Source organism: Paracoccus sp. JM45 (assembly GCF_003590715.1).
Classification (GTDB): domain Bacteria; phylum Pseudomonadota; class Alphaproteobacteria; order Rhodobacterales; family Rhodobacteraceae; genus Paracoccus.
Genome location: NZ_QQVY01000003.1, coordinates 1 through 111486, shown reverse-complemented (window position 1 = coordinate 111486; position 111486 = coordinate 1). Strand labels below are relative to the sequence as shown.

Annotated in this window: 116 protein-coding genes and 2 pseudogenes (1 of these 118 only partly in view); 55 read left to right on the top strand and 63 right to left on the bottom strand. The window is 61.4% G+C overall.

What is annotated here, in order from left to right:
* Both DWB67_RS06155 and phbB read left to right on the top strand, forming a co-directional pair.
* A protein-coding gene (locus DWB67_RS06155) for an acetyl-CoA C-acetyltransferase (protein WP_119806660.1) crosses the window boundary here: on the top strand, window positions 1-471 show its 3' portion. 702 nt of this gene lie to the left of the window's left edge; only the last 471 of its 1173 coding nucleotides appear in the window; the start codon falls outside the window, past its left edge; its stop codon occupies window positions 469-471.
* A gap of 90 nt (window positions 472-561) precedes the next feature.
* Entirely contained in the window at window positions 562-1287 is a 726-nt protein-coding gene (phbB, locus tag DWB67_RS06150) for an acetoacetyl-CoA reductase (RefSeq protein WP_119806659.1), read from the top strand.
* Window positions 1288-1360: 73 nt separating this feature from the next.
* Here the strand turns inward: phbB and DWB67_RS06145 are convergent, their stop codons facing one another.
* Genes DWB67_RS06145 through DWB67_RS06135 form a run of 3 tightly spaced genes read right to left on the bottom strand, consistent with a single transcriptional unit; the run spans window position 1361 to window position 2546 of the window.
* Complete coding sequence (locus tag DWB67_RS06145) at window positions 1361-1525, bottom strand: YdcH family protein (RefSeq protein WP_119806658.1); 165 nt, start codon at window positions 1523-1525, stop codon at window positions 1361-1363.
* Between the two features lie 60 nt (window positions 1526-1585).
* Window positions 1586-2344, bottom strand: a complete 759-nt coding sequence (locus tag DWB67_RS06140; protein ID WP_119806657.1) for a tRNA1(Val) (adenine(37)-N6)-methyltransferase — start codon at window positions 2342-2344, stop codon at window positions 1586-1588.
* The gene (locus tag DWB67_RS06135) at window positions 2337-2546 is read right to left on the bottom strand and encodes a DUF2007 domain-containing protein (protein ID WP_119806656.1); all 210 of its coding nucleotides are present in this window, start codon (window positions 2544-2546) and stop codon (window positions 2337-2339) included. Before DWB67_RS06135 ends, DWB67_RS06140 begins: the two co-directional genes overlap by 8 nt.
* A gap of 75 nt (window positions 2547-2621) precedes the next feature.
* On the opposite strand from DWB67_RS06135, the gene DWB67_RS06130 reads away from it, so the two are divergent.
* The gene (locus DWB67_RS06130) at window positions 2622-3623 is read left to right on the top strand and encodes a polyprenyl synthetase family protein (protein ID WP_119806655.1); all 1002 of its coding nucleotides are present in this window, start codon (window positions 2622-2624) and stop codon (window positions 3621-3623) included.
* Between the two features lie 126 nt (window positions 3624-3749).
* Here DWB67_RS06130 and DWB67_RS06125 read toward each other — a convergent pair whose 3' ends face one another.
* Together DWB67_RS06125 and DWB67_RS06120 are read right to left on the bottom strand one after the other, a co-directional pair.
* On the bottom strand, window positions 3750-5081 hold the full coding sequence (locus tag DWB67_RS06125; protein ID WP_119806654.1) for an ammonium transporter: 1332 nt from the start codon (window positions 5079-5081) through the stop codon (window positions 3750-3752).
* Window positions 5082-5085: 4 nt separating this feature from the next.
* Complete coding sequence (locus DWB67_RS06120; RefSeq protein WP_119806653.1) at window positions 5086-5274, bottom strand: hypothetical protein; 189 nt, start codon at window positions 5272-5274, stop codon at window positions 5086-5088.
* Window positions 5275-5445: 171 nt separating this feature from the next.
* On the opposite strand from DWB67_RS06120, the gene DWB67_RS06115 reads away from it, so the two are divergent.
* The gene (locus DWB67_RS06115) at window positions 5446-7701 is read left to right on the top strand and encodes a transglycosylase domain-containing protein (RefSeq protein ID WP_119806652.1); all 2256 of its coding nucleotides are present in this window, start codon (window positions 5446-5448) and stop codon (window positions 7699-7701) included.
* Between the two features lie 74 nt (window positions 7702-7775).
* Here the strand turns inward: DWB67_RS06115 and DWB67_RS06110 are convergent, their stop codons facing one another.
* On the bottom strand, window positions 7776-8378 hold the full coding sequence (locus DWB67_RS06110) for a phospholipid-binding protein MlaC (protein ID WP_370453572.1): 603 nt from the start codon (window positions 8376-8378) through the stop codon (window positions 7776-7778).
* A complete protein-coding gene (locus tag DWB67_RS06105) occupies window positions 8368-9216 on the bottom strand; it encodes a VacJ family lipoprotein (RefSeq protein WP_255418571.1) in 849 nt (282 codons plus the stop codon). Before DWB67_RS06105 ends, DWB67_RS06110 begins: the two co-directional genes overlap by 11 nt.
* Window positions 9217-9289: 73 nt before the next feature.
* On the opposite strand from DWB67_RS06105, the gene DWB67_RS06100 reads away from it, so the two are divergent.
* The 3 genes from DWB67_RS06100 to DWB67_RS06090 all read left to right on the top strand — a co-directional run bounded on the left by DWB67_RS06100 (window position 9290) and on the right by DWB67_RS06090 (window position 13719).
* On the top strand, window positions 9290-11041 hold the full coding sequence (locus DWB67_RS06100; protein WP_119806650.1) for a type I secretion system permease/ATPase: 1752 nt from the start codon (window positions 9290-9292) through the stop codon (window positions 11039-11041).
* On the top strand, window positions 11038-12345 hold the full coding sequence (locus DWB67_RS06095; RefSeq protein WP_119806649.1) for an HlyD family type I secretion periplasmic adaptor subunit: 1308 nt from the start codon (window positions 11038-11040) through the stop codon (window positions 12343-12345). The genes DWB67_RS06100 and DWB67_RS06095 overlap by 4 nt, the downstream gene beginning before the upstream one ends.
* A gap of 63 nt (window positions 12346-12408) precedes the next feature.
* Window positions 12409-13719, top strand: coding sequence for a short-chain fatty acid transporter (locus tag DWB67_RS06090; protein ID WP_119806648.1), 1311 nt, complete (start codon window positions 12409-12411; stop codon window positions 13717-13719).
* Window positions 13720-13756: 37 nt separating this feature from the next.
* Here the strand turns inward: DWB67_RS06090 and rnr are convergent, their stop codons facing one another.
* The 4 genes from rnr to DWB67_RS06070 are packed head-to-tail and all read right to left on the bottom strand — an operon-like array spanning window position 13757 to window position 18363.
* On the bottom strand, window positions 13757-16006 hold the full coding sequence (gene rnr / locus DWB67_RS06085) for a ribonuclease R (RefSeq protein ID WP_119806647.1): 2250 nt from the start codon (window positions 16004-16006) through the stop codon (window positions 13757-13759).
* A 40-nt stretch (window positions 16007-16046) separates the two neighbouring features.
* On the bottom strand, window positions 16047-16463 hold the full coding sequence (locus DWB67_RS06080; RefSeq protein WP_119806646.1) for a GNAT family N-acetyltransferase: 417 nt from the start codon (window positions 16461-16463) through the stop codon (window positions 16047-16049).
* Window positions 16460-17599, bottom strand: coding sequence for a succinyl-diaminopimelate desuccinylase (gene dapE / locus DWB67_RS06075; RefSeq protein ID WP_370453571.1), 1140 nt, complete (start codon window positions 17597-17599; stop codon window positions 16460-16462). Before dapE ends, DWB67_RS06080 begins: the two co-directional genes overlap by 4 nt.
* Entirely contained in the window at window positions 17596-18363 is a 768-nt protein-coding gene (locus DWB67_RS06070; protein ID WP_119806644.1) for a sulfite exporter TauE/SafE family protein, read from the bottom strand. Before DWB67_RS06070 ends, dapE begins: the two co-directional genes overlap by 4 nt.
* Before the next feature lie 171 nt (window positions 18364-18534).
* Between DWB67_RS06070 and DWB67_RS06065 the strand changes: the two genes are divergently transcribed.
* Both DWB67_RS06065 and DWB67_RS06060 read left to right on the top strand, forming a co-directional pair.
* Window positions 18535-20142, top strand: a complete 1608-nt coding sequence (locus DWB67_RS06065) for an acyl-CoA dehydrogenase family protein (protein WP_119806643.1) — start codon at window positions 18535-18537, stop codon at window positions 20140-20142.
* A 77-nt stretch (window positions 20143-20219) separates the two neighbouring features.
* On the top strand, window positions 20220-20678 hold the full coding sequence (locus DWB67_RS06060; protein ID WP_119806642.1) for an META domain-containing protein: 459 nt from the start codon (window positions 20220-20222) through the stop codon (window positions 20676-20678).
* Here DWB67_RS06060 and recO read toward each other — a convergent pair whose 3' ends face one another.
* The 12 genes from recO to DWB67_RS06000 all read right to left on the bottom strand — a co-directional run bounded on the left by recO (window position 20679) and on the right by DWB67_RS06000 (window position 32157).
* Window positions 20679-21416, bottom strand: a complete 738-nt coding sequence (recO, locus tag DWB67_RS06055; RefSeq protein ID WP_119806641.1) for a DNA repair protein RecO — start codon at window positions 21414-21416, stop codon at window positions 20679-20681.
* Between the two features lie 83 nt (window positions 21417-21499).
* A complete protein-coding gene (locus tag DWB67_RS06050; protein WP_255418570.1) occupies window positions 21500-22480 on the bottom strand; it encodes a Hint domain-containing protein in 981 nt (326 codons plus the stop codon).
* Window positions 22481-22787: 307 nt separating this feature from the next.
* Window positions 22788-23720, bottom strand: a complete 933-nt coding sequence (rarD, locus tag DWB67_RS06045; protein WP_119806639.1) for an EamA family transporter RarD — start codon at window positions 23718-23720, stop codon at window positions 22788-22790.
* A gap of 39 nt (window positions 23721-23759) precedes the next feature.
* Window positions 23760-24095, bottom strand: a complete 336-nt coding sequence (locus DWB67_RS06040) for a DUF1491 family protein (RefSeq protein ID WP_119806638.1) — start codon at window positions 24093-24095, stop codon at window positions 23760-23762.
* Window positions 24088-25026, bottom strand: a complete 939-nt coding sequence (era, locus tag DWB67_RS06035) for a GTPase Era (protein WP_119806637.1) — start codon at window positions 25024-25026, stop codon at window positions 24088-24090. Before era ends, DWB67_RS06040 begins: the two co-directional genes overlap by 8 nt.
* Window positions 25023-25682 (bottom strand): ribonuclease III, encoded by a 660-nt coding sequence (rnc, locus tag DWB67_RS06030; RefSeq protein ID WP_370453576.1) that lies wholly within the window; start codon window positions 25680-25682, stop codon window positions 25023-25025. Before rnc ends, era begins: the two co-directional genes overlap by 4 nt.
* A 26-nt stretch (window positions 25683-25708) precedes the next feature.
* The gene (gene lepB / locus DWB67_RS06025; RefSeq protein WP_119806635.1) at window positions 25709-26500 is read right to left on the bottom strand and encodes a signal peptidase I; all 792 of its coding nucleotides are present in this window, start codon (window positions 26498-26500) and stop codon (window positions 25709-25711) included.
* Between the two features lie 76 nt (window positions 26501-26576).
* Window positions 26577-26987, bottom strand: a complete 411-nt coding sequence (gene acpS / locus DWB67_RS06020; RefSeq protein ID WP_119806634.1) for a holo-ACP synthase — start codon at window positions 26985-26987, stop codon at window positions 26577-26579.
* A gap of 21 nt (window positions 26988-27008) precedes the next feature.
* Window positions 27009-27743 carry a pyridoxine 5'-phosphate synthase gene (locus tag DWB67_RS06015; RefSeq protein WP_119806633.1) on the bottom strand — a complete coding sequence of 245 codons (735 nt, stop codon included), beginning with the start codon at window positions 27741-27743 and terminating at the stop codon, window positions 27009-27011.
* Between the two features lie 29 nt (window positions 27744-27772).
* Window positions 27773-28597: a 4-(cytidine 5'-diphospho)-2-C-methyl-D-erythritol kinase gene (locus DWB67_RS06010; RefSeq protein WP_119806632.1), complete on the bottom strand. Its 825-nt coding sequence runs from the start codon at window positions 28595-28597 to the stop codon at window positions 27773-27775.
* A complete protein-coding gene (locus tag DWB67_RS06005) occupies window positions 28594-30414 on the bottom strand; it encodes a tetratricopeptide repeat protein (RefSeq protein WP_119806631.1) in 1821 nt (606 codons plus the stop codon). Before DWB67_RS06005 ends, DWB67_RS06010 begins: the two co-directional genes overlap by 4 nt.
* 87 nt (window positions 30415-30501) lie before the next feature.
* Window positions 30502-32157 (bottom strand): electron transfer flavoprotein-ubiquinone oxidoreductase, encoded by a 1656-nt coding sequence (locus DWB67_RS06000; RefSeq protein WP_119806630.1) that lies wholly within the window; start codon window positions 32155-32157, stop codon window positions 30502-30504.
* 240 nt (window positions 32158-32397) lie between these two features.
* Between DWB67_RS06000 and greA the strand changes: the two genes are divergently transcribed.
* Both greA and DWB67_RS05990 read left to right on the top strand, forming a co-directional pair.
* Window positions 32398-32868: a transcription elongation factor GreA gene (gene greA, locus DWB67_RS05995; RefSeq protein ID WP_119806629.1), complete on the top strand. Its 471-nt coding sequence runs from the start codon at window positions 32398-32400 to the stop codon at window positions 32866-32868.
* Between the two features lie 4 nt (window positions 32869-32872).
* On the top strand, window positions 32873-33754 hold the full coding sequence (locus DWB67_RS05990) for a hypothetical protein (RefSeq protein WP_119806628.1): 882 nt from the start codon (window positions 32873-32875) through the stop codon (window positions 33752-33754).
* Here DWB67_RS05990 and DWB67_RS05985 read toward each other — a convergent pair.
* Window positions 33722-34264: an N-acetyltransferase gene (locus tag DWB67_RS05985; protein ID WP_220475102.1), complete on the bottom strand. Its 543-nt coding sequence runs from the start codon at window positions 34262-34264 to the stop codon at window positions 33722-33724. The two genes, DWB67_RS05990 and DWB67_RS05985, sit on opposite strands and share 33 nt — an antisense overlap.
* Window positions 34265-34307: 43 nt before the next feature.
* Here DWB67_RS05985 and DWB67_RS05980 point away from each other — a divergent pair, with 43 nt between their 5' ends.
* On the top strand, window positions 34308-35087 hold the full coding sequence (locus tag DWB67_RS05980; RefSeq protein ID WP_119806626.1) for an AzlC family ABC transporter permease: 780 nt from the start codon (window positions 34308-34310) through the stop codon (window positions 35085-35087).
* A gap of 2 nt (window positions 35088-35089) precedes the next feature.
* On the top strand, window positions 35090-35419 hold the full coding sequence (locus DWB67_RS05975) for an AzlD domain-containing protein (RefSeq protein ID WP_119806625.1): 330 nt from the start codon (window positions 35090-35092) through the stop codon (window positions 35417-35419).
* Here DWB67_RS05975 and DWB67_RS05970 read toward each other — a convergent pair.
* Genes DWB67_RS05970 through DWB67_RS05955 form a run of 4 tightly spaced genes read right to left on the bottom strand, consistent with a single transcriptional unit; the run spans window position 35404 to window position 38969 of the window.
* Window positions 35404-36030 (bottom strand): hypothetical protein, encoded by a 627-nt coding sequence (locus DWB67_RS05970; RefSeq protein ID WP_119806624.1) that lies wholly within the window; start codon window positions 36028-36030, stop codon window positions 35404-35406. The genes DWB67_RS05975 and DWB67_RS05970 overlap by 16 nt on opposite strands.
* A gap of 16 nt (window positions 36031-36046) precedes the next feature.
* On the bottom strand, window positions 36047-36199 hold the full coding sequence (locus DWB67_RS05965) for an aa3-type cytochrome c oxidase subunit IV (RefSeq protein WP_119806623.1): 153 nt from the start codon (window positions 36197-36199) through the stop codon (window positions 36047-36049).
* 53 nt (window positions 36200-36252) lie between these two features.
* On the bottom strand, window positions 36253-37275 hold the full coding sequence (locus DWB67_RS05960; protein ID WP_255418568.1) for an MBL fold metallo-hydrolase: 1023 nt from the start codon (window positions 37273-37275) through the stop codon (window positions 36253-36255).
* Complete coding sequence (locus DWB67_RS05955; protein WP_119806621.1) at window positions 37272-38969, bottom strand: acyl-CoA dehydrogenase; 1698 nt, start codon at window positions 38967-38969, stop codon at window positions 37272-37274. The genes DWB67_RS05960 and DWB67_RS05955 overlap by 4 nt, the downstream gene beginning before the upstream one ends.
* A gap of 111 nt (window positions 38970-39080) precedes the next feature.
* Between DWB67_RS05955 and DWB67_RS05950 the strand changes: the two genes are divergently transcribed.
* Entirely contained in the window at window positions 39081-40028 is a 948-nt protein-coding gene (locus tag DWB67_RS05950; RefSeq protein WP_119806620.1) for an L-threonylcarbamoyladenylate synthase, read from the top strand.
* Window positions 40029-40031: 3 nt separating this feature from the next.
* On the opposite strand, the gene DWB67_RS05945 is transcribed toward DWB67_RS05950, so the two are convergent.
* The gene (locus DWB67_RS05945; protein ID WP_119806619.1) at window positions 40032-41456 is read right to left on the bottom strand and encodes a Glu/Leu/Phe/Val dehydrogenase; all 1425 of its coding nucleotides are present in this window, start codon (window positions 41454-41456) and stop codon (window positions 40032-40034) included.
* Window positions 41457-41670: 214 nt separating this feature from the next.
* Here DWB67_RS05945 and DWB67_RS05940 point away from each other — a divergent pair, with 214 nt between their 5' ends.
* Genes DWB67_RS05940 through DWB67_RS05930 form a run of 3 tightly spaced genes read left to right on the top strand, consistent with a single transcriptional unit; the run spans window position 41671 to window position 42785 of the window.
* Entirely contained in the window at window positions 41671-42138 is a 468-nt protein-coding gene (locus tag DWB67_RS05940) for a hypothetical protein (RefSeq protein ID WP_119806618.1), read from the top strand.
* 5 nt (window positions 42139-42143) lie between these two features.
* Complete coding sequence (locus tag DWB67_RS05935) at window positions 42144-42413, top strand: I78 family peptidase inhibitor (RefSeq protein ID WP_119806617.1); 270 nt, start codon at window positions 42144-42146, stop codon at window positions 42411-42413.
* Between the two features lie 39 nt (window positions 42414-42452).
* A complete protein-coding gene (locus DWB67_RS05930; protein ID WP_119806616.1) occupies window positions 42453-42785 on the top strand; it encodes a DUF2794 domain-containing protein in 333 nt (110 codons plus the stop codon).
* A 3-nt stretch (window positions 42786-42788) separates the two neighbouring features.
* Here DWB67_RS05930 and hrpB read toward each other — a convergent pair whose 3' ends face one another.
* On the bottom strand, window positions 42789-45194 hold the full coding sequence (gene hrpB, locus DWB67_RS05925; RefSeq protein ID WP_119806898.1) for an ATP-dependent helicase HrpB: 2406 nt from the start codon (window positions 45192-45194) through the stop codon (window positions 42789-42791).
* Between the two features lie 127 nt (window positions 45195-45321).
* Between hrpB and DWB67_RS05920 the strand changes: the two genes are divergently transcribed.
* Both DWB67_RS05920 and DWB67_RS05915 read left to right on the top strand, forming a co-directional pair.
* The gene (locus DWB67_RS05920; RefSeq protein ID WP_119806615.1) at window positions 45322-46692 is read left to right on the top strand and encodes a YcjX family protein; all 1371 of its coding nucleotides are present in this window, start codon (window positions 45322-45324) and stop codon (window positions 46690-46692) included.
* Window positions 46689-47756, top strand: coding sequence for a YcjF family protein (locus DWB67_RS05915; RefSeq protein ID WP_119806614.1), 1068 nt, complete (start codon window positions 46689-46691; stop codon window positions 47754-47756). Before DWB67_RS05920 ends, DWB67_RS05915 begins: the two co-directional genes overlap by 4 nt.
* A 71-nt stretch (window positions 47757-47827) precedes the next feature.
* Here DWB67_RS05915 and DWB67_RS05910 read toward each other — a convergent pair whose 3' ends face one another.
* Window positions 47828-49306 (bottom strand): 2-isopropylmalate synthase, encoded by a 1479-nt coding sequence (locus DWB67_RS05910; RefSeq protein ID WP_119806613.1) that lies wholly within the window; start codon window positions 49304-49306, stop codon window positions 47828-47830.
* Between the two features lie 123 nt (window positions 49307-49429).
* Here DWB67_RS05910 and DWB67_RS05905 point away from each other — a divergent pair, with 123 nt between their 5' ends.
* Entirely contained in the window at window positions 49430-51088 is a 1659-nt protein-coding gene (locus tag DWB67_RS05905) for an NAD+ synthase (protein WP_119806897.1), read from the top strand.
* A gap of 42 nt (window positions 51089-51130) precedes the next feature.
* On the opposite strand, the gene DWB67_RS05900 is transcribed toward DWB67_RS05905, so the two are convergent.
* Window positions 51131-52780: an MFS transporter gene (locus DWB67_RS05900; protein WP_119806612.1), complete on the bottom strand. Its 1650-nt coding sequence runs from the start codon at window positions 52778-52780 to the stop codon at window positions 51131-51133.
* 434 nt (window positions 52781-53214) lie between these two features.
* Between DWB67_RS05900 and DWB67_RS05895 the strand changes: the two genes are divergently transcribed.
* From DWB67_RS05895 to DWB67_RS05885, 3 genes are all read left to right on the top strand, one after another.
* The gene (locus tag DWB67_RS05895; protein ID WP_119806611.1) at window positions 53215-54117 is read left to right on the top strand and encodes a L,D-transpeptidase; all 903 of its coding nucleotides are present in this window, start codon (window positions 53215-53217) and stop codon (window positions 54115-54117) included.
* 139 nt (window positions 54118-54256) lie between these two features.
* Window positions 54257-55078: a hypothetical protein gene (locus tag DWB67_RS05890; protein WP_119806610.1), complete on the top strand. Its 822-nt coding sequence runs from the start codon at window positions 54257-54259 to the stop codon at window positions 55076-55078.
* A 46-nt stretch (window positions 55079-55124) separates the two neighbouring features.
* Window positions 55125-56069 (top strand): lytic transglycosylase domain-containing protein, encoded by a 945-nt coding sequence (locus DWB67_RS05885; protein WP_119806609.1) that lies wholly within the window; start codon window positions 55125-55127, stop codon window positions 56067-56069.
* Window positions 56070-56072: 3 nt separating this feature from the next.
* On the opposite strand, the gene DWB67_RS05880 is transcribed toward DWB67_RS05885, so the two are convergent.
* Entirely contained in the window at window positions 56073-58265 is a 2193-nt protein-coding gene (locus DWB67_RS05880; RefSeq protein ID WP_119806608.1) for a primosomal protein N', read from the bottom strand.
* A 128-nt stretch (window positions 58266-58393) separates the two neighbouring features.
* Here DWB67_RS05880 and fsa point away from each other — a divergent pair, with 128 nt between their 5' ends.
* Genes fsa through DWB67_RS05855 form a run of 5 tightly spaced genes read left to right on the top strand, consistent with a single transcriptional unit; the run spans window position 58394 to window position 62189 of the window.
* Window positions 58394-59047 (top strand): fructose-6-phosphate aldolase, encoded by a 654-nt coding sequence (fsa, locus tag DWB67_RS05875; protein ID WP_119806607.1) that lies wholly within the window; start codon window positions 58394-58396, stop codon window positions 59045-59047.
* A 30-nt stretch (window positions 59048-59077) separates the two neighbouring features.
* Window positions 59078-59758, top strand: coding sequence for a DUF484 family protein (locus DWB67_RS05870; RefSeq protein ID WP_119806606.1), 681 nt, complete (start codon window positions 59078-59080; stop codon window positions 59756-59758).
* A complete protein-coding gene (locus DWB67_RS05865; protein ID WP_119806605.1) occupies window positions 59755-60687 on the top strand; it encodes a tyrosine recombinase XerC in 933 nt (310 codons plus the stop codon). Before DWB67_RS05870 ends, DWB67_RS05865 begins: the two co-directional genes overlap by 4 nt.
* 57 nt (window positions 60688-60744) lie before the next feature.
* Window positions 60745-61320: a peptide-methionine (S)-S-oxide reductase MsrA gene (msrA, locus tag DWB67_RS05860; RefSeq protein ID WP_119806604.1), complete on the top strand. Its 576-nt coding sequence runs from the start codon at window positions 60745-60747 to the stop codon at window positions 61318-61320.
* On the top strand, window positions 61320-62189 hold the full coding sequence (locus DWB67_RS05855) for a 50S ribosomal protein L11 methyltransferase (protein ID WP_119806603.1): 870 nt from the start codon (window positions 61320-61322) through the stop codon (window positions 62187-62189). Before msrA ends, DWB67_RS05855 begins: the two co-directional genes overlap by 1 nt.
* A gap of 85 nt (window positions 62190-62274) precedes the next feature.
* On the opposite strand, the gene DWB67_RS05850 is transcribed toward DWB67_RS05855, so the two are convergent.
* Window positions 62275-62466: a DUF1127 domain-containing protein gene (locus DWB67_RS05850; RefSeq protein WP_119806602.1), complete on the bottom strand. Its 192-nt coding sequence runs from the start codon at window positions 62464-62466 to the stop codon at window positions 62275-62277.
* 184 nt (window positions 62467-62650) lie between these two features.
* Complete coding sequence (locus tag DWB67_RS05845) at window positions 62651-63376, bottom strand: 16S rRNA (uracil(1498)-N(3))-methyltransferase (RefSeq protein WP_119806896.1); 726 nt, start codon at window positions 63374-63376, stop codon at window positions 62651-62653.
* Between the two features lie 15 nt (window positions 63377-63391).
* Between DWB67_RS05845 and ubiA the strand changes: the two genes are divergently transcribed.
* From ubiA to DWB67_RS05830, 3 genes are all read left to right on the top strand, one after another.
* Window positions 63392-64330 (top strand): 4-hydroxybenzoate octaprenyltransferase, encoded by a 939-nt coding sequence (ubiA, locus tag DWB67_RS05840; protein WP_119806601.1) that lies wholly within the window; start codon window positions 63392-63394, stop codon window positions 64328-64330.
* 63 nt (window positions 64331-64393) lie between these two features.
* On the top strand, window positions 64394-66574 hold the full coding sequence (locus DWB67_RS05835) for an OmpA family protein (protein ID WP_119806600.1): 2181 nt from the start codon (window positions 64394-64396) through the stop codon (window positions 66572-66574).
* Window positions 66571-66900 carry a hypothetical protein gene (locus DWB67_RS05830; protein WP_119806599.1) on the top strand — a complete coding sequence of 110 codons (330 nt, stop codon included), beginning with the start codon at window positions 66571-66573 and terminating at the stop codon, window positions 66898-66900. Before DWB67_RS05835 ends, DWB67_RS05830 begins: the two co-directional genes overlap by 4 nt.
* A gap of 67 nt (window positions 66901-66967) precedes the next feature.
* Here DWB67_RS05830 and DWB67_RS05825 read toward each other — a convergent pair whose 3' ends face one another.
* The 3 genes from DWB67_RS05825 to smpB all read right to left on the bottom strand — a co-directional run bounded on the left by DWB67_RS05825 (window position 66968) and on the right by smpB (window position 69546).
* Window positions 66968-68149 (bottom strand): amino acid aminotransferase, encoded by a 1182-nt coding sequence (locus DWB67_RS05825; protein WP_119806598.1) that lies wholly within the window; start codon window positions 68147-68149, stop codon window positions 66968-66970.
* 1 nt (window position 68150) lies between these two features.
* Window positions 68151-69005, bottom strand: coding sequence for a 3-mercaptopyruvate sulfurtransferase (gene sseA / locus DWB67_RS05820; protein ID WP_119806597.1), 855 nt, complete (start codon window positions 69003-69005; stop codon window positions 68151-68153).
* 67 nt (window positions 69006-69072) lie between these two features.
* Window positions 69073-69546 (bottom strand): SsrA-binding protein SmpB, encoded by a 474-nt coding sequence (smpB, locus tag DWB67_RS05815; protein ID WP_119806596.1) that lies wholly within the window; start codon window positions 69544-69546, stop codon window positions 69073-69075.
* Window positions 69547-69644: 98 nt separating this feature from the next.
* Here smpB and DWB67_RS05810 point away from each other — a divergent pair, with 98 nt between their 5' ends.
* From DWB67_RS05810 to DWB67_RS05795, 4 genes are all read left to right on the top strand, one after another.
* Entirely contained in the window at window positions 69645-70085 is a 441-nt protein-coding gene (locus DWB67_RS05810) for an ion channel (protein ID WP_119806595.1), read from the top strand.
* A gap of 95 nt (window positions 70086-70180) precedes the next feature.
* On the top strand, window positions 70181-71173 hold the full coding sequence (locus DWB67_RS05805; RefSeq protein ID WP_119806594.1) for a P1 family peptidase: 993 nt from the start codon (window positions 70181-70183) through the stop codon (window positions 71171-71173).
* Between the two features lie 224 nt (window positions 71174-71397).
* Window positions 71398-72870 carry an NAD-dependent succinate-semialdehyde dehydrogenase gene (locus tag DWB67_RS05800; RefSeq protein ID WP_119806895.1) on the top strand — a complete coding sequence of 491 codons (1473 nt, stop codon included), beginning with the start codon at window positions 71398-71400 and terminating at the stop codon, window positions 72868-72870.
* Between the two features lie 121 nt (window positions 72871-72991).
* Window positions 72992-73246 carry a GlsB/YeaQ/YmgE family stress response membrane protein gene (locus DWB67_RS05795; protein WP_119806593.1) on the top strand — a complete coding sequence of 85 codons (255 nt, stop codon included), beginning with the start codon at window positions 72992-72994 and terminating at the stop codon, window positions 73244-73246.
* 73 nt (window positions 73247-73319) lie between these two features.
* On the opposite strand, the gene DWB67_RS05790 is transcribed toward DWB67_RS05795, so the two are convergent.
* On the bottom strand, window positions 73320-74060 hold the full coding sequence (locus DWB67_RS05790; protein WP_119806592.1) for a DUF1013 domain-containing protein: 741 nt from the start codon (window positions 74058-74060) through the stop codon (window positions 73320-73322).
* Between the two features lie 186 nt (window positions 74061-74246).
* Between DWB67_RS05790 and DWB67_RS05785 the strand changes: the two genes are divergently transcribed.
* Window positions 74247-74882 (top strand): ribonuclease T2, encoded by a 636-nt coding sequence (locus DWB67_RS05785; protein WP_119806591.1) that lies wholly within the window; start codon window positions 74247-74249, stop codon window positions 74880-74882.
* A gap of 255 nt (window positions 74883-75137) precedes the next feature.
* Here DWB67_RS05785 and DWB67_RS05780 read toward each other — a convergent pair whose 3' ends face one another.
* Window positions 75138-76130, bottom strand: a complete 993-nt coding sequence (locus DWB67_RS05780; RefSeq protein WP_119806590.1) for an NAD(P)H-quinone oxidoreductase — start codon at window positions 76128-76130, stop codon at window positions 75138-75140.
* 9 nt (window positions 76131-76139) lie between these two features.
* Window positions 76140-76793 carry a COQ9 family protein gene (locus tag DWB67_RS05775; protein ID WP_255418567.1) on the bottom strand — a complete coding sequence of 218 codons (654 nt, stop codon included), beginning with the start codon at window positions 76791-76793 and terminating at the stop codon, window positions 76140-76142.
* A gap of 92 nt (window positions 76794-76885) precedes the next feature.
* On the opposite strand from DWB67_RS05775, the gene rpsU reads away from it, so the two are divergent.
* Window positions 76886-77092 (top strand): 30S ribosomal protein S21, encoded by a 207-nt coding sequence (gene rpsU / locus DWB67_RS05770; RefSeq protein ID WP_081994671.1) that lies wholly within the window; start codon window positions 76886-76888, stop codon window positions 77090-77092.
* 66 nt (window positions 77093-77158) lie between these two features.
* On the opposite strand, the gene DWB67_RS05765 is transcribed toward rpsU, so the two are convergent.
* Complete coding sequence (locus tag DWB67_RS05765) at window positions 77159-78298, bottom strand: alkane 1-monooxygenase (RefSeq protein ID WP_119806589.1); 1140 nt, start codon at window positions 78296-78298, stop codon at window positions 77159-77161.
* Window positions 78299-78308: 10 nt separating this feature from the next.
* Entirely contained in the window at window positions 78309-79334 is a 1026-nt protein-coding gene (gene mutY / locus DWB67_RS05760; RefSeq protein ID WP_119806588.1) for an A/G-specific adenine glycosylase, read from the bottom strand.
* 64 nt (window positions 79335-79398) lie between these two features.
* Between mutY and DWB67_RS05755 the strand changes: the two genes are divergently transcribed.
* From DWB67_RS05755 to mscL, 4 genes are all read left to right on the top strand, one after another.
* On the top strand, window positions 79399-79953 hold the full coding sequence (locus DWB67_RS05755) for a DUF721 domain-containing protein (RefSeq protein ID WP_255418566.1): 555 nt from the start codon (window positions 79399-79401) through the stop codon (window positions 79951-79953).
* Window positions 79954-79978: 25 nt separating this feature from the next.
* A complete protein-coding gene (locus tag DWB67_RS05750; RefSeq protein ID WP_119806586.1) occupies window positions 79979-80608 on the top strand; it encodes a DsbA family protein in 630 nt (209 codons plus the stop codon).
* On the top strand, window positions 80605-81717 hold the full coding sequence (locus DWB67_RS05745) for a CaiB/BaiF CoA-transferase family protein (protein WP_119806893.1): 1113 nt from the start codon (window positions 80605-80607) through the stop codon (window positions 81715-81717). The genes DWB67_RS05750 and DWB67_RS05745 overlap by 4 nt, the downstream gene beginning before the upstream one ends.
* Before the next feature lie 86 nt (window positions 81718-81803).
* The gene (gene mscL, locus DWB67_RS05740; RefSeq protein ID WP_119806585.1) at window positions 81804-82238 is read left to right on the top strand and encodes a large conductance mechanosensitive channel protein MscL; all 435 of its coding nucleotides are present in this window, start codon (window positions 81804-81806) and stop codon (window positions 82236-82238) included.
* A gap of 38 nt (window positions 82239-82276) precedes the next feature.
* On the opposite strand, the gene ald is transcribed toward mscL, so the two are convergent.
* Complete coding sequence (ald, locus tag DWB67_RS05735) at window positions 82277-83395, bottom strand: alanine dehydrogenase (protein WP_119806584.1); 1119 nt, start codon at window positions 83393-83395, stop codon at window positions 82277-82279.
* 135 nt (window positions 83396-83530) lie between these two features.
* Here ald and DWB67_RS05730 point away from each other — a divergent pair, with 135 nt between their 5' ends.
* Entirely contained in the window at window positions 83531-83992 is a 462-nt protein-coding gene (locus tag DWB67_RS05730) for an Lrp/AsnC family transcriptional regulator (RefSeq protein WP_119806892.1), read from the top strand.
* Window positions 83993-84082: 90 nt separating this feature from the next.
* On the opposite strand, the gene DWB67_RS05725 is transcribed toward DWB67_RS05730, so the two are convergent.
* The 5 genes from DWB67_RS05725 to DWB67_RS05705 all read right to left on the bottom strand — a co-directional run bounded on the left by DWB67_RS05725 (window position 84083) and on the right by DWB67_RS05705 (window position 89280).
* A complete protein-coding gene (locus DWB67_RS05725) occupies window positions 84083-85216 on the bottom strand; it encodes a site-specific DNA-methyltransferase (RefSeq protein WP_119806583.1) in 1134 nt (377 codons plus the stop codon).
* Between the two features lie 90 nt (window positions 85217-85306).
* Entirely contained in the window at window positions 85307-85939 is a 633-nt protein-coding gene (locus DWB67_RS05720) for a ribonuclease HII (RefSeq protein WP_119806582.1), read from the bottom strand.
* Window positions 85936-86415 (bottom strand): ureidoglycolate lyase, encoded by a 480-nt coding sequence (locus tag DWB67_RS05715; protein WP_119806581.1) that lies wholly within the window; start codon window positions 86413-86415, stop codon window positions 85936-85938. Before DWB67_RS05715 ends, DWB67_RS05720 begins: the two co-directional genes overlap by 4 nt.
* Before the next feature lie 21 nt (window positions 86416-86436).
* Entirely contained in the window at window positions 86437-88161 is a 1725-nt protein-coding gene (locus DWB67_RS05710; protein WP_119806580.1) for a glycosyl transferase family 90, read from the bottom strand.
* A gap of 3 nt (window positions 88162-88164) precedes the next feature.
* Complete coding sequence (locus DWB67_RS05705) at window positions 88165-89280, bottom strand: MFS transporter (RefSeq protein WP_119806579.1); 1116 nt, start codon at window positions 89278-89280, stop codon at window positions 88165-88167.
* 308 nt (window positions 89281-89588) lie between these two features.
* Here DWB67_RS05705 and DWB67_RS18605 point away from each other — a divergent pair.
* A pseudogene (locus DWB67_RS18605) lies at window positions 89589-89834 on the top strand (GntR family transcriptional regulator); the annotation flags it as partial.
* 54 nt (window positions 89835-89888) lie between these two features.
* Window positions 89889-90335 carry a UTRA domain-containing protein gene (locus tag DWB67_RS18285; RefSeq protein ID WP_255418565.1) on the top strand — a complete coding sequence of 149 codons (447 nt, stop codon included), beginning with the start codon at window positions 89889-89891 and terminating at the stop codon, window positions 90333-90335.
* Here DWB67_RS18285 and DWB67_RS05695 read toward each other — a convergent pair.
* Genes DWB67_RS05695 through DWB67_RS05645 form a run of 11 tightly spaced genes read right to left on the bottom strand, consistent with a single transcriptional unit; the run spans window position 90332 to window position 102251 of the window.
* A complete protein-coding gene (locus DWB67_RS05695) occupies window positions 90332-91855 on the bottom strand; it encodes a class I adenylate-forming enzyme family protein (RefSeq protein ID WP_119806577.1) in 1524 nt (507 codons plus the stop codon). The two genes, DWB67_RS18285 and DWB67_RS05695, sit on opposite strands and share 4 nt — an antisense overlap.
* Entirely contained in the window at window positions 91852-92649 is a 798-nt protein-coding gene (locus DWB67_RS05690) for an oxepin-CoA hydrolase, alternative type (protein WP_119806576.1), read from the bottom strand. Before DWB67_RS05690 ends, DWB67_RS05695 begins: the two co-directional genes overlap by 4 nt.
* Entirely contained in the window at window positions 92646-93050 is a 405-nt protein-coding gene (locus DWB67_RS05685) for a PaaI family thioesterase (RefSeq protein WP_119806575.1), read from the bottom strand. The genes DWB67_RS05690 and DWB67_RS05685 overlap by 4 nt, the downstream gene beginning before the upstream one ends.
* The gene (locus DWB67_RS05680; protein ID WP_182911505.1) at window positions 93041-94057 is read right to left on the bottom strand and encodes an acyl-CoA dehydrogenase family protein; all 1017 of its coding nucleotides are present in this window, start codon (window positions 94055-94057) and stop codon (window positions 93041-93043) included. Before DWB67_RS05680 ends, DWB67_RS05685 begins: the two co-directional genes overlap by 10 nt.
* Before the next feature lie 4 nt (window positions 94058-94061).
* Window positions 94062-95249, bottom strand: coding sequence for an acyl-CoA dehydrogenase family protein (locus DWB67_RS05675; RefSeq protein ID WP_119806573.1), 1188 nt, complete (start codon window positions 95247-95249; stop codon window positions 94062-94064).
* A complete protein-coding gene (locus tag DWB67_RS05670; protein ID WP_119806572.1) occupies window positions 95249-96424 on the bottom strand; it encodes an acetyl-CoA C-acyltransferase in 1176 nt (391 codons plus the stop codon). Before DWB67_RS05670 ends, DWB67_RS05675 begins: the two co-directional genes overlap by 1 nt.
* On the bottom strand, window positions 96421-98511 hold the full coding sequence (locus DWB67_RS05665; protein WP_255418564.1) for an FAD-dependent oxidoreductase: 2091 nt from the start codon (window positions 98509-98511) through the stop codon (window positions 96421-96423). The genes DWB67_RS05670 and DWB67_RS05665 overlap by 4 nt, the downstream gene beginning before the upstream one ends.
* A 10-nt stretch (window positions 98512-98521) precedes the next feature.
* Window positions 98522-99349, bottom strand: a complete 828-nt coding sequence (locus tag DWB67_RS05660) for an IclR family transcriptional regulator (RefSeq protein WP_119806570.1) — start codon at window positions 99347-99349, stop codon at window positions 98522-98524.
* A 4-nt stretch (window positions 99350-99353) separates the two neighbouring features.
* A complete protein-coding gene (locus tag DWB67_RS05655) occupies window positions 99354-100682 on the bottom strand; it encodes a TRAP transporter large permease (protein WP_119806569.1) in 1329 nt (442 codons plus the stop codon).
* Window positions 100682-101188: a TRAP transporter small permease gene (locus tag DWB67_RS05650; RefSeq protein WP_119806568.1), complete on the bottom strand. Its 507-nt coding sequence runs from the start codon at window positions 101186-101188 to the stop codon at window positions 100682-100684. The genes DWB67_RS05655 and DWB67_RS05650 overlap by 1 nt, the downstream gene beginning before the upstream one ends.
* Before the next feature lie 4 nt (window positions 101189-101192).
* Complete coding sequence (locus DWB67_RS05645) at window positions 101193-102251, bottom strand: C4-dicarboxylate TRAP transporter substrate-binding protein (protein ID WP_119806567.1); 1059 nt, start codon at window positions 102249-102251, stop codon at window positions 101193-101195.
* Window positions 102252-102399: 148 nt separating this feature from the next.
* Between DWB67_RS05645 and DWB67_RS05640 the strand changes: the two genes are divergently transcribed.
* Together DWB67_RS05640 and DWB67_RS05635 are read left to right on the top strand one after the other, a co-directional pair.
* Window positions 102400-103668, top strand: a complete 1269-nt coding sequence (locus DWB67_RS05640; protein ID WP_119806566.1) for a L,D-transpeptidase — start codon at window positions 102400-102402, stop codon at window positions 103666-103668.
* Entirely contained in the window at window positions 103665-104393 is a 729-nt protein-coding gene (locus DWB67_RS05635; RefSeq protein WP_119806565.1) for an extensin family protein, read from the top strand. The genes DWB67_RS05640 and DWB67_RS05635 overlap by 4 nt, the downstream gene beginning before the upstream one ends.
* A 4-nt stretch (window positions 104394-104397) precedes the next feature.
* Here the strand turns inward: DWB67_RS05635 and DWB67_RS05630 are convergent, their stop codons facing one another.
* Both DWB67_RS05630 and DWB67_RS05625 read right to left on the bottom strand, forming a co-directional pair.
* Window positions 104398-105129, bottom strand: a complete 732-nt coding sequence (locus DWB67_RS05630) for a Crp/Fnr family transcriptional regulator (RefSeq protein ID WP_119806564.1) — start codon at window positions 105127-105129, stop codon at window positions 104398-104400.
* Window positions 105130-105248: 119 nt separating this feature from the next.
* Window positions 105249-106568 (bottom strand): FliI/YscN family ATPase, encoded by a 1320-nt coding sequence (locus DWB67_RS05625; RefSeq protein ID WP_119806563.1) that lies wholly within the window; start codon window positions 106566-106568, stop codon window positions 105249-105251.
* A 91-nt stretch (window positions 106569-106659) separates the two neighbouring features.
* Here DWB67_RS05625 and DWB67_RS05620 point away from each other — a divergent pair, with 91 nt between their 5' ends.
* From DWB67_RS05620 to DWB67_RS05580, 9 genes and pseudogenes are all read left to right on the top strand, one after another.
* Entirely contained in the window at window positions 106660-107049 is a 390-nt protein-coding gene (locus DWB67_RS05620) for a FlgB family protein (protein ID WP_119806562.1), read from the top strand.
* A 12-nt stretch (window positions 107050-107061) separates the two neighbouring features.
* Window positions 107062-107454, top strand: a complete 393-nt coding sequence (flgC, locus tag DWB67_RS05615) for a flagellar basal body rod protein FlgC (RefSeq protein WP_119806561.1) — start codon at window positions 107062-107064, stop codon at window positions 107452-107454.
* 14 nt (window positions 107455-107468) lie between these two features.
* Window positions 107469-107753 (top strand): flagellar hook-basal body complex protein FliE, encoded by a 285-nt coding sequence (gene fliE, locus DWB67_RS05610; RefSeq protein WP_119806560.1) that lies wholly within the window; start codon window positions 107469-107471, stop codon window positions 107751-107753.
* Window positions 107753-108019, top strand: coding sequence for a flagellar biosynthetic protein FliQ (locus DWB67_RS05605; protein WP_119806559.1), 267 nt, complete (start codon window positions 107753-107755; stop codon window positions 108017-108019). The genes fliE and DWB67_RS05605 overlap by 1 nt, the downstream gene beginning before the upstream one ends.
* Before the next feature lie 4 nt (window positions 108020-108023).
* Complete coding sequence (locus DWB67_RS05600) at window positions 108024-108740, top strand: flagellar hook-basal body complex protein (protein ID WP_119806558.1); 717 nt, start codon at window positions 108024-108026, stop codon at window positions 108738-108740.
* A 10-nt stretch (window positions 108741-108750) separates the two neighbouring features.
* Window positions 108751-109534, top strand: a pseudogene (gene flgG, locus DWB67_RS05595) (flagellar basal-body rod protein FlgG).
* On the top strand, window positions 109534-109947 hold the full coding sequence (gene flgA / locus DWB67_RS05590) for a flagellar basal body P-ring formation chaperone FlgA (protein WP_119806557.1): 414 nt from the start codon (window positions 109534-109536) through the stop codon (window positions 109945-109947). The pseudogene flgG and the gene flgA overlap by 1 nt, the downstream one beginning before the upstream one ends.
* An 11-nt stretch (window positions 109948-109958) precedes the next feature.
* On the top strand, window positions 109959-110684 hold the full coding sequence (gene flgH, locus DWB67_RS05585) for a flagellar basal body L-ring protein FlgH (RefSeq protein WP_119806556.1): 726 nt from the start codon (window positions 109959-109961) through the stop codon (window positions 110682-110684).
* A 9-nt stretch (window positions 110685-110693) separates the two neighbouring features.
* Window positions 110694-111206: a flagellar basal body-associated FliL family protein gene (locus DWB67_RS05580; RefSeq protein WP_119806555.1), complete on the top strand. Its 513-nt coding sequence runs from the start codon at window positions 110694-110696 to the stop codon at window positions 111204-111206.
* A gap of 13 nt (window positions 111207-111219) precedes the next feature.
* Here the strand turns inward: DWB67_RS05580 and DWB67_RS05575 are convergent.
* Window positions 111220-111486, bottom strand: a 267-nt coding sequence (locus DWB67_RS05575; RefSeq protein WP_147385913.1) for a transposase, incomplete at its 5' end; no start/stop codon positions are given.

Below are 111486 nucleotides of genomic sequence, written 5' to 3'. Positions count from 1 at the left end.
ACCCGTGACGGGACGGTTACGGCGGCGAATGCATCCGGCCTGAATGACGGCGCCGCCGCCGTCATGGTCATGTCCGAGGATGAGGCAAACCGTCGTGGCCTGACCCCGCTGGCACGTATTGCATCCTATGCGACCGCCGGTCTGGACCCTGCAATCATGGGCACCGGCCCGATCCCTTCCAGCCGCAAGGCGCTGGAAAAAGCCGGCTGGAAGGTTGGCGATCTGGATCTGGTCGAGGCGAACGAAGCCTTTGCGGCCCAAGCCTGCGCGGTGAACAAGGATATGGGCTGGGACCCTGCCATCGTGAACGTCAATGGTGGCGCCATCGCGATCGGTCACCCGATCGGTGCATCGGGGTGCCGCGTTCTGAACACCTTGTTGTTCGAAATGCAGCGTCGTGATGCCAAGAAGGGCTTGGCCACCCTGTGCATCGGCGGCGGCATGGGTGTTGCCATGTGCCTTGAGCGCTAACCTTCCCCGAACTGCATACGCAACTTAGTTGCGCATGCAGGATTGATTGAATATCATAATTACATAATAAATGTCTGATGAGGGGGTTTCATGTCGAAAGTTGCATTGGTCACAGGCGGGTCCAGGGGGATCGGAGCCTCGATCAGCAAGGCGCTGAAAGACGCAGGCTATATCGTTGCGGCCAATTACGCCGGGAATGATGACGCGGCGACCGCATTTACCGAAGACACCGGCATCAAAACCTATAAGTGGTCGGTTGCCGATTATGACGCCTGTGCCGCCGGCATTGCACAGATCGAAGCCGATCTTGGTCCGGTCGAGGTGTTGGTCAACAACGCAGGCATCACCCGCGATGCCATGTTCCACAAGATGACCCCGCAACAATGGAAAGAGGTGATCGACACCAATCTGACCGGCGTCTTCAACATGACGCATTGCGTCTGGTCGGGCATGCGGGACCGCAAGTTCGGTCGGGTCATCACCATCAGCTCGATCAACGGGCAAAAGGGTCAGGCAGGACAGGCCAATTATGCTGCCTCCAAGGCGGGTGATCTTGGCTTTACCAAATCGCTGGCACAGGAAGGTGCGCGCGCAGGCATCACCGTCAATGCCATCTGCCCCGGATATATTGGGACCGAAATGGTCCGTGCCATTCCCGAAAAAGTCCTGAACGAACGGATTATCCCGCAAATCCCAGTTGGCCGTCTAGGGGAACCCGAAGAAGTCGCCCGCGCGGTGCTGTTTCTGGCATCCGATGATTCGGGCTTTATCACCGGATCGACGATCAGTGCGAATGGCGGTCAGTATTTCGCCTGATCCATCCGCCAGATTAAAAAGGCCCGTGCATTTTGCTCGGGCCTTTTCGTAATTCTGTTACTGTTCAAAGCACTTAGTGGGCCAGTCGTGAAATCCGTTCCTTGATGCGCATCTTCTCGCGCTTCATCTGGACGATTTCGAGATCTCTGGTTCCGGGGTTTTTCTGCGCCTTTTCAACGGCGTCAGACAGGTGTTGGTGTTTCTTGCGAAGCTCCTCGACATGGGAAGCAACTGTCATCACGTCCTCCTTGGAATAGTTCCTCGAACAAGTTGATTGCAACATACCTATGCGATTCTGTCACGAGACTTTTGCAATCCTATCGTGAATCGGCAAACCATCGCGCAGCACGCCTCGCGCCCGCAGTGTCATGTCCTGCGCATTGGACTGATGGTGCATCGCGTCGTGCAGGATAAAAGGCGCCAACAGCCGGAACGGGGCGCGCGCACCCTTGCGGGCACTCAGGATCACGCGACCGGCCTCGCGTCCATGACGGGCAGCAATTGGCAGCACGGTGATGCCGCCCGCACGCCCCGCCAGCGCACCCATTACATTGTCCAGACGATCAGCGCGCTGGATGATGGTCAGCCAGCCCCCCGTTTTCAGCCGCCGCAGACCGGTATCAATCCACAGATCCAGCGGCGTCGCCTCGGTTCTTGCATCGGCGCGCCCTGCATCGGGGGCCAATTTGCCGGCCAGAAAATATGGTGGGTTCATAATAACATGGTCAAAACTGGCCCCGCGCAGGGGTGCGGGCAAGCTGGCCAGATCACCGGTAACAACCTGCATCGCGATACGGTTGAAGGTCGCATTTTCACGGGCAAGGCGGGCGTAACATTCGTGCCGTTCCAGCCCCGTGATCGCCAGATCCTGCACGCGCCATCCAAGGCACAGACTGGCCACCCCTGCCCCGCAGCCCAGTTCCAGCACCGTTTTTCCCGCTTGCGCGGGACAGGCAGCGGCCAGCATCACCGCATCGGCACCAGCGCGATAGCCACGGACAGGCTGCGCAATCCGCAGCCGCCCGCCCAGAAAGTCGTCGATACGGTGGTCAGTCATCCAGTCCGGTGTCGCGCAGAATGGCGCGGGCCACGAATTCGTCACGGTCCGCCACCATCAGCCGCGCAGGCAGAACCCCGACCGAGCCTTCAAGCACGCTCATATGTTGGTCCATCGGAAAGGTCTTGATGCCCTCGGCCTCCAGCAGGCTGGTAGCGGCGGACATACGGACGGGATCATTGCTGCGAAAAAGCTCTTTCATGAACGCGACGTTAAGGCGCGGTTGCGAAATTGTCGATGGCGTGGCAATGCAGGGTGGCAGATACAGGATTATGCCATGACTTTGCAGGAAAATGTCCGCAAACCACTGGATCGGCTGTCAGAAGCCCTAAGCCAGCAGATGGAGGCGGTGAACGCCTTGATCCGCGACCGCATGGCCAGCCGCCACGCGCCGCGCATCCCCGAGGTGACCGCCCACCTGATCGAGGCGGGTGGCAAACGCCTGCGACCGATGTTGACCTTGGCCGCGGCGCAGATGGTCGGCTATGACGGCCCCTATCACATCCATCTGGCCGCGACGGTCGAATTCATCCACACCGCCACCTTGCTGCATGACGATGTCGTCGATGAAAGCAGCCAGCGGCGCGGTCGTCCGACGGCGAACCTGCTGTGGGACAATAAATCCAGCGTGCTGGTTGGCGACTATCTGTTCGCACGCAGCTTCCAGCTGATGGTTGAACCCGGCAATATGCGGACGCTGGAAATTCTGGCCAATGCCAGCGCCACCATCGCCGAGGGCGAGGTCCTGCAGCTGACCGCCGCACAGGATCTGGCCACGACCGAGGATATCTATATCCAGGTCGTGCGCGGCAAGACCGCCGCCTTGTTTTCCGCCGCGACCGAGGTTGGCGGCGTCATCGGCAATGCCCCCGCCGATCAGGTGCAGGCGCTGTTCGATTATGGCGATGCGCTTGGGATCGCGTTCCAGATTGTCGATGACCTGCTGGATTACGGCGGGGCGACAGAAACCATCGGCAAGAATGTCGGTGACGATTTCCGCGAACGCAAGCTGACGCTGCCGGTCATCAAAGCCGTGGCCAAGGCCGATGCCGAAGAACGGACCTTCTGGTCGCGGACCATCGAAAAGGGCGATCAGCGCGACGGTGATCTGGAACATGCGCTGGACCTGCTGGCCCGCCACGGCGCGATGGACGTAGCCCGCGATGATGCGCTGGCTTGGTCTGCCAAGGCCAAGACATCACTGCAGGCACTGCCGGACCACCCCATCCGCGATATGCTGACCGATCTGGCTGATTTCGTTGTCAGCCGCGTCACCTGACAACCGCGACATCGGAACACCAACGCCCGGCCCTGCAAAGGACCGGGCGTTTTTCGTTCCCCCCGAAATATGAAAAAGGGCGAGCCGCTTGCGCGACCCGCCCTCTCTCCGGGAAGAGACCATGAATTACTTGGCCTGTACGAAGTCCGGATAGGCTTCCATGCCCATTTCCGAAATATCGAGGCCGCTGATTTCGGCTTCCTTGCTGACGCGGATCCCCATCGTCACCTTCAGCACCGTCCATGCGATAAAGCTGACCACGAAGACAAATCCGCCGACGGCTAGAACACCGATGGCCTGCGTGCCAAAGCTGGTGTCCGGGTTGGTGACAGGAACAACCATCGTGCCCCAGATACCGGCCACAAGGTGGACAGGGATCGCGCCGACAACATCGTCGATCTTCAGCTTGTCCAGCAGCGGAACCACGAAGACAGCAATGCCGCCACCGACGCCACCGATCAGGATGGATGCAAAAACCGAAGGGGTCAGAGGTTCCGCCGTGATGGCAACCAGACCGGCAAGCGCGCCGTTCAGCACCATCGTCAGGTCGATCTTGCCGTACAGCAGCTGCGTCACGATGATCGCGGCGACAGCACCACCCGATGCGGCCATATTCGTGTTTACGAAGATACGGCTGACGTCTGCGGCATCATTGACCGAACCGATGGCCAGCTGCGATGCGCCGTTAAAGCCGAACCAACCCAGCCACAGGATGAACGTACCCAATGTTGCCAGTGCAAGGTTCGAACCGGGCATCGGCTGCATGCGACCGTCGGGACGGTATTTGCCGGTGCGCGCACCCAGCACGATCGCGCCTGCCAATGCTGCAAAACCACCAGCTGCGTGAACAAGGGTCGAGCCTGCAAAATCCGAGAAGCCCATTTCCGACAGGAAGCCACCGCCCCACTGCCAGCTTGCCTCGATCGGATAGATCAGGCCGGTCAGGATCACGGTGAAGATCAAAAAGGGCCATAGCTTGACGCGTTCAGCCAGCGTGCCGGACACGATGGATGCGGTCGTTGCACAAAACATCAGCTGGAAGAAGAAGTCCGAGGCCGACGAATAGCCGTCATCGGCAACACCGGCGCCGACGGGGTCGATGCCTTTGGGGCTGAACAATTCGCCGATCACACCGGTGATCGTCCAGTCGCCCGGATACATCAGGTTATAGCCGATCATCCAGTACATGATGCCCGCAATCGCGAACAAAGAAATATTCTTGAACAGCTGCGTCGTCACGTTCTTGGAACGGACCAGACCGGCTTCCAGCATGGCAAAGCCGGCGGCCATCCACATCACTAGAAAGCCGCCCATCAGGAACAGCAGCGTATTGAAAATATAGACGACATCCGCGCTAACCGCAGCAGCCGCCTCCGCGGGCGCCGCGGCGTCTTGCGCTGCTGCGGGATACGCCGCCAGCGTCGCAAGTGTCGCGATGAGCGGGAGGGTCTTGTTCATGTGATTAAACCTCGCTTCGTGCCGCAGCCGCCGGTCCGGCTGCCATCGCCCCTTTCATGTGCAATTCCACGGCATCGGCAAAGATTGGCGCAGTCCTGATCCGGCCAGAAAACGGGGATGCACATTCCAAAGGCGCAAATTCGGGCAAAAGCCCGCGAAACAGGCAGTTCTTGTCTGGGAATCGCCCGTGCATGCCTTCAGCCTGTGCAGCATGCCCAAACCTGTACCCGCCAAGGCACGGCGCGGTTCCGCCTTGACCTATCACGGATTGGTCACCCCAATTCCCCTGCAGACAATCTTGCTGTAGGCTGGAGGGAATATTGGCCGGATCAACCGGCATGGCAGACACGCAGGCATCCTAGGCATGAAACGACCCACTGGTACCCCGACCCGCACGGGCAAAAGTCCTGTTGCCGACAAGCGCAACCTTTCGGACAACAAGACCGGCGCGAAAAAGCGTAAAGTGACGCGCCATAACAACCGCAAGCCCCGCAGCGGCGGCATTCTTGGTGCCATTGCCGGACTGGTCGTGCTGGCCTGGCGGATCATCTGGGGGTCGATCTGGCGGTTGGGCATGGTGGTCGTTTTGATCATCGCCTCGGCCACGGCCTATTTCTATATCAGCCTTCCCGAAGCACAGGATCTGTTCGACGGTCGTGCCCGTGGCAGTGTGACCATGCTGGACCGCGACAAACGGGTCTTTGCATGGCGCGGGGAAACCTTCGGTGCCGTGAACAGCGACAAGATTGCCCCGATTTTGAAAGAGGCTGTCCTGTCCACCGAAGATCGCCGCTTCATGCGCCACTTCGGTGTCAGCCCGCGCGGGATCGCCAGCGCTATCCGCATCAACCTTGCGGCCGGTCGTGGGCCGCTAGACGGAAACGGTGGTTCGACCATCACCCAACAGGTCGCCAAACTGCTGTGTCTGGGCGAAACCTTCGATCCCACCCGCTTTGCCAATGAGGCCGAGTTCGAGGCCGATTGCCGTTCGGGCGGCGTCTGGCGCAAGATCAAGGAAGTCCCCTATGCCTTCGCGATGGAGGCGAAATACAGCAAGGACGACATTCTCAACATCTATATGAACCGTTCCTATCTGGGTGCCGGCGCCCGCGGGTTCGAGGCTGCAAGCCAGCGTTACTTCAACAAGCCTGCCAGCGACGTGAATGCACAGGAATCGGCAATGCTGGCCGGTCTACTGCGTGCCCCCAGCTATTACGCGCCAACCGCCAACCTTGCCCGTAGTCAGGAACGCGCCAACGTCGTTCTGGGCCTGATGAACGAGGAAGGCTATCTGACCGATGCCGAAATGGCCGATGCCCGCGCCAATCCCGCTGAACTGTCGCAGGCGGCCAAAGCGCGTGCAGGTGGCTATTTTGCCGACTGGCTGATGGAATCGGGTCCGGGCTTCCTGACCAGCGAAACCACCGAAGATGTCACAATCACCACCACCTTCGACCAGCGCATTCAGCGCGCCGCCGAACGTGCGTTGCAGCGGGTCTTTGATGAAAAGGTCAAGGAAGGATCGACAGCTGAAGCCGCTGTCATCGTCATGTCCGCCGATGGCGCCGTGCGCGCCATGTTGGGCGGGCGCGATACGACCGTAAACGGGGCCTTCAACCGCGCCAGCCAGGCCAAGCGCCAGACAGGGTCCAGCTTCAAACCCTTCGTCTATGCCGCCGCCTTGGAAGCAGGCTATTCCCCCAGCGACCGGATCGAGGACGGCCCCCTGACCATCCGCATTCCGGGCGGCAAGAACTGGTCCCCCCAGAACTATACCCGCCGTTATTACGGACAGGTCACCCTGACCGACGCGCTGAAACGGTCGCTGAACACTGCCACCATCCGCCTGCAAGAGGTTGTGGGCCGTGATCAGGTCATCCGCGTCGCCCATGACTTCGGCATCGTCAGCAACCTGACCCGCAGCCCGTCACTGGGCCTTGGCGCGTCCGAGGCGACCTTGCTGGAACTGACCGGCGCTTATGCAGGCATCCGCAACGGCGGCACATCGGTCGCACCATATGGCATGGTCGAACTTAAGATGCAGGGCGATGACCAACCCATGATGGGTCAGACCGGCGGTTTTGGCGAACGCGTTATCAGCCAACGCGCCGCAGGCCAGTTGATCTATATGATGCAGCAGGTCATTGATTCCGGCACCGGTGGCCGCGCCAAACTGGGGTCGCGTCCGGCTGCGGGTAAAACCGGCACGACCAGCAGCTATCGCGATGCCTGGTTTGTCGGCTTCACCGAACAATATGTGACCGGCGTCTGGATCGGCAATGATGACAACAAGCCCCTGACCGGCGTGACCGGCGGTGGCCTGCCCGCCGAGATCTGGCAGGCGGTCATGTCGGAAATCCACGAAGGCCTGCCTGAACTGGCGCTTTCGACCGTCTCGCCCGATGGCAGCGGCATCATCATGTCCAGCGGCGGCACGACCCCGCAGGTCGTCACCAGCGGCTCCCCCGATGACCCCTTGGCCGCCGCACTTGCGGGTGTGATGAACGGCGTCAATGGACAGTCGTCCCCGAACCCCGCCGCAACGCCGGGCGACAGCAGCGAATCCAGCTCGGACGATGCGCTCAGTCGCGCCTTGCAGGGGATCTTGTCAGGCAACTGACAAGATCATTCACAAAACGACAAAAGGGCACCTCTTGGGGTGCCCTTTTTCAATCCGGTTCGGGGAAAACAGGTTCAGCCCGCTTGGCGCAGGTCCGCAGTCAGGGCCGCAACATCGCCACGGCGGCGTGACAGCATGGCGGCCATCTCGGCCCGCTCGCTTGCCAGCATATTCACACCCTCGATGATGATGTTAAAATACAGATCCTTGCCCGACCTGTCGGACACATGCCATTCGACCTCCATCGGGGCGCGGCCGTTCAGATGGGCGACCGAGGTCACGGCATAGAAGCTTTTCAACTGGCGCGCGCCCGTCACCTCGATCCTCGATCCGATGAATTCATGGAAACGCTTGCCGTATTTGCGACCGATATAGCCCTGAAATGCCTGCTTATAGGCCGCGAAGGTGGCTGCATCTGTCTGGCGAGCCGCTGGCCCAAGGGCCGAACGCGCGATCACATCCACATCGGCATAGCGGGCAAAGATCGCCTCGAATTGCTGATACATCACGGCGGGGGGCTGGCCGGAATTGATGACCTGATAGACCTCGCCCAGGGACTTGTCGATCAGCGCGCTTGCCCCGTTGGCGTCCAGCGCATGGGCCGGACGGAAGGGCAACACGGCTGCAACGCCCGCGCAGGCCAGCATCCCGATAAACCCGCGCCGGTTAGTCCGCATAGGGGTCGATAATCTCGGCATCGTCATAGGGGTCGTAATCTGCACGCTCTTCTCCCAAATCATGGCGGCGGTTCATCAGCCAGATCAGCCGCGTTTGTGCATAGCTATCTGCACTGCCCTGCAAGATACCATCCACCGTGTCCCCGAACCGCGCCCGATCACCGGCTTTTGAGGCGACACGCAGTCCGAAGGCCACCGCGCGGTCCTGTCCGTGAAGCAGGTGATACAGCGGGTCGATCAGCAGATCGACCATTTGCCCCGCCGCATCGCGTCGCGTCGATGGCCCCAGAACCGGCAGTTCGACATAGGGCCCCTCGGGGACGCCCCAGACGGCCAGCGTCTCGCCGAAATCGGTGTCGCGTTCGGCAATGCCGAAACTGTCCATCGCCGGATCGAAGATACCGCCAAGGCCAAGCGTGCTGTTGATCGCGAAACGCGACAGGTTCTGCCCCGCATTCTTGGGCCGGCCCTGCAATACCCCGTTCACCGATTTTACCGGCAGCGACAGGTTACGGCCCGCATTGATAACCATCTGCAGCGGCCCGATCGGCGCATCGGGGTCCACCGGCGCACTGGCCGCTTCGGGATCATCCTTGCCGCGCGCCAGATTGGCGACAGGCCCGATCACATGCGAATCCAGCCCTTTGTTAAAGGCGTGCACGCGACGGTTCTGCGCCTCGTAGGGGTCATTGATGGTGATACCGTCATGCTGGACAGGCGCGGATGCGCATCCTGCCAGAAACGGCAGGGCAACAAATACGGTCAGGATCGTGTGGCGCAAATGATATCCTAACTTACGGGTATTATGACAGACGACGTGACAGGCTGGCATAAGCATGGGGTGGTGATATGGTCGTCACATTATTGTGGCAAGCCCTTGGGTTTTCATCAGGGTGCATGAAGGCGTAAATATGGCGGTAGGTGTAGGTAATCACGATGGACTGCGCGAATTGCGGCAGGCCCGTGCGACAGGTTGGCAATTGTTTGTGGCAGTTGCTGTGTTTTCGGCGGTGGTCAACCTGCTGATGCTGACCGGTCCTTTGTTCATGTTGCAGGTCTATGACCGCGTATTGGCGTCCCGCTCGGTCGAGACTTTGACCGCGCTTTTTGTCTTGGTCATGTTTTTGTTCCTGTTGATGGGTGTAATCGATGTCATCCGCAACCGCGTGATGCAACGCGTCGCAGCCCGCTTTCAGGACCGGATGGAGCCGCGGGTTTTCAGCGCCTCTTTGCGTGAAGGTGCCGTGCGGGGTGACGAATCTGCGGCAACCGCCAGCGGCATGCGCGATCTGGATGCCATCCAGCGTCTGATCGGATCGCCGATCATGCTGGCGTTTTTCGATCTGCCTTGGGCACCGCTTTTCCTTGCCGCGATTTATGTGTTCCATCCGGTCCTGGGCATGGTTGCCACCGCAGGAGGGGCAATTCTGGTACTGACGACAATCGCCAACCGGATGCTGACAAAAACGCCGTTGCAACAATCATCGAGGTCTGCCGCGCAGGCGCAGCGCATGGCCGATCTGTACCGCGACGAGGGCGAGGTGATCTGCGCCCTCGGCATGCGCGGTGCCACCCATGAACGCTGGCAACAATTCCGCCGCGACGCACAGGACAGCACGGTTCGTGCGGGTGACCTCTCGGGTGGTTTCAGTGTGTTTTCCCGCAGCTTCCGCCTGTTTTTGCAAAGCGCCATGCTGGCGGCAGGTGCGTGGCTGGTACTGCGTCAGGAACTGACGCCGGGGGCGATGATTGCCAGCTCTATCATGATGGGACGTGCTTTGGCGCCGGTCGACCAACTGGTCGGCGGCTGGCCCGGTGTGCAGGCCGCACAGGATGGCTGGGGCCGTCTGGGCACCCTGCTGGGACGCCGCCCCCCCGAACCTGCCCGCACCCGCCTGCCCCGCCCCGCCGCCCAGATCGAGGCGCGCAATCTGGTTGTCGCCCCGCCGGGCGAACAGACCGCCACCCTGCGCGGCATCAATTTCCGCGTCGATCCGGGCACGGCCCTCGGGGTGATCGGTCCGTCAGGTGCCGGAAAATCCACATTGGCACGCGCCCTGATCGGCGCCTGGCCCGTGACAGGCGGCTTTATCCGGTTGGGTGGTGCGACCTTGGATCAATATGATCCCGATGTGCTGGGCGGTCTGATCGGCTATCTGCCACAGCATGTAACGCTGTTTGATGGCACAATCTCGGACAATATCGCGCGTCTGTCGAAAAACCCCGATCCTGAAAAAGTCGTTCAGGCCGCCCGCGCCGCCGCCGCACACCAGATGATTCTGGACCTGCCGCAGGGCTATGACACCCGCATCAGCCAAACCGCCGGTCGCCTGTCGGGCGGTCAGATCCAGCGTATCGGTCTGGCGCGCGCGCTTTACCCCGACCCGGTGATGCTGGTTCTGGACGAGCCGAACTCGAATCTGGACAATCAGGGGTCCGAGGCGCTGAATCAGGCCATCCGCCGGATCAAGGCCCAGAACGGTGCCGTGATCATCATGGCCCACCGTCCCGCAGCCATCAATGAATGTGACAATCTGCTGGTCATGGAGGCCGGTGTCGTCCGTGCCTTTGGCCCGCGTGAAAAGGTATTGCAACAAATGGTCAAGAATTCGGCCCAGATCCTGCAATCCAGTGCAGGCGGTAAAGTCGGGGGCGTCGCATGACCGGACCGAACGAAAACCGCTGGTCGGTCCGTGGCCCCATCATCGCGGGCGTGCTGGCGATCGTGACCTTGGTCGGGGGCTTTATCGTCTGGGCGACCATTTCCCAGATATCCGGCGCCGTCGTCGCCAGCGGCCAGGTCGAGGTTGAACAGCAACGCCAGATCGTCCAGCACCCCGACGGGGGCGTGGTGGAAACCATCGCCGTCAAGGATGGCGCGGATGTCAAAGCCGGCGATCTGCTGATATCACTGGACGGGACACTGCTGCGAACCGAACATATCATCGTCGAAGGCCAGTATTTCGAAATTCTGGCCCGCCGTGGCCGGTTGGAGGCGGAACGCAGTAACGTCGATACGATCACCTTCCCCGAAGAACTGCTTGAAACCGCCAAGACCGATGAGAGCCTTCAGGACCTGATTGCGGGTCAGACCAGCCTGTTCCAGACCCGTCTGGACACGCTGCGTCAGTCGCTGGACCAGCTGCAACAGCAAAGCGAACAGATCACCTCGGAAACGGCGGGGATCGATGCACAGATCGATGCGATGATCAGCCAGCGCGACCTGATCGGCAAGGAACTGGCCGACCAGCAAAGCCTGCTGGACCGCGGCCTTGCACAGGCCTCGCGCGTTCTGGGTCTGCAACGCGAAGCTGCACGTATGGACGGTGAACTGGGGTCGCTTCAGGCCAACCGCGCCTCGGCGTTGATCCGCCAGACCGAACTGGAAATCCAGCGTTTGCAACTGGGATCGGAACGTCGTGAACAGGCCGAAACCGAACTGCGCGATCTTGGCTATCGTGAACTGGAACTGGCCGAACGTCGTCGCAGCCTGATCGAACAGATCAGCCGCCTCGAGATCCGTGCCCCTGTGTCCGGCCTTGTCTATGACATGCAGGTCACGACGCCGCGTTCGGTGATCCAATCTGCCGAACCGCTGATGTATCTGATCCCGCAGGATCGTCCGCTGGTCATCGGTGCCCGCATCCAGACCATCAACATCGACGAGGTTCTGATCGGCCAGCCGGTCGTGTTGCGATTCTCGGCGTTTTCGTCACGCACCACGCCGGAAATCGACGGACGGCTGGACCGTGTTTCCGCCGATGCCCTGATGGATGAAGCGACACGTTCGCTTTATTATCGGGCCGAGGTTTCGATCCCGCCCGAGGAAATCGAAAAGCTGGGCAATCTGGCCCTGGTCCCCGGCATGCCGGTCGAGGTGTATATCCAGACCAGCGATCGCAGCCCCATGGCCTATCTGATGAAACCGCTGGCCGATTACTTTAACCGCGCTTTCCGCGAAAGCTGACAAGACACGGTTGCCTTGTGTTCTCCTCTGACGCAGCTTGCTGACATCAAGAGGAGGATCACAATGCTGAGAGTATTATCCCGGCCCGCCACCCGCATGATGGAGCGATGGCTGCCAGACGCGTTCATCTTTGTCATTGTGCTGACATTGGTGGCCGCAGCGGCGGCCATGCTGACCCAAGGCACACACCCCGTCGATCTGATCCAGATGTGGGGCAACGGCTTCTGGGAATTGCTGCAATTTGCCATGCAGATGCTTCTGGTGCTGGTCACCGGTTTTATTCTGGCCTCATCCCCGCCGGTGCGCAAAATTCTGGCACGGATGGCCGGTCTGGCCAAAAGCCGTGGCGCGGCCATTGTGCTGGTCACGGTGGTGTCGCTGGCCGCCAGCTGGATCAACTGGGGCTTCGGTCTGGTTGTCGGCGCGATCTTCGCCAAAGAGATCGCCCGCCAGACCCGCGTCGATTACCGCCTGCTGGTTGCCTCTGCCTATTCGGGTTTCATCATCTGGCATGGCGGCATTTCGGGGTCGATCCCGCTGACCATCGCCACATCGGGCCATTTCACCGAAAGCCAGATCGGCGTCATTCCCACCAGCCAGACGATTTTTGCATCGTGGAACCTGATGATTGTCGCCGCGCTGTTTGTTCTGGTGCCACTGGCCAACCGGTTGATGTTGCCGCTGGAACATGAACAGGTGCTGGTCAATCCCGAAAACCTGCGCGACAGGGAAACCGCCCCTCGATCCGCCCTGCCCACCCCGGCCGAGCGCTTGGAAACCAGCCCCCTGCTGATGTATCTGATCGGCATCCCCGGTCTGGCGTGGCTGATGATGCATTTCCTGAATGGTGGCGCGCTGAACCTGAACATCGTGAACTTCATGTTCCTGTTCCTTGGCATCATCTGCCACGGATCGGCCCGCAGCCTGCTGGCCGCGCTGGACGAAGGTGTGCGCGGCGGCGCGGGCATCGTCATCCAGTTCCCCTTCTATGCCGGCATCATGGCAATCATGGTCCAAAGCGGTCTGGCGGCGAATCTGTCGGAATGGTTCGTATCCATTTCGACCGCGACGACCCTGCCCTTCTGGAGCTTTATTTCCGCAGGCATCGTCAACATCTTCGTGCCATCAGGTGGCGGCCAATGGGCGGTGCAGGCCCCCGTCATGCTGCCCGCAGCCGAGGCTTTGGGTGCCGATGTCGCCAAGGTCGCGATGGGCGTTGCATGGGGTGACGCATGGACCAATATGCTGCAACCCTTCTGGGCGCTGCCGATGCTGGGCATCGCGGGCCTGAAAGCGCGCGACATCATGGGCTTTTGCGTCATTCAGCTGCTGGTCGTCGGCATCGTCGTCGGCGGTATTCTGTATTACATCTGACAATATGTGGGGGGCTTGCCCCCACATAGCCCTGAGGTCAGGTCTTTTTGCGACGCCGCTTCGTGGCGCGCTTAACCTCGGCCAGACGCGACTTGGTGGACATCCGCCCGATCGGACCACCACGACGGCCTTTGAAACGCCCGCCACGGGGCATGCTTTTGCCATCCAGTTCCAACAGCTCCAGCGTCAGGCCACCGGTGACGGGGATCGCCTCGGCCAGACGGACGGTCACGCGCTGTCCGACGCTGATTTCCAGACCGGTATCGCCGCCGATCAGGGTATGGGCGTCGGGATCAAAGTGGAAATATTCCTGCCCGATGGACCGGATCGGCAGCAAGCCATCGGCCCCCGTTTCATCCAGCCGGACAAAGGCTCCGAATTTCTGCACACCATTAATGCGACCCGTCATTTCCGTGCCCACGCGTTCGGACAGATAGGCCGCCAGATAGCGGTCGGTCGTGTCGCGTTCGGCGGCCATGCTGCGACGTTCGGTTTCGCTGATATGGGTGGCGGTTTCGGACAGACGCTCGATTTCGTCCGCGTTCAGCCCGTCCTTGCCCCAGCCATGCCCCGCGATCAGCGCCCGATGCACGATCAAATCGGCATAGCGGCGGATGGGTGACGTGAAATGCGCATAGCTATTCAGCGACAGGCCAAAGTGGCCAAAATTTTCGGGGTGGTAATAGGCCTGCGTCATCGAGCGCAGGGTCGAGATGTTGATCAGCTCGTCGAAATCAGTGTCCTGCGATTGCGCCAGCAGGCGGTTCAGGTGGCTGGTGTGCAGCACCTGCCCCTTGGCCAGCGTAAAGCCGGAGGCTTGGGCGACTTCGCGCAGCGCATCGATCTTGGCAAGGCTGGGTTCTTCATGGACGCGGAACAGCAGCGGGCGTTGGCGTTTGGACAGTTCCTCGGCCGCGGCGACATTGGCCAGCACCATGAATTCCTCGATCAGCTTATGGGCGTCGAAGCGTTCGCGGAATTTCACATCCTTGACGCGGCCATCCGGCGTCAGCTCGATCCGGCGTTCGGGCAGGTCCAGTTCCAGCGGCTGGCGACGTTCGCGTGCAGATTTCAGCAGGTCGTAAGCGTGCCACAGCGGCGTGATGACATCATCCATCAAGGGCGCGGTCTGTTCGTCAGGATTGCCATCGGCCCCCGCCTGCGCCTGTTCATAGGACAGGCTGGCGCGGCTGTTCATCATCGCGCGCTGGAAGGTATGGCTGACCTTATTGCCCTGCGCGTCCAGCCGCATCCGCACGGTGATCACGGCGCGATCCACGCCTTCATGCAGCGAACACAGATCGGCGGACAAAGCCTCGGGCAGCATCGGCACAACGCGGTCGGGGAAATAGCTGGAGTTGCCGCGGTTCCACGCCTCGCGGTCCAGCGAGCTGCCGGTGCGGACGTAATAGGCGACATCGGCGATGGCGACCCAGATGGTCGCGCCGCCGTCATCCTCGACCTGTGCGGCGACCGCATCATCATGGTCGCGCGCGTCGGACGGGTCGATCGTCACCAGCGGCAGGTCGCGCAGATCGTCGCGGCCCTTCATGGTGGCGGGCTGGGCGGATTCAGCTTCATTGATGACGGCATCGGGGAATTCGTCGGGGATACCATGCTGATGGATGGCAATCAGGCTAACGGCACGCGGGGCCGATGGGTCACCCAGACGGTCGATAATCCGCGCCCAAGGCACGCCCATGCGGTTCTTGGGGCCGACCTGTTCGCCCTGCACCAGTTCACCGTTTTCCGCGCCCAAAGTCGAGTCGCCGCGCACACGCCATTCACGGTCCTGTCCTTTGTCGATAGGCATGATGCGTCCGCCCTCGGTATCCTTGCGGAAAATACCGGTAATGCGGTTGGGGCTGGCGGTGACGCGGCGGATCATCCGCGCCTCATAATTATACTCCTCGCCCACGGCAGGGGTCAGGCGGGCCAGAAAGCGGTCACCGCGTCCCAGTGCCGGATCGCTTTCGCGCGGGATATACAGGATGCGCGGCATCGGACCTTCGTTGCGCCAATCCATCGGACGCGCAAACAGATCGCCCGACCCGTCAGGGGCCAGCAGTTCCAGCACAGTCACCGGCGGCAGCTGTTCGGCGTCAAGGTAATGCTTGCGGCGGCGCTCCAGCTGACCGGCGCCTTCCAGCTCTTTCAGCATACGCTTGAGGTCGATGCGGGCGGCACCTTTGATGCCGAACGCCTTGGCGATGTCGCGTTTGGAATTGGCTTCGGGGTGTGCAGCGACCCATTCCAAAATTTGTTCTTTGTTGGGGATCTGGGTCATCTTCTTACCTGTCATATTGGCCCCAACGCTGCCAGGCAGGTCAGAGTTCGCGTGTCATATCCCGATGCGGGATTCCCCCGTCATCGTAAACCGGTCCTTGCGCCACAAAGCCAAGTTTTTCGTAAAACCCAATGGCATGTGTCTGCGCGCCCAGCTTGGCAACCGTCACACCGGACTGTTCGCGCAGAATATCCATCGAGACGCGGATGAGCTGCGCCCCCAGACCTATGCCGCGTGCCTGTGCCAGAACACAGACCCGCCCGATCTTGCCGATATTGCCGTTTATCAGCAATCGCGCCGTGCCGACAGGGGTATCGCCCTGCCATGCCAGCAGATGGATGGCCTGATCATCCAGATCGTCCATTTCATCGGCTTCGGGGACGTTCTGTTCCTGAATAAAGACCGTACGGCGCAGGGCGTGGCAAGCCGCCAGATTTTCGGTGCGTTCGATCTTCATGCGAAATAGCTTTCAAGAATGCGCTGATAGATGGTTTTCAGCTGATGGACCTGCGCCACCGGCACACGTTCATCGACCTGATGCATATGATGCCCGACAAGGCCGAATTCAACAACGGGGCAGTGGTCTTTGACAAAGCGGGCATCCGACGTACCCCCCGACGTGGACAGCACAGGCTGACGGTTGGTTTCCTGCGTCACGATCCCGCGCACCAATTCCACAAAGGGACCGGGTTCGGTCATGAACGCCTCGCCCGAGATGTTGGTCGATACCGCCAGCGTCACACCGGTTTCGGCGCTAAGACGCGCGGCGCGTTCGGTCAGATCAGCGGCCAGAGACGCGCCGGTATGCAGGTCGTTAAAGCGGATATTGACCACCGCGCTGGCCCGTTCGGGGATCACATTCGACGCGGGGTTGCCGCAATCAATGCTGGTGATTTGCAGCCCCGACGGATCAAAATGATCCGTGCCCTGATCCAGCGGCGTGGCCGTCAGGTCCGACAGATAGGTCGTCAGCGCATGCAGCGGGTTTTTGGCGCGGTGCGGATAGGCAGCATGCCCCTGCACACCTTTGGCCGTAATGCTGAAGGTGGCAGACCCGCGGCGGCCGATCTTCATCATCTCGCCCATCACATCGGGGTTTGACGGTTCGCCGACCACACAGGCATCCATGCGTTCGCCATTCGCTTCCATCCAGTCCAGAATGGCGGTGGTGCCGTCTTTTGCTGGGCCTTCCTCATCACCTGTGATGGTCAGGATCACCGCGCCATCGGGGGGGGTGTCACGGGTAAAATCGATGGCGGCGGCGACAAATGCCGCGACACCCGACTTCATATCGGTCGCGCCGCGCCCCCAGATCACACCGTCTTCCAGATGGCCGCTGAAAGGCGGATGCGTCCATGATCCCAGATCACCCGGCGGCACGACATCGGTATGGCCGTTAAAGCCGAAGCTGCGCGCGCCTTTTTCACCCCAGCGGGCAAAGAGGTTCGAGGTGCCGTTGCGGTCCACCCGTGTCACAGTGAATCCGGCATCGGTCAGCAGATCGCCCAGCAAAACCAGCGCGCCGCCTTCCTCGGGGGTGACAGAGGGGCATTGGATCAGGCGGACGGTCAGGGCAGCAGCGTCGGTCATCACAGGCTCCAGATTTCAAAGGCGCGGCGGATCAGGTTCAGGCCGGTCAGGATCAACAGCACCAGCGTCCAGCGCCGGAATTGCGCCACATCCAGACGGTCCTGCAAGGCAAAGCCCAGCTTCATTCCGGCAAAGGCAGGGATACATAGCACCGCCGACAAAGGCAGCGTCTGTGCGTTCAGCACCCCCGAGAAAAGATGTGCAACCGTCAGCACAACAGCTCCGATCAGGAATACCACGCCCTGAACACGGACCTGTTCGCGTTTGTCGATGCCGATGGACAGCAGATAAACGATCAGCGGTGGGCCCCAGATACCCGACACGCCCCCGTAAAGACCGCCGATCATACCGGACACGGCCTCGGCCCGTTTCTGGTGATGCAGGTTCAGAACCAGCGGGCGCCCTGACAGTTGCCAGATTGCAAAGGCGGTGATCGGTGCCCCCAACAGGGCATACATCATCCACTGCGGGATGATCGTGGCAAAACCCGCCGAAACGCAGATAAACAGCGCCACCATCCCGATATGCAGTCGGAATTTGCGGGTCGAGGCAACGGCAGGGGCGACCCCGTCGCGCAAGGCCTGCTGGATGTTGGTGAACAGCGTCGGCAGAATCATCGCCGCTAGCGCCACAGGGGCCGCCATCATCGACCCGAACGCCGAGATCATGACCATCGGCATTGCAAAGCCCAAAGCACCTTTGACGAAACCCGCAAATAGGGTCACGCCGAAGGCTGCGATAAATTGCCAAAGCTCTAATCCGAACATGCGCGCAGGCTAACTGCTGCATCTGGAAAGGAAAAGTGCGCTTTTCAGTGACATCACCAGCCAGATTTAACTGCGACACATTCGATCATATAACCATCATATTTAGCAAATTTATTGCGCTGCGACTGCGAAGAGCTTATTCATGCCGCAACGCCGCGAAAGGATGAACCGATGAAAGACATGCAGCACCGGACCGAAACTGCCCTGTCCGAGATCGAGGGCCTGCTGGCCCGCGCCACGCAATTCCTGCGGGGTCAGGTCACCACCGATGGCCGCATCGACGCGCAGGCGCTGGAAAGGCATCAGCATGCTGCCCATGCGCTGTCGTGGCTGGCCACCTATGTCGAATCCCTGAAACAGCTGCATGCATGGACCGCCCGCGTCAGCGGTCCAATGGAACGTCTGATTGCGCAGATCGGCTTTGGCGAATATTTGACCCAGATCGCCCATGGCATCCCCATGAGCCAGACCGAATTCGCCCGCCTGTCGGACCTTGGCGTCGAATGGACACCGTCTGACGCTGTAACTGCGCTGATGGCAGGAAACACGCCGCGAGCCCGTGCGGAACTGGCCGCCTTGATGGCACAAAGCCCCGGTGCGGCGACCTTCGGCGCATCGGGGCTGGATGAGGATCTTGAGATGATCCGCGACCAGTTCCGCCGCTGGACCGACGATAAGGTCGTCCCCCATGCCCATCAGTGGCATCTGGACGACCAGCTGATCCCGATGGAAATCATCGACGAACTGGCCGATCTGGGCGTCTTCGGCCTGACCATCCCCGAAGATCAGGGGGGCCTGGGCATGTCCAAGGCTGCCATGGTCGTTGTCTCGGAAGAACTGTCGCGCGGCTATATCGGTGTGGGGTCCCTTGGCACCCGCAGTGAAATCGCCGCCGAGTTGATCATCGGCGGCGGCACCGACGCGCAAAAGGCCCACTGGCTGCCCAAGCTGGCCAGCGGAGAGATCCTGCCCACCGCCGTTTTCACCGAACCCAATACCGGCAGCGATCTGGGCAGTCTGCGCACCCGCGCCGTCAGGGATGGCGATGACTGGGTGGTGACGGGCAACAAGACATGGATCACCCATGCCGCCCGCACACATATCATGACGCTGCTGGCCCGCACCGACCCCGCCACCACCGATTATCGCGGGCTATCGATGTTCATCGCCGAAAAGACGCCGGGCGACGATGCCGCCCCCTTCCCCACCCCCGGCATGACCGGAGGCGAGATAGAGGTCTTGGGCTATCGCGGCATGAAGGAATACGAGCTGGCCTTTGACGGCTTCCGCGTGGCGGGCGACAACCTGCTGGGCGGCGAAACCGGTCAGGGCTTCAAACAGCTGATGCAGACCTTCGAATCGGCCCGCATCCAGACCGCTGCCCGTGCCATAGGTGTTGCCCAAAACGCACTGGAACTGGGGCTGCAATACGCGCTGGATCGCAAGCAATTCGGCAAGCCATTGGTCGAATTCCCCCGTGTTGCCGATAAATTGGCCATGATGGTTGTCGAAATCATGATCGCACGACAGCTGACTTATTTCAGTGCGTGGGAAAAAGATCACGGTCACCGTTGCGACGTCGAGGCAGGTATGGCCAAACTTCTGGGTGCCCGCGTTGCATGGTCCAGTGCCGATAATGCCCTGCAAATCCATGGTGGTAACGGTTTTGCGCTGGAATACCAGATAAGCCGCGTGCTGTGCGACGCACGAATTTTGAACATCTTTGAAGGCGCTGCAGAAATTCAGGCACAGGTGATCGCCCGCCGTCTTCTGGGATAAGCAGCAACAGGGTGGATCGGCAGGTGAAATAAGGTTATTTCACGACAGTTTCTGAATTCCCTCCTAAGGAGCCCGCCATGTCGTTCACCTTTCGCCCTGCTTTCTTCGCTGCTGCCGCTGCGACATTGACCCTTGCCGCCTGCGCAGATCAGCCCAAGGGCGATCCGATGGGCGGCATTCCGGCCAATGACTATGTTCTGGTCGGCATCGCCAACGGCACCGTGCCGCTGCGCAACATCACCATCACCGTGCGCCCCGAAGGCGTGTCGGGTCGTGGCCCCTGCAACGGCTATGCCGCCAAGAACACCGCGCAGCTGCCCGCCGTCGCCTTCGAGCCGCTGCAGACCACCGGCGTCAGCGATTGTAAGGATGCCGCCGTCGAACAGCGTTTCTTCGATGCACTGCAGCAAGCCAATGTGATGGAATATTACGGTGGCGTCCTGCGCATCAAAGGCCCGACCTGGTTGATCTTTGAAAGCGGTCGCCCTGCAAACCTGCAAACCGACGCGCTGTCCTCGGCCCGCGGTAACGAATAATCACTGCGACGGCTGGCCCCTGTCGCGGGCCAGCCGTTTGATCAGACGATCCCGCGCTGCGGGCAGATGGCGGCCCACCAATTCGGCCCCAAGACGGTTTTCCAGAAAATATCCGGTGATGGCCAACCCTTCGTGCAGACCATGCGCGCGGTTGGTATCGACCCCGCCCATGATCGCGGGCAGCGGGAAAAGCCGGTCCGCCCATTCGCCTGCCCCTTCCCGACTGACAGCCCGCCCCGATCTGGGACTGACATAGGCCAGCCCGTCTTGCGCGCCGGTGACAGCACAAGACGTCAGGTCCAGCCCGAAGCCCATTTCATCCAGCAGGCGCATTTCCCACGCCAGATATAATGCGGGCCAGTCGCCGCCTGCCTCGATCAGATCCAGCAAAGCCTCGGTCTGTTCGACAAGTCGGGGATGCGGATCGCGTTCCGGCAAACCGAAAACCAGCAATGCACAAATCGCGTTCAGACCCGCAAGCGCCAATGCGTCCCCCATCAGATTGGGGCGCAACCGCAAAGGCTCTATCGTGAAGGTTCCCAGCTGTTCTGCCTGACGTGCCCGCCAGCGCAGGCTAAGGCGTGCGCCCGGTTGCAACATCGCCACCCGCATCCGCGAGGTGCCGCCCGGAACGATGCCTGAATGGCGACCATGTTCCAGCGTCAACACGTCGATAATGACCGAAGTTTCACCATGTGTCCGGCGGGCAATCACCGTACCTTCTGCTTGCCATTCCATCCACATCTCCGATCGGGGGACAGGATGCGACAACAAAAGCTGCAGGGCCAGATGTCAGAACGTCCGGCCCCGCAAAATCGTCTTTACGCCACCAGCGTCAGGCTATCCTGAAGGTGGCGCTGTGCCATATCGCGACCCGAACGCCCTTTTACCAGCATACGGACCGATGGCGCGCTGCGGGTCTCATCGGCCAGTTCGGGGAACAGGGCCAGAATTTCTTCGCGCGCGGCAGGACCTACTGATTTCAGCGCTTCGGCGCCGGTATAGAGCGATTCCGTCTGTGCACCGTTCGAGGTAACAATCTGGTGCTTGTCGAACAGGAAATGCGTATAGCTGACTTTGGTCATCTCCTCGGCCAGTTCGATCCCGTCCAGCGCCAACAACTGCTTGGCAGCCACCAGCACTTCTGAGGTGCCAAACATCTGCTGTGCAATGGCCGAGCGTACCAATATGCGATGCTGCGGCGACACCAGCAGATCATTGATCGGCAAGCCGCCCCCCAACGCACCTGCGCGGATCCGCACGGGGCGCATTTTGGGCGATGTCGCCAGATCGACCGTTACGCTTCCGATCCAGCGCAGCGGCTGGGCACCATCATCGGCGGTCATCACCAGATCACCGGTTTGCAAATTTTGAACCGCAACCTCACCCGAAGGGGTGGCAATCATGGAGTCCGCTGCAAAACAAACATAGTTGATGTCAGTCCGGTCGGCATTGAACGAAACAGTCGTACTGTTCGAAACCGAATTCAGTGTTATGCTCTGGATTGGTTTTGCTTGCTGAACCGCGATATCGGCTGCAGTGAAAGACGGCGCCAGATAAAGATCGCCATTGGTCATCTGCACAATACGCGCACCCAGTGTCGCAGTCGTGCCATCGGTATAGGTTATCGTGGCGTTGTAATAGACAGCAGTATCATGGGTATAGCTTTCCGCAGTCCCATCCTTATCACGATCGATAAGATAGCTGTCATTTGCCGCAGAGTTATTGTTGTCCATCGTCGTCGCGGTGCCAGTGCCGGTATTGTCCTGCACTGTCTGGGCTGCAAAGATTTGCTTGGACAAGGGATCGGCAGCAGTGCCGTATGTCTGACCAATGAACGAACTTGCATTTTCAGCTGCGTTATTGCCTTCGGTCGGATCAAGAGCCGTCGTAGAATTTCCAAGATACAGAACGTTCCAAGTTAATGCCGCGATGCAACTCCTAAGATAAGGGTATAAGCAGCGCTCGAACCAAGCGCCCACAGATTGACTGGATCAACCCTTACGGGAGTCTTGTTGGAATAAAAACAGCTTAAAACAGTAAATAGCAGTCATATTAGTATTAATAGAGCATGGCCCTATAATCGCCTAATTTGATTAAATTATAGGCTTATTGTATACGGCTGCGGGTGGGCGCTTTGGCCCGACGACGCTGGCGGGCCTGTCCTAGCAATGTCACCGTATAGATCACCAATGCTGCCCAGATCATCGGGAAGGCAACCAGTCTGGCCCCTTCGAACGGTTCGTGGAACAGGATTACGGCACACAGAAAGATCATCGTCGGCGCGATATATTGCAGGATGCCGATGGTCGACAGCCGGATCAGCTTGGCACCATTTGCGTAGAACAGCAGCGGAATGGCGGTAATCGGACCGCAGGCGATCAGCATGACCGTGTCAAAGCCATTCTGTGCGAAATGCGCCTGTCCCTGCATTGGCTGCCAGATCAGGAAAGCAGCCGCGAAGGGGGTCAGCAGCAGCACCTCCAGCGTGAAGCCCTGATTGGGGCCAAGCGGCAGGCTTTTCTTGCAATAGGCATAAAAGCCCCAGCTGAGCGTCAGGCCGACGGCCACCAAAGGCAGGGTTCCCGCGCTGATGGTCAGGATGATCACTGCAAAGGCCGCCAGTGCAATTGCGGCAATCTGGCCGCGCGACAGCTTTTCCTTCAGCAGGGTCGCGCCCAGAAAGATGCTGAACAGCGGATTGATGTAATACCCGAGTGCCGCATCCAGCGTATGCCCGTTTGCGATGGCCCAGACATAGATCGTCCAATTGGCCGAAATAAGGATTGCCGTCAGCGCAGCCATGGCCAGCAGACGCGGGCTGCGAAGGGCGGCGTGCACCTCGGTGGTGCGGCCTTGCCAGATCAGCACGGCACCGGCAATCGGCAGGGACCAAAGAACCCGATGGGCAATAATTTCGGCAGCCGGAAGATGTGACAATGCTTTCATGAATACCGGCAGCACCCCCCACATCATATAGGCGGTGATAGCGAATATCAGCCCTTTGGGCGAATCGGTTCGGGGGTCGGGGATGCTGTCCATGGCCAGTGCATATTCTGCAAGCAGGGACGGCGCCAGATGTCAGAACAGGCCGTCCTGATCCAGCAGGGTCTGCCCGTCACGGCTTTCGATCTCCAGCACCCATAGATCGGGGTCACGGGACCGTTGGCGGGCGATGGCGGCATCGATATCGCGTTCGGGGCCAGTGTCGATCCGGACCCAAGGGCGGGTGTCGCTGTCCATGTCCCATTCGCGCATCCACAGATCCGCCTGACCGTCCAGACGCGCGCATTTCACCAGCACCGCACCCGCCGTGTCATCGCCCCGCGCCGTGACATAGGCAGGAATGAACGCCTGCCCCAGTCGCGCCAGATAGGCCGCCACCCAGATGCCGGCGGCCAGTCTGGCCTCAGTCATTCCCGTCGCGGAAGCTGAGGCCCATTTCGTCAAAGCGCTCGGCCTCATCCTGCCAGTTTTCACGGACGCGGACCTGCAAGAACAGGTGGCAGCGACGGCCCATGAATTCTTCCAGCTCGACCCGCGCGGCCTGACCGATGGCCTTGATGGTTTCGCCACCCTTGCCCAGCACGATGCCCTTATGGCCCTGACGCGCGACATAGATGACCTGTTCAACGCGGGCGCTGCCGTCGTCTTTTTCTTCCCAAGCCTCGGTTTCCACGGTCAGCTGATAGGGAATTTCTTCGTGCATCCGCAGGGTCAGCTTTTCGCGGGTGATTTCGGCGGCGATCATCCGCATGGGCAGATCGGCGATCTGGTCTTCGGGGTACAGCCACGGGCTGACCGGCAGGGTTTCCGCCAGCCAGCGACGCAGGCCGGGGCACCCATGACCACGTTCGGCAGAAATCATGAAGGTCTGCACAAAGGGGAATTTTTCGTTCATCTCGGCGGACAGGGCCAGCAAAGCCTCGGCTTTGACGCGGTCGATCTTGTTGATGACCAAGGCCACAGGGGTGTGCTGGGCGATCTGGCCCAATTGCTCCATGATGGATTCCACGCCTTCGGTCATGCCGCGATGCGCCTCGATCAGCAGCAGGACGATGTCACCATCCGACGCCCCGCCCCATGCGGCGGCAACCATGCTGCGGTCCAGACGGCGCTTGGGGCGGAAGATGCCCGGCGTGTCGACAAAGACCAGCTGGCTTTGGTTGTCCATGGCGATGCCACGGATGCGCGCGCGGGTGGTTTGCACCTTATGCGTCACGATCGCGACTTTCGCCCCGACCATCTGGTTCAGCAGCGTGGATTTACCGGCATTGGGTTCACCGATCAGCGCGATGAAACCCGCACGGGTTGGTGGCGTCTCGGGGGTGGTGTCTTCCAGAGTCATGATGTTCCTTCCAGCCGGGTCAGCAACGCCTGTGCGGCGGCCTGTTCGATGCTGCGTTTTGTTCCTGCTCCCTTGGCTTGGGCATTTTGCCCGTCAGCCAGTCGCACGGTAATCAGAAAGACCGGCGCATGATCGGGACCACTGCGTTCGGTTTGTTCATAGACGGGGGGCGGCATGCCTTGGGATTGTGCCCATTCCTGCAATGCAGTTTTGGCATCACGGCTGTCTGCGTCAACATTTTCCAGACGGCTTTTCCAATGGCGCAGCACAACCTTGCGCGCAGCATCGAAACCCGCATCCAGATAAACGGCCGCCAGAACAGCCTCCATCCCGTCGGCAAGCAGGGCTTCCTTGCGACGCCCGCCCGACAGCATTTCGGATCGACCCAGCTTCAACACCTCACCCAGCGAGATTTCGCGGGCGATGGCGGCGCAGGTTTCACCCTTGACCAAGGCGTTATAGCGGGGGGCCAACTGCCCTTCGCTGGCCTTTTCGTCGGCAAAGAAAAGCGCCTCGGACATAACCAGCCCAAGGACGCGGTCGCCCAGAAATTCAAGCCGCTGGTTGTCGGGACGCGTTGGGCTGGCGATCGAGCCATGCGTCAACGCGCGCACCAGAAGTTCGGGCCGAGAAAACTCGTGGCCCAAGCGGCCCATAAAGGCGCGAATGTCAGCTCCGGGGGTCACTCCACCGCCTTAAAGAAGCGGTCGGCGCGCCACGTCCAGAAATACAACAAGGATTGCCCCGCCGAGGAGAACATGATCCGGTCGGCGCGCCCGATCAGATATTTGGCCGGAACAAAGCCCAGACCGCCGATTTCCTGCGGGAAACGCGAATCCTCGGAATTGTCGCGGTTGTCGCCCATAAAGAAGTATTCACCTTCGGGGACGGTAAAGGTCGGGGTGTCGTCAGCCACCCAGCCATCAAGGATATTCAGCACGTCATGGCTGACTCCATTGGGCAGTTCTTCGGTAAAGCGCTGCTTGATGCAATCATCGCCATTCCCGACCGGATCGTTGACGCAGCGCGGGATCAGACCCTGCGGGCCCTGTTCTTCCTTCGTCTCGATGAAATCGGGTTTCTGGGTCACGGGCACTTCTTCGCCGTTCAGCCACAGGCGGCCACCCTTCATCTGGATGGTGTCCCCCGGCAGACCGATCAGGCGCTTGATAAAATCGACGTTCTTGGTGGGATGGCGGAAGACAACGACATCACCGCGTTCGGGATCGGAACCCAGAATGCGACCATCGATCGGGCATGCCGCAAAGGGGCACGAAACCGCCGCATAGCCATAGGCCATTTTATTCACGAACAGGAAATCGCCAATCAGCAGCGTATCTTTCATGCTGCCCGAAGGAATCCAGAACGGCTGGAAAAACAATGTCCGGAAAATACCTGCGATCAAAAGCGCCCAGAAGACGGTTTTGATCGTTTCCCAGATGCCGTCCTTTTTCGGGACCGTGCTATCGGCCATAATATGTCCGTTCCTTCTTGGCGCTCATGCGGCCTGCCCGCACCCGCGCGTTCTTGATCCCCCAAAGGGGGCAAAGTCAAGTATTGGCAGGGCCGGGGCGGGCCTCGATGACCACGAAAGCCTGTGCCCACGGGTGATCATCGGTCAATGTCACATGCACGACCGCGTGATGCCCCGCAGGCGTCATGGCCGCCAGCTTTTCCGCCGCCCAACCTGTCAGTGCCATCACCGGCTGTCCGCTAAGCAGGTTCGTCACAGCCATGTCACGCCAGCTGATCCCCATGGCCAGTCCCGTTCCAAGCGCTTTCGAGCATGCCTCTTTGGCGGCCCACCGCTTGGCCAGCGTTCCGGCCTCATCCGCGCGGCGGGCGGCTTTGGCCAGTTCCGTGTCGGTAAAGACGCGCTTGCGAAAGCGATCACCAAAGCGGTCCAAGGTGCCTTGAATGCGTTCGATATTTGCCAGATCGGTGCCGATGCCAAGGATCATATGCTATGCTTTTTCCCGCAATCAGGCACGGGCGTCGGCCATGCGACGGTGCATTTCACGGATCGCAGCCTCCAGCCCGACAAAAACGGATTCGGCGATCAGGAAATGACCGATGTTCAATTCCTTGATCTGCGGGATCGCGGCAATGGGGGCGACGGTGTCATAGGTCAGACCGTGGCCTGCGTGAACCTCCAACCCCAGACTGTCGGCCAGTTCCGCCCCCTTCCGCAAAGCCTCCAGTTCGGCGTCGCGTTCGGCATGACGGCCTTCGGTGTCCAGATCGCAATAGGCACCGGTGTGCAATTCCACCACCGCAGCACCAATTTTGGCCGCGGCACGGATCTGTTCGGCTTCATGCCCGATAAACAGCGATACGCGGCAGCCCGCATCACGCAGGGGCGCGATGAATTCGGCCAGCATGTCCTGATTGCCCGCAACATCCAGACCGCCTTCGGTGGTGCGTTCCTCGCGCTTTTCGGGCACGATACAGATGGCATGGGGGCGATGGCGCAGTGCGATCTGCTGCATTTCCGCGGTCGCTGCGATTTCGAAGTTCAGCGGCAGGTCCAGATTGGCCATCAGCGCATCGATATCGGCGTCGCTGATATGGCGGCGGTCTTCGCGCAGATGCGCGGTAATCCCGTCGGCACCGGCTTTTTCCGCAATCCGCGCCGCACGCAGCGGGTCAGGCCACGGCGTGCCGCGGGCATTCCGGATGGTGGCTACGTGGTCGATATTAACGCCAAGGCGCAGCATGGGATCCTCCGCAAAAATTTGACAGCAGTTTAGCGGGATGCGGGCGGGGATGCCAGTTCGGTCGGGACCGCCCACCAGCCTTTGCGCGAAAGCGTCGCAGCCGCCGATGCCGCACTGCCCGCGCTGTCGAAAATGCCAAAACAGGTCGCCCCAGACCCCGACATCCGGCTGAACCCCGCGCCCGAATGGTCCAGCGCGGCCAGCACATCGCCGATCACAGGGGTAATGGACATCGCTGGTGCCTGCAGATCGTTGCGCGTGGACGCCAGCCAGCCGATTAGCGCGCCAGCATCGGCGAAGGCAGCAATATCGGGCATGGGTGGATTGTCACGACAGGTCATCGCCTTGAAAATCTGCGGGGTAGAAACCGCGACAAGCGGATTGACCAGCACCAGATGCAGCGGCGGAAGGGTGGGCAGCGGCGTGATGATTTCGCCCACCCCCTGCATCCGTGCTGTGACCGATCCGACACAGACCGGCACATCCGCGCCAAGTTGTTCGGGGTGGGCAGGCAAAGCATGCCCCATCTGCGCCATCCCGCGCAGCACGGCAGCAGCATCCGCCGACCCGCCGCCGATACCCGATGCCACGGGCAGGTTCTTGGTCAGGCGAATCGCGGCATCGCCCCCTGCCAACCGCGCCGCTCGCAGGCATAAATTGTTATCGCCGGCGTCCAGACTCGCCGAAAAGGGGCCGTCGATCACCAGCGACGAAGGGCCCGATGACATCTGCACAACATCCCCGACGGCTGCAAAACAGACCAACGAATCCAGCAGGTGATAGCCGTCATCACGCCGCCCCGTCACATGCAGCGTCAGGTTCAGCTTGGCAAAGGCATCCTGCACGACTGTCATTCGGTGGCGTCAGCCTCGGATTTGGGCTGGGGCGTGGGATTGGTGTCTGCCGATGCACCCTCATCCTTCAAGACGGCATCCAGACCGCGATCCAGCTTGTCACGGATGCGTTCGGGCTTGACCTCGCCCGAGGCGGCGGGGTCAAAGGACAGCGCACGACGCCACTGGATCTGCGCCTCGCGCTTGCGGCCGACCTTCCAGTAGATGTCGCCCAAATGATCATTCACGACAGGATCGGAGGCCATTGTGCCGATGGCAGCCTCCATCGGGGCGACAGCTTCCTCATAGCGGCCAAGGCGGTAATAGGCCCATGCCAGCGAATCAAGGATATAGCCGTCATCGGGCGACAGCTTCACCGCCTTTTCGATCATCCCCAAGGCGCGATCCAGATTTTCGCCGCGGTCGATCCATGAATAACCCAGATAGTTCAGCAGGCTGGCCTGATCGGGGCGGATTTCCAATGCGGCCTGCAGATCGGCCTCGGCGCGGTCAAACTGGCCGTCGCGTTCCAACGCGATGCCGCGCGCATAAAGCGGGAACCAACGCGCGGGGGCCGGCGCATCCTCCAGCAACTGCAGGGCTTTGTCATAGCTGGTGATGGCGGATTTATAATCCTCTTGCTGGCGCTTCACATCGGCAAGGGCAATCCACGCGGGGGCCATATCGGGATAGGCCGCCGTCAGTGACAGCGCTGCCTTTTCAGCATCATCGGCGCGATCTGCGCGTGCCAGCGCATCGATACGCGACAATTCGGCCTGCGGGCGCATCTGGCCCATCTTGCGGACGGTTTCGAATTCCGCCTCGGCCAGATCGAACTGCTGACGTTCCTGCAGGAACTGGGCGACCATCAGATGCGCTTCGGGGTTGTCGGGCGCGATCCATGCGGCAAGACGGGCGTGGATCAGCGACAGCGGTTCGGGGTCCGCGCCATCCGACAACGCCGAGGCAAAGGACAACAGCAGATGCCCGATGCCGCCCTGCGGGCCGGAAATCACGTCGAAGGCAATCGGGTCGCCGTTCTGCAATTTCTGGTACAATGCCTGCAATTGCGGTTCATCGGAGGCACCTTGCAGGCCATCCAGCAGCGCAATCGCTTCGTCACGGCGGTCAAGCTGTGCAAGGATCTGCACCCGCGCCTGAATGCCCAGCAGATGCCCGTTTGCTTCGGAATTCTGCATCAGGTCATTGGCGGTTTCATAGTCGCCCGCCAGCGCGCGCGCCATCGCCAGATGGTAATTCACAATCGGCGTCGTGGCGGGGTTGGCGGCCATATCCTGAAAGGCCTGCACGGCATCGGATGCGCGACCCGCACCTAGGATGGCCCACGCACGGATGATGCCGTCCATCAGGTCATCCTGTAACGGCACATCGGTCTGGCGGTTTTCATCAATAAAATCGACCAATGCCTGCCATTGGCCATCATGGATCAGGCGGGCGCGATGCATCAGACCGGCCAGTTCGGTAAAGCCGTTCTGTTCGATCATCTCATCCGCCAGCTTGACGGCCCCTTCGACATCACCGGCCGAGGTCAGGGCAACCAATGCGCTGTCCTGCAGATAGACGTCTTCGGGATCATGCGCCGAAGCCTGTGCAAAATATTTGGCCGCCGCGCTGAAATCATTGTCCACCGTGGCCAGACGCGCAGCCAGATAGGGACCGGCAAGACCATGCGTCAGCGGTGCGTTGTGGTCAGGGCGGGCAGCGGGACGTTGATCGGCCTGCGCCCAGACCGGTGCGGCAAAACCGCCCGCGATCGAGAAGAGAGCGGCAATCAGGGCCAGTCGCGACGGGACCGGTCGAAAATTGATCAGGGTCACAGGGCGCCTTCCGGAAATCACATTTGCGTTCCCGACAACCTATCGTCACAGCAGGGGCGTCGCAACGCCCCCGCTTTGCACAGTGCATCACATATTCGGGTAATTCGGCCCGTCACCCCCCTGCGGCGTGGTCCAGACGATGTTCTGGCTGGGGTCCTTGATGTCGCAGGTCTTGCAGTGGACGCAGTTCTGGAAGTTGATGACAAAGCGCGGACCATCCGCATCCTCGACCACTTCATAGACACCTGCAGGGCAATATCGCTGCGCCGGTTCGTTGAATTCGGGCAGGTTGACTGCAATCGGCACCGAAGGATCGCGTAGCTTCAGGTGGCAGGGCTGGCTTTCCTCGTGATTGGTAAAGCTGAAGGCGACGTTGGTCAGGCGGTCGAAGGATAGCTTTCCGTCAGGGCGCGGATAGTCGATTTTGGGGAAATCCGCCGCCTTGCCGGTGGCAGCGGCATCGGTCTTGCCATGCTTCCATATGCCAAAGGGGTTCCAGCCGGTGACATTGGCCACCCACATATCGATCCCGCCCAACATCAGGCTGGCCGTCAGACCCAGACGCGACCACATCGGTTTGACGTTGCGGACCTTTTTCAGGTCGTCGCCGATCACGCCGCAACGCACGGCGCTGTCGTAATCCTCCAACCGGTCGCCTTCGCGGCCCGCCTTCAAGGCGGCGGCGGCAGCATCGGCAGCCTCGATCCCCGAATGCATGGCGTTATGGTTGCCCTTGATGCGCGGCACGTTGACCATGCCCGCGCTGCAACCCAGCAGCAGACCGCCATCGAAGGACAGTTGCGGCAACGACTGCCAGCCACCCTCGCTGATGGCGCGCGCGCCATAGCTGATGCGCTTGCCGCCCTCCAGCAGCTCGGCAACCATCGGGTGATGCTTGAACCGCTGGAATTCCATATAGGGATACAGATGCGGGTTCTGATAGTTCAGGTGGACAACAAAGCCGACCAGCACCTGATTGTTTTCCATGTGATAGATAAAGCTGCCACCGCCCGCGTTCTTGCCAAGCGGCCAGCCCATCGTATGGATCACGCGACCGGCCTGAAACTTCTCGGGGGAAACCTCCCAGATTTCCTTCATGCCAAGACCGAATTTCTGCGGATCATGGCCTTCGGACAGGTTCAGACGGGCCATAATGTCCTTGGCCAGCGATCCACGGACGCCTTCGGCGATAAAGACATATTTGCCGTGCAGCTCCATCCCGGGTTCATAGCTGTCGCCCGTGCTGCCATCAGGGTTTCGACCGAATTCGCCCGCAACGACACCTTTGACGCGGTTGCCGTCCCAGACGACTTCGCTTGCGGCCATGCCGGGGAAAATCTCGACACCCAGTTCTTCGGCCTGTTCGGCCATCCAGCGGCAGACATTGCCCATGCTGACAATGTAATTGCCGTGGTTCGACATCAAAGGCGGCATAGGCCAGTTCGGGACGCGAACCTGTCCGCCTTCACCCAGCACGAAGAAATTGTCGTCGGTAACGGGCGTGTTCAGCGGCGCCCCTTTTTCTTTCCAGTCTGGCATCAGCCGCGACAGACCCGACGGGTCCAGCACAGCGCCTGACAGGATATGCGCCCCCACCTCGGAGCCTTTTTCCAGAACCACGACGGAAATTTCGGGGTCGATCTGTCTCAGGCGGATCGCTGCGGACAGGCCGGCAGGTCCCGCGCCCACGATCACGACATCATATTCCATTGATTCGCGTTCGATCCCGATCTGGTCAGTCATAGGCTGGAGTCCTCCCTGGCATACTGGCAGGCACAGGATTAGCGCGGCTTTTGCACAGGGGCAATCGTAACGCCACGAAGTGACGGCAGATTGCTGCTTGTGTAAGCATGCAGGCTTGCAATGCCCCGCGATTTGGGGTCACGATGTCGACGAAGAAGGTTCAGCGCCCCTGCCATCCGAATGGCGGGGGCGTTGCCTTAGGACTTGCATGCAAACGCATCCCATAAGGACAGGGCAGCGATGGATAAGATACCGATGACCCGCAAGGGCTGTGAACGGCTGGAACTTGAAATGGGCCACCTGAAATCGAAGGAACGCCCCGCCATCATTCGCGCCATCGCCGAAGCGCGCGAACATGGCGATCTTTCGGAAAACGCCGAATATCACGCCGCACGCGAAAAGCAGGGCTTTGTCGAAGGCCGCATCAAGGAACTGGAAGGCATCTTGTCGCGGGCCGAGGTGTTCGACCCTGCCAAACTGTCGGGCAGCATCAAATTCGGGGCCACTGTCGATCTGATTGACGAGGATACCGAAGAAGAACGCACCTATCAGATCGTCGGCGAGGCCGAGGCCGATATCGAAAACGCCCGTCTGAACATCCGCTCACCTCTGGCCCGCGCCTTGATCGGCAAGGACGAAGGTGACAGTGTCGAGGTTGTGACCCCCGGTGGGCAGCGCAGCTACGAAATTATCGCGATCAGGTACGAGTAAGTTTATGTCGGTGATAGCACGCATCTCTAGTCTGGCGATGCGGGATCGCATCACCACGGTGGGTTTTGCCCTGACGGGCGGCTGGTTGCTGCTGGTCGCCTTGTTCTGGATATTGACCCCGCCACAGGAAGACGCATCGGGCGGCATCGCCCGATTGGTGGCTACGGCGGGCATCGTCCTGCCTGTGGCCTTGGTCTGGCTTGGCGTGTCGCTTGGGCGTCAACTGGCGATCCTGCGGGCCGAAGCGCAGGAATTGCGCGACCGCCTGAACCGGTTGCAGCCTGACTACCAACCCGCTGATGACTATCCGCTTGAAGCGGCAGAACCGGCCCGACCCGCATCTGTTCCGGCACCGGTCCAACCCCGCCCTGTCATCAACGAACGGCCCGCCCGCCCCGAGGCACCGACCGGTGACCCCGTCGATTCGGTCACCCTGATCCGTGCGCTGAATTTCCCTGACGGCCCCGACGATCAGGAGGCGATCGACGCCCTGCGCCTGTCGCTGAAGGATCCCGCCAATTCGCGCGTTTTGCGGTCCGCGCAGGATGTCGTGACGCTGATGGCCGGACGCGACGTCTATATGGACAATATGCCCCCCGAAGCGGCTCGTCCCGACGTCTGGCGTCGCTTTGCAGATGGCGAACGCGGCAGCGCCGTTGCGGCCCTTGGCGGCATCCATGACCCCGAGGCGATGGAAATCGTCACTGGCATGATGGATCAGGACGAGGTCTTCCGAGACACCGCCCAGCATTTCCTGCGCAACTTTGACAGCCTGATCGAAAGGGTGGTCCCCGAACTGGATGATATCCAGATCTCGGTTCTGGCCGATACACGGTCGGCACGGGCATTCATGTTACTGGGGCGGGTCTCGGGTATCTTCGGTTAGGCCTGCATCGGTCAGAACCGCATCGCGGCGCAAAATATGGACCTGTCCCCACCATGGCAGGCCATAGCGCCCCGCCCCCTGTGACATAAATCCAAGCCGGTCATAAAAAACCAGCGCGCCGTGGTTCGACCCGCGAACCTCGGCCCGAAGTCCGGGGAAATGGCGGTTCTCCGCGATTTTGCACGCATATTCAACCAAAGCCTGCCCCACCCCGATCCGGCGTTCGCTGACTGCAATGCCGTCGATTACCAGATCACGTGTTGGCGGTGCAGGACGATAAAGCCGGCCAAGCAGCCCGTCCCCGCCGCAATAGAACCCACCTTTGCCGTCGCGCAGCCCCATGACGCCCATCACCTGCCCCTCGGCACCGATGGCCACAACCCCGCGAGCGGGGTCGAAACGGTTCTTGCCACCGAAATGCCCACGCCACAGCGCCGCCGCCGCTGACAGCGTGGCATCGGGAACGGGGCTTAGGATACGGCCCTGTCGGCCTTGCCATGTGTTGCGCATCATGCAAGCAAGGTGCCGCGATTACCGACAAGACGAAAGCGCCATGTCACCGACCCCAGAACCCCGCCCCGACCATCGGCAACCGCCCGCCGATGCCGCCTCGGCCAAGGCCCTTGCCCGCAGCCCGCGTGCCGCGTTTTTCTATGGGATCACGCAAGCCCTGCCTTTTCTGATCGTGATTATCCCCTTTGCGGTGCTGTTCGGCGTTGTTGCAACCGAGGCGGGTTTGAACGTCCGGCAGGTCATGGGGTTTTCAGTGCTGGTTCTGGCGGGTGCATCGCAGTTTACCGCTGTCCAGCTGTTGCAGGACAACGCCCCGACCATTGTCATCATCCTGTCGGGTCTGGCGGTCAATCTGCGGATGGCGATGTATTCAGCCTCGTTGATGCCTTGGCTGCGCGATGCAACGGCAAAGCAGAAAGCGTGGATTTCCTATGCGCTGATCGACCAGACCTTTGCCCTGTCGATCCAGCATTTCGAACGCCATCCCAAGCTGACCATCAACCAGCGTCTGGCCTATTTTGCGGGGGGGGCGCTGGTGCTATGCGGGCCGTGGATGCTGTCGACATGGGCTGGCGCGACCTTGGGCGATGCCATCCCTGACGACATCGCGCTGGATTTTGCGCTGCCGATCACCTTTTTGGCCATGATCGCGCCGATGCTGCGGACGACGGCGCATCTGGCCGCCTGTTTTGTGGCAATTGCCGCGGCGCTGTTGCTGGCGGGAATGCCGTCGGGGCTGGGTCTACTGATCGCCGCCCCCCTTGGCATGGCCACCGGCGCTGTGGTCGAGGCCCGCACCCAACCCAGATCAGAGGCATAACCATGCAGGCATCCGCATTCCAGATCTGGACGATCATCATCGTGCTGGGTATCGGCACCTTCCTGCTGCGCTGGTCGTTCCTTGGCGCATTGGGCAATAAAGAGCTGCCGGAATGGGTGCTGCGCATGCTGCGCTATACTCCGGTTGCCGTCCTGCCTGCGCTGGTTGCACCGCTGGTCGTCTGGCCTGCCGCCACCAATGGCGAAACCGACCCCGCACGCATTGCTGCAGCGACCGCCACGGTGGCGGTCGGTGTGCTGACGAAAAACGTGCTGCTGGCGATTATTGCCGGTGGCAGCACTCTGTTCGGCCTGCTTTACGTTCTGGGATAACCGTGGATCGTGCCGTCCTTTTGCTGCAGCAGGACGTCATGGTTATTGGCCGGATCACCATCCATATTGCGGCGCGACTGCACGTTCGGCAGGGTCAGGAACCAGTTGCGCAGCTTGAGCGGTGAAAATCCGCGCGGCGCACCTTGAAATCCCGGAACGCCGGACAGAACGGTGCCCGTTTCAATCGCGCAGAAGCTTTTATTGGCCGCGCCATTCGCCTCGGCCCGACGGATGGCGATATCGGCCACCTCACGCGAGACGAATACCGTGTCTTCGGCGACATAATACGTCTCACGCGCGTGGTAATCGATATAGAAAGCTTTGTAATTGTCGTTGATCCCGTACAGCACGTCATGACGTTCGGGAATATAGGGATGCCGCCAGCTGCCCGCAGGGTCATAGATGACGCGCTGGCTGCCGTTGATCAGCAAGGCCGAATGACCCCCTTCCCCCCGCGGGATGCCGATGACGGTCATCAGCGTGATCGAGGGCGGCTGATCCGACACGAAACGCGCCGCGCGCACCCGTTCGTCGCTGGCCCAGATATTATCGGCACCGCAGGCGGCAAGAACGGTCGGCAAGGCCGCCGCCAGAAAGACGCGTCTTTTCATATCGATCAGTCCCTGATCAGGCGTTCGTCAGGGCCATGAAGACCAGCGCGGCGCAGGACAGGCCGATGACCCAGATCGCTGCGCGGATAAAGCCCGCAAATGTCTTTTGCTGTTCGGTGATATCCATCGTACCGGGCGTGCTGTAAGAATTGTCGCGTTGTTCGGCCATGACGTAACCTCGTGTTTGCGTTTTATCTGCGATAGCCGAAACCAACCCGCCTGTCACGCCCCCCACAGCGTCGCACCATCGGTTTCCCCGACCGCTGTGATCAGACCCGCACGGTGCAGGTGGTTGATATGGGCGACAGCCTCGACCAGCGCCAATCCGAATTCACCATCACCTATGTGGCGTTTGAACAGGATATCGAAACAACCGACCGCTGTGCGCGGCCCTTCGGCCAATACGCCCCGCAGGCGGGTCAGGCCGTTGCGGTGGTTTTCAATCATCTGCCGCAGGCGGAAGGGCAGCCCTGTGAATGGCAGCTTGTGTCCGGACAGAACCAGTTGGTCATCGCGGGCAAGGTCCAGAAGGCGGGTGCAGCTTTCCAGAAACTCGGCCACGGGATCGGCGGCGGGTTCGGTCGGATAGACCCCCAGATTGGGCGAGATCGAGGATAACAGCTGATCCCCGCCGATCACCAGATCATCATCCTGCGACCAGAAGGTCGCATGGCAGGGTGCATGCCCGTGCCCCATCGCCACGCGCCAGCTGCGTTGGCCAAAATGCACAACATCGCCTTCGCTCAGGCGGGTGAACCCGATGGGCAGAGGGTGCACGACATCAGCAAAGTTGAACGGTCGCGCGGTGGCACGGGTCGCCAACATTTCAGCGGGCATCCCTGCCTTGCGCCAGAACGCCACCTGCTGCGGGCTGGCTTCGGTCTGTTCATCCAGCGTTAGCATGCGCGCGGTCAGCCATGCGGTGCGGCTCATCATCAGGTCGGCGTTATCGGTTTCCATGAACCAGCCCAGCAGGCCGACATGGTCGGGGTGGTGATGGGACCCGATCACCCGCTTGATGCGCCGCCCCTGCAAGGGACCGGCCCGCAATGCCGTCCAGATATCGCGGGCATGTTTGGTATCAAAACCGGTATCGACGATGGTCCAGCCATCGCCGTCATCCAGCGCATAGACATTGACGTGATCCAGCGCCATCGGCAGCGGCAGGCGCATCCATAAAACGCCGGGGGCGACGGCAATCGCCTGCCCCTCGGCAGGAGGTGTCGGAAAGGGCGTGCGAATCACGCCGCGAAATCGCCGGCAAGAGCCGCGTCGCTTATGGCGGTCAGATCGGCCAGACCTGCTTGCGCCTCGGCCAGATCACCGGCGTAACGAGGCAGAACCCGCGCCATGAACACCTGTGCCAATGCTACATGCGATGCGTTGCCGTTGGACGCCGCACGCAGATGATAATGCCCGCCCAAGACCCGCGCGAAGGCCGACAGATAGGATGTCGCACCGGCAAAACGCACCGGCATTTCGGCCTCTAACAGGGATTGCGTCGCCTCGCGCAGGGTTTCGGTGGCCTGCCACAGTTGATGCGCCAGTTCGGGATGCGCCGATTGCGCCGCCTTGGCCCCGTCCGAGATTTCATCCAGCAGACGCATGGCAGCGTCGCCGCCATCGGACAGTTTGCGCCCGACCAGATCCATCGCCTGAATGCCGTTGGTGCCTTCATAGATCGAGGTGATGCGCACATCACGGAAATACTGGGCCGCACCCGTTTCCTCGACATAGCCCATGCCGCCATGGACCTGCACGCCCATGTCGGACACGCGGATGCCGACATCGGTGCCATAGGCCTTGGCGATCGGCGTCAGGAAGGCCGCGCGGGCGTTCTGGTCGGCATCACCCGTGGCGCGCGCCATATCGATGGCCGTGGCACATGCCAGCCCGATAGAGCGGGCGGCGAAAACTTCGGCCCGTGCGGTGGCCAGCATGCGGCGGACATCGGGGTGCTGGATGATCGGCCCCATCTGGTTGCGATCAATGGCATAGGCGACGGCCTTTTGCAGCGCCGCTTCGGCCACGCCGATGCCCTGCATGCCGACGCCAAGGCGGGCGCAGTTCATCATCGTGAACATCGCGGCCATGCCTTTGTGTTCGGCACCGACCAGCCAGCCTTTGGCGCCCTCAAAGCTCATGACACATGTCGGGCTGCCGTGGATGCCCAGCTTTTCCTCAAGGCTGACGACCTTCAGGTCATTGGCAACGCCGGGATTGCCCTGATCGTCGGGCAGGAACTTCGGCACCATGAACAGGCTGATGCCCCGCGTTCCCTTGGCCGCATCCGGCAGTCGCGCCAGCACCAGATGGCAGACGTTGCTGGTCACATCGCTGTCGCCCCAGGTGATATAGATTTTCTGTCCGGTGATGCGGTAGCTGCCATCATCTGCGGGCACGGCCTTGGTGACCAACGCGCCGACATCGCTGCCCGCGCCCGGTTCGGTCAGGTTCATCGTGCCGGACCATTCGCCGCTGATCAGCTTGGGCAGATAGGTCGCCTTCAGTTCATCGCTGGCATGATGTTCCAGCGCCTCGATCTGGCCTTGGGTCAGTAGCGGGTTCAGCTGCAGCGCCAGACAGGCCCCCGACATCATTTCGGCCACAGCCATGTTCAGCGCCTGCGGCAGGCCCATGCCGCCATATTCGGGGTCCGCAGAAACACCGACCCAGCCGCCATTGGCGATGGCACGAAAGCCCTCGGCAAACCCCGGTGACGACCGCACCACGCCGTTTTCCAAGCGCGCCGGATGCGCGTCGCCCGCCATGTTCAAAGGCGCCAGCACGTTGGATGCCAGCTTGCCAGCCTCGGACAGGATGGCGGTGGCGGTTTCGGCGGTGGCTTCGGCGAAATGTTCGGTTCCGGCCAATTCTCCGAAGGGCACGATATGGGTCAGGATAAAGTCGATCTGTTCGACTGGTGCCTTATAGCTCATCGAGTCCTCCTCCAAGCGCCTTGGCATCTTGGGCCGGCGCGACTATCAGAACGGTTCATTCCCATCTTGGGCCGCGACACCCGCAGGCTCAACCAAAACCCCGCGTCACACATGCAGACCCTTCGACTGATCCCCGATACAGACGGCCTGACCCGCGCCAGCGACCTGCTGTCTGACGGCCAGACCGTCGCCATCCCGACCGAGACTGTCTATGGCCTTGCCGCCGATGCCCGCAACGGGGAAGCGGTCGCCCGCATCTATCAGGCGAAAGGCCGGCCCAGCTTTAATCCGCTGATCGTCCATTTGCCCGACGCTGCTGCCGTGGCGGCCATTGCGACAGTGACGCCGCAGGCACAGGCGCTGGCCGATGCTTTCTGGCCGGGGGCGCTGACGCTGGTGCTGCCGCTGCGCGATGATGCGGGGATTGCGGGGTTGGTGACGGCGGGGCTGGACACGATCGGACTGCGCGTTCCGGCGCATCCGGTGGCGCGGGCCTTGCTGCGCGCCTTTGGCGGGCCGCTGGCCGCGCCTTCGGCAAATGCATCTGGCCGGATCAGCCCGACCAGCGCCGATCATGTCTTGTCTAAGGATGGTGGATTGAACGGACGCATCGCCGCCGTGCTGGATGCAGGCCCCTGCGATGTCGGTGTGGAATCAACGATTATCGGCTGGGTAGATGGTCAGGCAACCCTGCTGCGCCCCGGTGGCATCCCCGCCGAGGCGATCGCACAGGTTCTGGGACACCCGCTGGCGCGCCACGACGGCGATCCGGTCGCGCCAAGCGCCCCCGGCCAGCTGTCCAGCCATTATGCCCCGAATGCCGCGCTGCGCCTGAACGCCACACCGGTGGCCGGTGAAACACATCTGGCCTTTGGCAGCGATGGTCCCTTTACCCTGTCGGCGAATGGCGATCTGACCCAGGCCGCCGCCCGCCTGTTCGATATGCTGCGTCAGGCTGATGCCTTGGGGCGACCGATATCAGTCGCCCCGATTCCCGATCACGGGCTGGGCGCTGCGATCAATGACCGCCTGAAACGCGCCGCAGCACCGCGGGACTGATCGTTACAGCCCAAGCGAGTTATAGACGTTCGAAATCCGGCGGATCGACACGACATAGGCCGCCGTCCGCATGTCATCGACACGGGCGTTGTTCATCCAGACCTCTTTCATCTTCATGAAGGATTCGCGCATCGTGTCGTCCAGACCCGAACGCACCAGTTCCAATTCGTCAGCGCCGGTCAGGAAGCCTTCCTTGAAGCCTTTGGACAGGGTCCAGTTCAGGCCGGTATCTGCGGACAGACGTTCCAGTTCCTCGACCAGCATGCGGGCGCGGGCCTCTTCGTGGCGGCGTTCCAGTCGGCCAAGGCTGATCTGCGACAGGTTTTTGACCCATTCGAAATAAGAGACCGTCACACCACCGGCGTTGGCATACATATCGGGAATGATTACGATGCCCTTGCTGCGCAGGATCGCATCGGCATCAGCAGTTACGGGGCCGTTCGCGGCCTCGATGATCAGTTTGGTTTTGATACGGTCGGCGTTGTCGGAATTGATGACGCTTTCGACGGCGGCGGGGATCAGGATGTCGCATTCCTGTTCCAGCATCGCCAGACCGTTTTCATGATAGTCACCACCGGCAAAACCCTTCACGCCACCCGTTGCACGGATATGGCCACGCAGTGCGTCGATATTGATGCCTTGCGGGTTCAGGATCGCGCCGTCGCGTTCGATGACGCAGGTCACAAGGCATTTGTCTTCAGCCGACAGGAATTGCGCGGCGTGATAACCCACGTTGCCCAGACCCTGAACGATGACGCGCTTGCCTGACAGCGTGCCTTCAAGGTTCGCCCGTTTCATGACGTCGTCATGGCGGAAAAATTCGCGCAGGGCGTATTGGACGCCGCGGCCTGTCGCCTCGACCCGGCCATCGATGCCGCCTGCGGTCTTGGGCTTGCCGGTAACGCAGGCCTTGGCGTTGATGTCATCGGGGTGCAGGCGCTTATAGGCATCAGCCATCCATGCCATTTCACGTTCACCCGTCCCCATGTCGGGCGCAGGCACGTTCTGGCTGGGCGAGATCAGGTTGCGGCGTGACAGTTCATAGGTGAAGCGGCGGGTGATGCGTTCCAGCTCGTCCTCGTTCCACGCGCGGGGGTCGATACACAGACCGCCCTTGGAGCCACCGAACGGAACCTCGACCAGCGCGCATTTATAGGTCATCAGCGCGGCCAGCGCCTCGACTTCGTCCTGATTGACGTCCAGTGAATAGCGGATGCCGCCTTTTACAGGTTCCATATGTTCGGAATGCACCGACCGGTAACCGGTAAAGGTATGGATCTGGCCGCGCAGACGCACCCCGAAGCGCACGGTATAGGTCGAGTTGCAGACCCGGATCTTTTCCTCCAGCCCCGGTGACAGATCCATCAGACCTGCGGCGTGGTTGAACATTTTCTCGACTGATTCGCGGAACGAGGTTCTGTGGGCCATGTCTGCATTCCTCCTGAGAACGGCGCAATGATTTGCCCCCCGACGCTAGGACAATCATCCCGTATCCGCCACAGCCGATCCCTTTGCTGAAGCGTCTGTGATATTCTTGCGCTGATCGAAACGTGATGAAACTGGCGGGTTCTCAAGTACTGTTGCGCGTCCTATGGTCGCCTGAAAACAAGGGCCCGTTCAGGGCTGGCAGGGATAACAGAATATGATCCGTCTTTCGTGGATTTCGCAGGCCACCGCTTTGGCCCTGACCGCAACTGTCGTCGCAGGATGCAACTATAACCGCATGCCGCCGATGGCCGACAGCTATGGCACAGGGGCGACGGGATATGCCGCGCCAACCTATGACGCCAATACGGCAACGACGCCCTATGTCACCCCCGCACCCCAAGGGGTCACGCCGGAGGTTGTGACACCGGCAGTCGTCACACCCGCAGCACCGACGCCTGCATCCGGCATCAGCGGGCTGGAAGAACGCAAACCCGACCTTTGCGGCGCGGCCAAGATCAGTGATGCGATTGGCAAACCGTCCAGCGTTATCCCGTCGTTGGGGCTGACGCGCGATTATCGCATCGTCGAATACCGCGGGATCGAGGCGCAGGTCTATGTTCCCAACCGTGTCGTGTTCCGTCTGGACGAAGCAGGCACCATCACAAGTATCGATTGCGGGTGATATCCATGAAGCAAACCGTCCTTATCCTTGCCGCCCTGCCGTTACTGGCCGCCTGTGACCCCGCGGCAAAGCCTGATGCTGCGGAAGACCAATGTGGCGCATCAGGTTTTCAGGGTCTGATGGGTCAACCGCGTACGGCGCTGGATCAACTGGTCCTGCCCGATGGCACGCGGGTCGTCGGACCCGATGATATGGTGACGGCCGATTACCGGACCGACCGCTTGAACATCGAATATGATCGCAAGGGTGTGATCCATAAGATCGGCTGCTACTAATCGTTGATCTGACCGCGCAGGCTGTGCCACCATCATCCGATGAACGCACAGCCGCCGATCCAGCCGATCCCTGAACAGGTCGTTTTCGACCGCAAGGAATTGAACCTGATCCTGTCCACCTATGGCCGTTTTGTCGCGGCGGGCGAATGGCGCGATTACGGCATGTCCTTCCTGCGCGAGGTTGCGGTTTTCAGCGTCTTTCGCCGCGCCGCCGAACATCCGCTTTACCGCATCGAGAAACGCCCGCGGCTTCGCAATGCCCAAGGACTGTATGCTGTAATCGCCATGGATGGGCGCATCCTGAAGCGCGGGCATGATCTGGCGACCGTCTTGCGGGTGCTGGATCAAAAGCTGATCCGCCCGATCGACTAATCCCTATGTTCCGCGCGGCTTGGCCCGCATGGTGGGGTCGGCCTGTGTCGGATCCTCGGGCCACGGATGGCGGGGGTATCGCCCGCGCATGTCCTTGCGCACGTCCTGATACGAATTGCCCCAGAAGCCCGGCAAATCCATTGTCACCTGCACCGGTTTGCCGCCCGGCGACAGCAACGCCATCCGTAAGGGTCGCCCGCCGACGACAGGGTGGGTGGTGACGCCAAAGACCTCTTGTAGGCGCAGTTGCACCTCGGGGTGGTCGCCGTCGTAATCGATGGGCACCTTGCGTCCCAAGGGCGTCACGAAATGCGCGGGCGTGGCTTGGTCCAGACGCCGCTGGCCGTCCCAGCCGATGCGGGCCTTCAGCGGTTCGACCAGATCAAGGCCGCGCAGGTCCGACAGGCTGCGCACGCGGCCCAGCCACGGCAGCAACCAGTCGCCATCGTCCAGCAGACTGCCATCATCGACATCACCCAAGCCGCCGACTAATTCGATCCGCGCGCGGTAACGGGCGGCGGCGGGCGACCATGTCAGGCCGTTCAGGCGCAAACCTTCCAGCGCGGCGCGGGCGATGGCGTCTGCGGGGGCGTCCCGCCAGATGCGATCGGACAGCACCAGCGCGCCAAGGCGGTCCTGTTCGCGGGCGATGACGCGGCCTTCGCGGCGCGACCATTCGCAGATCTGCACCTGTTCGATGCGGTCGCCATGCAGGGCGCGCAGGTCGGATTCGTCCAGCGTGGCGGCCATGCGGATGCGCGCCTCGCGCTGGTCCCCATCCAGATCGACGGCAACGATCAGACGCTGACCGGCCAGAATATCGGCATTATCGATCACCGCCCCCTTGCCGCCCGACAGCACGAAGCGCGCGTCATCGCCCTTGCGGCGCAACCCGATGCGGTCGGGATAGGCCAGCGACGCCATGCCCCCCGCCGACAGCGCGGGCTGGTCCGCCACCATGCGGCGCAGGCGGGTGGATTCGTCACGGATGCGCTGGACGGCCTGACGGTTCACCTGATCGGGGAACCGCTTGGGATCGCGGATGGCGGTCAGGCGCAGGGACAGATCGACCCCCACCCCGCGCAAGGGATCACGGTCCGACAGCAGGGCCGCCAGATCGGCCGCCCCGCGCCCCGCAAGGATCAGCATATGCGCCAGACGCGGGTGCAGCGGCAGTCGCGCCAAGGCCCGCCCGTGATCGGTGATGCGCCCATCACGGCCCAGCGCCTGCAGGGCGGTCAGCAGGGACCGCGCCTCGGCCAGCGCGCCTTCGGGGGGCGGGGTCAGGAAGGCCAGATCGGAGGCATCTGCCCCCCAGCTGGCCAATTCCAGCGCCAGCCCCGACAGGTCGGCGACGGTGATTTCAGGCGGAGCATAGGCAGGCAGCGCGCCTTCCTCGACCCGTGCCCAGAGGCGATAACAGATGCCCGGCGCGACGCGGCCCGCGCGGCCACGGCGCTGGTCGGCCTCGGCCCGGCTGACGCGTTCGGTGACCAGCCGCGACATGCCGCTGCCTGCATCGAATCTTGCCCGTCGCGCACGCCCTGCATCGACCACCACCCGCACCTGCGGGATCGTCAGCGAGGTTTCTGCAATGGCCGTGGCCAGCACGATCCGCCGCCTTGCGCCCGGTTCCGACAGCGCCGCACGCTGGGCCTTGGCATCCAGCGCGCCGTAAAGCGGCAGAATGTCGTGACCCATGCCGGAAAGCTGTGCCATGACGCGCCTGATTTCCCCTTCTCCCGGCAGGAAGGCAAGGATCGAGCCGCCGGTTTCGACGGTCTCGGCGGCGGCAATGCGGATCAGGCGTGCAGCCTCGTCCACCAACCGGACGCCCTGCGGCAAGGGCCGGTCCAACCAACGGGTTTCCACCGGATACGCCCGCCCGTCCGAGGTGACGACCGGTGCGTCATCCAACAGCGCCGCCACCGGTCCGGCATCCAGCGTGGCCGACATGACCAGCACGGACAGATCGTCCCGCAGCGCACCGCGCGCCTCCCAGACAAGGGCCAGTCCCAGATCGGCATTCAGGCTGCGTTCGTGGAATTCATCAAAGATCACGCAGCCGATGCCATCCAGCGAAGGATCGGATTGGATCATGCGGGTCAGGATGCCCTCGGTCACCACCTCGATCCGGCTGCCCGCGACAGATTCGCCGCGAATGCGGTAGCCGACGCGGTTGCCCACCGCCTCGCCCAGACTGTCGGCCATGCGCTCGGCAGCGGCACGGGCGGCCAGGCGACGCGGTTCAAGCATCAGGATGCGGCCCGCGATCTGGTCCATCAACGCCAGCGGCACGCGCGTCGTCTTGCCTGCACCGGGGGGCGCAACCAGCACGGCGCGTCCGTCACGGGCCAGTGTCGCGCAAAGTTCGGGCAGGATTTCGTCGATGGGCAGGGTCTGTGACATGGCTGCGGTGATACCGCCCTGCGGCATGCAGGTGCAATCACCATGTCGGGTGGTGACTTTCCCCACCCCGCGGACCTATCCTGCGGCCAAAGGCGTTAAGCCGCAGTGATAAGACCGGAGGGGCAGCATGGGCATCGGCAGCGACATGATCGAAGGGCTGGGCCTTGGCGATCCGGTCATCAGGGTCGGGGTGACGGGCCTGTCCCGTGCGGGCAAGACGGTCTTTATCACCTCGCTTGTGGCCAATTTACTGGAACGGGGGCGGATGCAGGCGCTGCGTGCAGCCTCGGACGGGCGTATCAAGGCGGCTTGGCTGCAACCCCAGCCCGATGACACCATCCCGCGTTTTGACTTCGAACGCCATCTGGCCGCATTGACCGGCCCCGAACCGCATTGGCCCGATGGCACCCGTCATGTCAGCCAGCTGCGCCTGTCATTGCGGATGGAATCGGGCGGGCTGTTCGGCAGCCTGCGTGGCCCGCGTGTCATCCATCTGGATATTGTCGATTATCCGGGCGAATGGCTGCTGGACCTGCGCCTGATGGACCGCGATTTCGCCACTTGGTCGGCCGAGGTCTTTGACCGCATCGACGGACGTCCCGGTGCCGACCAATTCCGTACTGCCCTGTCACAGGTCCAAGCCGCCGATCATTTTGCCGAACCGCAGGCGCAACAACTGGCCGACATCTATACCGCCCATCTGAATGCCGCGCGTGACGCAGGCTGGTCCGATTGCACACCGGGTCGCTTCCTGATCCCCGGTGAAATGGCGGGATCGCCCGCCCTGACCTTTGCACCCCTGCCACCCGAATTGCAGGGCGGCAAACTGGGCCGCGAATTCCGCCGCCGCTTCGACGCCTATAAATCGCGCGTGGTGAAACCGTTCTTCCGCGACCATTTCGCCCGTATCGACCGGCAGGTGGTGCTGGTCGATGTGCTGGGCGCAATCCACCAAGGCCCCCGCGCGGTCGAGGACATGCGCCGCGCCATGGCCGACATCCTGAGCGCCTTCCGCCCCGGACGCGCGGGCTGGCTGGCGCAGCTGCTGGGGACACGGCGGGTGGAACGTATCCTGTTCGCCGCGACCAAGGCCGACCACTTGCATCACATCCAGCACAACCGGCTGACAGCGGTGCTGTCATCCATGCTGCGCGACGCCCGCGACCGCGCCGATTTCCAAGGTGCCCGGACCGAGGCGATGGCGATTGCCGCCCTGCGTGCCACGACCGAAGACATGATCCGCCAGGGCGACGACGAACTGCCCGTCGTGCGCGGCCGCTTGCTGGACGGGCGGCAGGCGGCGTTTTATCCCGGCGAACTGCCGACCGATCCCTCGATGCTGCTGCATCCGGCGCGGGCAGAGGCGGATGCCTGGCTGGACGCAGATTACGCCATCATGAATTTCGCCCCCGCCCCCCTGACCACGCGCCCCGGTGACGGACCGCCCCATATCCGCTTGGACCGCGCCGCCGAATTCCTGATCGGAGACCGCCTGTGAGCAACCAGCCCAAACGCCCCCGCGGCCCCGTCCTGATCGAACTTGACGAACCCGTGCGCGACGCTGCCCGTGCGCCGCATGTCGAACACAGCGCGGATGACGCCCCCAACCCCGCCGATGCCCCCGCCATCGACGAACCGACAGCGCCCCTGCCCCGCCCCCGCACAATGGAGATGGTGACCCGCCTTGTCGGTCGCCCGCCATCGCGCATGACGCGGTTCTTCATCAACACCGGCGTGGCACTGTTCACCTTCCTGCTGGGGGTTGCTGCGCTGGATTTCATCAACGGGCTGATGGTCAGCTATCCCTTGCTTGGGTGGATCGCGATCACGCTGTTCGGGTTGTTCACGTTGGCCTGTCTGGGGATGGCATTTCGGGAATGGCGGGCGTGGCGGCGCTTTGCCAAGATCGACATGCTGCAACGCCGTGCGGGAACGGCGCTGGCCGATGACAGCTTCGATCAGGCCAAGCTGGTCACCGATCAACTGGTCACCATTTATGCCAAGCGTCCCGAAATGGAATGGCAGCGCCAGCGTCTGGCCGAACGCCGGTCCGAAACCTTTGACGCCGCAGCCCTGCTGACTCTGGCCGAGGCTGAACTGCTGGCCCCCCTGGACCAACTGGCGCGGCGCGAGATCGAGGCCGCCGCCCGCACCGTGGCCGCCACCACCGCACTGGTTCCATTGGCCTTTGCCGATGTCGCTGCCGCCCTTGCCGCGAACCTGCGCATGATCCGCCGCATGGCCGAGATTTACGGCGGCCGCGCCGGTGCTGTCGGCGGCTGGCGTCTGGCGCGCACGGTGATGACGCATCTGATCGCCACGGGTGCCGTCGCGGCGGGTGATGATCTGATCCATACCGTCGCAGGCGGCGGTATCCTTGCCAAGCTGTCGCGCCGTTTTGGTGAAGGTCTGGTCAATGGCGCCCTGACCGCCCGCGTCGGCATCGCCGCGATGGAGGTTTGCCGCCCCCTGCCCTTCATCGCCCAGCCCCGCCCCAAAGTGGGCAATCTGGTCAGCCGTGGCCTGCGCGGTTTGTTCGGAAATGATGATCAGGACCGATGAGGCCGCGTGACCCGATGTGACCATCAGGATGTTCAAAGCCCCGCCCCTGATCCGACGGGGCTTTGAAATTTTTACGGCTGGCTGGTGCTTTCGGAAGGTAATTGGGGCGTTGCGGCACCGTCGGCGGGCACGTCACCTTCGGATTTTTCATCCGCTTTGATCAGGCGGTTATCCTGCCATTCGCCCGATGCGACCTGACCGGTGGCATAGCGCATGACACCTTCACCCTGACGCTTTCCAGCGGCGAAATTACCTTCGTATTTGTCGCCATTGGCATAGGTGGCAATGCCCGCGCCGTCAATTTCGCCACCCTTCCAGCCGCCGTCATAGATAAAGCCGTCGGGGGTTGTCAGACGGCCCTGACCTTCGCGGACGCCATTGACGAAGCTGCCGGTATAGACCGTGCCGTCGGGATAGGTCGCCTGACCTTCGCCGTGGCGCTGCCCGTCTTTCCAAGCACCGGAATAGACGTAACCGTCGGGATAGGACATGCGCCCCTGCCCGTCATTGCGGGCATTGCGGAAGCTGCCTTCATAGACCATTCCATTGGCATAGCTGGCCTTGCCGTCGCCTTCGATCACACCTTCGGACCACTGGCCCTCATAGGTCGAGCCATCGGCATAGGTGATCTTGCCGCTGCCATTGGGCCGGTCGGCGCGCATCTGACCAAGATAGATGGACCCGTCGGGATAGGTGATCTGGCCCCGTCCCTCCATCCGGCCCTGCGACCATTCCCCGACATAGACATAGCCATCGGCACCCGTGAAGGTCCCCTGCCCGTCGCGACGGTCTTGCGCGAATTCGCCGTCATAGACGTCGCCATTGGCATAGGTGGCGACGCCTTTGCCCTGACGCCGCCCGCCTTCCAGCGCGCCTTCGTATTTGTCGCCCGTGGATTGGATCAACACGCCATTGCCCGACATCTGCCCCGCAGCCCAGACACCGTCATAGGTCAGACCGTCGGCCATGGTCAGCTTGCCTTTACCCGCGCGTTGTCCGGCCAGCATGCCGCCCTGATAGGTCGCCCCATCGGGATAGGTGATCTGGCCCTGCCCTTCCTTCACGCCCGACACCCAGTCCCCGTCATAGCGATAGCCGTTCGACTGGTTCAGCACGCCCTTGCCGTGATGCAGGCCCTTTTCGAACTGTCCTGTATAAACGGAACCATTGGCATAGGTGGCCGTGCCCTCGCCGGTAATTTCACCCGCGACCCAAGCGCCTTCATATGTGCCACCATCGGCATAGGTGATCTTGCCCTGACCATCGGGCTTGCCGCGTGCGAACTGGCCTTCATAGACCGACCCGTTAGGAAATTCGGCGCGGCCCTGCCCCATGATCTGGCCCTCGACCCAGTCACCTTCGTAACTGTAGCCGTTCGGCAGGACATAGCTGCCGCGGCCATGCTGCAACCCGTTGCGGAAGGTGCCCTCATAGACACCGCCATCGTCATATTGCTTGGTGATGACCTGGGCACCCACTTGCGCCGTCATGCCCATCAGTGCCAACGCCACTGCGCCCACTGTCGTCGCCGCCCGAGTTGCCGCTTTCATCGCCTGTGCCCTCATGGTGTTTTGACCGAAGGTTTACCCCAGCAAGGCCCCGCGCGCAAAGGGCGACTTTTCCTTCGCGCCATGATCCTTTATTCCCGACCCCAAGCCACAGGGGATCAGACCATGACCGAACGCTTCCGCCTGACCATCGGCCAGTTGAACGCCACCGTGGGCGATCTGTCCGGCAATGCTGCAAAAGCCCGCGATGCATGGGAACAGGCCCGCGACGCCGGTGCCGATATGCTGGCCCTGCCCGAAATGTTCATCACCGGTTACCAGACACAGGATCTGGTGCTGAAACTTGCCTTCACACAGCAGGCCATTGATGCCGCGATGGAATTGGGAACCTCATTGACCGGCGGTCCGGCCATCGGCATCGGTGCGCCCTGGATGGAAAACGGTGCGCTTTACAACGCCTATTTCGTGTTCCGCGACGGGGCGTTGGTGGCGCGGGTGCTAAAACATCACCTGCCGCATAAGCAATTGTTCGACGAATTGCGCCTGTTTGACAGCGGCCCGATCAGCGGCCCCTATCCGGTCGGCCCCGCGCGGATCGGATCGCCGATCTGCGAAGACAGCTGGTATCCCGACGTTGCCGAAACGCTGGAAGAAACGGGGGCCGAGATTCTGGTCGTCCCGAACGGCAGCCCCTATCACCGCGAAAAGCTGGACCTGCGGATGGGCCATATGGTGGGCCGTGTGGTCGAAACCGGCCTGCCGCTGGTCTATGTGAATATGGTCGGCGGTCAGGATGACCAGCTGTATGACGGGGCCAGCTTTGTGCTGAACCCCGGCGGCAAGAAGGTCGTCCAACTTCCGGCGTTCGAAGAGGCCATCGCCCATGTCGATTTCATCCGTGGCGATGATGGCTGGGTCGCGCAGGCTGGCGATATGGCCATCCAGCCTGATGCATGGGAACAGGATTACTTTGCCATGACGCTCGGCCTGCGCGATTACTTGCGTAAGTCGGGCTTCAAGAAAGTGCTGCTGGGCATGTCCGGCGGTATTGATTCCGCATTGGTCGCCACCATCGCCGCCGATGCCATCGGCCCGGAAAACGTCCGCTGCGTGATGCTGCCTTCAGAATATACCTCGCAGACCAGTCTGGATGATGCCGCCGATTGCGCCACGCGCATCGGGGCACGGCTGGATACCGTCCACATCGAAGGCGCACGCGATGCGGTCGGCGACGCGCTGGCCCATCTGATGGAGGGCACGCAACCCGACACGACCGAGGAAAACATCCAGTCCCGCCTGCGCGGCGTCATGCTGATGGCGATTTCCAACAAGTTCGGGGAAATGTTGCTGACCACTGGCAATAAATCCGAGGTCGCGGTCGGTTACGCCACCATCTATGGCGATATGGCGGGCGGCTATAACCCGATCAAGGATCTGTACAAGACCCGCGTCTTTGAAACCTGCCGCTGGCGGAACCGGAACCACCGCGACTGGATGCTGGGGAACGCGGGTGAGGTGATCCCGCCCCGCATCATCAGCAAGCCCCCTTCAGCCGAACTGCGCCCCGACCAGAAGGACGAGGATTCGCTGCCCCCCTATGAAATCCTTGATGCCATTCTGGAAGGGCTGGTCGAAAAGGATCTGGCACTGGCCGATCTGGTGGCACAGGGCTTTGACGCCGACACCGTGCGCCATATCGAAAAGCTGCTCTATATCAGCGAATGGAAGCGGTATCAGGCGGCCCCCGGCCCGCGGATTTCGACCCGTGCCTTCTGGCTGGACCGCCGCTATCCGCTGGTCAACCGCTGGCGCGACAAGCTGTAAATAAGGCTTCCGGACCCTTCGGTTGCAGGGTCCGGAAGATACTTACGGAATCTCCATCTTGCCGACCAAGGGCACATCGTCGCGCGGCCCGACGCTGTGGCGTTCGATCATGCGGTGGACGGCGGGATCACCTTCGCCCTGATGCAGGGCACGCAGCAGGGTCGTCACCTCGGCGTCGGTTTTGGTGCGGCGCAGGTTGTGGCGGACATATTCGTCCCATGTCGCGATATGATAGCTTTCGCTCCAGTAATCGGGGCGTTCCAGATCGCGCAGCAACGCCCAGCCGCGGGCCCCGTCACGACGACGGATTGCGCGACGCTGCTGCATCAGGCGCAGGAATTCGGGGACATCGTCGTGGTTGATGCGGTAATCGACCATCACCATGATCGGACCGGACCTGCCCCGCAGATCCAGACGCAGCGCGGGTTCCTGAAAGCGGTTGGCAGGGTCCAGATCGACCGCGCCAAATTCGGGTGCACGCAACCAGATGCCCAATGCCGCGCCGCACAACAACAGCAGACCCGCCATCGTCAGCGCAATATGCAGTCCATGCGCGCCAGCAATGCCGCCCCAGACCCATGACCCCGCAGCCATGCCGCCAAAAGTTGCGGTCTGGTACAGCGCCAAGGCCCGCGCCACGACCCAACGCGGGGTCGACAGCTGAACCGTCACATTGAACAGCGACAATGCCAGCACCCATGACGCCCCCGCAGGCAACATGGCCAAGGCATGCAGCCAGACCGAATCTGTCTGTCCCAGCACCAGCGCCGCGATGGCAAAGCCTGCGAAGGCCATGCGGACGATATGTTCGTTATTCATTCGCGCACGGATACGCGGGTTCAACAACGCTCCGCCGATTGCGCCGACGCCGTAACAACCCAGCAGACCGCCAAACAACAGCGACCCGCCCTCGGGGTGGCTTTTGGCCACCAAGGGCAGCAGGGCCAGAACGGCAATGGCGGAAAACCCGAACAGGGCCCCACGCATCATGACGCGCATCAGGTTCGGTGACAGCGCGACATAGCGCAGGCCAGCCCCCATGGCGGCCATAAACGGTTCGGGCGTGGTAACTCGGGGGGCCAGCTGCGGCTTCCACCGCGCCATCGCCCCCAGAAGCGGCAGATAGCTGAGCGCATTGACCGAAAATGCCGCTGCCGCCCCGAAGGCCGCGACGATAAAGCCGCCCGCCGCAGGACCCACGCTGCGCATCAGGTTGAAGCCGACCGAGTTCAGGCTGACCGCCGCAGGCAGATCCTTGCGGGCCACCAGATCACCGACACTGGCCTGCCACGGCGGGTTATAAAGCGCCTGCCCCGCGCCCAGAAGAAACGTGAACCCCAACAGCACCCAAGGGGTCAGTCCGCCCATATAGGCCACTGCCGCCAAGGCAAGCGATACAAGTGTCATGAAACACAAGGCCGCCATCAACAGCGTCTTGCGGTCGAAAATATCTGCCAAGGCGCCCGATGCGATGGCCAGCAACATGATCGGCAGGGTGTTCGACGCCTGCACCAGCGCGATCAGTGTCGCACTGTCGGTCAGCTGGGTCATCAGCCAGGCTGCCCCCACCGCCTGAACCAGACCGCCGAAATTCGACACCAGAGTGGCGCTCCATAGCAGGCGGAAATCGGGATAGGACAGCGGTGCAAGTGCCTTGCCGGATTTTGCGGGTTCAGAGGTCTTTACAGGCATATCATCTTTCTGGTCAGGCAATCAGGCATGCTTGGACGCCATCACGTGCAACAGGAAAGCCGCAACCGCCATTCAAGCCCCGTGTCGAATGCCGCCGACAGCTGCGCATATACACGGCAAACCCGTCAATCTGCGATTCCCTTGGCCCATCCTATGCAGTTTGACGCACTGGCGATGAAACCTTTCTACACGTGATGTTGTTCCCGTTGGAGATAAAGTTGATCAAGCTGAGACCAAGGCGCAACAGAGCCACTGGCGTATTGTCGCGACGATTGGACGAACCACGCAGAAGGCTTGACGTATGACGGGCCCTGTGCCCATGGAACAATGGATGAATCACGGGACGTGACTGCATGTCCGCGTGATGGAAATATTTTCGCTGCTTCGGGACGACTCTGCCGTCGGCTCCGACGATGAACAAGGATTAAGCAACGATGCGCCTCGCCCCTCTCTTTACTGCGGCAGCCCTTGGTTTGGCTGCTTGTACCCCTGCAAAGGAAACGGCTGCACCGGTAACGCAGCAATCCGCAACGGTGCCCGACATCTATAAGGCCCGCGTCGATCAGGGTCCGGACGGCAACCCGATCAACATCGCCGCAGTTCGCGCAGCCTATCTGACCGATCGCAACCAGCGCCAGCTGGTCGCCTATAACGGCACCGAAGAACCCGGCACGATTGTCGTCGACCCCTATGCACGCGTTCTGTATCACGTCCAGCCCGGCGGGCAGGCAATGCGCTATGGCGTGGCCGTCGGTCGCGCAGGCAAAGGCTTTGAAGGCAGCGCGACGATCGCACGCAAGGCGGCCTGGCCCAGCTGGCGCCCGACCGACAACATGCTGCGGACCGAGCCGGAGCTTTATTCCCAGTTCGCCAACGGCTTGCCCGGTGGTATGCAGAACCCGTTGGGATCGCGCGCGCTCTATCTGTATCAGGGCAGCGTCGACACTTATTACCGTATCCACGGCACGCTTGACCCCTCGTCGATTGGTAAAGCCACCTCGGCCGGTTGCATCCGCATGTTCAACCAGGACGTGATCGACCTGTTCGCGGAAATTCCGACCGGCACCAAAGTTATCGTGCGTTCGGAAGCCGACAGCCTGCGTATGGAAGGCCCCATGGCCGAAACGCCCGAAGGCTATGTAGAACCAGCCGCCCCAAGCCAGGTCGCTGCGATTGCTACGCCCGACACGGCGTCCTTCACCAGCAGCCAGCCTGCGTCGGACCCCTATGCGTCGATGCCGATGACCTCAGTCGATACATCGCTGGTGACCGACCCCTATGCGACGACCGACACGGCCTTCGTGTCCCCCGTCGAAAGTGCCGTGCCCGGCCAGTAAGACCCTCCGCCACTGCTTTCGGCAGTTTGGCAACTATCAGGGACCCCGGTGCAAACCGGGGTCTTTCCAATTGCAAAAAAGCCAATCTATGGGCAATGTTGACCGGTACCATGGACCGGTTCGCATCAAGAGTTTTGCAATGCCCAATTACGCCCAGCGTGAACAGGATATTCTGACCACGGATCAATTGTCCCTGACTGTCAGCAGTCGCCAGCCTGCCCTAGCGCGGCTTGACGATGATGCGGTGCTGGACTTGCTGGACAATTTGCGCGCGGCAAAAAAAGCAGCACTGGCTGCCGCACCCTCGAATGATACCGCCACAGTTACTCTGCTTCATGCTGCCATCCGGCGGGTCGATGTGGAACGACGCAAGCGCAAGCTTACCGCAACGACCACCACGACGGTCAAGGTCATGCCGGCAACGCCCCCCAAACTTCCCGCTGCGACACCGGCGCGGCGCAAAGCGGCAGGCAGCACCCGCAGTTCAGGCGGACGAAAATCAACCGATGCGCGAAAGACCGACCTGCGCACTGAACCGCATCGCGTGGTCAGCCGCGCAGCAAAAGTATCCGCCCCTGCCATCCCAGCCCCTTCGGATGCAGAAAACGACACAGTAACGAGGAAACGTATCATGCCATTGACCGAAGCCGAAAAAGCCATCAAGCAAGCCGCCCGCAAAGCCGAAAAAGAGGCGGCACGCGAAGCGCGTCGGGCCGAACGCAAGGCCCTGAAGGACGCTGAAAAAGAACAGGCACGACTGGAACGTCGCGCTGCGCGCAAAGCGGAAAAAGATGAGGAACGCCAGGCCGAAAAGCAGGCCGAACGCGCTGAACGCAAAACAGCCCGTCTGGCCGCAGAGGAACCGGCCGCCCCCGCCAAGGAACCTAAGGCCGCCAAAACGAAGGCCTCCAAACCCGGCAAAGGCAAGGGGACTGGCGCCGAAGCGAAAAAAAGCCAATAATCCGCCGGAATAAGGCGCATTGCGTCGCGGACGAGAGTACACGACCATGCGCCGATTTCTGAAAGCCCTTCTTGGTATCACCCTGACCTGCGGGGTGACATTGGGATCGGCGTCGGGACTTTGGGCGCGGGCGGCTGTTGATGCCTATCAAGGGCTGCCCCCCCGCAAAATCTCCGAAGACAGGCGCTGCACCGATGATGGTCGCGATTGCATCCGCAAGGATTTTTACGCCGCTGACGTTTGTAAGCTGATCGAACGCAATGCTTCGGAACAAGGGTTGGACCCGGCGTTTCTGGCCCGCCTTCTGTGGAAGGAAAGCCGGTTCGAACCATCCGCTGTCAGCCCCGCGGGTGCCCTTGGAATTGCACAATTCATGCCCGGCACCGCCGATCTTTACTGGCTGGACGACCCCTTCAATCCCGCACAGGCGATCCATAAGGCGGCGTGGTATCTGGGCAATCTGGCGGACCGCTTTGGCAATATCGGGTTGGCTGCCGTTGCCTATAACGGCGGGGAAAACCGCGCGGCGCGATTTGTTCAACAGCAAACTACCCTGCCCTATGAAACCATCGATTATGTTGAATCCATCACCGGCTTCGGCGCCCATCGCTGGCGTGACAATCCCCCTGCTGAAAACGAACTGAAGCTGGCGCTGGCTGATGACATGGCGTTCCGCCCCGCCTGCGAAAAGATGGCAGGTGATCGCAGCCTGCGTGAATTCAACACCCAGCCGCGTGTTTTTCCGTGGGGTGTGATCGTGGCCAGCCACCCCAGCAGGTCGGGTGCGGCACAACAGGTCGCCCGCCTGAACCGCACGCTGCGTCCGATTCTGGATGAAGGGGCAAGCGTCGGCTATGTCCGCAAGCGGATGAACGGCATGCCAAAGGCGGTCTATACGGCGCAGATCGGCTATGATTCCAAAACCGCTGCTGCCTCTTTCTGCAACCGGTTCAAGCGGGTTGGCGGGCGCTGTATCGTTCTGAAGAACTGACCGTTACAGAAAACTTTGCGGGTCGACATCCACCGACAGCCGCAGGTTGGTCGGCGGCTTCGCCAACGCCAGCCAATCGGCGATCGCGCTTTGCAACGGGGCCTGTCGCGGCGCGCGGATCAGCATTCGCATGCGGTGACGCCCCCGCACCCGCGCGATGGGCGCAGGCGCAGGTCCCCACAGCTCGGCCCCCGCCTGCACTAAAGGTTCTGCCAGCGTTGCCAGATGGCGGGCGAAATCGCTGACGACGCCAAGGTCGGGATGCGACAGGATCACCCCCGCCAGACGGCCAAAGGGGGGCATACCCACGGTTTGGCGGCCCGCCGCCTCGGCGTCCCAGAACTGTTCATCCTGTCCCGACAGAATGGCGCGGATCACCGCGTGGTCGGGCTGGTGGGTTTGCAGCATCGCCACCCCCGGCGCAGCCCCCGATTGACGGCCCGCACGGCCCGCCACCTGCCGCATCAGCTGGAAACTGCGTTCGGCCGCGCGCAGGTCCGCACCTTGCAGGCCCAAATCCGCGTCGATCACGCCGACCAGCGTCAGACGGCTGAAGTTGTGACCCTTGGCGACGATCTGGGTGCCGATGATGATGTCGGTATCGCCATCTGCGATCTGGGCAATCGCCTCTTTCAACGCGCGCGACGACTGGAACAGGTCCGATGACAGCACCGTCGCCTTGGCATCGGGGAAACGGGCGGCGACCTCCTCGGCGATGCGTTCGACACCGGGGCCGATGGGGGCCAGCTTGCCCTCGACCCCGCAGGACGGGCAGGCTACTGGAATAGGGCGGGTTTCACCGCATTGGTGACAGACAAGGCGGTTCTGGAAGCGGTGTTCCACCATCCGCGCATCGCATTGGTGACAGCCGATCTGTTCGCCGCAGGCGCGGCAGACCGTTACCGGCGCAAAGCCGCGACGGTTCAGGAACATCAGCGATTGTTCGCCTTTGGCCAGACGCGCCTCGACCTCTCGCGCCAAGGTGGGGGAAATCCAGCGGCCAGCCTCCATCGCCTCGGACCGCAGATCGATGGCGGACATTTGCGGCAGCTCGGCCTCGCCATAGCGCGATCGCAGGTCCAGACGGGTGTATTTGCCGCTGGCCGCATTCACCCAGCTTTCAAGGCTGGGCGTCGCGGAGGCCAGCACCACCTGCGACTTGTTGATGGATGCCCGCAGCACTGCCATATCGCGGGCGCTATAGAAGACCACGTCTTCCTGTTTATAGCTGCTGTCATGTTCCTCATCGACGACGATCAGGCCCAGATCGGCAAAGGGCAGGAACAGCGCCGAACGGGCACCGACGACCAGCCCAACCTGATTCTTTCCAGCCATATGCCACAAGCGGCGGCGTTCGCCGCGGGTGATGCCGCTGTGCCATTCGCCGGGACGGGCACCGAAACGTGCCTCGACCCGGTCCAGAAATTCCGACGACAGCGCGATTTCGGGCAACAGGACCAGCGCCTGACGACCTTGGGCCAGACATTCGGCGACGGCCTCCAGATAGACTTCGGTCTTGCCCGACCCCGTGACGCCGCGCAGCAGAGTGGTGCCATAGCTGCGGGCGCGGATCTTATCGCGCATCGCATCGGCGGCATCCTGTTGGTCGGGGGCCAGTGGTTTGCCCGACATCATCGGATCCAGCCGCGGATAGCGCAGATCGCGCGGCGCCTCGACTTCGGCCAAAGCACCTTGGGCAACCAGACCTTTGACGACCGATGTGCCGACGCCCGCCAGTTGTGCCAGTTCCGATGCTGCGAAACTGGCACCGCCATGGTCATCGACCACTTGCAGGACACGGGCGCGGGCCTCGGTCACGCGGGTGGGCTGCGCTGTTCCCGGCACGATCGCACGACGGGCAGCGGGCGGCTGGTCCAGATCGGGGGCGCGGGTCGCCATACGCAACATCAGCGGCAATGGCGTCAGGGTATAATCGGCGGCGCGGGTCAGGAAATCGAGGAAACCCGCCGAAAAGGGTTCAGCGTCCAGCACGCGGGCGACGGGGCGCAGCTTGGCCAGATCGAAATCGCCCATCCCTTCGCCCCAAACCAGCCCCAGCACGCGGCGCGGGCCCAGTGGCACCAGCACCAGCTGGCCTTGGCGCACGCCGTTTTCGGGCGACAGATAGTCCAACACCCCCACCGGTTCACAGGTCAGGACCGCAATGCGGGCGCGAGGGGCAAAAAAGGCGGGCATGTCATTCATCACTCGCGATAAGTACGCCCGACGCGCGCAGTTGCAAGCCCCGCGGCAGGGGTTGTTTCCCTTTCCGCAACGCGCCACATATCGTATGACCCTGCTGAACCGTGTAAGAGGAGCCGGCCATGAAATTCTTCGTAGATACCGCCGATGTTGCTGCCATCAAGGAACTGAACGATCTGGGAATGGTGGACGGTGTCACAACCAACCCCTCGATCATTCTGAAATCGGGCCGTGACATCACAGAAGTCACCAAAGAGATCTGTGATCTGGTTGACGGCCCCGTCAGCGCCGAAGTGGTTGCTGAAAAGGCCGACGACATGATCCGCGAAGGCAAGCATCTTGCCAAGATCGCCGAAAACATCACCGTCAAGGTTCCGTTGACCTGGGACGGTCTGAAGGCCTGCCGCGCGCTGACCGACGAAGGCTATATGGTCAATGTAACGCTGTGCTTCAGCGCGGCGCAGGCCCTGCTGGCTGCCAAAGCCGGTGCGACCTTCATCAGCCCCTTCATCGGCCGTCTGGACGATATCAATCTGGACGGGATGGAGCTGATTGCAGATATCCGCGACATCTATGACAACTATGGCTATGAAACCGAAATTCTGGCCGCCTCGATCCGCAACGTGAACCACATCGTCGATGCTGCCAAAGTCGGCGCTGATGTGATCACCGCGCCGCCGTCGGTCATTAAGGCAATGGCGAACCATGTCTTGACCGATAAGGGTCTGGCACAGTTCACTGCGGATTGGGCACAGACCGGTCAGAAGATCGGCTGAAACTAAAAACGGCGACAAGGGGTTAACGGCATGAGCGATGGTCTGGAACAGGATATCCGCGACAGGCTGCTGGCCAGTCCGAAAGACCTGCTGGCAGACCGCGATGTCATGCGCGCCCTTGTCGCCACCCACGAAGCGGAAACCGGGGCCAATGTCATCGATATACGTGGCCGCGCCATGCAGGCGCTGGAATCCCGCCTGAACCGGCTGGAGGCGACGCATGAAAGCGTCATTGCCGCCGCCTATGACAACCAGTCCGGCATGGCGGTTCTGCACCGTGCCGTGATTGGCCTGCTGGAAACGGCTGATCTGGCCGATTTCGTCAACGGGCTGCAATCGGATATTGCCCCCCTGCTGCGCGTGGAAACCCTGCGGCTGGTGGTCGAGGGGACGCATGATCTGGCCCTGCCCGAAGACGTATTGGTCATTCCCGAAGGCGCGATGGACAGCATCCTGCATGCCGGCCGTCGCACGCCGCGTGGTGACGATATCGTGCTGCGCGCGGCTTTGGTGCTGACCCGCCCCCTCCATTCGCGCACCGTCGGGTCCGAGGCGCTGCTGCCCTTGGATCTGGGCACGTGCATGCCGCGGGCCATGCTGTTGATGGGCAGCGCCGATGCCACGCGCTTTATGCCCGCCCATGGGACCGACCTGCTGCGCTTTTTCGCGCAGGTGTTCCGGCTGGTCCTTCTGGACCGCCTGAAAAGATGAGCAATCCTGACCTGCTGGCACTGGCCCCTGCCACCAGCCACGCCTTGGCGCGATGGCTGGAAACCGAAGCCGCAACCCGTGACCGTTCCAACCATACGATCACCGCCTATCAGGCCGATCTGATCGCTTTCCTGCGGTTCATCGGTAACCATCATGGCGAACCCGCCACCCCCAATTCGCTGGGAATGCTGCGCCAGACCGATATGAGGGCCTTTTCGGCATCCGAACGCGGGCGCGGCCTTGGTCCTCGATCCTTGGCAAGACGACAATCGGCGGTGCGCAGCTTCCTGCGCTGGCTGTCGGACCGCGAGGGATACGACTTGTCCGCCGCACTATCGGCCCGCAGCCCGAAATACGCGCGGTCCCTGCCCCGTCCGCTGACCCCCGATCAGGCGCAAGACACGCTGGATCAGGTCGCCACCCATGACACGCCATGGATCGCCGCCCGTGACGCCGCCGTTCTGACCCTGTTATGGGGCAGCGGTTTGCGGATCTCCGAAGCAATGGCGCTGGAGGGCAGCGACTGGCCTTTTCCGTCGGCCCTGACGATCCGTGGCAAGGGCGGGCGTGAACGTCAGGTGCCGGTCCTGCCGGTCGCGCGTGATGCGATTGCCGACTATCTGGCTCAAAGCCCTTGGGGGCTGGTTGCCGATCAGCCCCTGTTCCGCGGGGTGCGTGGCAAGCGCCTTAGCGGCGGGGCGATTGCGGGAACCATGCGCAAGGCGCGCGCCTCATTGGGGTTGCCGGCATCGGCCACACCCCATGCGCTGCGCCACAGTTTTGCCACGCATCTGCTGTCCGCAGGGGGGGATTTGCGGACAATTCAGGAATTGCTGGGCCACGCCAGCCTGTCCACCACGCAGGTCTATACCGGTATTGACGACGCGCAGTTGATGGCTGTTTATCGATCGGCCCATCCACGCGGGTGAACCCGCAGGACGCCGCAAGCGTTCCTTGGACAACATATTGAAAAGAAGGCTTTCGAAATGACCAACCACGCGATTTTTGACCGCCCCCTTGGGGTCAACGCCCCCGCCGGATATGATCAGGCCATCTTCGGGATGGGCTGCTATTGGGGTGCCGAACGGCTGTTCTGGAAACAGACCGGCGTCTGGCTGACCGAGGTGGGCTTTGCCGGTGGCGATGTCCAGAACCCGACCTATGAACAGGTCAAGCGCGGCGACACCGGCCATGCCGAGGTTGTGCGGATTATCTATGACAGCTCGCTTGTCAGCTATGACCATCTGCTGCAGCTGTTCTGGGAAAACCACGACCCCACGCAGGGCGACCGTCAGGGCAATGATATCGGGAACCAGTATCGCAGCCTGATCATGACTTTTTCCGAAACGCAGGAAAGTGCCGTCGAAGCATCGAAAGCTGATTTCAACAACCGGCTGGCCGTTCAGGGCTTTCCCGAAATCACCACCCGCATCATCCCCGCCGGACCCTTCTGGCCCGCCCATGAGGCGCATCAGCAATACCTGGAAAAGAACCCCGACGGTTATTGCGGCCTGAAAGGGACCGGAGTAGAGGCGTCCATGCCCAACCCGGATACGATTTAATGCCAACATACACTGCGCTGACCCACCTGCCCGGCCGCGAAGCCGCCGAAGCCCTTGCCGAAGCCTGCGAGGAACTGACCCCGGAACCCGTCGGAACCGGCATCTTCGAAATCGAGGATGGATCGGAACGGTGGGAAGTCGGTGCCTATTTCACCGAAAGCCCCGACGAGATTTCACTGGCGATTCTGGCCGCAGCCCATGGCGCGGAACCTTTTGCCATTTCCGAACTGCCCGAAGTGGATTGGGTCGCCCACGTCCGCCGCGAACTTACGCCGGTCGTTGCCGGACGTTTCTATGTTCACGGCAGCCATAATGCTGACGAAATCCCCGAAGGGGTCGAACCCTTGTGGATCGAGGCGGCGATGGCTTTCGGCACTGGCCATCACAATACGACCAAGGGCTGTCTTGAGGCTGTCGACCGCTTGGCCACCGAAGGCTTTGTTCCCACCCGCGTGGCCGATATCGGCTGCGGTACGGCGGTTCTGGCCATGGGGGCCGCACGTTTGTGGCATGTGACCGTGCTGGCCAGCGACATCGACCCCGTTGCCGTTGATACGGCTGCCGCCAACGTCATTGCCAACGGACTGGACGGTCGCGTTGTCTGTATGGAGGCGGCAGGTTTTGACCATCCGACCCTGCATCAGGCAGCCCCCTATGATCTGGTTCTGGCCAATATCCTGAAACAACCCTTGATCGATCTGTCCGGTGATATGGGCAAATATGTCAGCCAGAACGGTAAGATCGTTCTGTCGGGCATTCTGACGACACAGGCAGACGAGGTTGTCGCAGCCTATGGCACGACCGGATTTACGCTGGACCGCCGTGACGATCAGGGTGATTGGACCACGCTGGTCATGACCCGCGCCTGATCCCGGCCAACATTAAGACATGAAAAAACCCCCGCGAGCGTCAGCTTCCGGGGGTTCGTTCGTCTTGGGATTTGCAAATGGCCTATCAGCCGCGCGCAATCCGCTCGATGTCGCCACGGCACAGACCGATATCGTCCAACTCGCGGTCGGACAGACGGCCCAGCTCGCGGCGCGTAACGCGGGTATCGTTCCACGTTGCGAACAACGAGATGAATTGCGCGACGATGTTGCCAATGCCACCAACAGCTGCGCTGCGGTTCGTTTCGATCGTCGTCATCTTATCACCTGTTTTCAGATTGCCCTATCGTCGGGCAGTTTTCGGATAAGCAGTAGATAATTTACGCAACGTGCAAAGAGTAGGCCTCAAAGGGACATTGCCGCTATGCGGTATGTGCAACAGCTAACGGGCGATTTACGCCATAAATGTCGCAATCGCGTCACGAATCGTCGATTGTCGTCGCTTAATCCTGCCGCCAGTCCCCCAAGGCCGCCTGCCACAGCGCCAAAGCCGCAACCGCTGCCGTATCGGCACGCAGGATTCGCGGTCCAAGGCTGACAGGGGTCACAAAGGGCAATTGCCGCAACTGGCTGCGTTCCGTGTCCGAGAATCCCCCCTCGGGGCCGATCAGGATGGCCCATGGGCCTGTTGCCAGTCCCGCCAGCGTCTGGGCCGGTCCTGCCAAAGCCTCATCCGCCCAAAGGATCCGCCGTTCGGGGTCCCAGCCTTGCAACAGGCGCGACAGCGGCGTCAGGTCATCAACCGTTGGCACAAAGGTGCCGCCGCATTGTTCGGCAGCCTCGATGGCATGGGCCTGCAGGCGGTCCTGACGGATGCGGTCGGCGTTTGTATGCCCCGTTTGCACCGGCTTAATGCGGGCCGCCCCCATTTCGGCGGCCTTTTCGACGATGAAATCGGTGCGGGCCTTCTTGATCGGCGCAAAGACCAGCCAAAGGTCGGGCGGGCTGACCTGCGGGCCGGATTGTTCCACCGGCAGCACACTGCCGCCGCGTTTGGACACCTGTTCCAGATCGGCCAGCCATTCGCCGTCTTGCCCGTTAAAGACGCGGATACGGTCGCCAACGCGCAAACGCATGACACTTGACAGATAATGTGCCTGACCGGGGTCCAGCGGGACGGGTTGTCCAGCGACCAGAGGGTGATCTATGTAAAGTCTGATTTTTGCCATGATAGGTGCGACGCTATGCAAAGCCAGACCGAAAGGCCAGATGCCGTCATCGACGCGCCGCAGGGAAATTGGGTGGACCGCTATGCCCCGCCCGCCACACGCCCGTGGCTGCGGCTGTCACGCGCCGACCGTCCCATCGGGACGTGGTTGCTGTTGTTGCCCTGCTGGTGGGGTGTCGGGCTGGCAATGATGGCCGATGCGCCGCGCTGGTTCGACCTGTGGATCGCGATTGCCTGCACCATCGGGGCCTTCGTCATGCGCGGCGCAGGCTGCACATGGAACGACATCACCGACCGCGATATCGACGCACAGGTCGCGCGGACACGTTCGCGCCCGCTGCCATCGGGTCAAGTGACCCTGCGCGGGGCCTATCTGTGGCTGGCGGCACAAGGCTTGCTGGGATTGGTGATCCTGTTGACGCTGGGATGGGCGGCGGTCTGGATGGGCGTCGCCTCGCTGGCGCTGGTGGCCATCTATCCCTTTGCCAAACGGTTCACATGGTGGCCGCAGATCTTTCTGGGGCTGGCCTTCAACTGGGGTGTGATGCTGGCCTATGCCGCGCATATGGGCCGCGTTGATGCCGCCCCTGTCGTGGCATGGCTGGGTGCGATTGCATGGACGATCTTTTACGACACCATCTATGCCCATCAGGACGCCGAGGATGACGCCATGATCGGCGTCAAATCCACCGCCCGCCTGTTTGGTGACAACAGCCCCCGCATCCTGACCGGCTTTGCCATTCTGGCGGTCATCGTGCTGGCGATCGCCATCGCCCTGACCGGTCGCAATCTGTTGATAGCATGGACAGGACTTGCCGGATTTGGCCTGCATCTGGCGTGGCAGCTTAAGAATTTCGATCCCGATCAGGGGGATAGCTGCCTTCGCCTGTTCCGGTCCAACCGCGACGCGGGGCTGATCCTTACGCTGTTTCTTGCCATCGCCGGCGCGGCATGATTGCGCGGGGCCGTACTGCCCGCTAGACGTTGCAGGCTTGCAACAGCCCAAGGTTTTTAACGCATGCCATCCTCGCGCCGCAAAATCTCGACGACATTGGCGACATTACTTGTCCTGGGCGGCGCCGGTGGCCTGTCATGGGTCGGCGCACAGGCCGCTGCCACCTTTATCGAACAGCGCGCAGCGCAGGATGTCGGGCTGGCGCTGCGGACCTCGGGGTATGACTGGGCGCAGGTGTCCACCGACGGGCTGCGGGTCCGCCTGACCGGCACCGCCCCGTCCGAGGTCGAGCGTTTCCGCGCCATGACACAGGCCGCCACCGTCGTCGATGCCAGCCGGATTGTCGACCAAATGACGGTTGCTGCGGTGGATGCCATGACGCCCCCCGATTTCAAGGTCGAGCTGCTGCGCAATGACGATGGCATTTCCCTGATCGGACTTGTCCCCGCATCCACCAACCGCGAGGCGATCTTGCGGACTCTGCGCAGCGACGTGCAGGGCAATCAGGTGACCGATCTGCTGGAAAGTGCCGATTACCCCGTTCCCGACAATTGGAACGCGGCGATCAAATTCGGCATGGATGCCGCGCAGATGACAAAACAGGCGAAAATCTCGATCGAGCCGGGGCATGTGCTGGTCGCTGCCCTTGCCAAAACACGCGAAGACAAGGGCCAGCTGGAAGCAAACCTGAAGCGTATCCTGCCCAAAGGCGTGCGGTTGCAGACCGAAATTTCAGCGCCGCGACCGGTGATTGCCCCCTTTACGCTGCGTTTTGTCATGGACGCGGACGGCCCGCATTTCGACACTTGCGCCGCGGATGATGACGCCGCTCGCGACCGCATTGTGGAAGCGGCCCGCAACGTCGGGATGGAAGGTGCCGCCAGCTGTGTTCTGGGGCTTGGCGTGCCATCGCCCGAATGGGGTGCCGCAGCCGAGGTGGCGATTGCTGCCGTGGGCAAGCTGGGCGCAGGTCAGGTGACGATTTCGGATGCAGATGTTGCATTGGTGATCCCCGAAACCGTCGATCCTGCCCGATTTGACGCTGTGGCGGGGGAATTGGAAAACACCCTTCCGGCAGTATTTTCACTGAACGCCACGCTGGAAAAGGCCCAGCCCCGCGATCAGGGCCCGGCCCGTTTCACCGCCAATCTGACGGAAAACGGCAGCCTGTCGATGCAAGGTCGCATCGCCGACCAGCAAATGCGCGAGGCGGTGGACAGTTTTGCGACATCGCGCTTCGATGTGACGCAAAGCGGACTGCGCAGCGATGCAAATGTGCCCGGCGGCTGGACGGTGCGCGTGATCGCCGCGCTTGAGGCGATGGACGCCCTGCAGACCGGCACGGTGCAGGTCACCCCCGATCTGGTCACCGTGGCCGGCATGTCGGGCGACCCCAATGCCACCGATCACGCCGCGGCCCTGCTGTCGGAACGGCTGGGCGGTGGCGCGCGCTATTCGCTGTCCATCGGATATGACCGCCGGATGGACCCTGCCCTTGGCCTGCCAAACGGCGAGGAATGCGTGGCCAGCCTGAACACCGTGATGTCGGAAAGCGAGATCGGGTTCGAACCCAGCAAATCCGCCATTGCCGGTGATCCCGCCCCCACGCTGGACCGGCTGGCGCAGGCAATGACCGAATGCGCCGACTTCCAGATCGAGGCAGGCGGCCATACCGACAGCCAAGGCTCGGAAGGGTTTAACGCCGAACTGTCGCGCGGGCGGGCACAAGCCATTGTGACAGCCATGCATGGGGCGGGCATTGATGTCACCAATATGACCTCGCGCGGGTATGGCGAAAGCCAGCCCATCGAATCAAACGAGACGGAAGAAGGCCGCGAGGCCAACCGCCGCATCGAATTTCGCCTGCTGTCACCCCACCCCGTCCGCGGCGATGCGATCCCAACCCCCGCGCCGGTGACCGGTATTACCGGTCAGCAAAACGAAACGCCCGCCGCTGCACCGCAGATGCAAGGGCCGAACCTGCCGGAAATGCAGGGACCGAACCTGCCTGTCGTGACGCCCGCGCCGCAAATGCAGGGCCCGCAATTGCCGCGCATCAGTGATACGCCCAATATGGCCCCCATGACCATCGGCGTCAGTGAAGAGTTCCAGACGCTGGACGAACGCGAAGAAAACCTTAGGGTGCCCGTACAGACCGCAGACGAGAATACGCCCCGCCCCGGCGCACGCCCCGAAGATATTGCCGATCGTGCCGCGGCCCAAGACGAAGCGAAGACCGAATGAACCGTTCCGAATTTATCGCCGTCACTGCCGTTATCCTGTTCGGCGCATTTCTTCTGGGATGGATTGCAAGCTGGCTGGTTCACCGTATCGCCCGCCCTGTGCGCGCCGATATGTCGGAACTGGATCACATGGCCCAACAACTACACGAGGCCGAGGAACAGCGCGACAGCGCTATTGCCCTGCTGGAACAGCGCGAGGCGACGCTGTCATCGCAACTGGCCGGTGCGAATGCCGAAGCCCGCGCCGCGATGGAGGGACTGCGCGACAGCCGGACCGAAGTCGAGGAATTGCGCGATTACATCGAGGCCAAACTGGCCCATCGCTAAAGCCTTTGATCAGGACATGAAAAAAGGGGGCTGATTGCCCCCTTTTCTTTTGGCATCGTGAATGGCGTCAGATGCCTGCTTCGACAATAGCGCGTGCGAGAACCGGCACGGTGTCGCTGTTCAGACCGGCGATGTTCAGACGCGAATCACCCACCATATAGATACCTGCATCACGCTTCAGCGTTTCGACCTGCGCCGGCGTCGCGCCAAGGCGCGAGAACATGCCGCGGTGATGTTCGATGAAATCGAAACGGTCGCTGCCCGACAATTGGCGCAATTCAGATGCCAGCTGCGTGCGAAGGCCCAGCATGGTGTTACGCACGTCTTCCAGTTCGGCGGCCCAATCGGCGCGCAGATCATTGTCGGTCAGGATAGTGCCGACGATGCGCGCACCGTGATCAGGCGGGAAGGAATAGGTCTGGCGGTTCAGGAAGGCCAGCGACCCTTGGGTCATATCGCGCGTCGTGGTGTCATTGGTCAGCACCATCAGAATGCCTGTCCGTTCGCGATAGATGCCGAAGTTCTTGCTGCATGACGCGGCAATCAGCACCTGCGGCAGGCGCGAGGCGATCAGGCGCGTGCCCGCAGCATCGGCGTCCAGACCGTCACCAAAGCCCTGATAGGCCAGATCGATCATCGGGATCGCGCCGGATTTTTCCAGAATCTCTGCAACCTCGGCCCATTGTTCAATGGTCAGGTTCGCGCCGGTCGGATTGTGGCAGCAACCGTGCAGCAGGACGATGTCATCCTTTTTGGCCTTTGCCAGATCGGCCTTCATCGCCTCGAAATCAACGCCACGCGTTTCGGCATCGAAATATGCGTATTCGACCATGGGCAGGCCCATGAATTTCATGATCGACAGATGGTTCGGCCATGTCGGGTTCGACACGAAGACCGTGACATCGGGGTTTGCCATACGGGCCAGTTCCAGCGCCTGACGGATGGCGCCTGTGCCACCCACCGTCGCGACGGATGCCAGACGGTCGGCAGGGACCTCACCCAGAATCATTTGCGCCATGGAATTGCGGTATTCCGCCTCTCCGGCCAGCACGGTGTAGGATTTGGTGGTCTGGGTTTCCCAGATGCGCTGTTCGGCAGCTTTGACGGCGCGCATGACCGGCGTGACGCCCTGCGGGTCCTTATAAACCCCGACGCCCAGATCGATCTTGCCCTGTCGGGTGTCGGCCTTGAATTCTTCGATCAGCATCAGGATCTTGTCAGGAGCTTGGGCTTTAAGGTTAGACAGCATCTTAGGCGTCTCCGGTTGCAATGTTCAGGTCGGCAAAGCTGCCCCATTCGGTCCAGCTGCCATCGTAGAGTGCGTGGTTGCGGTGCCCCAACCGTTCCAGCGCCAGCGACAGAATTGCCGCCGTGACGCCGCTGCCACAGGTGGTGATGGCGGGTTGGGTCAGATCGACGCCGGCGGCATCGAACAGGGCGCGCAGGGCATCTGTGTCAAGCATCGTGCCATCTGCGTTAAACATTTGCGGCCAGGGCAGATTGCGCGATCCGGGAATGTGACCCGCACGCATACCAGCGCGGGGTTCGGGCTGGTCGCCCCTGAAACGTTCCGCGCTGCGGGCGTCGATAATCTGGTGATCGCCCAGCTTGCTGGCCGAGGCGACCTGCGTCACGTCGCGCACCAGACCCGCCTGTCGCTGGACGGTAATATGGCGGTCGCGCAGGATCAGGGGCATATCTTCGACAGGCCGCCCTTCGGCGCGCCATTTGGCAAAACCGCCATCCAGAACGGCAACATCGGTTTTGCCCATCAGCCGCATGGTCCACCAGACGCGAAAGGCGCTGTGCACGTCGGAATTGTCATAGATGACCATCTGGTGCCCGTCGCCAATGCCCATTGCACGCATGCGGCTGATGAACATTTCGACCGGCGGGGCCATATGCGGCAGCGTGCTGCGTTTGTCGCTGATTGCATCAATGTCAAAGAAACGGGCGGCAGGGATATGGGCCGCGTCATATTCGGCGCGGGCGTCACGGCCGCTGTCGGGCATATGCCAGCTGGCGTCGATAATCCGCAGATCGGGGTCGTTCAGATGCGCGGCCAACCAATCGGTCGAAACCAGTGTCTTCGGATCGTCCTGCATTGCGGCCCCCCTTGCTGCGCCGCCCTGATTTACAGGGCCGAAGGCTGCGCTGCAATGCCGCAAGGGCCTAACCTTGCTTCAGAAGCCGCTGTTTCTGGCGTCCCCAGTCACGTTTTGCACTGGTTTCACGCTTATCGTGGTTTTTCTTGCCCTTGGCGATGCCGATTTTCAGCTTCACCATGCCGCGATGGTTGAAATACATGACCAGCGGAACAAGGGTCATCCCTTCACGGCCCGTGGCCTGCCACATACGCGACAATTCACGTTTGCTGACCAGCAACTTGCGACGGCGGCGTGCATCATGGCCGAACACACCGGCACGCAGCAGGGGCGCGATATAGCCGTTGATCAGCCACAGCTCGCCATCCTCGACCGAGGCATAGCTTTCGGCGATGTTGGATTGACCGACCCGCAGGGATTTTACCTCGGATCCGGTAAGCATGATGCCCACCTCGAGATCGCTCTCGATGAAATAATCATAGCGTGCGCGCCGGTTCTCGGCGATCACCTTATAGTTCTTGCTGTCGTCATCCTTGGCCATAGCATCGTCAGATAGGCACGCAATCGCGCTGTGTAAAGATGAAGACGCATCGGCACCCTGCCAATTTTGAAGAGAAAACCAGTCACAAGGGGATAAACATGCTGGAACAGATCGCCTTGGGCTCCATGATCATGGTGGCCAGCATCCTGTTGTCGGGCATGGCCGTCTGGGTGATGGAAATCGCCTTTGCCCATGCCACACCCTGGCTGGTGCGCGCGCCCCACCGTCCCAAACTGATCGCCGTCGTAATCGTGGCCAGCCTTGGGGTGCTGCGCATGGTGACCATCTCGGTCTGGTTATGGGCTTTGGCCTTTCACGCCATGGGCATGTTTTCAGGGTTGGAGGAGGCGATGTATTACACCTTGGTCACCTTTACCACGCTTGGCTATGGCGATGTGCTGATGCCGCAAGACTGGCGCATATTGGGGGGATTGGCGGCTGCAAACGGGGTGTTGAACTTTGGCTTGATGACAGCCTTCATGGTCGAGGCTTTGCGGCACGTCCGCATCCGCCAGATCGAATTCATGAAAGGACGATAGGACATGCGGCAGATGGGACAGGCGAAGGCCGGTAGAACAGCGGCACAGCACCAGAATGCGGCACCGCAGAACAACGCCCGTTTGAAAGCCGCATCATGAAGGCCGGTCCCCGCAATCTTATCACCGATGTTCCCGGTTTGCGGGTCGGAAATGCAGGCGATGACGATGTGAAATCCGGCGTCACCGTGCTGACGGCGGATGCGCCATTCGCGGCGGCGGTGCATGTGATGGGCGGCGCACCCGGCACCCGTGAAACCGATCTGCTGGCACCGGATAAGATGGTGCAATCGGTGGATGCGCTGGTGCTGTCTGGCGGTTCGGCCTTCGGTTTGGCATCCTGCGACGGCGTGGTGCAGGCCCTGCATCAGGCAGGCCGCGGCTTTGCCATCGGCGATGCACGGGTGCCCATCGTCCCCGGTGCGATTGTTTTCGATCTGTTGAATGGCGGCAATAAGGTCTGGGACCAGAACCCCTATCCGCAGCTGGGCCATGCCGCATGGACGGCGGCTGCCACCGATTTCGACATCGGCACCCATGGTGCGGGCATCGGGGCACTGACGGGACGGCTGAAAGGCGGGCTTGGCTCTGCCTCGGCGGTGCTGGACAACGGGATGACTGTCGGGGCATTGGTGGTGGCCAACCCGCTGGGGCACGCCAATATCGACAATGGCCGGCATTTCTGGGCAGCACCTTGGGAAATGGATGGCGAATTCGGTGGGCTGGGCCTGCCAGACCGCTTTGTTCCGGCATGGGAACCGACCCCTGGCAAGGATCTGGGCGAATCGACGACCATCGCCATCATCGCAACCGACGCAAAACTGGATAAGGCAGGGCTGAAGCGTCTGGCCACAGTCGCCCATGACGGTATGGCCCGCGCATTGGTGCCCAGTCATACACCCTTGGACGGAGATCTGGTGTTCGCCGTCTCCACCGGTGCACGCGAATTGGATGACCCTTTGGCGGACCCCTATCTGCTGGGCCATGTGGCATCCTGCACCTTGGCCCGTGCCATCGCCCGCGCAATCTATGCCGCCACCCCTGCGGATGGTGATGTTCAGACATCCTGGCAATCACGCTTCGGCACATAAGGGAAAGGCGGCGCATGGGAAAATGCGCCGCCTAAACAGAGAGAGATCATCAAGAGGGAAGCCTGATGATTCCAGACCGAACGCCACCCGCCGATATTCGGTTGCATAGAGTATCCACCGAATTTTCACTTTTTTCGTGAGGGATTCAAAAGTGCGGAACGCGTTTTGACATGACCGGTCGGGCGTGGTCATTTGATGCCGAAACCTTTCGCAAGGATACCGATATGACCTCTGGCACAACCGACCTTAAATCGCTGCTGCGTGATCCCTCATTGCTGGAAAGCCGCGCCTTTCTAGCGGGCGAATGGGTCGATGCCCCCGACGGCGCGACATTCGATGTCAAAAACCCCGCACGCGGTGATGTAATTGCCAAGGTCGCCGATCTGGGCCGCGCGGATGTGTCCCGTGCCATTGATGCCGCCGAAAGCGCCATGAAGGAATGGGCCGCCCGCCCCGCCAAAGAACGCGCCCAGATCATGCGCCGCTGGTATGATCTGATGATGGAAAACCAGGACGATCTGGGCCGCATCATGACCGCCGAACAGGGCAAGCCCCTGGCCGAGGCAAAGGGCGAGGTTGCCTATGGCGCCAGCTTTATCGAATGGTTCGGCGAAGAGGCCAAGCGCGTTTACGGTGAAACCATCCCCGGTCATCAGGCCGACAAGCGCCTGTCCGTCATCCGCCAACCCATCGGCGTCGTGGGCAGCATTACCCCGTGGAACTTTCCGAATGCCATGATCGCCCGCAAAGCCGCACCGGCGCTGGCCGCAGGCTGTGGTTTTGTGGCCCGTCCGGCGGCCGAAACGCCCCTGTCGGCATTGGCCATGGCGGTCTTGGGCGAACGCGCAGGCCTGCCCAAGGGCATCCTGTCGGTCGTCACATCATCGCGGTCCAGCGATGTCGGCAAGGAATTCTGCGAAAACCCCAAGGTCCGCAAACTGACCTTCACCGGATCAACCGAAGTGGGCCGCATCCTGCTGCGTCAGGCCGCCGATCAGGTCATGAAATGCAGCATGGAGCTGGGCGGCAATGCCCCCTTCATCGTCTTTGACGACGCCGATCTTGATGCCGCCGTCGAAGGGGCGATGGCATCGAAATTCCGCAACAACGGCCAGACCTGCGTCTGTGCCAACCGGATCTATGTGCAGGCCGGTGTCTATGATCAATTTGCCGAAAAACTGGCCGCAGCCGTCAGCAAGCTGAAGGTCGGTGACGGTCTGGAAGACGGCGTCACCACTGGTCCTCTGATCAATAAGGATGCCGTCGAAAAGGTACAGGAACATATCCGCGACATCACCGACGGCGGTGGCCAAATTCTGGCAGGCGGCGAACCGATCAAGGGGTTGTTCTTCGAACCGACGGTCGTGACCGGCGTGACAGATTCCATGAAGGTCGCGATCGAGGAAACCTTCGGTCCCCTTGCCCCCCTGTTCAAATTCGACACCGAAGATGAGGTCGTCGCCAAAGCCAATGATACGATCTTCGGTCTGGCCTCCTATTTCTATGCCCGCGACATCGGCCGCATCACCCGCGTTCAGGAAGGCTTGGAATATGGCATCGTGGGTGTGAACACCGGCCTGATCTCGACCGAGGTGGCACCCTTCGGTGGCGTCAAGCAATCGGGTCTGGGTCGTGAAGGCAGCCGCCACGGCATGGATGACTATCTGGAGATGAAATACATCTGCCTGTCCGTGTGACAGTTTCCCCACATTTTCCACAACGCGGCGATTTGGACGGAACGGATTGCCGCGTTAAGCCTTATCCCCCTGAAGGGTCACCGGACGGGTGGCTGCATGATGAACTGCAAGGGGACTACTCATGGAAGGTTTCGGCTGGATCCTGACGATCATTCTGGGCGCAATTGCCGGTTGGATCGCGGAAAAAATCATGAAGGGCGATCATGGCCTGCTGACGAATATCATCTTGGGTATTCTGGGTGCGCTGATCGGTAACTGGTTGTTCCGCCTGATCATCGGCTCGACCGCCGGTGGCGTGATCGGACAGCTGGTCGTCGCGGTGATCGGCGCCTGTATCCTGATCTGGGGCTATCGCGCGATCCGCGGACGCAGCTGATAGATATAGCCATCGGACATAAAGAAAGGCCGGCATTGCGCCGGCCTTTTTTCATACTATCGGATCAAAACGCTTATGCGTCGTCGTCGTCTTCATCCTTGCTGTCGGGCAGGTTGAAGAAGTTATCAGCATCCAGCCGCTCGTCACGCTTTTCTTCATCACGGCTGAGGCTGAAGTTTTCCAGACCTGCAATCGAAGACGGCATGCGCGGTTCTTCGGACATCGCCAGCGAGGTTTCGGTGCTGACCAGTTTGCGACGTTCGTCGTCGGTCATCACGATACCTTCGGCAGCGCGCTTTTTGGCGGCCTTCTGGACAGCAGCGTCCAGTTCCGTCTGACGGCACAGACCCAAAGCAACCGGATCGATCGGCTGGATGTTCTGGATGTTCCAATGGGTGCGCTCACGGATCGCACCGATGGTCGGCTTGGTGGTGCCCACCAGCTTGGCAATCTGCGCGTCTGCCAGTTCCGGATGGAATTTGACCAGCCACAGGATGGCTGCGGGGCGGTCCTGACGCTTGGACAGCGGCGTGTAACGCGGACCGCGACGCTTTTCCTCGCCCTCGCTGGCGGGGTTGTGCTGCAGGTGCAGTTGGTAGGTCGGGCTGGCTTCGGCGCGCTTGATTTCAGCGGCTTCCAACTGGTTCGAGGCGATGGGGTCAAAGCCTTTCACGCCAGCTGCGACATCACCATCCGCGATGCCTTGAACCTCAAGCTCGTGCAGACCGCAGAAATCACCGATCTGTTTGAAGCTCAGCGTCGTGTTATCGACCAGCCAGACGGCGGTGGCCTTGGCCATCAGCGGCTTGCTCATGTCAGTCTCCTTCGCATGTCTGTCCCGAACATAGAGGCTTACGCCGGAAAAACGGCTTTGGCGGACGCCATTCCTCGTTCTCGGGGGGGGAATTGCTGGGTGATATAGCGATTCCGCTGGCCAGAGAAAAGAGGATTCGCGCAAAAGACGGATGCAAGCCGACTTGGGCCACGCTAGGCTGCCATTATGCGCATCTTATCCCTTGCCCTTGTGGCCCTGCTGCCCCCCCTGCCCCTGATGGCCCGCGATGTGGCCGGGCAGTTCGATTATTACGTTCTGGCCGTTAGCTGGCAGCCATCATGGTGCGCCAGCACAGGCGATGATCGCGATGCCCCCGAATGCAAAGCAGGCACCGCCCGTGATTTCAGCATCCACGGCTTATGGCCGCAAAACGAAAGCGGCTGGCCCGAATATTGCAACACGCGCGAACGTGATCCGTCGCGGCGTGAAAGTCAGGCGATGTCGGATGTAATGGGGTCCGGGGGCCTTGCGTGGTATCAATGGCAAAAGCACGGTCGCTGCACGGGCCTGTCATCCGCCGATTATTACCAAACGACACGCGACGCGCTGCAGGCGATAAATATCCCGCAGGTGTTTGATGATCTGGCCCGCGACATTTCGATCCCGCCCACCGTGATCGAGGATGCCTTTATCGAGGCCAACCCCGATTTCCGGCGTGACGGCATCACCATCGGCTGCCGCAGCAACGCCCTGACCGAGGTTCGCATTTGCCTGACCCGCGATCTGGAACCACGCGACTGCGCCCCCGACGCACGCCGCGATTGTAGCCAGCCCAGCATCCTGATGGAACAGGTGCGCTAGACTTCATTTGCGTCCCGCGATGGCCGGGGGCGCTTCGCCCCCGGACCCCCCGAGGATATTTCTCACGCGTGAGACGCTGGTTAACCCTATTTTAGCCTGTCAGCTGCAATGTCATGAATGCGGTACAGGCGGGGACGCCGATGACCGTCACGAGTGAAGCCGCAAGTGCCGATATATAAGAAGATCGGCACTTGCCTGCGCCTCCGGCGTTCATTCGTGCCTAAGATATCCCCGCCGGAGGCACCTGCCATCGCCTCAAGAATCGCCGGCGACTTTCAGAACGATCTTGCCGATATGCCCACTGGTTTCCATGCGGCGATGGGCATCGGCGGCATTGGCCAGTTCAAATTCGCTGTCGATGGTAACAGCGACAGAGCCCGCAGCAATCATCGGCCACAGCTTCTTGCGGATCTCATCCGCGATTTCTGCTTTGGCAACATCCGATTGCGGGCGCAGGGTGGACCCCGTGACTGTCAACCGGTTCATCATGATATGGGCAAAGTTCAGTTCGACCTTAGGCCCTTCAAGAAAGGCGATCATCACCAGACGACCATCCTTTGCAAGGCTGGCGATATTGCGCGGAATATAGCTGCCGCCAACCATATCCAGAATCAGATCGGCACCACCGGCTTCGTTCAGGATCTTGGTGAAATCCTGATCCTTATAGTTGATGGCAGTCGCGCCAAGCGCCTTGATCGCATCACATTTCGCATCACTGCCCGCGGTTGCGAACACGCGCGCACCAAGGGCATGGGCGATCTGGATGGACATCATGCCGATGCCGGATGTGCCGCCATGGACCAGAAACCGTTCACCGCCCGTCAGCTTGCCGCGCTGGACGACGTTCGACCAGACGGTAAAGGCGGTTTCGGGCAAACAGGCACCCTCTTTCATCGACAGGCCTTCAGGGATACGCAGTGCATGGTCGGCATGGCAGACTGCATATTCGGCATAGCCGCCACCGGGAAGCAGGGCGCAAACCTTTTCGCCTTTTTTCCAACGGGTCACGCCGGCACCGACGCCGACAATTTCGCCCGAAGCCTCCAGCCCGGGCAAGTCCGATGCACCCGCTGGCGGGGCATAGGCACCCGCGCGCTGCAGGACATCGGGTCGGTTCACACCGGCATAGGCAATCTTGATCAGGATCTGGTCATGGCAGGGGACCGGCACCGGACGGTTGGCCTGACGCAGAACATCAGGGCCGCCCGCCGAGGCGATCTCGATCGCGGTCATCGAATCGGGGAACATGGTATCTCCTTAATGGGTCTTGCCGGGCAGCGGGTTCGGCTTTGGGGCCCGTATCCAGCCAAAGGCTGCCTTGGTAAAACCTTCGGCCCCAGGCAGACTACGCAGACGCGCCTTAATGGTTTCGAAATTCATCACACCATCAATGCGACGGTCGATAAAGGCACGACTTTCGGCATGGTCCGGCGAATCATCGCCCAGCCAGAACAACACGCTGGCTGAAATCACCGCCGACAGGGTGGCGCGCTTGGAATACCAGTTCACATCATCGGATTTATCACCAAGGCCGGTCCAGATGACATCCGCAGTTTCCCAGACCAGCCGCGCGGCCAATGCCGCGTTCTGCGGCATGGCCAATGTGGCGGCACCCGCACGGACCAATTCGGGGTCCACCAGCTGCAAACGCAGCCAGACGGCTTGGGAAACCCGGTCGCGGAAACGTCCCTCGGGCGGGGTTTCGGCCAGCGATTGTTGCAGTTCACGGTCCGCGCGGCGGTGATAGGCGGCGGAAAGCCCCGCGCCCCCTTGCGGAAAATGCACCCGCACAAGGCCGGGCGCCATGCCGATGTCGCGGGCGCCCGCCATCAGGGCGTTATCGTTCATCCCCTCGAAGGGGACGTGGATCAGCGCGGCCTCAAGAAGGGCATCTTGGTCGGTCTGTATCATGGCACACCTATCTGGACATATGCGTCCGTGGCTGTTAGGGGGACGCTTCCTGCAATCTTGCAACTCTAACCTAGGAAGGTGGTGACAACCACATGCAGGTCAATGTTCGCGACAACAACGTCGAGCAAGCGCTCCGCGCCCTGAAGAAAAAACTTCAGCGCGAAGGTGTCTTCCGCGAAATGAAGCTTAAGCAACATTTCGAGAAGCCGTCGGTCAAGAAAGCCCGTGAAAAGGCCGAGGCCGTTCGCCGTGCCCGCAAGCTAGCCCGTAAAAAGGCACAGCGCGAAGGCGCACTGTAAGACGACGCGATCAGCGTCATCAAAAAGCCCCGCGGCACCATGTCGCGGGGCTTTTTACATGTCCGGTCACAGCGCATTGCGCGGCATCGGCAAGGTGCCACGGTTGTAATCGGACCAATCGGTGATTTCGGGGTAGAATTGCTTGCGCCACGCCCGCACGCGCGGGTTCATGCGCCGCCGCCAGATGGGTGGCACCATCGCCACGAAGGTCATCGCCGGATAGCCGAAAGGCAGTTGCGGGGCCTGATCCTTGCCATAGGTCTGTAACAGCGGAAAGCGGCGGTCGGGTTTGTAATGGTGGTCGGAATGGCGTTGCAGATTGATCAGCAACCAGTTGGACGCCGTGTGGCTGGCATTCCAGCTGTGACGCGGCAGGATATGTTCATAGCGCCCTTCGCCCAGATGTTTGCGCGTCAGACCGTAATGTTCGACATAGTTTGTCAGCTCCAGCTGCCAGACGGCGATGAAGGCCTGAAAAACGAACAGCCCCAGCCCTGCCCAGCCACCAAAAAGCAGCGCCAGCGCCAGCATCCCTGCCTGCAACGCGGCATAACGCCAGAACGGGTTGCGCCTGTCCCACACACTCCGCTTGCCCCGCGCCAGCATCCGCGTTTCGGCCCGCCATGCACTGTGGGGGCCATCGGTGAGCACGCGCCAGAAAAAGCGGTAAAAGCCTTCGTTATAGCGTGCAGATACGGCATCGCGCGGGGTCGAGACCCATGAATGATGCACCAGCAGATGTTCGGTCCGGAAATGCGAATAAAGCACACTGGCCAACAATAGATCCCCCAACCAGCGTTCCAGCGCGGTTTTCTGGTGCAGCAGTTCATGCGAATAGACGATACCGATGCTGCCCGACAGCACCCCGATGCCAAAGAACAGGCCGAGCTGTTCCCAACCCGACAAATTCCCGCTGGAACGCACATACCAGATGGACCCGAAGATTGCGGCGAATTGCAGCGGGAACCAGATGATGGTGATGGCGCGGTGCCAGAACAGCTGTGCCGTTTCGGTTTGCGGATCTGGGTTTTCGTCATTCAGCCCAAGAATCTTGTCCAGCACCGTGGTAAGGTACCACGCATAGGCAGGCAGCAACGCCCACCAGAATCCGCCCCTGATGGCCGCCAGCGCGACCAAGGGGATCATGACAGCCGACAACCAGAAGGGCGCTGCAGCAGGAAGCTTTGCGGCGGATGAATCACTCATGCGGCAAAGTCTAAGCGGCGATTTCGCTTTGCGCCAGATCCCAGACCTTACGCATCAGTCCCGGCAAGGCATCGCGGTCGATCTGTCGCAGCGGCGTCAATTGGCCGCGTTCGGGATTGCCGGTCAGATCGCCGATCATCACCGTCATGGTCAGGCTGAAATGCGTGAACACATGCCGCACCGTGCCGATGTCCCGCCAATCGGCGGCACCGGGGGGTGGCAGGTCGCGTCCGTCCCAGCAGGCGGACGGAAAGGCCATGGTTCCGCCCAGCAGGCCCTTGGCAGGGCGTTCCTCTAGCAGGATGCGGTCGCCGGTGCGGGCGATCCAGGCGATGCCGCTGCGTTCCGGCTTGGGTGCTTTGGGGGTTTTCGCAGGCAGATCGGGGGCGATGCCCTGTGCGCGGGCATCGCAGAATCCGGTCAACGGACAGATCACGCAGGCCGGCTTTCGCGGGGTGCAGATCGTCGCGCCCAGATCCATCATCGCCTGCGCGTAATCGCCCGGACGCGATTGCGGCGTCATGGTTCCGGCCAGTTGCGTCAGCTCGGGTCTGGATTGCGGCAGGGGGGTGCGGACGGCAAACAGCCGCGACACCACACGTTCGACATTCCCGTCCACCACCGTTTCCGGCAAATCAAACGCAATCGAGGCAATAGCCGCTGACGTATAGGGCCCGATCCCCGGCAATTCCTGCAACCCCGCACGGGTGTCGGGAAAGGCACCGCGTTCGGCCACCGCACGCGCACAAGCCAGCAGATTGCGGGCGCGGGCATAATATCCAAGCCCCGCCCATTCACCCATCACCTGTGCATCGGGGGCTGCAGCCAGATCCTGAACGGTTGGCCATAATGCGGTGAACCGCAAGAAATATTCCTTGACGGCGGCAACGGTTGTCTGCTGCAACATCACCTCGGACAGCCAGACACGATAGGGGTCGGCGGGCGCACCATTCGGCGGAACACGCCAAGGCAGGACGCGGGCATGACGGTCGTACCAGTCAAGCAGGTTTTCGGCGATCACTTTGCTGTCACGCAATTATGTGGCCTCGTGGGGTTGGGCACGCTTTCATCCGGACGGATGGCTGGCTAAGGATATAGGCGTGATAACAGAACATGGAACAATGGCACAGACACCCTATCGCCCCTACAAACAGATCCGTCGCCGCAACCGCGGCTTTCAGGCGGCATCTTCCCTATTGGCGGATCGTGTTCAAAAGACCGCCGAGGGGCGTGGCTTTGCTGTTGCCCGTCTTCTGACAAACTGGTCCGAGGTGGCAGGCCCCCAGCTTGCCGCCGTGACCCGCCCCGTCAAGATCAGTCACAGCCGTGGCGCTTTCGGCGCGACGCTGACCCTGCTGACGACGGGACCGATGGCCCCCATGGTCGAAATGCAACTGCCCCTGCTGCGTGACAAGGTGAACGCCTGTTACGGCTATAACGCGGTGCAGCGCATTACGTTGACGCAAACCTCGGCCACGGGGTTTGCACAGGGGCAGGCTAGTTTCGACCATGCACCCAAGGAAGAAAAAGCCCCTGATCCCGAAAGCGTCAAAGAGGCCGATAAAATCGGTTCCCAGTTCGACGACCCGACACTGGCACAGGCCATGGCCATGCTGGCGTTGAATGTCGCCACACGAAAATCCCGCAAGACCTGATCCGAAAGACCCGAAAGGACTTCCCATGTTTCTCCGCTCTGCCGCGACCGTTTTTGCGCTGGCCTTTGCTGCGCCTGTCATGGCCCAGGACGCCCCTGCCCCCGAAGTTCTGCCCGATGTGGCTTTGGGTGCCGAGGATGCACCGCTGACCATCATCGAATATGCCAGCTTTACCTGCGGGCATTGCGCGAACTTCCACAACGATGTCTTCCCCGACCTGAAGGCGGATTACATCGACACCGGAAAGGTGAAATTCGTCCAGCGCGATATCTATTTCGACCAACCGGGCCTTTGGGCCGGCATCATGGCCCGCTGCGGCGAGGGTGAAAAATTCTATCCCGTTGCCGATATGCTGTTCGAAGAACAGGGCGACTGGCTGTCGGGCGGTTCGGGCGATGAAGTCGCCGCAAGCCTGCGCAAGATCGGCCTGAAAGCCGGTATGACGGACGAACAAATGACCGCCTGCTGGGATGATACCGCCAAGGTCGAACAGCTGATCGCAACCTTCCAGACCAATGCCACCAATGATGATATCCAGGCCACGCCGACCTTTATCATCGGTGACCAGACTGTCCCGAACCAGGCATGGGACAGCATGAAAGAAATCATCGACACCAAACTGGCCGAGGCCGAAGCAACCGCGCCTGCAAACTGATGACGCCTCTTGCGGGTCTGAAAGTCGTCGAATTGGCCCGTATTCTGGCCGGCCCTTGGGCCGGTCAGATTCTGGCGGATCTTGGGGCGCAAGTCATCAAGGTGGAAGCACCCGAGGGCGATGATACCCGCCGTTGGGGGCCACCTTTCATCGATCATCAAGGCGATCGCAGTGCCGCCTATTTCCACGCCACCAATCGTGGCAAGAAATCGGTCATTGCAGATTTCCGCACCGCCGAAGGGCGCCAGAAAGTCCGTGACCTGATCGCGAACGCCGATATCGTGATCGAGAATTTCAAGGTGGGTGGTCTTGCCAAATACGGGCTGGATTACGCCAGCCTTTCGGTCCTGAACCCGCGCCTGATCTATTGCAGCGTGACGGGCTTTGGCCAGACCGGCCCCTATGCCCATCGCGCCGGATATGATTTCATCATTCAAGGCATGTCCGGTTTGATGAGCGTGACCGGCGATCCATCCGGCCAGCCCCAGAAGGTCGGTGTTGCTGTTACGGATGTTTTCACCGGTGTTTATTCGGCGGTTGGCATTCTGGCCGCTGTCCAGCAACGCGAACGCACGGGACGCGGTCAGCATATCGATATGGCGCTGATGGATGTTGCCACCTCGGTGATGGCCAATCAAGCGATGAACTATCTTAGCACGGGTGATGCGCCCGAAAGGATGGGGAACGCCCATCCCAATCTGGTGCCCTATGCGGTCTTTGACTGCGCGGACGGCTGGATCATCATCGCCACCGGCAATGACGCGCAATATCGCAGGCTCTGCGCGGTACTGGGCCTGCCTGCGCTTGCAGATGCGCCCGCCTATGCCACCAATTCCGACCGGATCGAGAACCGTCAGGCGCTGACCGACCTTCTGTCCTCTGTTACGGTCACATGGGCCCGCGACGACCTGCTGAAGGCGCTGGAGGATCAGGGTATTCCCGCCGGTCCCATCAATGACATGTCCGATGTCTTTACCGACCCGCAGGTGATCGCCCGCAATCTGCGGATTTCGCCCCAAGGTGTGCCGGGCGTCCGGCTTCCGATTACCTTTTCGGAAGGGGAACTGGCACTGGATCATGCATCACCGCCCCTTGGAGGTGACGACTAAGACCCGCGCGGCGTTGATTTTTTCCCGAGTTCACATCATTGTGCGCTTGCGGCACCGTGTCGTGGAAACAAAAGGGACAGGGTCATATGATAAACGAATTCAAGGCATTTATTGCCCGCGGCAATGTTGTCGAACTGGCGGTCGGTATCATCATAGGTGCGGCGTTTACCGCCATCGTCAATTCGATGGTGGTCGATCTGATCAACCCGATCATCGGCCTGCTGACCGGCGGCGTTGATTTCACCAACAAATATCTGGTGCTGTCAGGCGAAGTACCCGCAGGTGCCAGCCTTGAGGCGGCCCGTGAAGCCGGTGCCGCAATCTTTGCTTACGGTGCCTTCATTATGGCAGTGATCAATTTCCTGATCATCGCATGGGTCGTGTTTTTGATCGTGAAAATGGTCAACCGGATGCAGGCCTCGATCATCAAGAAAGAAGAGGCCACCCCCGAAGCCCCCGCAGGTCCCACACAGGAAGAATTGCTGGCCCAGATCCGCGATCTGCTGGCCACCCGCGCCTGATACCCAAGGCCGCGCCACATTGGCGCGGCCTTTTTCCGTCACAGCCCCAGAACAGCGTCCGCTGTGACTGCATCCAGCCCCAACGCCTGCCCCACGGGGACAGAGGTCAGTTGCCCTTCATGGGTGGACAAGCCCGCACGCAGATGCGGATCGTCGATCAGCGCTTGGCGCCAGCCCTTATCGGCCAAAGCCATCAGATGCGGCATCGTCACATTGCCCAAGGCCTGCGTTGCCGTCCGCGCAACCGCCCCCGGCATATTGGCCACACAGTAATGCACCACGCCGTCCACCTCATAGATCGGGTCCTGATGCGTGGTCGCGCGTGAGGTTTCGAAACAGCCGCCTTGGTCAATGGCCACATCCACCAGCACCGCACCTTGGGGCATCGTCGACAATTGCGCATGGCTGACCAGCTTGGGGGCCGCAGCGCCGGGGATCAGCACGGCACCGATGACCATATCGGCGGATCTGATCAGCTGGGCGGTCGCGGCCTCGCTGGCGTATTGGGTGGTCAGCTTGCCCATGAAGACATCATCCAGATAGGACAGACGCGCCACCGACCGGTCCATGACGGTGACATTCGCCCCCATTCCGACCGCAACACGCGCCGCCGCCGCGCCAACGACGCCGCCGCCGATAATCACCACATTCGCCGGTGCCACGCCGGGCACGCCGCCCAGCAGCACCCCGCGCCCGCCATTGGCCTTTTGCAGCGCCCACGAGCCGACCTGAGGGGCCAGACGGCCTGCCACCTCGGACATGGGGGCCAACAGCGGCAACCCGCCGCGTGCGTCCGTCACAGTCTCGTACGCGATGGCAGTGACGCCGCTGTCCAACAGGTCGCGGGTCTGGTCGGCATCGGGGGCCAGATGCAGATAGGTGAACAGGATCTGGCCCTTACGCAGCATCTTGCGTTCGCCGGCCTGCGGTTCCTTGACCTTGATGATCAGATCGGCGGCATCAAAGACCGATGCGGCATCCGGCGCGATCTTCGCACCGGCCTTGGTGTAATCCTCATCCGTGAAACCCGCACCGATCCCCGCGCCGGTTTCGACCAGCACATCATGGCCACGGCCGGTGGCCTCGGCGGCGGCGGCGGGGATCAGGCCGACGCGGAATTCCTGCGGCTTGATTTCTTTGGGGCATCCGATTTTCATAGCTCTCCTCCCAGAGGTCTGATGGTTCATCTTGCGCGCCCTTTGCCCGAAGGTGCTGCGAAGCTGGATGCCTTGCGGCGTATCTCACCGAAGAATCCGCTGGAAATCTCTGCCGTCATGGAAGAACTTGCGGCCATGTCCGAACTTGACGCAATAGACCGCCGAATCCTTGCCCTGCTGCAGACCCAAGGGCGAATCAGCAATGCCGAACTGGCCGAGCGGGTGCATCTGTCCCCGTCCGCCTGCCACAGACGCGTCCAGCGGCTTGAGGAAGCTGGTGTGATTTCCGGCTATGTCGCGCTGCTGGATGCGCGCGCCCTGCGCCGACAGACCACCGTCTTTGTGGAAATCACCCTGTCAGGTCAGGCGGATGAAGTTCTGGACGCTTTCGAAAAAGGCGTCCGCAGCATTCCCGACGTGCTGGAATGCCACCTGATGGCGGGCACCGCCGATTACCTGCTGAAAATCGTGGTCGAGGATACGGATGATTTCGCCCGCATCCACCGCCAGCACCTGTCGCGCCTGCCCGGTGTCGCGCAGATGCATTCCAGCTTTGCCTTGCGGACCGTGTTCCGCACGACAGCCATCCCCGTCTAGGCAAAAGAAAACCCCGTCATGGGGACATGACGGGGGAAGGTGGCCCCGCGCAAGCGGGCACGGGGCTGAGGCGAACTGTAAAAACCGGGGTCAGTTGGGTCGGGCGACCTCGCCCTCCATCTCGGCGCGGATCTGTTGGCGCAGGATATCCAGCGGAATCATTTTCCCTTCCCGCCGGAAATGCCAATAGGTCCAGCCGTTGCAACTGGGCGCGCCTTCAAGGGCGGCACCGACCTGATGGATGCTGCCTTTGACATCATTGCCGATCAGGCTGCCATCGGCACGGACACGGGCTTTGTGGCGGTTGCCCAGTGAAAACAATTCCTCGCCCGCGCGCAGCATGCCGCGTTCGATCACCTGACCGAAGGGAATGCGCGGTTCGGCACGTTTGGCACGGGTGGTGGCGATCACTTCGGCGTCCAGACGGCGGGTGCGTTCCAGACGCTTGGTCGCCGCATCGCGATAGGCTTCCTCGCGCTCGATCCCGATATAATCGCGGCCCAGCATCTTGGCGACAGCGCCGGTGGTGCCGGTGCCGAAAAACGGGTCCAGCACCACATCACCTGGATTGGTGGTGCCGATAATCACACGGTGCAGCAACGCCTCGGGCTTTTGGGTCGGATGGGCTTTGTCGCCCTGCCCGTCCTTCAAGCGTTCACCGCCGTTGCAAATGGGAATGACCCAATCGCTACGCATCTGTGTCCCTTCGTTCAGGGACTTCAGCGCCTCGTAATTGAAGGTATATTTCGAGGTTTCCGATTTCGCCGCCCAGATCAGTGTTTCATGCGCATTGGTCAGACGCTTGCCACGGAAATTCGGCATCGGATTGGATTTGCGCCAGATCACGTCGTTCATGATCCAGAACCCCTGATTCTGGATTTCCGCGCCGACGCGGAAGATGTTGTGATAGCTGCCGATGACCCAGATGGCCCCGTTCGGTTTCAGCAGGCGCCGTGCCGCCGTCAGCCAGTCACGGGTGAATTTGTCATAAATGGCAAAGCTGTCGAACTGGTCCCAATGGTCATCGACGGCATCGACCTTAGAATTGTCGGGCCGGTGCAGGTCACCCTTCAGCTGCAGATTATAGGGCGGATCGGCAAAGATCAGGTCGATGCTGGATTCAGGCAATCCATTCATCAACTCGATGCAATCACCGCCCAGAATCTGGTTCAACGGCAGAGACGGCGGCACGGGAACCGTGCGCGGACTTTTGATTTTCGTCATGTTCTGCCTCTGGGAAACTGCCGGTTTTTACCGATCTGGTGTTTCCTTAAGATGATTCAGACGCGAATCGGCGTCAATTTGTTTTTTGAATCAATTGCTTGCCACTGGGGATTTACACAAGATGTTGTGGACAGGCTTGAAGCTGCGTCTATGACAAGGGGTCACACCCAGTTCGATCAGGGCTTTCTTATGGGCAGGCGTGGGGTATCCGGCGTTCACTTCCCAGCCATAGCCCGGATACTGTTGCGCCAAATCCTCCATGATGCGATCGCGCAACACCTTTGCAAGGATCGAGGCCGCGGCAATCGTCACGCTGCGCGCATCGCCTTTGACGATCGCTTCGGCGGGCAGATCAAGATCCTTGGGCAGCTTGTTTCCATCGACCAGCACGTGACAGGGCCGCTGTTTCAGCCCCGCCACAGCCCGACACATCGCCAGATGCGACGCGTGATAGATGTTCAGCCGGTCGATATCCTCGACGCTGACATGGGCCACGGACCAGTCACAGTTTTCCATCAGCCAAGCGGCCAGAGCCTCGCGCTTTTTGGCGGTCAGCTTCTTTGAATCGTTCAACCCGTCGGGGATGTTGGCAGCGTCCAGAATGACGGCGGCGGCGGTGACAGGCCCGCACAGCGGACCGCGCCCGACTTCGTCCACCCCTGCGACATGGGTGGCACCTTGGGCGATGGCGGCGGCTTCAAAGCTGAAATCGGGGCCGTTCATCGGGTGAAGGTCACAGGGTCGATTGTAACCTCTTGCAGGTTCACGCCTTCGCCCTCGCGGTCGACGACCAGAAAATCGGCGGGGTGATCCAGCGGCGTCAGCACCCCGTGCCAGACACCGGCCCGCAGGTTCACGCCGACACCTGAAGGCACCAGAAAGGCCAGCGGCGCGCCGGGCTGGCCATCCACATCAGGGGCCACGACCGACAGCCAGTCCCCCTGCCCCATCGGCATGAACGCCTGCGACCCCAGCGGATGCCGTTCCAGCAGTTCGCAGGTATAGGGCAGGCTGACCGGTTCGGACCGGAAGATCGAGATGATGGCCTCTCCCCCGTGACGTTCGACCGTTGCCAGCGCGTGATGGCGTTCGCAACGCCCCGCGTTGATCATGCGGTCGGCTGCGGATTTCGGGGTCAGCACATCGCCATAGGGCGCAAAGGCCGTGGCGGTCAGCGGTTCGATACGGATCGTGGTCATGGTCCCTCCTGCCATGCGGGTTTAGCGTGACTGCGCCAGCCCGTCGAGGATATGCGTCATCACCATCCGCCGCGCATGGGGATCACGCAGATGCGCCGCCTCGGCCCGTGCGGCGCAGGACATGGCTTTGCAGGCATCGGGGTTCGACCGCGCCCAATCCAGCTTTTCCAATATATCATTGCCATAGCGGGCAATCGGGATGAAATGGACCCACGGCTTGAACCGGCCCGAATAAAAAACCTGCCAGCCGTCGTCTTCGGCAAACAGAACCGAATTGCTGTCCAGCGCCGAAATGAAGTTCGACCCGTGATCATATCCCGACAGGCAAAGCTGATAACGGAAGCGCTGGAAGAAAGGCCGCCCTCGCCTTGGCCCGCAATAGGGGGCCAGCAGTGGGTCTTGGGCGAAATGGCGATAGGCAAAGGCCATGACCACACCGATGTCGAAATCGGGGTGGTCAAAAAACCGCCGCACAAAATGCAAACGGCTGGTGCGTTGCAAACCGTCCCATGCCGCATCTCGGGCATCGGCATCCTGTCCGGCATCCAGTAACTTTGCCAGCCAGACATGGGATGCGGGACCGGGGCGTGTGCTGTCACGCATCTCGTTGCCAGAAATCATGCCGCGCCAGACGATGCGATCCTCTTTATCGTCGAAACTGACCGGATCGGCGGGGGCTGCGGGATCAAAGCCGGACAGGCCGATGGCATGCTGGTCGGGCAACGGCCAAAGCACAGGATTCACCGCCCCCGCACGCCGGTTGTGACACAGGACCGGCCTGTCCAGTGGTTCACCCTGAGGCGAGCCCATCCAGCGCGAATCCTCCATATCGATCCAGACGGGATCGCGGCGACCAAGGCGCAGGATATCGTTGATGACACCTTCGGCCCGGACCACCTTGAAATGGCGATCGTCGGGGCCAAGCGCCATCGGGGCCGCCCCTTCGGGTGTTACAACGGCAATCTGCCGTGTGCCCCCCTTCTGGTTCAGAACGCTCGCCCCGCCATCCCAATCGCAGGCAAAGCCCGACAGTCCCGCAATGCCGCCTTCCGCCTTGGAATCGACGCCCTGCAGGCAGAATTGCGCGACATCCTGCGCCCAATCATCCGGCGCGACATGCGGCTCCAACGCCCGATCATAAAGCGCCAGCAAGGCGGCCTCGACCTGTTGGTCACGCTGGTCGGGCCATTTGTCGAATGGAATTTCGGACATCGGCAACAACGGGTCGATGTGCTTTGCAAGCGTCGCCGGACTGTCCGATGTCAGATCGATCCGGATCAGGCGCGGGTCGTCGCCGAAATAATCATCGACAGCATGCTGATGGGCGCGCAAATCGGCCCTCCACAGATCCGGCAGGTCCAGTTCGGGAACATTGCGATGAAAGGCATGGCAGCGGGCAAGTTTGCCTTCGTCGCGCATGATCCTTTCGCAGACCCATGTGTCAGGATCAGGCAAGGTCAGGATGAACCGCGCATGGGAGATGCGCTTGGCCAGATAGGCAAAACAGCGCCATGCCTCTTGCGGGGGACGCCAATGGGGGGCAGCGCGCCACAGGCCCGCAAACAGCCGGATGCCGGGGCGCTGGCGCAGGGGACGCTGGTCACGCGCTTGGGCGAACAGGATGTCTGTCGCCAGTTCACCGCCCAAGTGGCAGGCGGTCTTATAGCCATTCGCGTCAAACAGCTGCACCAGCGCATCATCCGCGCTGCCATCCGGCCCAATATGGATGAACACCGGCTTGGGCATCGCCTAAACCGCCATCGCAGAGCGGCGTGGCAAAAACACTGTCAAAAGACCAAGCAGGGGAAGAACCGAACAGATCTGGAAAACCGTCTGGATACCGACATGGTCCGCCAACATTCCCAACGCGGCCGCAGCAATCCCGCCCATGCCGAATGAGAACCCGAAGAACAGGCCCGCAATCGTGCCGGTCCGGCCAGGCACCAGTTCCTGTGCAAAAACCACAATCGCCGGAAAAGCCGAGGCAAGGATCAGGCCGATAACTACCACCAGCACCCCCGTCATCTGCAACCCGACATGCGGCAGCGCCAAGGTAAAAGGCAGCATACCAAGGATCGACACCCAGATCACCGTCAACGGCCCGATCCGGTCACCGATCAACCCGCCCAGCATAACCCCCCCGGCCATGCCGATCAGAAACAGGAACAACATGATTTGCGCGCCCTGCGTTTCCAGCCCGAATTTGTCGATGGCGAAAAAGGTGAAATAGCTGCTCATAGCGGCAGTGTAGATGCTTTTGGTAAAGACCAGAACAGCCAGAACTGCAATGGCACGTATTACAACCGGACGTGGCAAAACTGGCGCTACGTCAACATGCACGACCGAGGCTTTCCGGCGATCCTCGGCCCATTGACCCACACGCCATAAGACCGATGCCCCCAAAGCGGCGGCCACAGCGAACCACGCGACCGCAGGACGGCCCAATGGCACCACGACAAAGGCGGCCAGCAAGGGGCCAAGCGATTGCCCGGAATTTCCACCCAACTGGAACAATGATTGGGCAGTTCCGAAACGCCCGCCAGATGCCAGACGCGCAACACGCGAACTTTCCGGATGAAAGACCGCTGATCCGATTCCAATAAGCATCGCGCCAGTTAATAGAAAATAATAATGTGCCGAAAACGCAAGCAACAGCACCCCACAAAATGTCGCGCCCATTCCAAAAGGCAATGATTTAGGCTGCGGATGGCGATCCGTGGTCATTCCGATAAGCGGTTGCAGCAAAGATGCCGTTATCTGGAACGCAAATGTCATAATTCCAATTTGCGTATAATTCAGGTCGAATTCGTTGCGCAAAAGCGGATAGATCGCGGACAGCATGGATTGCATTACATCATTGATCATATGGCAAAAACTTATTGCGACCAGCACACCCCATGTCGTGGCGTCAACGCGCCTGCCGACACCTGTCCGGACATTCAATTCAGAGGGGATAACTTTCCGCAAGTAATTACCTTTCTTTACACGAGATGTATTTTTAAAATATTTAAAATTATCTCAATGAACATTTCTAAAAATCCGTAAGAACTGCCAAATTAGACAAATATATTAATTCCGGCTTGTCTATTTCTATCGGCAGGCGCTATTAACAACTTATACGTGCCATATTTTGAATGTGCATGTTACCAAGGTAGCTATCGGGGAATTGTCTAGTGGGACATGGATCGTCAACTTCGCTCAAGGCCGAGGGTACGAGCCGCGGCAGTAAGCGGCTGAACACCTGGCAGTCAATACGCGCCGACGTTCTTGGACGTATCAGATCAGGTGAATGGCCCCCGGGTGAGCTTATTCCGACCGAACAGGAACTGGCCATCGAAATGGGCTGCGCGCGGGCAACCGTCAACCGTGCATTACGCGAACTTGCCACCAGTGGCATCATCAAACGGCGGCGAAAAGTCGGGACACGTGTGGCATCGACGCCGTCTTGCCGCACAACCCTGAGCCTACCTGTCATGCGTGACGAAATCGAAAATCTGGGCACCCGTTATTCCTATGCGCTATGTGCATATGAAACAGGTCCGGGCATCGACAGCGCACGCGAAGCCTTGCAGGTTGATCTGGGCCACCCCCTGTTGATGGTGAAATCGCGATACCTTTCCGACAACAACGTCTATTGCTGCGAGGCGATCTGGTTGAACCCTGCGGTCATCGACCTGCCAGACCCTTCGGTCTTCGAAACCGAGCCGCCGCAGGAATGGCTTTCCGGCAATCTTCCTGTCCAGCAGACACGCTTTGCGATTCTGGCTCGGGAGATCGAGGATATCTGTGCCTCCAACCTGAACCTGCTGCCGGGCACACCGGTCCTGACGATCGAGCGGGTCAATTCGCTTGATGCAGTTCCGGTCAGCTTTGCCCGACAGTTCTATCCTCCACATCACCGGCTGATTTTCGACGACTAACCTGCCTGCCCGGGCATCAGAAGATCGGCGAAATGATCCAGAAGCTTGTGCTTTAGCACCTTTCCCGTTGCCGCCGCAGGCAGCGGGCCGACCAGCAGGATACGCGTAGGCCGCTTATAGGCCGACAGCCGTTCCGCTGCATGGGCCGCCAGAATATCGGCGGTCGTGCCGCCTTCGGTCAGCAGTTGGCAAAATGCCAGAACATCCTCGTCACCACCGTCGCGCTTGCGACCTATGACAGCGGTTTGCAGAACGGCCGGATGGTCGTTCAGAGCGGCCTCGACCTCGGGTGGATAGACGTTGAAGCCACCGCGGATGATTAATTCCTTACAGCGCCCAACGATATGCAGCCGTCCTTGGGCGTCAATCCGCCCCAGATCACCGGTATGCATAAAGCCCTGATCATCCAGCACCTGCGCCGTCGCGTCGGGATTGCGAAAATATCCCAGCATGACATGCGGACCACGGGTCAGCACCTCGCCCGTGCCGGTTTCCTGGCTGATGGATTCATCCAGTCTGATTTCGACCAATGGCAGCGGTGCACCGGCTGACGGATCAGGATCGCCGATCGCATTGTCGGTGATGGTCACCCCCGCTGTGGTTTCGGTCATGCCATAGCCGTTTTGCAGGGCGATGCCATAGAAAGCCTCGGCGCGGCGTTTCCAGTCGGGGTCCAAGGGTGCAGCGCCACTGCTGACATAGCGCAGTGGTCCATCCAGCTTGGTCAGGCCACGGTTACGGGCCTCGGCCATGATGGCGGCATGCATTTGCGGCACGGCGGGCAACACGGTTACATCCGACTGCAAAGCATCCAGAACTGCCGCTGCCGAAAAGCGCGGCACCAGCCAGATCTGCGCCCCCCTGCCGATACCCGCGCACAGCATCGAGGTCAGCCCGAAGACATGCGTCATCGGCAAAACGCCATAGATCAGGTCCTCGGGGACGATCCCGCGCAGTTTGGCCGAGGACATCCCCCCGAAAACAAGGTTCCCGTGGCTTAGCATGACGCCCTTGGGCATGCCTGTCGTGCCGGTGGTGTAAAGGATCACCGCAGTCATATCGGGACCGTCGATCACCCCTTCGGGCATGCAGTCGCGGGCGGCACTGATGTGCAGGGACGCACCGCCAAGGGCAAAGGGCTGTGCATTATGTGCCAGCGCGTGGTTCAGGGCAGGCTCGCTGACGTCGGACAAATAGATCACCAGACGCGGATCGGTATGGTCGATGATCTTTTCCAGCTCGGGTCCGGTCATGCGGGCGTTGACGGGCACCGCCACCCCGTCCATCCGGCTGGTCGCCATCAACAGCACAGGAATCGCGCCCGAGTTTTCGGAAACGATCACCACGCGATCGCCGGCACGCATGCCATGGGCCTGTAATTGCGTGATGGTCTGCGTGATGCGGTCATCCAGTTCCGCATAGGTCAGCGTTTCACCCGTCCAGTCGCGCAGGGCGGGGCGGTCGGCATGTGCGGCCAGACTTTGGTCGAACAGGTGGTGGATACGGGTTGGTGTTGTCATGTCCCCTCACGCAGTCTTCGGAAATCGGGTGGGCGTTTGGCCAGAAAGGCGGTAATGCCCTCGCCGGCTTCGCGGGCGGCCAAGGCATAGGCCATGGCATCGCGTTCGGCATCCAGCTGCGCCTCGAAGGCGGTGGCACGCCAGCCAGTCAGCAGGCGCTTGATCGCGGTTTGTGCATCGGCGGGGCCACTGGCCAGACGGTCGGCCACGGCCATGGCGGCCATGATCGCCTCGCCCGGATCGGTCAGCTGGTTGACGACGCCAAGTGCATGCAGGCGTTCGGCACTGACCGGTAGGCCGGTCAGGCACATTTCGGCGGCAATCTGCGGTGGCAGGGCGGCACCAAGGGCTGCCGTCAGCCCCCCGTCCGGCACCAGCCCCGCATTCACATAAGCGGCAGTGAATTTTGCATCGCGTGCGGCAATCACCATATCGCAGGCCAGTGCAAGTGACATGCCGGCCCCCGCCGCCCCGCCTTCGACCACGGCAATCACCGGACGCGGGCAATAGACGATGGCGCGGATCAGGTCGTTCAGCGCATCAATGCGGGCGCGGCGCTGGTCTTCGTCCATCTGCTGGGCGGTGATCAGCGTGTTAAGATCGCCGCCCGCACAGAAGAAGCCCCCTTCGCCCGTCAGGATCACCGCCCCGATGCGCGGCTGTTCGGCAGCCATCTGCAAGGCTTCGTGCAGGCCGTCATAGAATTCATGGGTCAGTGCGTTGCGACGCGCGGCGTTGCGGTTTTCGACGACAAGGCGGTCGCCAAGATCGCTGATTTCACAATGGGGGTTCATATGGCCTCCGGTCTGGACTTGCGGAACACGCCGGTCGCGGTGGCGATCAACGTGCCGTCGTGATGGCGCAAATCCCCCTCTAGAAACAAGGTGCTGCTGCCACCGCCCGTAATCCTGCCGATGGCCTGCACCTGCCCCGGATGACCCGGGGCAAGATAGTTCACTGTCAGCGACAAGGTGGCAAAGGGATGCTTGCCCGTCGGATCGACAGACAGGCTGGCGGTCGCCCCCATCGCATTGTCCAGCAACGTCGCCGCAATACCGCCATGCAGAATGTTCTGGCGGTTCAGGTGGCGGTCATCCAGTTGCAGGTGACAGCGGGCACGACCGTCATCGCCGGCCACGTCCAGTTCATAGCCGATCAGGCTTTGCGTGCCGGTTTCATTATGGATCAAGCCCATGCCGGTTCGCCGTTGGCAAAGCGTTCCAGATGGTAATCGGCGTCCCCCATCGCGGTGTCCGCCGCCAGCAGACGCCGGATCATGCCGGCAAGGGCGTATTCTTCGGTCATGCCAATGCCGCCGTGCAGCTGGACCGATTCCTCGGCCACAAGGCGGGCGACGCGACCAACGGTGGCTTTACAGGCCTGAACGTGGCGGTCGCGGATGGCGGGTTCAGCGGTCAGATGGCCCGACAGGTTGGTCACGGCGGAACGCGCCTGTTCAACCTCGACCGCCAGATCGGCGATCCGGTGGGCCAATGCCTGAAATTCCAGAATGGCGCGGCCAAACTGTTTGCGGGTCTTCAGGTAATCCAGCGTCAGATCACTGGCAGCAATGATCCCGCCCAGTGCAAAAGCCGAATGGCCCAAGATCCCACGCGACAAGGCCGCACCGAAATCATCCAGCGCCCCAAGACGGGTCGCGGGTGTGTCGGCAAAGGTCAGATCGGCCCCGCGTCCGCCCTCCATCAGCGGATAGGCGTTCAGGGTCAGCCCCTCGGCCTTGGCATCCACCAGCCACAGCGCATCGGCGGTGGTGACGATAATGGCGCGAGCGTCTTCGGCACCGGCGACCATGGTCTTGCGTCCCGTCAGGCGGTCACCATCGACGCTGATCGCCACACCGCGGTCGTAACGCGTGCCCGGTTCGGCGTCGGCAAAGGCCACACGGGCGCTGCCTTCCGCCACTTCTGCGGCCAGATCGCCCTGCCCCGCCGTGGCCAGCGCGGATGCGCCGATCATTGCGGCGACCAGCGGCATGCTGGCACCGGCGCGGCCCAGTTCCTCGAAGGTCAGGGCAATGGCGGAACCGCTGCCGTCAAAGCCGCCTTCATCTTCCGTCAGCAGGGCGCCGATGACGCCGGCTTCGGCAAGGGCCGGCCACAAATCGTCGCCCTGATGGCGGGCCAGCAGGCCGCGCAAAGTGTCCTGAAGCATGCGGTGTTCGTCGGAAAGCGCAAAATCCATCGCCTTATCCTTTCGCCAGAGTGCCGGCGATGATGCCGCGCTGGATCTCGTTCGAGCCGCCATAGATCGACAGCTTGCGGTTGTTCAGATAGTTGGCCGTGGCCGACAGAACATCATCGGCATCAAGGGGTTGACCCTGATTGCCGGTTTCCATCGGCAGGGCCTGCGCCCATCCGCCATAGGCACGCCGCGTCAGCGCATCCAGCTGTTGCCGGATCTGGGTGCCCTTGATCTTGAGCATGCTGCTTTCGACGCCCGGTGCCTGACCTTGGGCCGCGACCGACAGCATTCGCAGGTTGGTCGTGGACATGGCCATCAGTTCGATTTCCGTCGTCGCGATCTGTGCGGCGAACAGCGGGTCCTGATCCAGCGGCTTGCCGCGATGGATCTGCGCCTTGGCCACACGCTTCAGATTGTCCAGCGCCGCCGTTGCAAAACCGACGCCCGCGATATTGGTGCGTTCATGGGTCAGCAGATATTTGGCATAGGTCCAGCCCTTATTTTCTTCGCCCACCAGGTTTTCAACGGGGACTTTGACATCGTCGAAGAACACCTCGTTCACCTCGGCGGTGCCATCCAGCAGGACGATGGGGCGGACGGTCACGCCCGGCGTGTCCATATCGATCAACAGGAAGCTGATGCCTTCCTGCTTCTTGCCTTCAGTCGAGGTGCGGACCAGACAGAAGATCATATTCGCGTGCTGGCCAAGCGTGGTCCATGTCTTCTGGCCGTTCACGACATAATGGTCGCCCTGACGTTCCGCACGGCAACGCAGGCCTGCAAGGTCGGACCCCGCACCCGGTTCGGAATAGCCCTGGCACCACCAGTCATCGCCGTTCAGAATGCGCGGCAGCCAGTAATCCTGCTGTTCCTTGCTGCCGAATTTCTGCAGAACCGGGCCCAGCATGGCAATGCCGAAGGGCACGATACGCGGGGCATGGGCCTTGGCGGATTCTTCTTCGAAGATATGGCGCTGGATGGCAGTCCAGCCTGCGCCGCCGAATTCACGCGGCCAATTGCCGGCCAGCCAGCCTTTGGCGTGCAGCTTGGCGTGCCAGCCTTCCATCTCGGCCTTGGTCAAAGATTGGTGCAGGCGGTTCTTTTCAGCCAGCGCGGGGTCCAGTTCCGACGCCAGAAATTCACGAACCTCGGCGGCGAAGGCCAGTTCATCGGGGGTAAAACGCATATCCATCAGAAGAACTCCACAAGTCCGGCGGCACCTTGGCCTCCGCCAATACACATCGTGACGACACCCCATTTGGCGCGGCGGCGCTGGCCTTCGCGCAGGATGTGCCCTGCGGTCCGCGCACCGGTCATGCCAAAGGGATGCCCGATCGAGATCGCGCCGCCGTTGACGTTGTATTTGGCCGGATCGATGCCCAGCACGTCGCGGCAATACAGGCACTGGCTGGCGAAAGCCTCGTTCAGCTCCCACAGGTCGATGTCGTCGACGGTCAGGCCGGCACGTTCCAACAGGCGCGGCACGGCATAGATCGGGCCGATGCCCATTTCATCGGGCGCACAGCCCGCAACGGCAAAGCTGTGGAACGCGCCCAACGGAGCCAGCCCCTCGGCTGCGGCTAGATCGGCGTCCATGACCAGCAGGGCCGCCGCACCATCCGACAACTGCGACGCGTTGCCAGCGGTGATAAAGTTGCCCGCGCCGCGCACGGGTTCCAGCTTGGACAGGTTTTCCAGCGCGGTGCCGGGGCGGTTGCCTTCATCGGCGGTCAGGGTGACCTGTTCTTCGCGGGTTTCGCCGGTGGCTTTGTCCGTGACCTTTTTGGCGACGGTCATCGGAATGATCTCGTCATCAAAAATACCGGCCTGTTGCGCCGCAGCAGTGCGGGCCTGCGACTGGACGGCATATTCGTCCTGTGCCTGACGGCTGACGTTATATCGCGCGGCGACGTTATCGGCGGTTTCGATCATCGTGACATAGAGGTCGGGGCGGTTCGCCTCGATCCACGCCTCGCGTGAATTGCGCACAGGCGGCTGGACCATGGAAATGCTTTCCACGCCGCCGACCAGAATGGCCCGCGCGCCCTCTTGCGCGACCATATGCGCGCCCATCGCCAGTGCTTGCAGACCGGATGCACAGAAACGGTTGACCGTCGTGCCCGCAATCGTGTCAGGCAGGCCGGCGCGGATCACGGTCTGGCGGGCAATATTGCCGCCAGTGACATATTCAGGATAGCCGCAGCCCCAGATGCTGTCCTCGATCAGGGCGGGGTCGATGCCTGCGCGGTCCACGACGGCGCGCGCGACGGCGCTGGCCATGACAGCCCCGTGGGTCATGTTGAATGCACCGCGACCGGCCTTGCCGATGGGCGTACGGGCGGTCGAGACGATAACCGGCTGTTTCATGCGGGTTTCCCTTCGTTCAATGCGGCAAAGCTGCGGCCCTGTTGCGCCAGATCGCGCAACAAGGGGGCCACCTGCCAGTAATGGTCGTCGGTTTCGGCAAAGGTTTCGATATCGGCCACTATGCTGGCCAGACCCTGATGGTCGGCCCAATGCAGCGGGCCGCCCCGCCAGCGCGGAAAGCCGTATCCGTTCAACAGTACCACATCGACATCCAGCGGCCGCAGCGCGATGCCATCCTGCACAACGCGCGCGGATTCGTTCACCATCGCCGCCATATAACGCGCGACGATTTCCGCATCGGTAAAGTCGCGCGGGGTGATGCCCAGATCGGCGCGGACCTGTTCCAGCAGACCTGCCAGCGCGGGGTCCTGACGGCCATTCGGGCTGTCGGCATCATAGATGTAATAGCCCTGCCCCGATTTGCGTCCCAGATGGCCCTGTTCGTACAGGCGGTCGGCAAAGACCGGCACGCGATCGCGCGGATGCAGGTCAGCTGCCTTCCGCTGGCGAGTGAAATAGCCGATATCCAGCCCCGCCAGATCCGACACGGCATAAGGCCCCATCGCAAATCCGAAATCAGTCAGCGCGCGGTCAATCTGATAGGGCGAGGCCCCGTCCAGCACCATCGCATCCGCCGCCATGCGGTAATGCGACAGGATACGGTTGCCGATAAAGCCGTCGCAAACACCCGCACGCACGGCGATCTTCTTCAGCTTACGCGCCAATGCAAAGCCCGTTGCGGTCACGTCAGGCGCGGTGTGGTCGGCGACCACCACCTCTAGCAGGCGCATCACATGGGCGGGGGAAAAAAAGTGCAGCCCGATCACGTCCTGCGGGCGGCTGGTCACGGCGGCGATGCGGTTCACGTCCAGATAGGAGGTGTTCGTCGCCAGAATCGCGCCCGGCTTGGCGATGGCATCCAGACGGGTGAAGACATCCTCTTTCACCTCCATCTTTTCAAAGACGGCTTCGATGATCAGATCGGCCTGCGCCAGTGCAGCGTAATCGCCGGCGGCGCGGAAGCTGTTGGCCAGAATGGCATCACACTTGTCAGCCCTCAGCTTGCCGCGCTTGACGCTGCCCTCCAGTATCTTGGCGACGCCTGCGGCGGCTTTTTCGGCGGCGGCGTCATCGCGTTCAATCAGCGTCACGTCCAACCCAGCCAGCAGTGCGGAAACCGCGATGCCCGCACCCATCGTGCCACCACCAATGACACCGATGCGGTCAAAAACGCGCGGTTTGACGTCAGCGATTTCAGGCAGCTGCGCCACAGCGCGTTCGCTGAAAAACGCATGAATCATTGCGGCGCGTTGGGGGGTCTGCATCAATTCCTGAAACTTGGCGCGTTCCTGCGCCATGCCTTCGGCCAGCGGCACGCCCAGTCCTTCGACCACAGCATCCACCGCGCGGGCTTGGGCTATCTGGCCCGGCACCTTGCGGGCCAGACTGGCCTTGATGTCCGCCACCAGCGCCGGATCATTGTCGGGGGTCGGCAGATCCCCCGTGCGGCGCGGGGTGCTGCCTGCCAGTTCACGCGCAAAGGCCATCGCGTCCTGCGTCAGATCGCCTGTCGCGATGCGGTCGATCAGGCCCAGCTCCTGCGCTTCGGAGGCCGGAACCTGACGGGCCGAGGTGATCATTTCCAACGCCGCCTTCAGACCGGCCAGACGCGGCACACGCTGCGTGCCACCGGCACCGGGCAGTAGGCCAAGCGTCACTTCGGGCAGGCCCATGCGGGCAGCTGGCGCGGCGATGCGGGCATGCGCCCCCAGTGCCAGTTCCAACCCGCCACCAAGGGCGGTCCCGTGGAACGCGGCAACTACCGGCTTTTCCAGACGTTCGATCGTGTCGATCACATCAGGCAGAAACGGCTGGATCGGCGGTTTGCCGAATTCGGAAATATCGGCCCCCGCGACCCATGTGCGACCATCGCACAGGATCACACCCGACAGGGCCTGATCATCGGTGGCAAAGGCGGCGGCGGCATCCATCAGGCCGCTGCGGACAGCAAGGGACATGGCATTCACGGGCGGGTTGGCAATGGTGATGATGCCGACCGCGCCGTCGCGGTGATAGGTCACGGACATGAAGGCTCCTTCAGTCATTTGGTGAACCGGACCATGCAGGGTTGCCCTGCTGCCCGATCAGAAGTTGCAGCCGTGCGACGGTGTCCCGCAAAAGGGGACCGACCTCGGCGTGGATGCGGGCGTCGGGCAGGACATCGTCCAGCGCGCCGCAGGAAAAGGTGACAGGCCCCGCCAGACGGGTGGACCGGAACGGCACCGCCACGGCAGAGATATTGCGCGAATAGCGCAGGTCATTGCGCACCACGGCATAGCCTTGGGCGATCAGCTGGCTGCGCCCTTCCAGACGCAGATCGGTAAGGCTGGTCCCGTCCAATGCGGTTTCGGGGTGATCGGCGTGCATGCCCGCAAATTCGTCGCGCGTGCTGGCCCCCAGCCAGCCCAGACCCGATGACGACCCGCCAAGCGGCAGCCGGTGCCCGACCTCCAGCCAGATCGAGGCCGCGCGCTGCGGCCGCCATGTCCGCATCAGGGCGATCTTGTCACGGTCGCGGACAGCGAACAGAACCAGCGTGCCGGTTTCATCGGCCAGCGATTGCATCATGTCATGCGCGGGGTCCAGAAACGACAAGGATGCCGCCGCCACATGGCCCATCGCCAACAGCGTCGGACCGGGGCGATACCGGTCGGCCCGCTGCGGCTGGGTCAGATACCCAAGACACCCCAGCGTAAAGGTCAGCCGCGACACCGTCGATTTCGGCAGGTTGGTCCTTTCAGCGATCTGGGCGTTCGTCAGACCGTCATCCCCCGCCCTGAAGGCCCGCAGGACGGACAGGCCGCGCGCCAACGTTGTGGCAAAGTTGCGGTCCTCTTCATAGTCGGGGCGGGGGTGATTGCTCATATCGTCACATCGATGCCGGAATGATGATCGAGATGGTCGGGAACGCGATCAGAATGACCAGCACCAGAAAATCGACCACAAGGAAGCGGGTAACACCGGCAAATATCTTGTCGATGCTGACGTTCTTGGTGACGTTGCTGACCACAAAGACGTTCAGCCCGACAGGCGGTGTTATCAACCCGATTTCCAGCAGCTTGATGACAATGACCCCGAACCAGATCAGGTCCATGCCATAACCCTCGACCAGCGGAACCATGAAGGGCAGCGTCAGGACCATGATGCCGATGGGATCAAGAAACATTCCCAGCACCAGATAGATCAGCACAATCACTACCAACAGCATGACATAGGACAGCTGTGCGTCCTGAACCATGCCGACAATGGCCCCTGCCACACCGGTCAGGGCGACAAAGCTGACGAAAATCTTGGCCGCACCCGCGATCAGGAAGATCGCCGAGGTCTGGACAAGGCTTTCGCGAACTGCACGCCACAGCACCTCAAATGTCAGGCGACGTTGGGCAAAACCGATAAAGGTGGTCAGGACCACACAGACGGCCGCAGCCTCGGTTGCGGTGAAGATACCACCATAGATGCCGCCAACGATGACCACGAACAGCAGTAGGGCGGGCCATGCGGCAATTGCGGCTTCGGTCCGGCTGGCACCATCGGATGACCCGCGCGGTGCGGCTGACGGGTCACGCGACACCCACCATGCGATGACCAGAAGCATCCCGCCCAATGACAGCAGACCTGGCAAAATCCCTGCAAGAAACAGCTGCGCGATAGAGGTCTCGGTAAAGATGCCATACAGAATAAACAGCACCGAAGGCGGGATCAGCGACCCCAGCGTGCCACCAACAGCAACCGATGACGTGGCAAGACGCGGGTCATAACCCATCCGCAGCATTTCCGGCACGCAGATACGCCCCATCGTTGATGCGCAAGCGATCGACGACCCCGAGATTGCCGAAAACCCGCCACATCCAAGGACCGAGGCCATCGCAACGCCCCCCGGCACCGTCCGCAACCAGACCGCCGCCGCATCATAGATGCGCGTCGTGATACCGGCATAGAAAGCAATATTCCCCAGCGCCACGAACAGCGGCACCATCGACAGGTCATAGGAATGAACCAGATCGAAGAAATTCGACAGCACGACCGAACTGGTCGGGTTCAGCGCCCGTTCCGGTGCCCAGCCCCCAGTCCGCGTCGCATAGACCAGAAACGTTCCCAGACTGGCAACGCCCGCCAACACAAAAGCAATGGGCACCCGCATCGCCAGCAGGATCAGGACCAGCGCAAGCGCCGTCATGCCGATCGTCATGGCATCCATTATATCACCTCTTGTCCGTCAGCATCCACGATGCGGCCCGTGGTCATGACCTGCCGCAGATCACCCACCAGCAGAATGGCAAGCCGGACCCACATCAGCAGCAGGCCCGCAAGAAACAGCGCCAGCCCCGGCCACCGCGGCAGGTTCAGGTCGCCATAATAAAACTCGCCCGAGGTCCAGGTCTGCCCCAGCATCCGCTGCGCGGCATAAAGCAGCGGCAGCAGCGCAAGCACGCCGACGGCATGGCCCAGAACGATCAGCCACGCCCGCACAGGATCCGGCAGCCGGTCGCTGATAAAGGTCACTGCAACATGCGACCGCGCGGCGGTCGCCGCCGCCATGGGCAGGATGACGGCCGCAACCATCAGTTCCCGCACCATGATGATGGCATCGGGCAGACCCGTCCCGAAAACAGAGCGCATCACCACATTGATGAAAATCACGCCGCCCAGCAAAGCCAGGGCCAGCACCGCAAGGTCCAGCAAGGTCCGCTCGATCGTTTTCATGCGATCAGCCCCGTTCCCAGGGATAGCCCTGCTGGTCTTTTTCGTCGGAATATTTCGCGATCAGCCCGCGATATTCTTCCAGCAAGGCCTGACCGTCCAGACCGGATGCATCGGCACGCGCCGACCAGTCATCCAGATATTTCTGGCCGGCCTCGGTCAGTTTGGTGCGGTCTTCGTCGCTAAAGCGGACAATTTCGGTGCCGTTGTCTTCCAGCATCTTGATCGATTCGTCATTGGCTTGTCCGATGATGCGACCGAATTCGTCAGCCAGACCTTCGCCAGCGGTCATGATGATGTCCTGTTCTTCAGGAGTCAGCGCGTCGAACATCGATTTGTTCATCATGATGCCAAGACCACCGATCTGGCCCCAGTCGATGAAGGTGTAGCTGTCGAAAACCTCGTCGAATTTCAGGGCAGCGACCAGATAGGAATAGGTCTGCGTGCAATCGATCAGCCCGCTTTCCAGCCCCTGATACGCCTCATAGACGGACATATCGACAAGATTGGCGCCCATATCGCGGAACGTCTGGCCATAGGCACCGACGCCGCGCACCTTTGCGCCCGAAATGTCATCAACAGTTTCGATCGTCCTGCCCTTGCACCCCATCTGCACCGCCGAGGTGGTATAGGTCCCGACATAGACCAGATTCTGTGCCGCCAAATTCGCGGTGATCTGTTCGTTATTGCGCATCAGATCGTCGGTGGCCTTCATGCCCACCCACGGATCGGGGTTGTTCATTGGCAGGTCCGCAATGCCATAGGCGATCATATCCTGCGGGAAATAGACGCCGATGACGCTGCCCAGATCGGCCACGCCGTCACGCAAGGATTGCACCGATGCTTTTTCGGAAAAAAGCGCGCCACCCCAGTTGATATCCAGTCGCAGATCGCCGCCTGATTCGTCGGCGATCTTATCGGCGAACCATTGCGTCGCCTCGGCGCGGGCACCGCGGTTCGGGCCGGGTTCACCATAGATCAGAACTGTTTCGGCAAAAATCGGTGTCGACATCGCTATGGTCAGGCCAGCCGCCATCAGCGCCGTCTTGCAAGACTGCGTGGTCATCGTGAAACTCCTCCCCAATTTCAATATGCAGGCTGGCATTCCGCAGTGCGGAACGCAATCCCCATTTGAACGAAATGTGAGCGGCAATCTCTCTGGCGGTTTTCCGCTTAATGTTTGATGTTGCCGCTTGCATGATCGGAGCTTTCAGATGACCCCCACCCCCGCCCGCCGCTACAGCGTACATCACCTGACACTTGCTATGGTGTTCGGGCTGGGGATGTCCCTGCCTGCCTTGGCCCAACAGGACCTGCCCTTCACCGCCGCCGATATCGAGGCCGCCCAATATGGCGGTGGCGACCTGCCCCGTGGACGCACCCCCCTGACGGCCAAGGTTCAGATCCTGCTGGACCGGTCGGGCACGTCCCCCGGTGTCATCGACGGCTTTAAAGGCGGCATGAGCCAGAGCGCCATCAAGGCATTCGAACGCCGGACCGGCCTGCCGATGGACGGAATCATGGACCCACATGTCTGGAACCTGCTGCAGGCATTCTCATCAGGGTCGGTCACGAAAACCTATGTGATCACCGATGCCGACGCCGAAGGGCTGGTGGACCACATCCCCACGGATTACGCCGAAAAGGCCCAGATGACCGCAATGGCCCATACCAGCGTCGCCGAGCGTTTGGGCGAACGTTTCCATATGGATGAAAAATTCATCCAGTTCCTGAACCCCGGTGTGGACCTGGTGCCCGGTGCGACCATTCAGGTCATGGCCCCGAACCCGCCAATGCGCGGTCAGGTGTCGCGGATCATTATAGACAAGGCCAACCGCCGTGTGGCGGGATATGATTCCAATGGCCGGATGGTCGTGGATTACCCTGCGACCATCGGATCGACCGTCACGCCATCGCCAGAAGGCACCCATAATGTGCGGACCGTCGCGGTGAACCCGAATTACACCTATAATCCCGACGTGAATTTCCGGCAGGCGGGCAACGACAAACCGCTGGTCGTGCCCCCCGGCCCGAACGGCCCTGTCGGCACCGTCTGGATCGGCCTGACGAAGCCGACCTATGGCATCCACGGCACGCCCACCCCGTCGCAATTGTTCAGCAACCAGTCCAACGGCTGTGTGCGCCTGACCAATTGGGACGCCGAGGAACTGGCCCGCATGGTCCGCATCGGTGGCACCTCGGTCGAGTTTCTTGACGCAGGCGTCACGATTTCGGATGTGACCGGTGCATCCGGGGCGACGACACCGCCCGTTGCAGCGATTGCCCTGCCCGAAGGCACTGTCGAACCCGCCGTCCCGCAACCGGCCGAGCCTTTGGCCCTGCCCGATCCCGCAACAGCCCCGATCACCGAGGATACGACCGAACCGCAGGATCCGGCCGCGGCAGATCCGCTAAGCAATGCCTTGGACAGCGCCTTGCCGGACGGTTTTGTCGTGCCGCCCTTGGAACAGACCACCCCATGATCCGGCGGGGGGTCCTGACAGCACTGCTGATCGCACTGGCAGGACCGCTGGCGGCGCAAGACAGCAATCCGCGGCCCCCCGACCGGCCTTCCGTGGCACAGGACCGGCCCATGCAAGGGCCACCCATGCCGCCTTTGTGGTCGGCCCAAGCCGAAACAGAACAGGAATTTGCCGCCTGCCGACTGGCCCTGTCCTTGATGGGCACAAGTTATACGGTCGAACCTGCCCTGACCGACCCTGCAGACCGTGATTGTGGCATCGCCCGCCCTTTGCGCGTCACGCGGATCATTCCCGGTGTTACACTAACGGGCAATCCGGTCATGCGTTGTGATACGGCACGGTCGATTGCCCTTTGGACGCAACAATTCCTGCGTCCGGCGGCTGCGTTGCTGGATGGCGCGCCGCAGTTGACCGCGCTGCAAACCGGACCTGCCTTCAGTTGCCGTGACAGGGTCGGTACGGGGGTTGACGTTCCCAAACAATCCGAACATGCCTATGGCAGTGCGGTCGATATCATGGGCTTTGATTTCGATGATGGCACCAGCCTGACCGTCCAGCCGCGTGTTGGCGACGGCAATCAGGCCGAAAGCTTTCTGCGGGCAGCACGCGGAACGGCCTGCCTGTTGTTCACAACCGTTCTTGGACCCGGCGCCAATGCCGCCCATGACAACCATCTGCATCTAGATATGGCAGCACGAAACAACGGCTGGCGGCTGTGTGAATAGCCGTCTAGCGGCTTTGGCGTTCCATATCCAGATAACTGGGATCAAAGCGGGCCAAGGTGGCTAGACCATGCCAATCCAGAATCTGGATATCGGCCCCTGACCAGCGGATCATTCCGCGATCCCGCAGATCACGCACCGCGCGGTTCACATGGATCGGAGAATATCCAAGAATATCAGCCAGTTCCCGCTGCAACAGAGGCAGGGAAAACTGGTGGTTTCCTGCCGCGCCGACGGCGTTCAGACGGGTGTAAATCTCGCACAACAGATGTGCCAGATGTGCACTGGACCGCAAGGATGCCGCAGCAACCAGCCATTGCCGGTGCACTGCCGCGTCGATCAGCGTTGCCATCCACAGCAGTCGCGTTAGATGGGGAAAATTTTCGGTGATCTCGGTCAGTTCGGCGTGGTCGATAAATTCGACCTCGGCGTTGCCGATGGCGACGACCGAATGTTCCAGACCCGCCAGAACAAAGCCGTGCAGATCGACAAAATCGCCCGGAACATGCAGGGCGGTGATGACCCTTTCCTCGGACCGTCCGACCAGTTGATGCGACCGTGCGGACAGACCGCGCAACATCATACAACTGCGCCGTGCGGACCTGTCGGCTGGCACAATCACATCGCCGGACGCAAAGCTGACATGCTGGGTGCGGACATTCCGTAAGCGTTCCAGATCACGGTCCTGCAAGGCGTCACGCCGTTGAAGAAAACGGATAAAATATTCAGTTATCGCCATTTCATCCCCCTCCTTTCCGAGGCTGGCGGACACTTGCAAATCAGCATTTTCGACGCAATGCCCCCGCTGCCAGGTCTAACATTCATTAAGTCGCCAAACGCACAACCAACGGCTTGGTTTCACCGTGTCCTGACGCCGTGCCGCATCGAGACGTCCAGCGCGGCAAAGCTTTCCGTCACAGATCCGCAGCGGCGGGTGACAAATTCGTCCAGTTTCGGGAACAGTCGCACAGCCTCGTCCAGTTTGGGATCGGACCCCGGCGCATAGAGTCCGGCGCGAATCATCAGCTCTGATTCGGCGTAGGCCCCAAGGGCGGCGCGGGCGCGGGTGATCAAGGCATTTTCCGCCGTGCTGGCGGCATCGGGCAGCGACCGCGACACGGATCGCACGACATCAACGGCGGGGAAACGGCCACGTTCGGCAATGGTGCGGTCCAGAACAATATGGCCATCCAGCGTCCCGCGCAGGATATCGGCCACTGGCTCCTCCATATCCGACCCCGCAACCAGCACACTGAAAATGCCGGTAATGTCGCCTGCGCCTTCCGGACCCGGCCCTGAACGTTCGGCCAGCGCCATGATCAGATTCGACACCGAAGGCGGAAACCCGCGATAGCTGGGCGCTTCGCCTGCGGCCAAGGCGATTTCACGATGCGCTTCGGCAAAGCGGGTGATGCTGTCGGCCAGAAACAGCACATGCTTGCCCTGATCGCGGAAATATTCGGCCACTGACATGGCGGCCCATGCACAGCGCCGTCGCATCAGCGGCGACTGGTCTGATGTCGCGGCTACAATCACCGTCCGCTTCATCCCTTCTGCACCCATGGTCTTTTCGACGAATTCCCGCAATTCGCGGCCCCGTTCACCGATCATCGCGATCACAACGACATCGGCCTGCACCCCTTTTGCCATCATCGACAGCAAGGTCGATTTTCCCACCCCCGATCCTGCAAACAACCCCACCCGCTGCCCCGCAACCAAAGGCAGCAACGTATCGAACACCGCCAGCCCTGTATCCAGCCGCGCGCCAAGGCGTTTGCGGGTGACGGCAGGTGGCGGATCGGACCGGAACCCGCGTTCATGCAGGCCGTGCGACAGCGGGCGACCATCCAGCGGGCGACCAAGCGGGTCAATGATGCGGCCGATCCATGCGTCGCAAGGGGCGATGCGCGGGGCATGCAGCAACCGGACCTGCGCGCCGACCGACAACCCCTCGATCCCGCCTTCAGGCAAAGACTCGGCGTGTTCATGGGACAAGCCGACGATTTCCGCCGTAAGATCACCCGATGGCAGGGTAATACTGACGCGGTCCCCGACCGATGCGTGGCTGTTCAGCCCTTCCACCCTGACCAGCCCGGCACGGATCGACTGCACCCTGCCGCAATAGGTGGCGATCCGCATCTGCGCCAGACGCCCAGCAATCGATTCCAGTCTGTCCATTCCAAACGCCCCTGATTTTTCGTCGTCCACGAAAGGGTTTCTAAAGGAATCGGGGTTAAGACCGGGTTTATCGTGATTGAGGAGAAGCCTCATGTTTGAGAAAATCGAAATGATGCGGATGGTCCATGCGATGGGCCAGCACGTGTCACAGCGCCAGCTTGTGGTGGCGCGCAATATTGCCAATGCGGATACGCCTGGATACCGCGCCGCCGACATGCAGGATTTCGACGAAAGCTATCGTCGCACCTTGGTCGGGGACGATCTGCGGGTCACCAATCCGCGCCATCTGGACAGCCCGCAATGGGCGCTGGACGCGGCCCGCGTCATCGACACCGGCCAGCAGGCATCGCCCAACGGCAACAGCGTATCGATCGAGGAAGAAATGGTCCGCGCCGCCGAAACCAAGCGCGACAGCGACCTGTCGCTTGGCATTTACCGGTCCGCGCTGGACCTGATGCGGACCAGTCTGGGTCGCGGGTAAGGGGACAGGATCATGACCGAACAGATCAGCGCGCTGCGTCTGGCCGCATCAGGAATGCGCGCCCAAAGCGAACGCATGCGCCACACGGCCGAAAACATGGCGAATGCCGATACCCCCGGCTATCGCCGCAAACTGGTCAGCTTCGAACAGGCAACCGACTTCGGACGCCCCACGGGCGAGGTTCAGGCAGGCCGCCTGCAACTGGACCGGACCGCACTGCCGCGCATCTATGACCCCAGCCATCCGATGGCCGATGATGACGGCTATTTTCAGGGCTCGAACGTCGATGTCGTGATCGAAATCGCGGACAGCCGCGAAGCGGGTCGCAGTTACGAAGCCAACCTTCGCATGTTCGAACAAAGCCGCCAGATGGGCAGCGCTTTGCTTGATATTCTCCGTCGCTAGAAAGGCAACAGCACATGATTTCAGGATTGAACGCCGCCAACGCATATTCCGCCGCCCGCACCGCCGTCGCCCCCGACGGGCAGGCATCGGGCACCGCCAAGCTGGGCCAGATGGCGCAGGATTTCGCCGCCCATATGGAACAGGTCGATCAGGTGTCCACCGGTGCAATGACCGGTCAGGTCAACACCCACCAGCTGGTCCAGACCATCGCCGAGGCGCAGATGGCCATGGAAACCGTGGTCGCCATCCGCGACAAGGTCGTCGAGGCATATCAGGAAATCCTGCGGATGCCGGTCTGATGAACGAAACCATTCTGTTCGACATGCTGCGGCAGTCGCTGCTGATCGCCGTGCGGATATCTGCCCCGCTGCTGGGGGTCGCGCTGATCACCGGCGTGGTCATCGGCCTGTTTCAGGCGCTGACCTCGGTTCAGGAAATGACACTGACCTTTGTGCCCAAAGTCGGGCTGATGCTGGTCGTGTTCTGGGTTTCGATGAGTTTTATGACCACGGCGTTGTCGGATTTTTATCTGGGGCAGATCATCCCCCTGATCGCAGAAAGCTGACATCATGGATAACGCCATCTACGCCAGCCTGACCCGCCAATCCGGCCTGATGCGCGAAATGCGCGTCGTGGCCAACAATATCGCCAACGCCAATACCACCGGCTTTCGCCGCGAAGGCGTGATCTTTGCCGAACATCTGTCAGCGCTGGACCGTCAGGGCGGCACGCTGTCGATGGCGGATGCCCGCGGGCGGATGCTGGACCTGAAACAGGGCGTGCTGACGCAGACGAATAACAACCTTGATCTGGCCATCGAAGGCGACGGCTTTTTCATGGTCGAAACCCCCGAAGGCGTGCGCCTGACCCGCGCCGGTGCCTTCATGCCGGGGGCCGAGGGGGAATTGATGAACGCCGATGGCAACCGCCTGCTGGATGAAGGCCAAGCGCCGATCATCCTGCCCGCCGGTGCCGGTTCGGTGTCTATCGGGGCCGATGGCACTCTGTCGTCGAACGGTCTGCCCTTTGGCCGCATCGGTGTGGTGAACGCGCCAGAAGGTAAAACCCCCAAACATCAGGGCGGCACATTGTTCAGCGTTCAGGGCGAACCACAGCCCGCCGAAGATCCCCGCGTCCGCCAAGGCTTTCTGGAAGATTCAAACGTCGATCCGATCATGGAGATCACCCGCATGATCGAAGTCCAGCGCGCCTACGAACTGGGCCAGTCTTTCCTTGACCGCGAAGACCAGCGCATCCGAAGCGCAATCACCTCGATGACCCGATAAGGAGCCAGATATGAGAGCCCTGCAAATTGCCGCCACCGGCATGAGCGCACAGCAAACCCGCGTCGAGGTCGTGTCGAACAATCTCGCGAACATGTCCACCACCGGTTATAACGCCCGCCGCGCCGAATTCGCCGATCTGCATTACCAGCAGGCCGCCCGACCCGGCAGCGTCACCGCCGCCGATGGCACCGTCATTCCGGCAGGCGTCCAGCTGGGCCTTGGCGTCCGCCCCACCGCCGTCAGCGTCAACCTGCAACAAGGCGCGCTGACCGCAACCGGTGGCGATCTGGACATCGCCATCGAAGGCGACGGCTATCTTGAGGTCACGCTGCCCTCGGGCCTTTCGGGCTATACCCGCGATGGCGGGTTGAAGCGCTCGCCCGACGGGCTGATCGTGACATCCGACGGATCCGGTGGTGCCGGAAATCACCATTCCCGATGACGCGCGCTCTATCTCGATCAGTGCCGGCGGCGAGGTGAACGCCTATTTCAACGACCGCGTCGAACCAGAACAGCTGGGCCAACTGACCTTGGCCGGTTTTTCCAACGAAAAAGGGTTGGAGGCGATCGGGTCCAACCTGTTCATCGAAACTGCGGCATCCGGCGGCGCGCAGGTCGTCAATCCGGGTCAGGACGGGCTGGGAACCCTGCGGCAGGGTTACCTTGAGGAAAGCTCGGTCGATGCGGTGCGCGAAATCACCGAGCTGATCAAGGCCCAGCGCGGCTATGAATTGAACGCCAAGGTCATCACCGCCGCCGACCAGATGCTTGGCGCAACCACGCAGGTGCGGTGATGCGCGCGCTGGTTCTGGTATTGGCGCTGCTGCCTGCAAACGCATGGGCGGGCGGCCTTGGTGCCGCACATACCCTGCCCGCAGGCAGCGTGATTACAGCAGGCGATCTGCGCGTTATCGACACCGATCGCCCCGGCCTGACCGACCCGTCAGCCGCCATTGGCATGCAGACCCGCATTACAATTTACGAAGGCCGCCCCCTGCACGGCAATATGCTGCAAGCGCCGCGTCTGGTGGACCGGAACCAGATCGTGCGGCTGTCCTTTCTGCGCGGCGGCCTGCGGATCGATACCGAAGGCCGCGCCATGAATGACGGCGCGGCGGGCGAGATGATCCACGTGATGAACATAGGCTCGCGCAGCACGGTTACTGCGCAGGTGATGCCCGACGGCAGCTTGGCCGTAACGAACTAAAGGAACACCCGATGAAACCAGTCCATTTCCTGTGCCTTGCCCTGTCGGTTGCCGGTTGCGCACGCGCTGCAAATGTTGGTCAGCCGCCCGAACTGTCATCCCCGCGTGACACCGAGGAGTTTCTGGCAATGACCAACCCGCCCCTTGACCTGCCCCTTGATTCAGGCCGCCCCGAGGCCGCGGCTTCGCTATGGGCCGGCACACAATCATCGCTGATCAGCGACCGTCGCGCAGCCGTGCGCGGTGACATCCTGACTGTCGTGATCGAAATCGACGATCAAGCCGAAATCAGCAACAGCTCGGGTCGGAACAGATCGGCGGGGGACAGCGTGTCCGTTCCCCAGATGGCGGGCATTCCGCAGCGTCTGGCCGATAAACTGCCCGAAGGGGCCAGCTTTGACGAACTGGCGGATGCCTCTTCCTCCTCCAACTATAAGGGCAGCGGTAATATCTCGCGCCGCGACAAGCTGACGTTGCGCGTGGCCGCAACGGTGGTGGACACCCTGCCCAACGGATCAATGCAGATCGAGGGCACGCAAGAGGTCCGCGTGAATTACGAGCTGCGCGAACTGACCGTCAGTGGCTTTGTCCGTCTGGGCGATGTCGATCGCAGCAATGAAATCGCCTATGACCGCATCGCAGGCGCGCGCATTTCCTATGGCGGGCGCGGCCAGATCACCGATGTGCAACAACCGCGCTATGGCCAGCAGATCGCTGACATTCTGCTGCCGTATTAAGGGGCCGACATGATCCGCAAACTGATCCCGATCCTGTTGCCGCTGGTCGCCCTTCTGGGCGGCGCATTCGGCGGTGATATGTTGCGCGCACCGGCTGATGCGGCCAGCCCTACGCCGGAAAGCCACTCGGTACAGCATGCCGATGATGATCACGCCACCGCCAAAGACGACCATGGGGTATCGGGTGATCATACCAGCGCCGAAGGTTGGTTCACCTTTCCCACGCAGTTTTTCGTTCCCTTGGCGCGTCAGGGCGACAGCAACGAGTTGATGATCATCACGCTGACGCTGCAAACCGATGCCGCCAGCATCGAGGCGATGCGCAAGAAGGAACATGCTCTACGTGATGCCCTGCTGCGCCAGTTGTTGATCCACGCCAATACCGGCGGCTTTGACGGAAATTATACCGCGGACCGCAATCTGGTGGCCCTACGCCAAGATCTGTTGAAGGCGGCATCCACAGTCACCGATCTGCCGCTAAAGGCCGTTCTGATCGAAGATATTGCCAGACAGCAGGGCTAGGGCCCATGGACATTCATCTTGCAGCAATCAGGGCTGCGGCGAGGTTCCAATTGGCGGTGTAGCTGCAATCGGTCTTGTCATAGCGTGTTGCTATACCTCGGAATTCCTTGATCTTTGCGAAGTAGTTTTCAACCATATGGCGCCACTTGTAAGCGTCTGCGTCGTAGTTAGGCTGTTGCTTTCGGTTTGATTTCGGTGGGATCACGGCGCTTGCCCCACGTGCATCCAGTTCTTCCAGAAGCCAGTTCGCGTCAAACGCTTTGTCTGCCAGAAGAGCCCC

Coding starts and splice junctions, on each gene's coding strand:
- fsa (WP_119806607.1), top strand. CDS start 58,394: ATGAAATTCTTCGTAGATACCGCCGATGTTGCTGCCATCAAGGAACTG.
- DWB67_RS05650 (WP_119806568.1), bottom strand. CDS start 101,188: ATGAAAACGATCGAGCGGACCTTGCTGGACCTTGCGGTGCTGGCCCTG.
- DWB67_RS06140 (WP_119806657.1), bottom strand. CDS start 2,344: ATGACTGACCACCGTATCGACGACTTTCTGGGCGGGCGGCTGCGGATT.
- DWB67_RS05675 (WP_119806573.1), bottom strand. CDS start 95,249: ATGGATATGCGTTTTACCCCCGATGAACTGGCCTTCGCCGCCGAGGTT.
- DWB67_RS05910 (WP_119806613.1), bottom strand. CDS start 49,306: ATGAAAGCGGCAACTCGGGCGGCGACGACAGTGGGCGCAGTGGCGTTG.
- DWB67_RS06115 (WP_119806652.1), top strand. CDS start 5,446: ATGAAACGACCCACTGGTACCCCGACCCGCACGGGCAAAAGTCCTGTT.
- rpsU (WP_081994671.1), top strand. CDS start 76,886: ATGCAGGTCAATGTTCGCGACAACAACGTCGAGCAAGCGCTCCGCGCC.
- DWB67_RS06040 (WP_119806638.1), bottom strand. CDS start 24,095: ATGACTGAGGCCAGACTGGCCGCCGGCATCTGGGTGGCGGCCTATCTG.
- DWB67_RS06130 (WP_119806655.1), top strand. CDS start 2,622: ATGACTTTGCAGGAAAATGTCCGCAAACCACTGGATCGGCTGTCAGAA.
- DWB67_RS05920 (WP_119806615.1), top strand. CDS start 45,322: ATGGGCATCGGCAGCGACATGATCGAAGGGCTGGGCCTTGGCGATCCG.
- DWB67_RS05790 (WP_119806592.1), bottom strand. CDS start 74,060: ATGAGCAAGCCGCTGATGGCCAAGGCCACCGCCGTCTGGCTGGTCGAT.
- DWB67_RS06145 (WP_119806658.1), bottom strand. CDS start 1,525: ATGACAGTTGCTTCCCATGTCGAGGAGCTTCGCAAGAAACACCAACAC.
- DWB67_RS05895 (WP_119806611.1), top strand. CDS start 53,215: ATGCGCCTCGCCCCTCTCTTTACTGCGGCAGCCCTTGGTTTGGCTGCT.
- DWB67_RS05950 (WP_119806620.1), top strand. CDS start 39,081: ATGCAGACCCTTCGACTGATCCCCGATACAGACGGCCTGACCCGCGCC.
- DWB67_RS06070 (WP_119806644.1), bottom strand. CDS start 18,363: ATGTTCGGATTAGAGCTTTGGCAATTTATCGCAGCCTTCGGCGTGACC.
- era (WP_119806637.1), bottom strand. CDS start 25,026: ATGACTCTGGAAGACACCACCCCCGAGACGCCACCAACCCGTGCGGGT.
- DWB67_RS06000 (WP_119806630.1), bottom strand. CDS start 32,157: ATGACTGACCAGATCGGGATCGAACGCGAATCAATGGAATATGATGTC.
- ubiA (WP_119806601.1), top strand. CDS start 63,392: ATGCAAAGCCAGACCGAAAGGCCAGATGCCGTCATCGACGCGCCGCAG.
- DWB67_RS05780 (WP_119806590.1), bottom strand. CDS start 76,130: ATGTTCCCCGATTCGATGACCGCGATCGAGATCGCCTCGGCGGGCGGC.
- DWB67_RS06090 (WP_119806648.1), top strand. CDS start 12,409: ATGCTGAGAGTATTATCCCGGCCCGCCACCCGCATGATGGAGCGATGG.
- DWB67_RS05580 (WP_119806555.1), top strand. CDS start 110,694: ATGATCCGCAAACTGATCCCGATCCTGTTGCCGCTGGTCGCCCTTCTG.
- DWB67_RS05870 (WP_119806606.1), top strand. CDS start 59,078: ATGAGCGATGGTCTGGAACAGGATATCCGCGACAGGCTGCTGGCCAGT.
- ald (WP_119806584.1), bottom strand. CDS start 83,395: ATGAAAATCGGATGCCCCAAAGAAATCAAGCCGCAGGAATTCCGCGTC.
- DWB67_RS05975 (WP_119806625.1), top strand. CDS start 35,090: ATGCAGGCATCCGCATTCCAGATCTGGACGATCATCATCGTGCTGGGT.
- DWB67_RS05830 (WP_119806599.1), top strand. CDS start 66,571: ATGAACCGTTCCGAATTTATCGCCGTCACTGCCGTTATCCTGTTCGGC.
- DWB67_RS05665 (WP_255418564.1), bottom strand. CDS start 98,511: ATGTCCGTGACCTATCACCGCGACGGCGCGGTCGGCATCATCACCATT.
- DWB67_RS05845 (WP_119806896.1), bottom strand. CDS start 63,376: ATGGCAAAAATCAGACTTTACATAGATCACCCTCTGGTCGCTGGACAA.
- flgC (WP_119806561.1), top strand. CDS start 107,062: ATGACCGAACAGATCAGCGCGCTGCGTCTGGCCGCATCAGGAATGCGC.
- DWB67_RS05970 (WP_119806624.1), bottom strand. CDS start 36,030: ATGAAAAGACGCGTCTTTCTGGCGGCGGCCTTGCCGACCGTTCTTGCC.
- DWB67_RS06060 (WP_119806642.1), top strand. CDS start 20,220: ATGTCGTTCACCTTTCGCCCTGCTTTCTTCGCTGCTGCCGCTGCGACA.
- DWB67_RS05900 (WP_119806612.1), bottom strand. CDS start 52,780: ATGCCTGTAAAGACCTCTGAACCCGCAAAATCCGGCAAGGCACTTGCA.
- DWB67_RS05690 (WP_119806576.1), bottom strand. CDS start 92,649: ATGAACCCCCATTGTGAAATCAGCGATCTTGGCGACCGCCTTGTCGTC.
- DWB67_RS05640 (WP_119806566.1), top strand. CDS start 102,400: ATGACCCCCACCCCCGCCCGCCGCTACAGCGTACATCACCTGACACTT.
- DWB67_RS06010 (WP_119806632.1), bottom strand. CDS start 28,597: ATGACAGTCGTGCAGGATGCCTTTGCCAAGCTGAACCTGACGCTGCAT.
- DWB67_RS05600 (WP_119806558.1), top strand. CDS start 108,024: ATGGATAACGCCATCTACGCCAGCCTGACCCGCCAATCCGGCCTGATG.
- DWB67_RS06065 (WP_119806643.1), top strand. CDS start 18,535: ATGAAAGACATGCAGCACCGGACCGAAACTGCCCTGTCCGAGATCGAG.
- DWB67_RS05990 (WP_119806628.1), top strand. CDS start 32,873: ATGTCGGTGATAGCACGCATCTCTAGTCTGGCGATGCGGGATCGCATC.
- DWB67_RS06125 (WP_119806654.1), bottom strand. CDS start 5,081: ATGAACAAGACCCTCCCGCTCATCGCGACACTTGCGACGCTGGCGGCG.
- DWB67_RS05625 (WP_119806563.1), bottom strand. CDS start 106,568: ATGGACAGACTGGAATCGATTGCTGGGCGTCTGGCGCAGATGCGGATC.
- DWB67_RS05940 (WP_119806618.1), top strand. CDS start 41,671: ATGATCCGTCTTTCGTGGATTTCGCAGGCCACCGCTTTGGCCCTGACC.
- DWB67_RS05720 (WP_119806582.1), bottom strand. CDS start 85,939: ATGAACGGCCCCGATTTCAGCTTTGAAGCCGCCGCCATCGCCCAAGGT.
- DWB67_RS05935 (WP_119806617.1), top strand. CDS start 42,144: ATGAAGCAAACCGTCCTTATCCTTGCCGCCCTGCCGTTACTGGCCGCC.
- DWB67_RS05680 (WP_182911505.1), bottom strand. CDS start 94,057: ATGGATTTTGCGCTTTCCGACGAACACCGCATGCTTCAGGACACTTTG.
- DWB67_RS05905 (WP_119806897.1), top strand. CDS start 49,430: ATGACCGAACGCTTCCGCCTGACCATCGGCCAGTTGAACGCCACCGTG.
- DWB67_RS05835 (WP_119806600.1), top strand. CDS start 64,394: ATGCCATCCTCGCGCCGCAAAATCTCGACGACATTGGCGACATTACTT.
- fliE (WP_119806560.1), top strand. CDS start 107,469: ATGATTTCAGGATTGAACGCCGCCAACGCATATTCCGCCGCCCGCACC.
- DWB67_RS05805 (WP_119806594.1), top strand. CDS start 70,181: ATGAAGGCCGGTCCCCGCAATCTTATCACCGATGTTCCCGGTTTGCGG.
- DWB67_RS05775 (WP_255418567.1), bottom strand. CDS start 76,793: ATGATACAGACCGACCAAGATGCCCTTCTTGAGGCCGCGCTGATCCAC.
- DWB67_RS06110 (WP_370453572.1), bottom strand. CDS start 8,378: ATGCGGACTAACCGGCGCGGGTTTATCGGGATGCTGGCCTGCGCGGGC.
- DWB67_RS05660 (WP_119806570.1), bottom strand. CDS start 99,349: ATGAGCAATCACCCCCGCCCCGACTATGAAGAGGACCGCAACTTTGCC.
- DWB67_RS05605 (WP_119806559.1), top strand. CDS start 107,753: ATGAACGAAACCATTCTGTTCGACATGCTGCGGCAGTCGCTGCTGATC.
- greA (WP_119806629.1), top strand. CDS start 32,398: ATGGATAAGATACCGATGACCCGCAAGGGCTGTGAACGGCTGGAACTT.
- DWB67_RS06135 (WP_119806656.1), bottom strand. CDS start 2,546: ATGAAAGAGCTTTTTCGCAGCAATGATCCCGTCCGTATGTCCGCCGCT.
- rarD (WP_119806639.1), bottom strand. CDS start 23,720: ATGGACAGCATCCCCGACCCCCGAACCGATTCGCCCAAAGGGCTGATA.
- msrA (WP_119806604.1), top strand. CDS start 60,745: ATGACCAACCACGCGATTTTTGACCGCCCCCTTGGGGTCAACGCCCCC.
- flgH (WP_119806556.1), top strand. CDS start 109,959: ATGAAACCAGTCCATTTCCTGTGCCTTGCCCTGTCGGTTGCCGGTTGC.
- sseA (WP_119806597.1), bottom strand. CDS start 69,005: ATGCAGGACGATCCGAAGACACTGGTTTCGACCGATTGGTTGGCCGCG.
- DWB67_RS05750 (WP_119806586.1), top strand. CDS start 79,979: ATGTTTCTCCGCTCTGCCGCGACCGTTTTTGCGCTGGCCTTTGCTGCG.
- DWB67_RS05710 (WP_119806580.1), bottom strand. CDS start 88,161: ATGCCCAAGCCGGTGTTCATCCATATTGGGCCGGATGGCAGCGCGGAT.
- DWB67_RS05880 (WP_119806608.1), bottom strand. CDS start 58,265: ATGCCCGCCTTTTTTGCCCCTCGCGCCCGCATTGCGGTCCTGACCTGT.
- acpS (WP_119806634.1), bottom strand. CDS start 26,987: ATGATCCTTGGCATCGGCACCGATCTGGCAAATATCGAACGCATTCAA.
- phbB (WP_119806659.1), top strand. CDS start 562: ATGTCGAAAGTTGCATTGGTCACAGGCGGGTCCAGGGGGATCGGAGCC.
- DWB67_RS05635 (WP_119806565.1), top strand. CDS start 103,665: ATGATCCGGCGGGGGGTCCTGACAGCACTGCTGATCGCACTGGCAGGA.
- DWB67_RS05945 (WP_119806619.1), bottom strand. CDS start 41,456: ATGGCCCACAGAACCTCGTTCCGCGAATCAGTCGAGAAAATGTTCAAC.
- DWB67_RS06095 (WP_119806649.1), top strand. CDS start 11,038: ATGACCGGACCGAACGAAAACCGCTGGTCGGTCCGTGGCCCCATCATC.
- DWB67_RS05630 (WP_119806564.1), bottom strand. CDS start 105,129: ATGGCGATAACTGAATATTTTATCCGTTTTCTTCAACGGCGTGACGCC.
- DWB67_RS05645 (WP_119806567.1), bottom strand. CDS start 102,251: ATGACCACGCAGTCTTGCAAGACGGCGCTGATGGCGGCTGGCCTGACC.
- DWB67_RS05730 (WP_119806892.1), top strand. CDS start 83,531: ATGTCCGAACTTGACGCAATAGACCGCCGAATCCTTGCCCTGCTGCAG.
- DWB67_RS05765 (WP_119806589.1), bottom strand. CDS start 78,298: ATGAGTGATTCATCCGCCGCAAAGCTTCCTGCTGCAGCGCCCTTCTGG.
- DWB67_RS06105 (WP_255418571.1), bottom strand. CDS start 9,216: ATGCTTATGCCAGCCTGTCACGTCGTCTGTCATAATACCCGTAAGTTA.
- DWB67_RS05695 (WP_119806577.1), bottom strand. CDS start 91,855: ATGACAACACCAACCCGTATCCACCACCTGTTCGACCAAAGTCTGGCC.
- DWB67_RS06015 (WP_119806633.1), bottom strand. CDS start 27,743: ATGCTGCGCCTTGGCGTTAATATCGACCACGTAGCCACCATCCGGAAT.
- DWB67_RS05795 (WP_119806593.1), top strand. CDS start 72,992: ATGGAAGGTTTCGGCTGGATCCTGACGATCATTCTGGGCGCAATTGCC.
- DWB67_RS05980 (WP_119806626.1), top strand. CDS start 34,308: ATGTCACCGACCCCAGAACCCCGCCCCGACCATCGGCAACCGCCCGCC.
- DWB67_RS18285 (WP_255418565.1), top strand. CDS start 89,889: ATGCGTGACGAAATCGAAAATCTGGGCACCCGTTATTCCTATGCGCTA.
- DWB67_RS05965 (WP_119806623.1), bottom strand. CDS start 36,199: ATGGCCGAACAACGCGACAATTCTTACAGCACGCCCGGTACGATGGAT.
- DWB67_RS06120 (WP_119806653.1), bottom strand. CDS start 5,274: ATGCACGGGCGATTCCCAGACAAGAACTGCCTGTTTCGCGGGCTTTTG.
- DWB67_RS05930 (WP_119806616.1), top strand. CDS start 42,453: ATGAACGCACAGCCGCCGATCCAGCCGATCCCTGAACAGGTCGTTTTC.
- DWB67_RS05865 (WP_119806605.1), top strand. CDS start 59,755: ATGAGCAATCCTGACCTGCTGGCACTGGCCCCTGCCACCAGCCACGCC.
- hrpB (WP_119806898.1), bottom strand. CDS start 45,194: ATGTCACAGACCCTGCCCATCGACGAAATCCTGCCCGAACTTTGCGCG.
- DWB67_RS05955 (WP_119806621.1), bottom strand. CDS start 38,969: ATGAGCTATAAGGCACCAGTCGAACAGATCGACTTTATCCTGACCCAT.
- DWB67_RS05890 (WP_119806610.1), top strand. CDS start 54,257: ATGCCCAATTACGCCCAGCGTGAACAGGATATTCTGACCACGGATCAA.
- DWB67_RS05655 (WP_119806569.1), bottom strand. CDS start 100,682: ATGGATGCCATGACGATCGGCATGACGGCGCTTGCGCTGGTCCTGATC.
- flgA (WP_119806557.1), top strand. CDS start 109,534: ATGCGCGCGCTGGTTCTGGTATTGGCGCTGCTGCCTGCAAACGCATGG.
- rnc (WP_370453576.1), bottom strand. CDS start 25,682: ATGGGCCGCTTGGGCCACGAGTTTTCTCGGCCCGAACTTCTGGTGCGC.
- DWB67_RS05715 (WP_119806581.1), bottom strand. CDS start 86,415: ATGACCACGATCCGTATCGAACCGCTGACCGCCACGGCCTTTGCGCCC.
- mscL (WP_119806585.1), top strand. CDS start 81,804: ATGATAAACGAATTCAAGGCATTTATTGCCCGCGGCAATGTTGTCGAA.
- DWB67_RS05705 (WP_119806579.1), bottom strand. CDS start 89,280: ATGATCAATGATGTAATGCAATCCATGCTGTCCGCGATCTATCCGCTT.
- DWB67_RS05725 (WP_119806583.1), bottom strand. CDS start 85,216: ATGACGAAAATCAAAAGTCCGCGCACGGTTCCCGTGCCGCCGTCTCTG.
- DWB67_RS05850 (WP_119806602.1), bottom strand. CDS start 62,466: ATGACGACGATCGAAACGAACCGCAGCGCAGCTGTTGGTGGCATTGGC.
- lepB (WP_119806635.1), bottom strand. CDS start 26,500: ATGGCCGATAGCACGGTCCCGAAAAAGGACGGCATCTGGGAAACGATC.
- DWB67_RS05800 (WP_119806895.1), top strand. CDS start 71,398: ATGACCTCTGGCACAACCGACCTTAAATCGCTGCTGCGTGATCCCTCA.
- DWB67_RS06100 (WP_119806650.1), top strand. CDS start 9,290: ATGGCGGTAGGTGTAGGTAATCACGATGGACTGCGCGAATTGCGGCAG.
- DWB67_RS05825 (WP_119806598.1), bottom strand. CDS start 68,149: ATGCTGTCTAACCTTAAAGCCCAAGCTCCTGACAAGATCCTGATGCTG.
- DWB67_RS05620 (WP_119806562.1), top strand. CDS start 106,660: ATGTTTGAGAAAATCGAAATGATGCGGATGGTCCATGCGATGGGCCAG.
- DWB67_RS06080 (WP_119806646.1), bottom strand. CDS start 16,463: ATGAAGATCGAACGCACCGAAAATCTGGCGGCTTGCCACGCCCTGCGC.
- DWB67_RS05885 (WP_119806609.1), top strand. CDS start 55,125: ATGCGCCGATTTCTGAAAGCCCTTCTTGGTATCACCCTGACCTGCGGG.
- smpB (WP_119806596.1), bottom strand. CDS start 69,546: ATGGCCAAGGATGACGACAGCAAGAACTATAAGGTGATCGCCGAGAAC.
- DWB67_RS05810 (WP_119806595.1), top strand. CDS start 69,645: ATGCTGGAACAGATCGCCTTGGGCTCCATGATCATGGTGGCCAGCATC.
- DWB67_RS05985 (WP_220475102.1), bottom strand. CDS start 34,264: ATGCGCAACACATGGCAAGGCCGACAGGGCCGTATCCTAAGCCCCGTT.
- DWB67_RS05855 (WP_119806603.1), top strand. CDS start 61,320: ATGCCAACATACACTGCGCTGACCCACCTGCCCGGCCGCGAAGCCGCC.
- DWB67_RS05670 (WP_119806572.1), bottom strand. CDS start 96,424: ATGAAACAGCCGGTTATCGTCTCGACCGCCCGTACGCCCATCGGCAAG.
- rnr (WP_119806647.1), bottom strand. CDS start 16,006: ATGACCCAGATCCCCAACAAAGAACAAATTTTGGAATGGGTCGCTGCA.
- DWB67_RS05685 (WP_119806575.1), bottom strand. CDS start 93,050: ATGGGCTTGATCCATAATGAAACCGGCACGCAAAGCCTGATCGGCTAT.
- recO (WP_119806641.1), bottom strand. CDS start 21,416: ATGGAATGGCAAGCAGAAGGTACGGTGATTGCCCGCCGGACACATGGT.
- DWB67_RS05785 (WP_119806591.1), top strand. CDS start 74,247: ATGCGCATCTTATCCCTTGCCCTTGTGGCCCTGCTGCCCCCCCTGCCC.